Origin of the sequence: Streptomyces sp. NPDC059166 (genome assembly GCF_042755185.1) — a bacterium.
Classification (GTDB): Bacteria; Actinomycetota; Actinomycetes; order Streptomycetales; family Streptomycetaceae; genus Streptomyces.
Window position 1 is genome coordinate 1 of sequence record NZ_JBHZCI010000030.1, and the last position, 102,360, is coordinate 102,360.

General features: G+C 71.2%; 84 protein-coding genes and 1 riboswitch. Of the genes, 27 read left to right on the forward strand and 57 right to left on the reverse strand.

From position 1 onward, the window contains the following. Positions 1-401: 401 nt before the first annotated feature. The 3 genes from ACFXOA_RS22135 to thyX form a co-directional block, all read right to left on the reverse strand. Entirely contained in the window at positions 402-2,087 is a 1,686-nt protein-coding gene (locus ACFXOA_RS22135; RefSeq protein WP_385031115.1) for a ribonuclease J, read from the reverse strand. Positions 2,088-2,217: 130 nt separating this feature from the next. Next, entirely contained in the window at positions 2,218-3,117 is a 900-nt protein-coding gene (gene dapA / locus ACFXOA_RS22140) for a 4-hydroxy-tetrahydrodipicolinate synthase (RefSeq protein WP_385031118.1), read from the reverse strand. A 151-nt stretch (positions 3,118-3,268) separates the two neighbouring features. Further along, a complete protein-coding gene (thyX, locus tag ACFXOA_RS22145) occupies positions 3,269-4,006 on the reverse strand; it encodes an FAD-dependent thymidylate synthase (RefSeq protein WP_385031121.1) in 738 nt (245 codons plus the stop codon). A gap of 176 nt (positions 4,007-4,182) precedes the next feature. Between thyX and ACFXOA_RS22150 the strand changes: the two genes are divergently transcribed. After that, the gene (locus ACFXOA_RS22150; protein WP_362551305.1) at positions 4,183-4,422 is read left to right on the forward strand and encodes a hypothetical protein; all 240 of its coding nucleotides are present in this window, start codon (positions 4,183-4,185) and stop codon (positions 4,420-4,422) included. Between the two features lie 93 nt (positions 4,423-4,515). Continuing rightward, positions 4,516-5,067: a hypothetical protein gene (locus ACFXOA_RS22155; RefSeq protein ID WP_385031124.1), complete on the forward strand. Its 552-nt coding sequence runs from the start codon at positions 4,516-4,518 to the stop codon at positions 5,065-5,067. Positions 5,068-5,115: 48 nt separating this feature from the next. Here ACFXOA_RS22155 and ACFXOA_RS22160 read toward each other — a convergent pair whose 3' ends face one another. The 6 genes from ACFXOA_RS22160 to eccD all read right to left on the reverse strand — a co-directional run bounded on the left by ACFXOA_RS22160 (position 5,116) and on the right by eccD (position 12,204). Further along, a complete protein-coding gene (locus ACFXOA_RS22160) occupies positions 5,116-5,568 on the reverse strand; it encodes a hypothetical protein (RefSeq protein WP_385031127.1) in 453 nt (150 codons plus the stop codon). Positions 5,569-5,581: 13 nt separating this feature from the next. Next, positions 5,582-6,334, reverse strand: coding sequence for a 4-hydroxy-tetrahydrodipicolinate reductase (gene dapB / locus ACFXOA_RS22165; RefSeq protein WP_385031130.1), 753 nt, complete (start codon positions 6,332-6,334; stop codon positions 5,582-5,584). Between the two features lie 20 nt (positions 6,335-6,354). After that, positions 6,355-7,734 (reverse strand): M16 family metallopeptidase, encoded by a 1,380-nt coding sequence (locus ACFXOA_RS22170; RefSeq protein ID WP_385031133.1) that lies wholly within the window; start codon positions 7,732-7,734, stop codon positions 6,355-6,357. Then, positions 7,731-9,944 (reverse strand): polyribonucleotide nucleotidyltransferase, encoded by a 2,214-nt coding sequence (locus ACFXOA_RS22175; RefSeq protein WP_385031342.1) that lies wholly within the window; start codon positions 9,942-9,944, stop codon positions 7,731-7,733. Before ACFXOA_RS22175 ends, ACFXOA_RS22170 begins: the two co-directional genes overlap by 4 nt. A gap of 272 nt (positions 9,945-10,216) precedes the next feature. Continuing rightward, entirely contained in the window at positions 10,217-10,507 is a 291-nt protein-coding gene (gene rpsO, locus ACFXOA_RS22180; RefSeq protein ID WP_014048684.1) for a 30S ribosomal protein S15, read from the reverse strand. A 188-nt stretch (positions 10,508-10,695) separates the two neighbouring features. After that, entirely contained in the window at positions 10,696-12,204 is a 1,509-nt protein-coding gene (gene eccD / locus ACFXOA_RS22185) for a type VII secretion integral membrane protein EccD (RefSeq protein WP_385031136.1), read from the reverse strand. Positions 12,205-12,458: 254 nt separating this feature from the next. Here eccD and eccCa point away from each other — a divergent pair, with 254 nt between their 5' ends. Continuing rightward, on the forward strand, positions 12,459-16,427 hold the full coding sequence (gene eccCa / locus ACFXOA_RS22190; protein ID WP_385031139.1) for a type VII secretion protein EccCa: 3,969 nt from the start codon (positions 12,459-12,461) through the stop codon (positions 16,425-16,427). Positions 16,428-16,900: 473 nt separating this feature from the next. Next, complete coding sequence (locus ACFXOA_RS22195) at positions 16,901-17,974, forward strand: (+)-(1(10)E,4E,6S,7R)-germacradien-6-ol synthase (protein ID WP_385031142.1); 1,074 nt, start codon at positions 16,901-16,903, stop codon at positions 17,972-17,974. Positions 17,975-18,056: 82 nt separating this feature from the next. Here the strand turns inward: ACFXOA_RS22195 and ACFXOA_RS22200 are convergent, their stop codons facing one another. The 7 genes from ACFXOA_RS22200 to eccB all read right to left on the reverse strand — a co-directional run bounded on the left by ACFXOA_RS22200 (position 18,057) and on the right by eccB (position 25,295). Beyond that, entirely contained in the window at positions 18,057-18,356 is a 300-nt protein-coding gene (locus ACFXOA_RS22200; protein WP_385031145.1) for a WXG100 family type VII secretion target, read from the reverse strand. Between the two features lie 65 nt (positions 18,357-18,421). Beyond that, positions 18,422-18,775, reverse strand: coding sequence for a WXG100 family type VII secretion target (locus ACFXOA_RS22205; RefSeq protein WP_385031148.1), 354 nt, complete (start codon positions 18,773-18,775; stop codon positions 18,422-18,424). 86 nt (positions 18,776-18,861) lie between these two features. Beyond that, positions 18,862-20,112, reverse strand: coding sequence for a S8 family serine peptidase (locus tag ACFXOA_RS22210; RefSeq protein ID WP_385031151.1), 1,251 nt, complete (start codon positions 20,110-20,112; stop codon positions 18,862-18,864). Between the two features lie 25 nt (positions 20,113-20,137). Further along, the gene (locus tag ACFXOA_RS22215; RefSeq protein WP_385031154.1) at positions 20,138-21,874 is read right to left on the reverse strand and encodes a hypothetical protein; all 1,737 of its coding nucleotides are present in this window, start codon (positions 21,872-21,874) and stop codon (positions 20,138-20,140) included. Next, a complete protein-coding gene (locus ACFXOA_RS22220; protein ID WP_385031157.1) occupies positions 21,874-22,332 on the reverse strand; it encodes a hypothetical protein in 459 nt (152 codons plus the stop codon). The genes ACFXOA_RS22215 and ACFXOA_RS22220 overlap by 1 nt, the downstream gene beginning before the upstream one ends. 174 nt (positions 22,333-22,506) lie before the next feature. Continuing rightward, positions 22,507-23,751 (reverse strand): type VII secretion-associated serine protease mycosin, encoded by a 1,245-nt coding sequence (mycP, locus tag ACFXOA_RS22225; protein WP_385031160.1) that lies wholly within the window; start codon positions 23,749-23,751, stop codon positions 22,507-22,509. Positions 23,752-23,762: 11 nt separating this feature from the next. Next, positions 23,763-25,295, reverse strand: a complete 1,533-nt coding sequence (eccB, locus tag ACFXOA_RS22230; protein ID WP_385031163.1) for a type VII secretion protein EccB — start codon at positions 25,293-25,295, stop codon at positions 23,763-23,765. A gap of 183 nt (positions 25,296-25,478) precedes the next feature. Between eccB and eccE the strand changes: the two genes are divergently transcribed. The 9 genes from eccE (at position 25,479) to ACFXOA_RS22275 (ending at position 37,370) form a co-directional block, all read left to right on the forward strand. Next, positions 25,479-26,819, forward strand: a complete 1,341-nt coding sequence (eccE, locus tag ACFXOA_RS22235; RefSeq protein ID WP_385031166.1) for a type VII secretion protein EccE — start codon at positions 25,479-25,481, stop codon at positions 26,817-26,819. Next, positions 26,816-27,526 (forward strand): hypothetical protein, encoded by a 711-nt coding sequence (locus ACFXOA_RS22240; RefSeq protein WP_385031169.1) that lies wholly within the window; start codon positions 26,816-26,818, stop codon positions 27,524-27,526. Before eccE ends, ACFXOA_RS22240 begins: the two co-directional genes overlap by 4 nt. Before the next feature lie 83 nt (positions 27,527-27,609). After that, the gene (locus ACFXOA_RS22245) at positions 27,610-27,843 is read left to right on the forward strand and encodes a DUF397 domain-containing protein (protein ID WP_385031172.1); all 234 of its coding nucleotides are present in this window, start codon (positions 27,610-27,612) and stop codon (positions 27,841-27,843) included. A gap of 384 nt (positions 27,844-28,227) precedes the next feature. Further along, the gene (locus ACFXOA_RS22250) at positions 28,228-31,227 is read left to right on the forward strand and encodes an SCO5717 family growth-regulating ATPase (protein ID WP_385031175.1); all 3,000 of its coding nucleotides are present in this window, start codon (positions 28,228-28,230) and stop codon (positions 31,225-31,227) included. A gap of 197 nt (positions 31,228-31,424) precedes the next feature. Beyond that, positions 31,425-33,299 carry an ABC transporter substrate-binding protein gene (locus tag ACFXOA_RS22255; protein WP_385031178.1) on the forward strand — a complete coding sequence of 625 codons (1,875 nt, stop codon included), beginning with the start codon at positions 31,425-31,427 and terminating at the stop codon, positions 33,297-33,299. A gap of 3 nt (positions 33,300-33,302) precedes the next feature. Beyond that, positions 33,303-34,394, forward strand: a complete 1,092-nt coding sequence (locus ACFXOA_RS22260; protein ID WP_385031180.1) for an ABC transporter permease — start codon at positions 33,303-33,305, stop codon at positions 34,392-34,394. Then, on the forward strand, positions 34,391-35,314 hold the full coding sequence (locus ACFXOA_RS22265) for an ABC transporter permease (protein WP_385031183.1): 924 nt from the start codon (positions 34,391-34,393) through the stop codon (positions 35,312-35,314). The genes ACFXOA_RS22260 and ACFXOA_RS22265 overlap by 4 nt, the downstream gene beginning before the upstream one ends. Further along, on the forward strand, positions 35,311-36,372 hold the full coding sequence (locus tag ACFXOA_RS22270; protein ID WP_385031186.1) for an ABC transporter ATP-binding protein: 1,062 nt from the start codon (positions 35,311-35,313) through the stop codon (positions 36,370-36,372). Before ACFXOA_RS22265 ends, ACFXOA_RS22270 begins: the two co-directional genes overlap by 4 nt. Then, positions 36,369-37,370: an oligopeptide/dipeptide ABC transporter ATP-binding protein gene (locus ACFXOA_RS22275; RefSeq protein WP_385031189.1), complete on the forward strand. Its 1,002-nt coding sequence runs from the start codon at positions 36,369-36,371 to the stop codon at positions 37,368-37,370. The genes ACFXOA_RS22270 and ACFXOA_RS22275 overlap by 4 nt, the downstream gene beginning before the upstream one ends. Before the next feature lie 9 nt (positions 37,371-37,379). On the opposite strand, the gene ACFXOA_RS22280 is transcribed toward ACFXOA_RS22275, so the two are convergent. The 10 genes from ACFXOA_RS22280 to rimP all read right to left on the reverse strand — a co-directional run bounded on the left by ACFXOA_RS22280 (position 37,380) and on the right by rimP (position 50,494). Beyond that, a complete protein-coding gene (locus tag ACFXOA_RS22280) occupies positions 37,380-38,498 on the reverse strand; it encodes an XdhC family protein (protein WP_385031192.1) in 1,119 nt (372 codons plus the stop codon). A 77-nt stretch (positions 38,499-38,575) separates the two neighbouring features. After that, positions 38,576-39,529 (reverse strand): bifunctional riboflavin kinase/FAD synthetase, encoded by a 954-nt coding sequence (locus ACFXOA_RS22285; protein WP_385031195.1) that lies wholly within the window; start codon positions 39,527-39,529, stop codon positions 38,576-38,578. Between the two features lie 43 nt (positions 39,530-39,572). Next, a complete protein-coding gene (locus ACFXOA_RS22290; protein ID WP_385031198.1) occupies positions 39,573-43,130 on the reverse strand; it encodes a trypsin-like peptidase domain-containing protein in 3,558 nt (1,185 codons plus the stop codon). Positions 43,131-43,406: 276 nt separating this feature from the next. Continuing rightward, positions 43,407-44,321 carry a tRNA pseudouridine(55) synthase TruB gene (truB, locus tag ACFXOA_RS22295; RefSeq protein ID WP_385031201.1) on the reverse strand — a complete coding sequence of 305 codons (915 nt, stop codon included), beginning with the start codon at positions 44,319-44,321 and terminating at the stop codon, positions 43,407-43,409. After that, a complete protein-coding gene (rbfA, locus tag ACFXOA_RS22300; RefSeq protein ID WP_362551393.1) occupies positions 44,318-44,779 on the reverse strand; it encodes a 30S ribosome-binding factor RbfA in 462 nt (153 codons plus the stop codon). The genes truB and rbfA overlap by 4 nt, the downstream gene beginning before the upstream one ends. Before the next feature lie 26 nt (positions 44,780-44,805). Next, positions 44,806-45,102, reverse strand: a complete 297-nt coding sequence (locus tag ACFXOA_RS22305; protein ID WP_362551395.1) for a DUF503 domain-containing protein — start codon at positions 45,100-45,102, stop codon at positions 44,806-44,808. Positions 45,103-45,268: 166 nt separating this feature from the next. After that, on the reverse strand, positions 45,269-48,382 hold the full coding sequence (gene infB / locus ACFXOA_RS22310; protein WP_385031204.1) for a translation initiation factor IF-2: 3,114 nt from the start codon (positions 48,380-48,382) through the stop codon (positions 45,269-45,271). A 149-nt stretch (positions 48,383-48,531) separates the two neighbouring features. Beyond that, positions 48,532-48,810 carry a YlxR family protein gene (locus ACFXOA_RS22315; RefSeq protein WP_385031207.1) on the reverse strand — a complete coding sequence of 93 codons (279 nt, stop codon included), beginning with the start codon at positions 48,808-48,810 and terminating at the stop codon, positions 48,532-48,534. A gap of 143 nt (positions 48,811-48,953) precedes the next feature. Further along, positions 48,954-49,994 carry a transcription termination factor NusA gene (gene nusA / locus ACFXOA_RS22320; protein ID WP_362668784.1) on the reverse strand — a complete coding sequence of 347 codons (1,041 nt, stop codon included), beginning with the start codon at positions 49,992-49,994 and terminating at the stop codon, positions 48,954-48,956. Between the two features lie 2 nt (positions 49,995-49,996). Further along, on the reverse strand, positions 49,997-50,494 hold the full coding sequence (gene rimP, locus ACFXOA_RS22325; RefSeq protein WP_385031210.1) for a ribosome maturation factor RimP: 498 nt from the start codon (positions 50,492-50,494) through the stop codon (positions 49,997-49,999). Between the two features lie 171 nt (positions 50,495-50,665). Here rimP and ACFXOA_RS22330 point away from each other — a divergent pair, with 171 nt between their 5' ends. From ACFXOA_RS22330 to ACFXOA_RS22340, 3 genes are read left to right on the forward strand one after another with little or no spacing between them, the layout of a single operon-like run. Continuing rightward, positions 50,666-51,184: a hypothetical protein gene (locus tag ACFXOA_RS22330; protein WP_385031213.1), complete on the forward strand. Its 519-nt coding sequence runs from the start codon at positions 50,666-50,668 to the stop codon at positions 51,182-51,184. Next, positions 51,181-51,687: a ferritin-like domain-containing protein gene (locus ACFXOA_RS22335; RefSeq protein ID WP_385031216.1), complete on the forward strand. Its 507-nt coding sequence runs from the start codon at positions 51,181-51,183 to the stop codon at positions 51,685-51,687. Before ACFXOA_RS22330 ends, ACFXOA_RS22335 begins: the two co-directional genes overlap by 4 nt. A 28-nt stretch (positions 51,688-51,715) precedes the next feature. Continuing rightward, positions 51,716-52,630: an aminoglycoside phosphotransferase family protein gene (locus tag ACFXOA_RS22340; RefSeq protein ID WP_385031219.1), complete on the forward strand. Its 915-nt coding sequence runs from the start codon at positions 51,716-51,718 to the stop codon at positions 52,628-52,630. Between the two features lie 60 nt (positions 52,631-52,690). On the opposite strand, the gene ACFXOA_RS22345 is transcribed toward ACFXOA_RS22340, so the two are convergent. From ACFXOA_RS22345 to ACFXOA_RS22405, 13 genes are all read right to left on the reverse strand, one after another. Next, on the reverse strand, positions 52,691-54,394 hold the full coding sequence (locus ACFXOA_RS22345; protein WP_385031222.1) for a proline--tRNA ligase: 1,704 nt from the start codon (positions 54,392-54,394) through the stop codon (positions 52,691-52,693). Positions 54,395-54,466: 72 nt separating this feature from the next. Continuing rightward, positions 54,467-55,042 carry a GNAT family N-acetyltransferase gene (locus ACFXOA_RS22350; protein WP_385031225.1) on the reverse strand — a complete coding sequence of 192 codons (576 nt, stop codon included), beginning with the start codon at positions 55,040-55,042 and terminating at the stop codon, positions 54,467-54,469. A 29-nt stretch (positions 55,043-55,071) separates the two neighbouring features. Then, positions 55,072-55,917: a GNAT family N-acetyltransferase gene (locus ACFXOA_RS22355; RefSeq protein WP_385031228.1), complete on the reverse strand. Its 846-nt coding sequence runs from the start codon at positions 55,915-55,917 to the stop codon at positions 55,072-55,074. A 163-nt stretch (positions 55,918-56,080) separates the two neighbouring features. Next, positions 56,081-57,238 carry a flavodoxin-dependent (E)-4-hydroxy-3-methylbut-2-enyl-diphosphate synthase gene (gene ispG, locus ACFXOA_RS22360; RefSeq protein ID WP_385031231.1) on the reverse strand — a complete coding sequence of 386 codons (1,158 nt, stop codon included), beginning with the start codon at positions 57,236-57,238 and terminating at the stop codon, positions 56,081-56,083. Positions 57,239-57,418: 180 nt separating this feature from the next. Continuing rightward, positions 57,419-58,729: a M50 family metallopeptidase gene (locus ACFXOA_RS22365; protein WP_385031234.1), complete on the reverse strand. Its 1,311-nt coding sequence runs from the start codon at positions 58,727-58,729 to the stop codon at positions 57,419-57,421. Beyond that, positions 58,726-59,979 carry a 1-deoxy-D-xylulose-5-phosphate reductoisomerase gene (gene dxr / locus ACFXOA_RS22370; protein ID WP_385031237.1) on the reverse strand — a complete coding sequence of 418 codons (1,254 nt, stop codon included), beginning with the start codon at positions 59,977-59,979 and terminating at the stop codon, positions 58,726-58,728. The genes ACFXOA_RS22365 and dxr overlap by 4 nt, the downstream gene beginning before the upstream one ends. Before the next feature lie 61 nt (positions 59,980-60,040). Then, positions 60,041-60,757, reverse strand: a complete 717-nt coding sequence (locus ACFXOA_RS22375) for a hypothetical protein (protein ID WP_385031240.1) — start codon at positions 60,755-60,757, stop codon at positions 60,041-60,043. Between the two features lie 110 nt (positions 60,758-60,867). Continuing rightward, entirely contained in the window at positions 60,868-61,362 is a 495-nt protein-coding gene (locus tag ACFXOA_RS22380; protein WP_385031243.1) for a nucleotidyltransferase domain-containing protein, read from the reverse strand. Between the two features lie 37 nt (positions 61,363-61,399). Then, complete coding sequence (aroA, locus tag ACFXOA_RS22385) at positions 61,400-62,644, reverse strand: 3-phosphoshikimate 1-carboxyvinyltransferase (RefSeq protein WP_385031246.1); 1,245 nt, start codon at positions 62,642-62,644, stop codon at positions 61,400-61,402. An 80-nt stretch (positions 62,645-62,724) separates the two neighbouring features. Next, the gene (locus ACFXOA_RS22390) at positions 62,725-64,671 is read right to left on the reverse strand and encodes an acyl-CoA dehydrogenase family protein (protein WP_385031249.1); all 1,947 of its coding nucleotides are present in this window, start codon (positions 64,669-64,671) and stop codon (positions 62,725-62,727) included. Between the two features lie 185 nt (positions 64,672-64,856). After that, positions 64,857-66,302, reverse strand: a complete 1,446-nt coding sequence (locus ACFXOA_RS22395; protein WP_385031252.1) for an aldehyde dehydrogenase family protein — start codon at positions 66,300-66,302, stop codon at positions 64,857-64,859. A gap of 306 nt (positions 66,303-66,608) precedes the next feature. After that, a complete protein-coding gene (locus ACFXOA_RS22400; RefSeq protein ID WP_385031255.1) occupies positions 66,609-68,183 on the reverse strand; it encodes a PucR family transcriptional regulator in 1,575 nt (524 codons plus the stop codon). A 153-nt stretch (positions 68,184-68,336) separates the two neighbouring features. Beyond that, a complete protein-coding gene (locus ACFXOA_RS22405; RefSeq protein ID WP_385031258.1) occupies positions 68,337-70,712 on the reverse strand; it encodes an ATP/GTP-binding protein in 2,376 nt (791 codons plus the stop codon). A gap of 246 nt (positions 70,713-70,958) precedes the next feature. Between ACFXOA_RS22405 and gabT the strand changes: the two genes are divergently transcribed. Further along, positions 70,959-72,299 (forward strand): 4-aminobutyrate--2-oxoglutarate transaminase, encoded by a 1,341-nt coding sequence (gabT, locus tag ACFXOA_RS22410; RefSeq protein WP_385031261.1) that lies wholly within the window; start codon positions 70,959-70,961, stop codon positions 72,297-72,299. Between the two features lie 405 nt (positions 72,300-72,704). Continuing rightward, positions 72,705-73,241, forward strand: coding sequence for a phosphatase PAP2 family protein (locus ACFXOA_RS22415; protein WP_385031264.1), 537 nt, complete (start codon positions 72,705-72,707; stop codon positions 73,239-73,241). On the opposite strand, the gene ACFXOA_RS22420 is transcribed toward ACFXOA_RS22415, so the two are convergent. The 8 genes from ACFXOA_RS22420 to ACFXOA_RS22455 form a co-directional block, all read right to left on the reverse strand. Further along, positions 73,226-75,055: a chitinase gene (locus tag ACFXOA_RS22420; protein WP_385031267.1), complete on the reverse strand. Its 1,830-nt coding sequence runs from the start codon at positions 75,053-75,055 to the stop codon at positions 73,226-73,228. The genes ACFXOA_RS22415 and ACFXOA_RS22420 overlap by 16 nt on opposite strands. An 85-nt stretch (positions 75,056-75,140) precedes the next feature. Continuing rightward, positions 75,141-75,605: a hypothetical protein gene (locus tag ACFXOA_RS22425; protein WP_385031270.1), complete on the reverse strand. Its 465-nt coding sequence runs from the start codon at positions 75,603-75,605 to the stop codon at positions 75,141-75,143. A gap of 128 nt (positions 75,606-75,733) precedes the next feature. Next, on the reverse strand, positions 75,734-77,149 hold the full coding sequence (locus tag ACFXOA_RS22430; protein ID WP_385031273.1) for an NAD(P)/FAD-dependent oxidoreductase: 1,416 nt from the start codon (positions 77,147-77,149) through the stop codon (positions 75,734-75,736). Positions 77,150-77,170: 21 nt separating this feature from the next. After that, positions 77,171-77,974: an ABC transporter permease gene (locus ACFXOA_RS22435; protein ID WP_385031276.1), complete on the reverse strand. Its 804-nt coding sequence runs from the start codon at positions 77,972-77,974 to the stop codon at positions 77,171-77,173. Then, positions 77,974-78,906 (reverse strand): ABC transporter permease, encoded by a 933-nt coding sequence (locus ACFXOA_RS22440; protein WP_385031279.1) that lies wholly within the window; start codon positions 78,904-78,906, stop codon positions 77,974-77,976. The genes ACFXOA_RS22435 and ACFXOA_RS22440 overlap by 1 nt, the downstream gene beginning before the upstream one ends. Then, on the reverse strand, positions 78,903-80,054 hold the full coding sequence (locus tag ACFXOA_RS22445) for an ABC transporter ATP-binding protein (protein ID WP_385031282.1): 1,152 nt from the start codon (positions 80,052-80,054) through the stop codon (positions 78,903-78,905). The genes ACFXOA_RS22440 and ACFXOA_RS22445 overlap by 4 nt, the downstream gene beginning before the upstream one ends. A gap of 47 nt (positions 80,055-80,101) precedes the next feature. Then, positions 80,102-81,349, reverse strand: a complete 1,248-nt coding sequence (locus ACFXOA_RS22450; protein ID WP_385031285.1) for a PotD/PotF family extracellular solute-binding protein — start codon at positions 81,347-81,349, stop codon at positions 80,102-80,104. Between the two features lie 48 nt (positions 81,350-81,397). After that, a complete protein-coding gene (locus tag ACFXOA_RS22455; RefSeq protein ID WP_385031288.1) occupies positions 81,398-82,912 on the reverse strand; it encodes a gamma-aminobutyraldehyde dehydrogenase in 1,515 nt (504 codons plus the stop codon). A gap of 217 nt (positions 82,913-83,129) precedes the next feature. Between ACFXOA_RS22455 and ACFXOA_RS22460 the strand changes: the two genes are divergently transcribed. Next, a complete protein-coding gene (locus ACFXOA_RS22460) occupies positions 83,130-83,669 on the forward strand; it encodes an NADAR family protein (RefSeq protein WP_385031345.1) in 540 nt (179 codons plus the stop codon). Positions 83,670-83,714: 45 nt separating this feature from the next. Here ACFXOA_RS22460 and ACFXOA_RS22465 read toward each other — a convergent pair whose 3' ends face one another. After that, positions 83,715-84,404, reverse strand: a complete 690-nt coding sequence (locus ACFXOA_RS22465; RefSeq protein WP_385031291.1) for a DUF4190 domain-containing protein — start codon at positions 84,402-84,404, stop codon at positions 83,715-83,717. A gap of 118 nt (positions 84,405-84,522) precedes the next feature. On the opposite strand from ACFXOA_RS22465, the gene ACFXOA_RS22470 reads away from it, so the two are divergent. From ACFXOA_RS22470 to ACFXOA_RS22480, 3 genes are read left to right on the forward strand one after another with little or no spacing between them, the layout of a single operon-like run. Beyond that, on the forward strand, positions 84,523-85,557 hold the full coding sequence (locus ACFXOA_RS22470; protein ID WP_385031294.1) for an adenosine deaminase: 1,035 nt from the start codon (positions 84,523-84,525) through the stop codon (positions 85,555-85,557). 23 nt (positions 85,558-85,580) lie between these two features. Continuing rightward, on the forward strand, positions 85,581-86,285 hold the full coding sequence (locus tag ACFXOA_RS22475; RefSeq protein ID WP_385031296.1) for a glycerophosphodiester phosphodiesterase: 705 nt from the start codon (positions 85,581-85,583) through the stop codon (positions 86,283-86,285). A gap of 13 nt (positions 86,286-86,298) precedes the next feature. Next, the gene (locus ACFXOA_RS22480) at positions 86,299-87,141 is read left to right on the forward strand and encodes an SAM-dependent methyltransferase (protein ID WP_385031348.1); all 843 of its coding nucleotides are present in this window, start codon (positions 86,299-86,301) and stop codon (positions 87,139-87,141) included. Positions 87,142-87,162: 21 nt separating this feature from the next. Here the strand turns inward: ACFXOA_RS22480 and ACFXOA_RS22485 are convergent, their stop codons facing one another. The 3 genes from ACFXOA_RS22485 to ACFXOA_RS22495 all read right to left on the reverse strand — a co-directional run bounded on the left by ACFXOA_RS22485 (position 87,163) and on the right by ACFXOA_RS22495 (position 90,650). Then, the gene (locus ACFXOA_RS22485; RefSeq protein ID WP_385031299.1) at positions 87,163-87,678 is read right to left on the reverse strand and encodes a hypothetical protein; all 516 of its coding nucleotides are present in this window, start codon (positions 87,676-87,678) and stop codon (positions 87,163-87,165) included. A 171-nt stretch (positions 87,679-87,849) separates the two neighbouring features. Beyond that, positions 87,850-89,013, reverse strand: coding sequence for a PotD/PotF family extracellular solute-binding protein (locus tag ACFXOA_RS22490; RefSeq protein WP_385031302.1), 1,164 nt, complete (start codon positions 89,011-89,013; stop codon positions 87,850-87,852). A 197-nt stretch (positions 89,014-89,210) separates the two neighbouring features. Continuing rightward, positions 89,211-90,650, reverse strand: coding sequence for a gamma-aminobutyraldehyde dehydrogenase (locus ACFXOA_RS22495; protein WP_385031305.1), 1,440 nt, complete (start codon positions 90,648-90,650; stop codon positions 89,211-89,213). Between the two features lie 177 nt (positions 90,651-90,827). On the opposite strand from ACFXOA_RS22495, the gene ACFXOA_RS22500 reads away from it, so the two are divergent. From ACFXOA_RS22500 to ACFXOA_RS22520, 5 genes are all read left to right on the forward strand, one after another. Further along, positions 90,828-91,319, forward strand: a complete 492-nt coding sequence (locus ACFXOA_RS22500) for an Lrp/AsnC family transcriptional regulator (RefSeq protein WP_385031308.1) — start codon at positions 90,828-90,830, stop codon at positions 91,317-91,319. Continuing rightward, positions 91,304-92,683: an aspartate aminotransferase family protein gene (locus ACFXOA_RS22505; RefSeq protein WP_385031311.1), complete on the forward strand. Its 1,380-nt coding sequence runs from the start codon at positions 91,304-91,306 to the stop codon at positions 92,681-92,683. The genes ACFXOA_RS22500 and ACFXOA_RS22505 overlap by 16 nt, the downstream gene beginning before the upstream one ends. 214 nt (positions 92,684-92,897) lie before the next feature. Next, the gene (locus tag ACFXOA_RS22510) at positions 92,898-93,635 is read left to right on the forward strand and encodes an ABC transporter ATP-binding protein (RefSeq protein ID WP_385031314.1); all 738 of its coding nucleotides are present in this window, start codon (positions 92,898-92,900) and stop codon (positions 93,633-93,635) included. Then, the gene (locus ACFXOA_RS22515; RefSeq protein WP_385031317.1) at positions 93,617-94,780 is read left to right on the forward strand and encodes a hypothetical protein; all 1,164 of its coding nucleotides are present in this window, start codon (positions 93,617-93,619) and stop codon (positions 94,778-94,780) included. Before ACFXOA_RS22510 ends, ACFXOA_RS22515 begins: the two co-directional genes overlap by 19 nt. Before the next feature lie 34 nt (positions 94,781-94,814). Then, entirely contained in the window at positions 94,815-95,933 is a 1,119-nt protein-coding gene (locus ACFXOA_RS22520) for an LOG family protein (RefSeq protein ID WP_385031320.1), read from the forward strand. Positions 95,934-95,971: 38 nt separating this feature from the next. Here the strand turns inward: ACFXOA_RS22520 and ACFXOA_RS22525 are convergent, their stop codons facing one another. The 6 genes from ACFXOA_RS22525 to ACFXOA_RS22550 all read right to left on the reverse strand — a co-directional run bounded on the left by ACFXOA_RS22525 (position 95,972) and on the right by ACFXOA_RS22550 (position 102,231). Further along, the gene (locus tag ACFXOA_RS22525; RefSeq protein WP_385031323.1) at positions 95,972-96,994 is read right to left on the reverse strand and encodes an ABC transporter ATP-binding protein; all 1,023 of its coding nucleotides are present in this window, start codon (positions 96,992-96,994) and stop codon (positions 95,972-95,974) included. Positions 96,995-96,996: 2 nt separating this feature from the next. After that, positions 96,997-98,610, reverse strand: coding sequence for an ABC transporter permease (locus ACFXOA_RS22530; protein ID WP_385031326.1), 1,614 nt, complete (start codon positions 98,608-98,610; stop codon positions 96,997-96,999). 44 nt (positions 98,611-98,654) lie between these two features. Then, positions 98,655-99,746, reverse strand: coding sequence for a thiamine ABC transporter substrate binding subunit (locus ACFXOA_RS22535; protein WP_385031329.1), 1,092 nt, complete (start codon positions 99,744-99,746; stop codon positions 98,655-98,657). Between the two features lie 71 nt (positions 99,747-99,817). Then, positions 99,818-99,934, reverse strand: a riboswitch (TPP riboswitch). A gap of 75 nt (positions 99,935-100,009) precedes the next feature. Continuing rightward, complete coding sequence (gene rlmN, locus ACFXOA_RS22540) at positions 100,010-101,116, reverse strand: 23S rRNA (adenine(2503)-C(2))-methyltransferase RlmN (RefSeq protein WP_385031332.1); 1,107 nt, start codon at positions 101,114-101,116, stop codon at positions 100,010-100,012. Between the two features lie 152 nt (positions 101,117-101,268). Beyond that, positions 101,269-101,796: a hypothetical protein gene (locus tag ACFXOA_RS22545; RefSeq protein WP_385031335.1), complete on the reverse strand. Its 528-nt coding sequence runs from the start codon at positions 101,794-101,796 to the stop codon at positions 101,269-101,271. Between the two features lie 90 nt (positions 101,797-101,886). Then, positions 101,887-102,231 (reverse strand): DUF6191 domain-containing protein, encoded by a 345-nt coding sequence (locus tag ACFXOA_RS22550; RefSeq protein ID WP_385031339.1) that lies wholly within the window; start codon positions 102,229-102,231, stop codon positions 101,887-101,889. Positions 102,232-102,360 lie beyond the last annotated feature (129 nt).

The following is a 102,360-nucleotide window of genomic DNA, read 5'->3' on the forward strand; positions in this document are numbered from 1 at the left end:
TCACCGGGGCCCTCCGGGCGCTTCCCTTCGTTCTTGCGTTTCCGACTCTATCAGACTCTTTCGTGTCCGATTCCCGGCCGAAGCGGGTTCCTGCTGTTTCGCTTTCCAGTTCTTCGCTTTCGCGTTTCCCTTTCCGGCGAGTCCGACTCTATCAGATCCTTTTTCGTTCCGTTTCCGGTTCGAATTCGATTCCGATGGCCTTCGGAAGGGCCTTTGCCTTTCGGCGCATCCGACTTTATCAGAGGTTCTGAGTCGGATTTCCCGCCTCCCCGGGAGGCCCCTGCGCACACGTGCGCGGGCTGCTTCCCGTTCTGGCGGAGCCGTAAACGTACTGGAGCGGGGTGCCCCGATGCAAATCGAGGCGCCCCGCTCCCGGTTGAGCATGCCGCGGCGTCAGACGGTCAGACCTCGACCACGACGGGAAGGATCATCGGACGCCGGCGGTAGGTGTCCGACACCCACTTGCCCACGGTCCGCCGTACCAGCTGCTGAAGCTGGTGCGGCTCCATGACGCCGTCCTGGGCCGACTTGTTGAGCGCGTCCTCGACCTTGGGCACGACTGCGCTGAAGGCGGCGTCATCGATGCCCGAACCCCTGGCCTGGATGTGCGGCCCGCCCACGATCTTGCCGGACGAGCTGTCGACCACGATGAAGACCGAGATGATCCCCTCGTCACCGAGGATGCGGCGGTCCTTGAGGGAGGTCTCGGTGACATCGCCGACCGAGAGGCCGTCGACGTAGACATAGCCGGCCTGGACCTTGCCCACGATCTTCGCCTTGCCGTCGACGAGGTCGACCACGACCCCGTCCTCGGCGATGACGATGTGGTCCTTGGGCACGCCGGTCAGGGCGCCGAGCTCGGCGTTGGCCCGCAGGTGGCGCCACTCACCGTGCACCGGCATCAGGTTCTTCGGCTTGCAGATGTTGTAGAAGTACAGCAGCTCACCGGCCGAGGCGTGTCCCGAGACGTGCACCTTGGCGTTGCCCTTGTGGACGACGTTCGCGCCCCATCGGGTCAGACCGTTGATCACGCGGTAGACCGCGTTCTCGTTGCCGGGGATCAGGGACGACGCGAGGATCACGGTGTCGCCCGGGACGATCCGGATCTGGTGGTCACGGTTGGCCATCCGGGACAGGGCCGCCATCGGCTCACCCTGGGATCCTGTACAGACCAGCACGACCTCGTCGTCCGGGAGGTCGTCGAGCGTCTTGACGTCGACGACCAGGCCGGCGGGGACCCTGAGGTAGCCCAGATCACGGGCGATACCCATGTTCCGGACCATCGACCGGCCGACGAATGCGACCCTGCGGCCGTACTCGTGGGCGGCGTCCAGGATCTGCTGGATGCGGTGGACGTGGCTCGCGAAGCTGGCCACGATGATGCGCTTCTGGGCGTTGGCGAACACCGTGCGCAGGACGTTGGAGATGTCCCGCTCGGGCGGGACGAATCCGGGGACCTCCGCGTTCGTGGAGTCCGAGAGAAGAAGGTCGATGCCTTCCTCGCTGAGCCTCGCGAAGGCGTGCAGGTCGGTGAGGCGCCCGTCGAGCGGGAGCTGGTCCATCTTGAAGTCGCCGGTCGCGACGGCCATGCCCGCGGGGGTGCGGATGGCGACGGCGAGGGCGTCCGGGATGGAGTGGTTGACGGCGATGAACTCGCAGTCGAAGACGCCGATACGCTCGCGCTGTCCCTCCTCCACCTCGAGGGTGTAGGGGCGGATGCGGTGCTCCTGGAGCTTCGCCTCGATGAGGGCGAGGGTCAGCTTGGAGCCGATCAGCGGGATGTCCGGCTTCAGGCGGAGCAGGTAGGGGACGCCGCCGATGTGGTCCTCGTGGCCGTGCGTGAGGACGATGCCCTCGACGTCGTCCAGGCGGTCCCGGATCGTGGTGAAGTCCGGAAGGATCAGGTCGATGCCGGGCTGTTCCTCTTCGGGGAACAGCACACCGCAGTCGACGATGAGCAGACGGCCGCCGTACTCGAAGACCGTCATGTTGCGGCCGATCTCGCCCAAGCCGCCCAGCGGGGTGACCCGCAGACCGCCCTTGGGGAGCTTCGGCGGCGTACCGAGTTCAGGGTGCGGATGACTCAAAAGACTCTCCTTACCACGCGCGCCACGTACCGCTGAGGGCACGTGGCGCGCATGTCATTCGTGCACTTGCTGTTGTCAGGTGGTGTTTCCGTCGCGAGTGACCTCGCGTATTCAGTTGTGAAGTCCGTGGTCAGAGCTGTACCCCGCCGGCAGCCAGATCGATCTTGAGCTGGGCCGTCTCCTGCTCGCTGAGTTCGACCATCGGGAGTCGCAGCGGTCCGGCCGGCAGGCCCTGCAGGGTGAGCGCGGCCTTGGTGGTCATCACTCCCTGCGTGCGGAACATCCCGGTGAAGACGGGGAGCAGCTTCTGGTGGATCTCGGTGGCCTTCTGCACATCGCCGTCGAGGTGGGCCTCGACGAGAGCGCGGAGCTCGGGGGTGACGACGTGGCCGACGACCGACACGAAGCCGACGGCCCCGACCGAGAGCAGGGGGAGGTTCAGCATGTCGTCGCCGGAGTACCAGGCGAGGCCGGACTGGGCGATGGCCCAGCTGGCACGGCCCAGGTCTCCCTTGGCGTCCTTGTTGGCGACGATCCTCGGGTGTTCGGCGAGGCGTACGAGCGTCTCCGTGTCGATCGGCACACCGCTGCGGCCGGGGATGTCGTAGAGCATCACCGGGAGATCCGTGGAGTCGGCGATGGCGCCGAAGTGCCGGAGGAGGCCCTCCTGCGGGGGCTTGTTGTAGTACGGGGTGACGGCGAGGAGGCCGTGGGCGCCGGTGCGCTCCGCCGTCCGGGCCAGCTCGATGCTGTGCCGTGTGTCGTTGGTGCCGACACCGGCGACGATGTGGGCCCGGTCTCCTACGGCTTCCAGTACAGCCCGTACGAGCTGGTCTTTCTCCGCGTTGCTGGTGGTCGGGGACTCGCCCGTGGTGCCGTTGATGATCAGGCCGTCGTTGCCTGCGTCCACCAGGTGGGCGGCGAGCCGCTGGGCGCCGTCGAGGTCGAGTGCGCCGTCCGCCGTGAAGGGCGTGACCATAGCGGTGAGGACCCGCCCGAAGGGGGTCTGCGGAGTGGAGATCGGAGCCATGGGTAACACGCTACTCGTTGCTCGGAGCCTCGCGCCCCCTCGGGGGACGGGGAAGAGGAGCCCGGCACTGCCTGCTCGGGGGTTCAAGCAGTGCCGGGTCCGTTTGATCAGCCTAGATGAACTTCACGAAACGCCGCAATACGGACACCGCCTACGGGGCGACCCGTCCGTTTTTGTTGAAGGCGGCATGAGTGAGCGGCATCAGCTTCTGCCAGTGCTGTTCCATCTGCTCCCCGACCATCTCGATCTCGCGCTGCGGGAACGAGGGCACCTTGGCCATCTCGTGCTGGGTCCGCAGACCGAGGAAGTGCATCAGCGAGCGGGCGTTGCAGGTGGCGTACATCGTCGAGAAGAGGCCGACGGGCAGCACCGCGCGGGCGACCTCCCGGGCGACCCCGGCGGCGAGCATCTCCTGGTAGGCGTCGTACGCCTGGCGGTAGGAGTCCTCCATCGCGCGGGTGGTGAGTTCGTGCTGCTCCGGGGTTCCCTCGACGAACTCGTACTTGCCGGGGCGGCCCTGCTGGATGAGCTTGCGGGACTCGCCCGGCACGTAGAAGACCGGCTCCAGCTCCCTGTAGCGGCCCGATTCCTCGTTGTAGGACCAGCCCACGCGGTGCCGCATGAACTCGCGGAACACGAAGATGGGGGCGCTGATGAAGAAGGTCATGGAGTTGTGCTCGAAGGGGCTGCCGTGCCGGTCCCGCATCAGGAAGTTGATGAGCCCCTTGGAACGCTCGGGATCCTTCGTGACCTCTTCCAGGGACTGCTCCCCCGCCGTGGACACGCGTGCCGCGAAGAGCACGTCTGAGTCGGCGGCCGCGGATTTCACCAGGTCAACGGTGACATCGCTGCGGAAGTGGGCCTTCGTGGGCTCGGGGGTGTCGCTCACCGGCGGGGGTCCTTCCAATTGCTTCGCTCGGGCGGCGTCCACTCTACGGGCCGCGGGGAAGCGAATCCGTCAGCGAAAAAAGTTGGACGATGTCCGCGATTCAGGGCACCGATCCGGGCAGTCGTACGTCTGAGTCAGTAGCAGCACCCGTTCCGCAGTTCAAGGAGATCTTCCTCATGTTCCGCCGGCGTGAATCCGTCCCGTTCTCGTTCGTTGCCGAGGCCGACCGATTCCGCAGTAACGTCACTCCGCCTCCCCGCCAGCGCGTCAGCCGTACGCAGCTGGCCTCCCGCTCCCTGGTGGGGCTCACGCTGATCGCCGGATTCGCAGGGTCACTGCTCTTCGGACTGCCGGCCCTGGACACCGACCGGACGCCGTCGCACAGCCAGACGTCCGAGGCCTCCCAGCACCGCTGACCCGTACGGGGCCCCTGGGGTGGTCGGCCGGGGGGCTCCTCGGTAGCCTCACCGGGCACAGCAATCGAGCGTGCTTGTGAGTGAGGATCAGTCGTGCCCCTGCCCTTCCTGACGGCCGACCGCGCATTCGACGCGGACGCAGAGGACATCGCGCTGCCGTTCGACGACCACGACAGCTGGCGGCGGCCCTACCGTCCCGGCCCGTGGCGGGTCGCGGCGGCGGCGACGTCGCTGCTGCTGGCGTCGTTCGTGCTGCTCGCCGCGATGATCATCACGTTCGCGGGATCACTGTCCGGCGCCACCCTCTGCTTCGTCCTGGCGGCGGTCGTGATCGTCGGCGCGCTGCGGCTGCTCCGGGTCGGCGCCTGGGTGAGCCGCCACGGCGTGCGCCGGGTGGGCTTCCTCCGCACGACCACCGTGCGGTGGGGGGACGTCGCGGCGGTCCGCACCGTGCAGCAGCCGGTGAAGTGGCTCGGTTTCCCGCGCACGGTCCAGGGACAGGCACTCGTCGTGGTGCCCAGGGGCGGCGACCCGCTGGCTCCGCTGGTCACCGACCACAACGCGGACTTCCTGGCCCGCGCGGAGGCGTTCGAGCGTGCCACGGACTCCGTCGAGGCGTGGGGCGACGAATACCGCGCGGGCTGAGGGCTCCGGCCCTCCCCTCACGCACCACGCAAGCCGGTACGGCGCCGCTCAGGCGCGTACCGGCTTGTTCGCGTGGAGGGCGATGGCGCGCTGCATCGCCTTGCGTGCGCGAGGAGTGTCCCTGGCGTCCTGGTAGGCCACGGCGAGCCGGAACCAGCAGCGCCAGTCGTCGGGGCTGTCCTCGGTCTCCTCGCGGCGGCGCGTGAACACGGCGTCGGCGGAGGCGCGGTCGATACGCCCGGACGGGGTGCGCTCGAGCTCGTCGACGGGCAGGCCGCCCTCCGCGTCCAGCTCGGCCGCCAGCGCGTTGGCCCTGCGGACGAACTGGGTGTTCTTCCAGAGGAACCAGACACCGATGACCGGCAGGATCAGCACCGCCACGCCGAAGGTGACCGTGAGCAGGGTGCCGTGCCTGATGAGCAGGACCCCTCGGCTGCCGGCCAGGACGAAGTAGAAGACGAGGACGGCGGCTGTGACGGTGTACGAGAGCTTTGCGCGCATGGGGTGGGCCCAGTCAGTTCAGGTCGAGGAAGTGTTCCAGGCCGAAGGTGAGGCCGGGAGTGGTCACCACACGGCGGGTACCGAGCAGGATGCCCGGCATGAAGCTGCTGTGGTGGAGCGAGTCATGGCGCAGGGTGAGGGTCTCGCCCTCACCGCCCAGCAGGACCTCCTGGTGCGCGAGGAGGCCGCGGAGCCGGACGGAGTGGACGGGGACGCCGTCGACGTCGGCTCCTCGGGCGCCCTCCAGGGCGGTCGCGGTGGCGTCGGGCTGCGGCGCCGCGCCCGCCTTCACGCGGGCCGCCGCGATGAGCTGGGCGGTACGGGTGGCGGTGCCGGAGGGCGCGTCCGCCTTGTTCGGGTGGTGCAGCTCGATGACCTCGACGGACTCGAAGTAGCGGGCTGCCTGCTCCGCGAACCTCATCGTGAGGACGGCGCCGATGGAGAAGTTCGGGGCGATGAGCACTCCGGTCTCCGGGCTGGCGGAGAGCCAGGTGTTCAGCTGCGCGAGCCGTTCGTCGGTCCAGCCCGTGGTGCCCACCACTGCGTGGATGCCGTGACGGACGCAGAAGTCGAGGTTGTCCATCACCGACGAGGGCGTGGTCAGCTCGACGACGGCCTGTGCCCCGGCGTCCGTGAGCGCCTCGAGGCGGTCGCCGCGGCCGAGCGCGGCGACCAGCTCCATGTCGTCGGCGGCCTCGACGGCTCGTACCGCCTCGGATCCGATACGTCCCCTGGCTCCGAGAACGGCCACGCGCAGCTTGCTCATGTGCTCTTTCCTTTGGGTGGTTAGGAGACCGCTGCCTGGAGGCGGTCCGCCTGCTTGTCCTTCAGCGGGCCGATGACCGAGAGCGAGGGGCGCTGCCCGAGGACGTCGGCCGCCACGGCCCGGACCTCGTCGGGGGTGACCGCCGCGATCTTCGCCAGCATGTCGTCCACGGACATCTGTTCGCCCCAGCAGAGTTCGCTCTTGCCGATGCGGTTCATGAGCGCGCCCGTGTCCTCGAGGCCGAGGACGGTGGAACCGGCGAGCTGGCCGACGGCGCGGGCGATCTCCTCGTCGTCGAGACCGTCGGAGGCGACCCGGTCGAGCTCGTCACGGCAGATCTTGAGGACGTCGTGCACCTGGCTGGGCCGGCAGCCCGCGTAGACGCCGAAGAGGCCGCAGTCGGCGAAGCCCGAGGTGTAGGAGTAGACGCTGTAAGCGAGGCCGCGCTTCTCCCGTACCTCCTGGAAGAGGCGGGAGCTCATTCCGCCGCCGAGCGCGGTGTTCAGGACACCGAGGGCCCAGCGTCGCTCGTCCGTCCTGGCCAGGCCCGGCATGCCGAGCACGACGTGGGCCTGCTCGGTCTTGCGGTTGAGCACCTCGACACGGCCCGTGGCCCGCAGGGTACGGGATCCCGCACGCGGGGGTGTGGGCACGGCGTCGGTGCGGCCGAGGGCGCCCGCGCGTTCGAAGGCCCTGCGGACCTGTCGGACGACCGTGGCGTGGTCGACGTTGCCGGCGGCGGCGACGACCAGGTGGGTGGGGTCGTAGTGCTTCTTGTAGAAGCGGGCGATCTGGCCCCGGTTCAGGGCGTTGATCGTGTCGACGGTGCCGAGGACCGGGCGGCCGAGGGGGGTGTCGCCGAGCATGGTGTGCGCGAACAGGTCGTGCACGCAGTCGCCGGGGTCGTCCTCCGTCATCGCGATCTCCTCGAGGATGACACCGCGCTCGGCGTCGACGTCCTCGGGGGCGATCAGTGAGCCGGTCAGCATGTCGCAGACGACATCGATGGCCAGCGGCAGGTCGGTGTCCAGGACCCGCGCGTAGTAGCAGGTGTACTCCTTCGCCGTGAAGGCGTTCATCTCGCCGCCGACCGCGTCGATCGCGGACGAGATGTCGAGGGCACTGCGCTTGGCGGTGCCCTTGAAGAGGAGGTGTTCGAGGTAGTGCGTGGCGCCGTTGAGGGTGGGCGTCTCGTCGCGTGAACCGACGTTGGCCCAGATCCCGAAGGTGGCGGAACGGACGGAGGGCAGGGTCTCGGTGACCACCCTGAGACCGCCGGGGAGGACCGTCCGGCGGACGGTACCGATGCCGTTGCTGCCCTTGAGAAGCGTTTGGGTACGGGCGACGGCCCGCCCCTCGGAGGAGGGGCGGGCCGTCGTCACGGAACTACGGGACGTCACTTGTCGGTGTCGTCCTTCTTCTCGTCCTCTTCGCCCTCGATGACGGGGATGAGCGAGAGCTTGCCGCGGCTGTCGATCTCCGCGATCTCGACCTGGACCTTGGCGCCGACGCCGAGCACGTCCTCGACGTTCTCCACGCGCTTGCCACCGGCGAGCTTGCGGATCTGCGAGATGTGCAGCAGACCGTCCTTGCCGGGCATCAGGGAGACGAACGCACCGAAGGTGGTGGTCTTGACGACCGTACCCAGGTAGCGCTCGCCGACCTCCGGCATGGTCGGGTTGGCGATGGCGTTGATCGTGGCGCGGGCGGCCTCGGCCTGCGAGCCCTGCTGGGCACCGATGTAGATGGTGCCGTCGTCCTCGATCGTGATGTCGGCGCCGGTGTCCTCCTGGATCTGGTTGATCATCTTGCCCTTGGGGCCGATGACCTCACCGATCTTGTCCACCGGGATCTTGACGGTGATGATCCGCGGGGCGTTCGGGGACATCTCGTCCGGGACGTCGATGGCCTCGTTCATGACGTCCAGGATGTGCAGACGCGCGTCACGGGCCTGCTTCAGCGCGGCGGCCAGGACCGAGGCGGGGATGCCGTCGAGCTTGGTGTCGAGCTGGAGCGCGGTCACGAACTGCTTCGTGCCGGCGACCTTGAAGTCCATGTCGCCGAAGGCGTCCTCCGCACCGAGGATGTCGGTGAGGGCGACGTAGTGGGTCTTGCCGTCGATCTCCTGCGAGATCAGGCCCATGGCGATACCGGCGACGGCGGCCTTGAGCGGCACACCGGCGTTCAGCAGCGACATGGTGGAGGCGCAGACCGAGCCCATGGACGTCGAGCCGTTGGAGCCCAGCGCCTCGGAGACCTGGCGGATCGCGTAGGGGAACTCCTCGCGCGACGGCAGGACCGGCACGATGGCGCGCTCGGCGAGCGCTCCGTGGCCGATCTCGCGGCGCTTGGGGGAGCCCACGCGGCCGGTCTCGCCGACGGAGTACGGCGGGAAGTTGTAGTTGTGCATGTAGCGCTTGCGGGTCACCGGGGAGAGGGTGTCCAGCTGCTGCTCCATGCGGAGCATGTTGAGGGTGGTGACGCCCAGGATCTGCGTCTCGCCACGCTCGAAGAGCGCCGAGCCGTGCACGCGCGGGATGGCCTCGACCTCGGCGGCGAGCGTACGGATGTCCGTGACGCCGCGGCCGTCGATGCGGACCTTCTCCTTGATGACGCGCTCGCGGACCAGCTTCTTGGTCAGCGCGCGGTAGGCACCCGAGATCTCCTTCTCGCGGCCCTCGAAGGCCGGGAGCAGCTTCTCGGCGGCGATCTCCTTGATGCGGTCCAGCTCCGCCTCGCGCTCCTGCTTGCCGGCGATGGTGAGCGCCTTGGCGAGCTCGGTGCGGACGGCCTTGGTGAGCGCCTCCAGGACGTCGTCCTGGTAGTCGAGGAAGACCGGGAACTCACCGGTGGGCTTCGCGGCCCTGGCGGCGAGGTCGGACTGGGCCTTGCAGAGGGCCTTGATGAAGGGCTTCGCGGCCTCGAGACCGGCGGCGACGACCTCTTCGGTCGGGGCCTCGGCGCCGTCCTTGACGAGCTGGATGGTCTTCTCGGTGGCCTCGGCCTCGACCATCATGATCGCGACGTCGCCGTCCTCGAGGACGCGACCGGCGACGACCATGTCGAAGACGGCGTCCTCGAGCTCGGTGTGCGTCGGGAAGGCGACCCACTGGCCCTTGATCAGGGCGACACGGGTGCCGCCGATCGGGCCGGAGAAGGGCAGGCCGGCCAGCTGCGTGGAGCAGGAGGCGGCGTTGATCGCGATCACGTCGTAGAGGTGATCGGGGTTGAGGGCCATGACCGTCTCGACGATCTGGATCTCGTTGCGCAGGCCCTTGGCGAAGGAGGGGCGCAGGGGCCGGTCGATCAGGCGGCAGGTGAGGATGGCGTCCTCGGAGGGACGGCCCTCGCGGCGGAAGAAGGAGCCGGGGATCTTGCCGGCCGCGTACTGCCGCTCCTCGACGTCGACCGTGAGCGGGAAGAAGTCGAGCTGGTCCTTGGGCCGCTTGGAAGCGGTGGTGGCCGACAGCACCATGGTGTCGTCGTCCAGGTACGCGACGGCGGAGCCTGCGGCCTGCTTGGCCAGGCGGCCCGTCTCGAAGCGGATGGTGCGGGTGCCGAAGGTGCCGTTGTCGATCACGGCTTCGGCGTAGTGGGTCTCGTTCTCCACTAGTGATTTCTCCATACTCGTCGTCTTTCGTCCTCGCACCCGTGTGGCGCGGGACGGTGCGGAGAAGCGCACCGTGTGTGCGGGCCGGTCTTCGATCGAAGCTCCCGGGCGTTGTCCCGGGGGCCACTACCGAGGACCGGCGGCGGCCGTGGGGCGCCTCTCCTCGTTCGGTTGTCGTACGTCCAGGTTACTGAGCGGGACCCGGGTCACGCACGTACAGCAAAAGGGAGCGGCCCCCTGGAACCGGGGTACCGCTCCCTCTCACAGCGTCCTTACTTGGCGCCGCCGGCCGCACCACGGCGGATGCCGAGGCGGTCGACGAGCGCACGGAAGCGCTGGATGTCCTTCTTGGCCAGGTACTGCAGAAGACGGCGACGCTGGCCGACGAGGATCAGCAGACCCCGGCGGGAGTGGTGGTCGTGCTTGTGCGTCTTGAGGTGCTCCGTCAGGTCCGAGATCCGGCGGGAGAGCATGGCGACCTGGACCTCGGGGGATCCGGTGTCACCCTCCTTCTGGGCGAACTCGGCCATGATCTGCTTCTTCGTAGCGGCGTCGAGCGGCACGCGTACTCCTCTTTGATGTTCGATGCGCCCACGAGTGCCCCTGGTCTTGTTCTCAGGGGAGCTTCCGTGACTCGGAGGCGAAGGTCCGATGAGCGCAGCCCCCAGGATGGACCCGGAGGCGCGTACACAAACGGCCGTCACACAGCGTACCAGTCGCCGTGGACCCGGCTGCCCGGCGCCCGGTCGGATCAGCTGGTGAGCGCCCGGATCGAGTGGTAGACGTCGAAGACGGCGAGGCACAGCGGCAGCAGCGTCAGGAGGACGAAGGCCTCGGCGACCTCCAGGAAACGCCCCCAGAACGGGGTGACGCCCTTGCGGGGCACGATCAGCCCTATGGCGGTGACCAGCGCGGCGACGGCCGCGACGGCGGCCGTGAGCCAGATCGTACGGATGTCGAGCCCGGCGCCGTCCCCCTTGAGGGCGGCCTGGATCAGGTCGGCCGGCGGGTTGAGGGAGAGTCCGAGGCCCAGGAGTACGAGGGCCGCGAGACCCGCGCCCAGGGCGCAGCCGACCTGGGCGGTGTAGCGGAACAGGTGCGCGCGCATCAGCATGGCGACGCCGGTGGCCAGGGCGAGCAGCTGTCCCCAGACGCTGTCGGAGAAGCCGAGGACGGCCGCGGCTCCCACGGAGACCAGGGCGCAGCCGCCGACGAGGCCGAGGAGCAGTTCGTGGCCCCGGCGGGCCTGGGCCGCGATGCGGGCGGCGTCGACCGGTCCCTGCGGCGCGGGGTCGGCCGTCCCGTAGTCGCCGGTGGTGGTGCGGGGCGGCTCGAAGCCGATCGGGAGGCGGGCGAAGCGGGTGGAGAGCCCCGGCAGGAAGGCGAGGAGCCCGACGGAGAGGGGGGCGCACACGGCGGCGGTCTCGGCCGGTTCCATGCCGGTCATGATCGCGACGAAGGTGACCAGTGCGCCGATGACGGAGGCGAAGACGAACGCGACGAACGTGCCGTCGCCCTCGGGGGCGGCGATCATGAGGATCACGGACGCCACCAGTACGGCGGCGCAGGCCAGCAGGAACTGCAGCCGTCCGATGCCCTGGCCGGCGCTGAGCGGAAGCAGTCCCGTACCGGCGACCGCCGCGCTGGTGAGGGCGCCGATCCCCAGCGCGACGGATGAGCCCCGGTCCGCGTAGACACGCGCGCGTACGCAGGCCAGCGCGAGCAGGAGCACGGCGGTGACGGTGGCGAGGATCCCCGGCAGGCCGTGCATGTCGTGCCTGACGTCGGAGGTCCACAGCACGAAGCCGAGCAGGACCAGCAGGACCGACCCGCCGAAGAGCCCGGCCGAGCGCATGAGGCCGTCGCCCCAGAGGGTGCGGTCCTTGGAGACGGCTGTGGCGACGGCGTCGGACACGTCGTCGAAGACCGCGGGGGGCAGGGACTCCGAGAAGGGCCTCAGGGAGAGCAGTTCCCCGTCGAGGATGCGCTGGGCCGCGAGGGTGCGCCCGCTGTCGAGGACGGTGCCGTCGCGGCGCACCAGGTGGTATCCGACCGGCGCGTCCTGGGCGGGACTCTGCCCGGAGAGCCGGAGGATCTCGGGGTAGAGGTCGGCGACGGCGATGTCCTCGGGGAGCGCCACGTCGACGCGGCTGTCGGGCGCGACGACCGTGACCCGGCAGAAGCCCGTTCCGTTGGCGGCGGGAAGTCCGGGACCGGGCCGACCGGTTCCGGTGGCCGCCGTCTGGGCCGTCGTTGTCACGTGCTGCTCCCCCTCGTGGTTCTTCTGGCTCGTGGTTCTTCTGGATCTCCCGGAACGCACCCTTGGGTCACGGGTTCCGGCTGCGTCCCGAATGACCCGTTTTTTTGCGGTAGTTAGCGGATGCGTACACGCGTCGCGACACCCTACCGCCCTCGGGTCCCCGGGTGCGCCAGTAGGATCCTCCCGCGAACGGAACCCGTCGCCACGGGGGCGCCGATAGGAACAGTTCCGTCCGGCAAGGGAATTGGTGAGCTGTGAGCCAGATCGTCGTCAGGCGCCCACCGCGGGCCCTCCCCTCCGAAGTTCCGGGCGAACAGGTGCAGTTGCAACCTCCGCCCGAGCTGCCCCGAGGGCAGCAGGAGGGGGTGATGATGCAGTTGCTCCCGATGCTCGGTATGGGTGGTTCCGTCGTCTTCTTCTTCATGACGCCGAACCCGATCATGCGGATCATGGGCATGATCATGATCGCGTCGACGATCGCGATGGCCGTGGCGATGATCATCCGCTTCCGGCGCGGCACCCAGGGGCAGCTCGCGGACATGCGTCGCGACTACCTGAAGTACCTGACGCAGACCCGGCGGGCCGTGCTGAGGACCGCCCGTCAGCAGCGCGACGCGCAGTTCTACCTCCACCCGTCGCCGGAGCAGCTCTGGGCGCTCGTGGCCGAGGGCAGCCGGGTGTGGGAACGCCGTGTCGGTGACGCCGATTTCGCCCACGTACGCATCGGCCTCGGCAGTCAGGAGCTCGCCACTCCCCTCGTGGCGCCCGAGACCGCGCCGGTCGATGAGCTGGAGCCGCTGACCGCCGGCGCGATGCAGCAGTTCCTGACGACGCACAGCACGCTCGACGGCCTGCCGATGGCGGTCTCGCTGAGGGCCTTCTACCACCTGACGATCAGCGGCGACGCGGAATCCGCGCACGCCACAGGCCGCGCCATGGTGGGGTCCCTCGCCGCGCTCCACTCCCCCGAGGACCTGGTCGTCGCCGTCGCGACCGACCGCGACGCCGCCGCTCGCTGGGACTGGACGAAGTGGCTGCCCCATGTCCAGGCGCACGGTCCGGTCGACGGCGCCGGCACCCGCAGGCTGGTCAGCACCAGCGTCGCGGAGCTGGAGGAGATGCTCGCCGGCCGCCTGGAGGGCCGTCCCCGCTTCCAGCCCGGCGGTCAGCCGCTGCTCGACCAGCCGCACGTGGTGGTCGTGCTGGACGGGGAGTCCGTCCCGGCGACGTCCGCCCTCGCGTCGGCCGAGGGGCTCCAGGGTGTGACGGTCATCGAGATCGTGCCGGGCCAGGTCGACGGCGCGCGGGGCGGCCTCTCGATCACGGTGGACCCGCGCTCGCTCCGGCTGGAGTCCGGTAACGGCCTGGTGTACGACGGGGTGCCCGATCTGCTCGGCCCCGAGGCCGCGGAGGCGCTGGCCCGCCAGCTCGCGCCGCTGCACGTGGCGACGGGCGGTGACGACGACGAACCCCTGCTCGCCAACCTGGAGTTCACCGATCTCCTGAATCTGGGGGACGCGGCCTCGGTCGACGTGAGCCGGACCTGGCGGGCGCGCTCCCAGTCGGAGCGTCTGCGGGTGCCGATCGGCGTCGGCGAGGACGGCGCTCCGGTGATGCTGGACCTCAAGGAGGCCGCGCAGGAGGGCATGGGCCCGCACGGCCTGTGCGTCGGGGCCACCGGCTCCGGCAAGTCCGAGCTGCTCCGCACGCTCGTCCTCGGCCTCGCCGTCACCCACACCTCGGAGACGCTGAACTTCGTCCTCGCGGACTTCAAGGGCGGTGCCACCTTCGCCGGTATGGCGCAGATGCCGCACGTCGCCGCGGTGATCACCAACCTGGCGGACGATCTGACGCTGGTGGACCGCATGGGCGACTCCATCAGCGGTGAGCTCAACCGCCGCCAGGAGATGCTGCGCGACGCCGGCAACTACGCCAACATCCACGACTACGAGAAGGCGCGTGCCGCGGGGGCTCCGCTGCAGCCCATCCCTTCACTCGTCCTGGTGATCGACGAGTTCAGCGAGCTGCTGACCGCCAAGCCCGACTTCATCGAGATGTTCGTGCAGATCGGGCGCATCGGACGGTCGCTGGGCGTCCATCTGCTGCTGGCGTCGCAGCGGCTCGAGGAGGGCCGTCTGCGCGGCCTGGAGACCTATCTGTCGTACCGGATCGGTCTGCGGACGTTCTCCGCGGGTGAGTCCCGTGCCGCGCTGGGTGTCCCGGACGCCTACCACCTGCCGAACGTGCCCGGTTCGGGCTATCTGAAGTACGGCACGGACGAGATGGTGCGTTTCAAGGCCGCGTACGTCTCCGGGGTGTACCGCTCGGGTGCCCGGCCCGCCGCCTCCTCGGGCCCGCTGCCGGTGGACCGCAGGCCGGTGCTCTTCACCGCGGCGCCGGTGCCGGTGCGCTACGTACAGCCGACGGCGCAGGCGGGCGTTCCGGATGCGCGCACGTCCGAGGACGACGCCCTCGCCGACACCGTGCTCGACGTGATCGTGCGGCGCCTGGAAGGCCGGGGCGCCTCGGCGCACCAGGTCTGGCTGCCCCCGCTGGACAACCCTCCGTCGCTGGACGAACTGCTGCCGGGCCTCTCCTCCGTCGAGGGACGCGGCCTCACCCAGCCGGGATTCGAGGGCGCGGGGCGCCTGGTCGTGCCACTGGGTGTGGTCGACAAGCCGTACGAGCAGCGCCGCGACACGCTGTACCGGGACTTCTCCGGTGCGGCGGGTCACATGCAGATCACCGGCGGTCCGCAGTCCGGCAAGTCCACCCTGCTGCGCACGCTCATCGCGGGCTTCGCCCTCACGCACACCCCGCAGGAGGTCCAGTTCTACGGGCTCGACTTCGGTGGCGGCGGAATGGCCTCGGTCTCGGGACTGCCCCACGTGGGCGGTATCGCCTCCCGGCTCGACCCCGAGCGGGTGCGCCGTACGGTCGCCGAGGTGTACGGGATCATGGCGCGCCGTGAGGAGTACTTCCGCAGCGCGGGCATCGACTCCATCGCCACCTTCCGCAGGCTGCGCGCCCGGGGCGAGATCTCGGTGGCCGACCAGCCCTGGGGCGACGTCTTCCTGATCATCGACGGCTGGGGCAACTTCCGTACGGACTACGAGGCGCTGGAGGGCGCCGCCCTCGACATCGCCCAGCGTGGTCTCGGCTACGGCATCCACCTGATCGTGACGGCGTCACGTTCGATGGAGGTACGGGCCAATCTGAAGGACCACCTGATGAACCGGCTGGAGCTGCGGCTCGGTGACGTCATGGACTCGGAACTCGACCGCAAGGCAGCCGTCAACGTGCCCGCGGGCGTGCCGGGGCGCGGTCTGACGCCGGAGAAGCTGCACTTCATGGCGGCGGTGCCGAGGATCGACGGCATCAACTCCGACAGCGACCTCTCCGAGGCCACCGCGGCGATGAACCAGGAGGTCGCCCGGCACTGGACGGCCGCGCCCGCCCCGGCGGTCCGGCTCCTGCCCCGTGAACTCCCGGTCCACGAGCTGCCCCAGGGACACGCCCGGCCGGAGCGGGGCATCGCGTTCGGCATCGACGAGAACAACCTGGAGCCCGTGTACCTGGACTTCGAACGGGACCCGTTCTTCATGGTGTTCGGGGAGAGCGAGTCCGGGAAGTCCAATCTGCTGCGACTGCTCATCAAGCAGCTGACGGAGCGGTACGAGGGGAACGCCGCCAAGTTCTTCGTCATCGACAACCGGCGCGCGCTCCTGGACGTCACGCCGGCGACGCACCTGGCGGAGTACGTGCCCATGTCGAACGACATGGAGCACCACACGGACGCCCTGTACGACCTGATGAAGCGCCGTACGCCTTCGCCCGACGTGACCGCGCAGGAGCTGCGCGACCGCAGCTGGTGGAGCGGGCCCTCGGTGTTCGTTGTCGTCGACGACTACGACCTGGTGTCGACGTCGAGCGGGAACCCGCTCGCCAAGCTCACCGAGATGCTCCCGTTCGCCCGGGACGTGGGGGTGCGCTTCATCATCGCCCGCAGCACGGCGGGGGCCGGCCGCGCGCTCTACGAGCCCTTCCTGCAGCGCATCCTGGAACTGGGGGCGCAGGGCGTGATGCTCTCCGGCGACCCGATCGAAGGGGACATCCTCGGAAACGTACGCCCTCGGCCGATGCCCCCTGGGCGCGGCATCTTCGTCACCCGGCGTCGGGGGAACCCGCTGGTGCAGACGGGGCTGATGGACGGGGCGCGGTAGGGGATCTCGCGGATCGGATCCAGCGATCCGCGCACTGTCGGTGTGTTCGGCGCGCGCGTCCTGCTTCCGGGCGTGCGCCTCGGGGCGGGCGGTGACGGCACCGGAAGGGGCCGCCACCGCCCGCCCTTGTGTGTGGGCCGGGAGGTGACGGTGCAGGGTTTCTCACCACAAGATCACGGACCACGGGCGGAGTTGCCGGGGTCCGGCGCCCTGGAAGGGTGAATCCTGAACTGACAAGAGGTACTTTCGGGCCAACCGCCCAGGTGGTCGATCAATCCCAAAGGTGGCGCGTTCAACCACCTTCGGAGCTCACGCGGGCGTCCGCGACATGGATGGATGCCCACGGCCGTAACGTCCAGGGCATCGTCGCAAAGCCACGAACAGGCTTGAAACGGCTGTACCCGTACCCCAGCCGCCTTGCTAACTTCCGGGGCTCAGAGGTGTATTGAAAAGTACATGTGAAAGGGCGGTACATGACCTCCCATGCTCCGGCTCCGAAGATCCCCCAGCTGTGGGTTCCGCTCCCCTCCGCGATCCACCCGAAATGGCGTGAGATCGACGAAGGCTCGGCCGCCTGGCTCGATCGGTTCGGTCTCTTCTCCGACCAGGCTCAGCGAGAACGGCTGACTCACATCGCTGTCGGCGAGATAACCAGCCGGGGGGCGCCCGCCGGACGGGTCGAGGGCCTGCAGTGGACCTCGGACTTCCTGATGTGGCTGTTCGCGTTCGACGACGAGTTCTGCGACGAGGGGCCGGCCGCCGCGTCTCCGGACACGACCCTGTTGATCATCACCAAGCTCCAACGCGTCGTCGAGGTGCCGTGGACGGCCCCGGCGGACGACGGTTACTCCGCGGCTCTGCGTGAGCTGCGTCTACGTCTGGACACCTTGACCACTCCCGTGCAGACCGCTCGCTGGGCAGCCAGTTTCCGGGCCTATCTGCAGGGCCAGATCTGGATGGCGGCCAACAGTGCCCACGGCCGCATCCCCACGCTCTCGGATCATCTGGCGGTCCGGCTCGACTCCTCCGGGGTCAAGATCTTCTCGACGCTCAGCGAGATCATCCACGGGTACGACCTGCCCGCCGCAGACTACGAGCGCCACGACGTCCGCGGCTTCGTCGAGGTGTTCGCCTCGATCATCGGGTGGTCGAACGACCTCGTCTCGTACCACAAGGAGCGCCGGCGCAGCCAGGAGGGCTTCGGGAACATCGTCGACCTCATAGCCCATGAGCGGGGCTGTTCGCTTGCTGAGGCGGTCGAGGAGACCGCCATGATGCACACCCGCGCCATGGCGCTCTACCTCCGCCTGCGGGACCAGATACTGCAGGACGCCGGCCCGGAGCTTCGTCGCTGGGTCACTGACTGCAGTTCGTGGATACGCGCCGACTACGACTGGTCTCTCACCACTCATCGTTACGTCAATCCGGAGGACCCCGCCGATCTGCCTCACGGAAGCGCTTCCTCACCCTTCCAGGAGGGGGAGGAGGATCAGCCGCTGCCCATCCCCAGCATCGCGTGGTGGTGGACACTGCTGAAGGATCGCTGAGCCGGGCCGTACGACGACATGAGTCAGGGTGGGCACCTCCCGTGCGTGCCCACCCTGATCTGCTCGTCCTTCCGGCGGCGGCCTACTCGAAGTTGGCCCGCGCCCGCTTGTCGCCCGCGTGGTAGGCGGTGCCCGCGTCGCGCACCTTGCGGGAGATCTCCGACAGTGCCGTCTGGATGCCGGTGGCGTCGCGGTCCCAGCCGGCCTGCGCCTGGTCGTACGCCGACTTGGCCTCGCCGACCCAGAGTTCGGAGGCGCTGGCGACCATGCGCTTGATCGACGCGAGGTCCTCCTGGAGCTGCCTGCTCTGCCGGTCGATGTCACCTGCGGCCTGCTCGAGGCTCGAGTAGGTGACGACCATCGTGCCGTCGTTGTGCGGCATGCGGTTCTCCCGTTCTAACTAGTTCGGTGGGAAAGTGCTCGTCCGTGCTGCGCGTACGAGGAGGATCAGAGGGAGTTGATGGCCGAGGTCTTGGCCTCGGAGCCCGTCGAGTAGCCGTCGACGACGTCGACGCCCTGGAGGGCCTGCCGGATCTCGTCCTCGGTGTTGCCCGAGATGGTGCGCGCGGCCTTGATCGCTTCCTGGAAGTTGACCAGTCGCGTGGCGATGTTGCCCATCTTCAGGTTGATGTCGGCCTGCTTGGCGTTGAACGCCGAGGCGCCGATGCCCTTCCAGGCGCCCTCCAGGCTGTCGATCGTCGCCTGCAGCGTCTTCAGCTGACCCCTCACGGAGTCGAACCGCCTGGTGAGTTCACCCTCGAGCTTGAGGAGCATCTCATCTGAAAGCTTCTGATCTGCCATGGTGCTGGCTTCCTTCCTGGTGCTCTTGTTCGTCCCGGCGATCGTGCCGGGTGAGGCGTCATGAGGAACTGCGTTCAGTGGGGCAGTCAGGTGGTGCGGCGCTTACGTGCGAACGCGAAGGCCGCACCGCCGAGCACGAGCACCACTGCCACTCCGCCGATGATCAGGCCCGTTCGGCCACCGCCATCCGTCTCCGCGCTGGAGCCTGCCATGGCCGCGTCACCGGCCTCGGCCTTCTCGTCCGGCTGTGACGAAGCTGATGCGGAGGGGGCTGCTGAGCCTGCCGAGCCGGACGTCTTCTCGTTGGTGAGGGGGCTGACGTCCGGGTCGCCCGGGTCGCCCTTGCCCTTCAGAATGTTCATGGAGGGGCGGATCAGGCCGTGGCCGAGGTAGTTGCTGAGAGTGCCCTTTTCCCAGTCCCGCCCTGCGGTATCGAAAAGAACACGGAGAACCTGGTTCGCTGTCCACTCCGGATGAGCAGACCAGATCAGGGCGGCGGCAGCTGACGTAATAGCCGTGGCGGCACTAGTACCGCCATCTCCCTGGCAGTACCGTTCGAAGCTGTCGTCACACCACCTAGGGATGCCGTCGCCAGGGGCAGCAATGTCTACGATTTCACCGTGTTGCGAGTAGGCGGAAGCACTGCCGTCACTGTCGGTAGCAGCAACACCGACCACCTGCGGGTAGGCAGCGGGATACTGCTCCTTGTTCCCTTCCTTCGCATTGTTTCCGACACCTGCGAAGAACAGCTTTCCCTTACTTTCCGCATATTCGGCGGCCGCGCGCTCTTCCCTGCCAGGGAAATCACTGGCGAACGACATGCTGATGATCTGCGCATCGCTGTCAGCTGCAGCACGAATAGCGTCTGCAGTGTCATGTGCGTTCACCGACTCCTCGTTCTGGAGCTCGGTATCGCTGATTCGCATCGGAATGATCTTTGCATCCGGGGCGAGGCCTTTCAGCCCTGCACCGTCTCCTGTCCCAGCGATCAACTCGGCCATCGTGGTGCCGTGACCGTCGTAGTCATCGAATTCATCGCCACTGACCCCGGTGGCGTCGAACCCTTCGAGTACCTGCCCCTTGAGAGAGGGTGTCTCAGGGTTGACACCGGAGTCGATGACAGCAACCTTGATGCCTTTGCCTGTGGTCGTCTTCCACATTTCTTCGGCATGCATGGATGCCAGATACCACTGCTTCGACTGCGGGTCCACATCGGCAGATGCAGTACCTGCAAACCCCACGCTCAGCGCGCTGGCCATCGCCAACGTGCCGAACGCGCGCCCTCTCATTCCAAAGGGCATAAGGCGCTTCCGGGTCTGGCTCATTCCTGCTGTCATCCCGACTTCCGAACCTTCCCTGTACCTACTCGATCACCGGCGGCGCGACTCCACGACGCCCGGTATCCCACGTCTCTCCGTCTTCGGTCAGGTAGTCCGGACGCGGCGTTCCGTCGTCCCGCTCCTCGTCCTTGGAGCCCGTCCGGCCCACCGGGCCACGCACGAGACCCGCGCCGCCTGCGGTGAAGCCCTTCGCGCCCACTCCTGGCCGTGCGGGACCGCCGCGGGGTGTGCCGACCACTCCGTTGGTGCTGGGGGTACCTCGCCCCGCAGGGCGCGGGCTGTTACCGCTTCCGCTGCCGACGACGCCATGCTGCCCAGCCGCGCCGACCGAACTTCCTGGCCGTGCCGCTCCGCCGGCTCCGATGACCGTGCCCCGTGGGGTACCTCGCGTACCTCCGGTCGCACCGGGGATGGAGCGCTGGGGCGTACCCCCGACGATGCCGCTTCGGCCGCCACGCGGGGCGGTTGTTCCGGGTGTGCCCGCACGGCCTACCGAAGTCGGCCTGCCACCGGTAACGCCCGACCGACCTGCAGTCGGGGACTGCGAACCGGCACCCCCACGTCCGGAGGAAGTTCCTCCGTTCATGGGAGCGGGCCGCCCGACCTGAGGCCCGGTGGTGCGACTGCCGGACGTCGGGCCGCCACCCGGGCGAGTCCCTCCTGCTGGTTGACCCACCGCCCTGGGCGCACCAGCAGGCGCCTGGGGACCTCGCGGGCTGTTGGTCACAGGGTTCACGAAACTGGTCGGCACAGGCATGTGTGGACCTGTCCCAGTTGTCGGAACTCCCGTCGTCGGAGCCATGGGAGGCGCGCTGACGGGAGAGGTCACCGGGGGCGGGGCGGTGGCGACGCTGTCGATCTCCGTCGAGACGCCCCTTTCCGGGACGGGAGCCACTGCCACGGGCGTCTCGAAGCCGGCAACGCTGCCCTCAGCTCCGGGCCCGTCGGTGGTCGCATGCGCTGCTACGGTTCCGGAACTCGCCCTGTCCGACGAAGCAGACGGCGCTGATGAGCCCCCGTCCTCGGACGTGGGATTGACATACCCACCCGGCCGCGGCATCGCCACATCGAGCTTCTTGTCGAACCGCGGCGGCTCCTGCGCCGCCAGGGTCTCCTCCGAGACCGCGTAGTACGAAGCCAGCCGGTTCGCCTGGTTGATGGCCTCCTGGCGGTCCTTCTCGACCTTGACCGCCGCCGCGTACTCCGGGTTGCCCTCGATGCGGGCCGGTGACTCGATGTCCTCCGGCGACTTGCGGACGAGGCGGGTGTCGCGAGGCGGCAGGGAGCTCCGTACCGAGGCAAGGCCCGTGCCCGCGACCGTGATCTGGGTGCCGGCGGTCTGCGCGTACTCGCCCAGCTTGTAGGCGTGGGCGACCAGGCCGTTGCCCCAGTCACGGAAGGCCGAACCGGACTCGCCCTCCCAGTCGACCTGCCCGATGAAGTCGCCGAGTTCCTTCGCCGCGTCGTTCAGCGAGGTCCGCGCCTTCAGAAGCGCTTGGCCTGCCTCTTCGAGGTGCTCCGGACTGGAGTTCTCGATGAGGTCGATCATCGCGTTGAGTTCGTGTCCCTCGAAGGAGGTACGCCCCGAGGATCCGGAGCCCCCGAAGCCGAACGTCTCCATCACGGCTTGCATCTGGCGGGTGACATCGGTGACGACGATCTGCCCCTGGACCCGCTCCTGGTCCTGCTCCCGTTGCTCCGCGGGGGTCAACTCCTGGGGAACCTCGGTGCCCTGTTCCGGCTGCTTCGGATCGCTCATCAGTGATCACCCAAGTCGTCGTAGGCGGAGCCGGTCTTTCTGTCCGTACGCGGCTGCTCAGGCTTCTGCGCCTTCTCCCGCTCCGCCTGGGCCTTCTCGCGTTCCTCGTCCAGGTGCGCCTGGATCTCGTAGAACCGCCGCCTGGTGTCATCGTCGACGTTGTCGAAGCCGACCGCCGCCGCGTGCACGCCGAGGCTCAGGTACTCGATCTGGTCCCCCAGGGACTTGGAGAGCGAGACGAGCGACTCGTGGACCCTGTTGTACTGGGTGTAGAGGCCGTCGGCCTCGGCGAAGCACGCGTTGCCGCCGCTCAGTGCGGAGCGCGAGACCGTCTGCGCCGCCACCTCCGACTTGCCGGCCGGCGAGCTCTCCAGTTCTGCCAGCAGGGCGTTGACGCTCCTCTGGAACTTCTCCAGAGCCCCTACGCCTTTGCGGAGATCCCCGTTTCCTTCGGCCACGTCGCTGCCCTTCCCCGTTCCCCGTGTGCCCCGTTTGCACAGAGTGTTCTACGTTGCTATCGCATCCACGGGAACACCTCTGGCCACATCAGATCACTCTAGCCAATGCCACTGACAGGACCAACTGTCTTGTCCATGACGTAACTTCCCCGCATCCGCGTTTCGGCCACCACCTCAGGCGCCGTCCGGACGCCCCTGCCTCCGCTTCCGGTCCCGCAGCGTCACCGCCGTGCCCGCGATGGCCGCGACCAGCACGGCTCCGCCGACCACCACGTAGGTCGCGAGCCGCGCGTTGCGCTCATCCGGGCTCTCACCCAGATGGAGCGCGGCGGGTACCGGCGCCTCGCCCTTGCTCACGCCCTCACGCGCGACGGGACGCTCGATGGGCTTGTCGTCCTCGGTCAGTGCGCGGACGGGATCGACGACGCCCCAGCCGACCAGAGGGTCGTGGCCCGCGACCGAGCGCTCCGCCGTCTGCTCGATCTGGGCGACGATTTGCTCCTGCGTCCAGTCCTCGTGCTTGGCCTTGATGAGGGCCGCGACCCCGGAGACGTACGGGGCGGAGAAGCTGGTTCCGTTGTCGGCGCAGTGGCCTCCACCGGGGACCGTCGAGATCATGTCCACACCCGGGGCGGCGACTCCGACGAACTCGCCGGACTGGGAGAAGGCCGCGCGTTCGTTGTTCCGGTCCGACGCGGCCACCGCGAGGACCCCGGGGAACGACGCCGGATAGGTCTCCTTGAGGGTGCCGTCCAGCCCGTCGTTGCCTGCCGAGGCGACGACCACGACCTCCTTGGCCAGCGCCGCGTCCACCGCCTGCCTCAGCGCGGGCGCGGGCTCCACGGCGTTCGCGGTGTCCTGGGAGATGTTGATGACGTCCGCGCCCTCCCGGACGGCGTGGCCGATCGCGGCCGCCAGCGTCTCCGCCGTTCCGTGGCCCTCGGCGTCGTTCTGCTGGATCGGGATGATAGTGGCGTCCGGGGCCAGCCCCGTGAAGCCGGTGCCCTTGGCCTCACGCGCGGCGATGATGCCGGCGACCTTGGTGCCGTGGCCGACCACGTCGGTGGTGCCGTTCTCCTTGCCGCGTTCGATCGGGGAGCCGTTGTCGTCCTTGAGCCCCTTCGGCAGGAGGTTGCTGCCGCTCCCCGCGTCGACCGCCTTCGCGAGCTGGGGGTTCTTGACGTCGACGCCGGTGTCGATGACGGCCACCCGTACGCCCTTGCCCGTGGACTGGTCCCAGAGTTCGTCCATCAGTACGCGCTGGAGCGCCCAGGGCCGGCCGGTGTACGGCTTGGCGGGGAAGGTGCACTGGGTGGAGTCCTCCGCGGCCGCGGGCACCACCGGCAGGGTGACGAGCAGGACGGCGGTGGCGCCCGCGGCGGTGAGCAGCCGTCGGCGGTACGAGGAGTGCGTGGTCACGTCGTCGCTCCTCACGAACCCTGCGGCTGGCGGGCGGCCCCGGTCGACAGCCGGGGGCCGGTCGGCAGGAACGCGGACCAGGCCGCGGGTACGGGGGCGGGGTCGACGTCCTTGTAGCCGAGCCGGTTCTGCGCCTGCTGTGCCTCCTGCCGACGCTGCTCCCGCTCCTCCGCGGTACCGGACTCACCGATGCCGGAGTCGTCCCGCGCGCTGTCGCCGTTGGACTGCATGGCGTAGCGCAGGCCGGTGTCCGTGACCAGGAACAGCGGGCCCGACTCGGGACTGGATCCCTTGAACTGACGGAACAGCTGGCCTGATCCGGGGGTGACGTAGGCGCTGCTGGAGCCCGTCGGGAGGGTGGCGGGGAACGCCTTCCCGGCCCAGGTGCTGAGCGTGGCGGAGCCGCTCTTGCCGGAGACGCCGCGCAGGACGTTGCAGACGGTGTTGCGGCTTCCGTCGGCGGTGCTCGCCGAGTTGACGGGGGTGGGCTCGCTCGTGGGCCAGTCCCGCTCCTGCCCGAAGGCCTCACCGGGCTCGAAGGCGCCGGCGCTGACCTGCTCGGCCTTGCCGTCCTGGTCGAGCCCGACCAGGCTGCGGCTGCTGAGGAGGAGCTTGGCGACGAAGTCCGAGACCGGTGCGACCCTTCCGGGCAGCACCACGTAGTGCTGGGTGGTGGTGCCGGAGGTCGCCGCGAGGACCATGCCGACCCTGTTGTCCTGGGGCCGGAGTTCGCCCGGAACCCCCGCGTCGCTGCCCGGGTTTCCCTCGATGGCGGGGAAGGTGACCGGGTCCCCGGTGTGGAGGGTGTCGAGCCAGTCGGCCGACACCCGCTGGGGGGCGCGGCCGTGGCCGACGAGCGTGCGCTGGAGGAGTTCGCTCTTCTCCAGGCTGTACGCCTTGCCGCCGGCGTCGACGATGTAGCGGGTGCGGTCGGGTCCGGGGCCCTCGACGTACATGAGCTCGCCGCCGCGCAGCCTGCCCGCCCCTTCGGTCCTGCCCTTCTCGCGTTCCGCGAGGACGAAAGCCGCCTTCTGGATGGCCCTGCCGCCCTCGCCGGGCCTTTCGCAGACCGCCCAGCGTTTCGCGGAGCCGGCCTCGGCCCCGTCGGGCAGGCGGTCCGGCGCGTAGGGGATGCCCAGCGTCGCACCGTGGGGGATCTTCCCGCTGTCCAGCACCGATTCGTCGACCTTGACGACGGTGCCCTTGTCGGGGGCGAGGAGGAGCTTGGCGCTGGACATGTTGAGCACCGGGTGGAGTTGCGTCTTGCCGTCGGTCTTCAACACCACATAGCGCGTGGTCGACTTGCTGGCGATGATGACGTTCTCGTACGGGGTGTCCCACTTCTGCGGCGCGACGGGCTTGAACATTCCCCAGGCTCCGAACACGGCGAGCGTGACGGCTCCCACGATCACACCGGGCACCACCGCTCGAAGCGGACGCGGAGCACCCTCTTCCGAGCCTGACGGGTGGGGCTGCAGGAACTGTGCGACCAACCTCCGCTTCGCGAAGGTGTAGGCATTGAGTTCATCCCGCCGTGATGCCATGTGCGCGCTGCCCCTTCTCCCCAGTGGGCGACCAGGTTCCCACACCCTCGGCGGGCCGCCGCCGCCGCGCGGGACCCCTACTATGCCTGTTGGCACTTGGCCCTCACCGCTCAGGTAGGGTGATCGCCCGATCAACGCCCGTGCAAAAAACGGTGATTACGGACACGAGGGGGCAACGCGGCGATGGGTGCAGCGACGGGGGAGCGCACGAGGCGGTCGGCCCGCCGGACGCCCGGCCCTTCCCGACGGCAACGCAGCAACGCGCCTGCGGCCCTGCCTCCCCATCCGTCGTCGGACGCCCCCGCGGCGACCACGCTCCGCTCGATCTCCAGGAGCGGCCGGGTCGGCCCCGCGCTGCGTCAGATGGTGCTGGTCGAGGCGGCCCTGGCGGTCGCCGCCGTGGGAGCGGTGCTCGGGGGCGTCTGGATGATCCCCGCCGGCGTGATCGCCTGTCTTCTGGTCCTGCTCGCGGTGGTACGCCGACGGGGCCGGGCCGTGCAGGACTGGTTGTCGACCGTCCTCTCCCTCCGCCACCGCCGGCGCACCACCACGGCGGCTCCGGCCGAGTCGGAGCCGCAACTCGCCCCGGTGGCCGAGGGCGTGCCCGGGTTCGCCCCGTACATCTACGTGGACGGTGCCCGCCGCACGGTGGGCATGGTGGGTGACGGCACGTTCCTGACGGCGGTCGTCCGGGTCGAGGCGAGTGGTGAGACGCTGCGCCCGGCGATGGGTGCCCGTTCGCTCCCGCTGTCCCTCCTGGGCGAGGCGCTCACGGTGGACGACATCGCGCTGGAGTCGGCGCAACTGGTGCAGCAGGTACGGCCCGCGCCCGCTCCGCATCTGCCGGAGCGTTCGGTCGCCCGGCTGTCCTACGGCCCGCTGCAGGACCGGACCGGTGCGCCGGCGCTACGGATGACCTGGGTGGCCCTGAAGCTGGATCCGGAGCTCTGCCGGGAGGCCGTCGAGGCGCGCGGTGGCGGGATCGCGGGAGCCCAGCGCTGCCTGGTGCGGGTCGCGGACCACGTGGCGAGCCGGATCAGCGGCGCCGGGTTCCGTGCGTCGGTGCTGGACCAGGACGAGGTGAACTCCGCTCTGGCCACGTCCGCGTGCGCCAACGCCATCCTGTCGGCGCGTGCCGGACGTGGAGATGCCGCCCCGCAGCGGCGGACGGCCGAGACGGCCCGGGTCTGGCGCTGCGACGACCGCTGGCACACCAGTTACGCCGTGGACCGCTGGCCCGAACTGGGACGGGAGGCCACACCGCTGCCGAGGCTCGTCGCGCTGCTGACCTCGGTGCCCGCGTACGCGACGACGTTCAGCCTGACGGTGCGCCGAGGTGCGCACCAGGGCCATGCGGCGGTACGCGGGCACGTACGGATCACCGGGGGCTCGGACACCGAACTGGTCGGGGTGCGAAGGACGTTGGAACAGGCCGCACGGCACGCCGGGGTCGGTCTCGTCCGGCTCGACCGGGAGCAGTTCCCGGGCGTGCTGGCCACTCTCCCGCTGGGAGGCGCGCAGTGACCCGGCGACTCGCCCCGAGGCGGGGCCTGCTGGGCCCGCGTCACGCGGGCCACACCCTGGCCGCCGATCATCTGGGTGCGCTGTCGCTCCCCGTGGGGGACGACGGCGTCATCATCGGCGACGACGCCGAGGGCAGGCCGCAGATGATCGGGTTCCATCGGCCGACGCCGTACGACGTGGTGCTGATCGGGGGCCTGTGGACCGCTCAGGTGCTGGCGCTGCGGGCGGCGGCGACCGGTGCGCGGGTCGCCGTGGAGACGGGGCGCACCCAGGCCTGGACGACCCTGGCGCAGGCCGCCGGTGCGGGGCTGGAGTGCGTCTCCCTGCACGACGTGGGCAGGGTGCCGCCGACGGGTGCGACCGTCAGCAGCCCGGTAGTGGTGGTGCGCGACTGCGGCATGCGTCCTCCGCGCGGGCGCGTGGTGTCGTCACCCTGGCAGTCGGTGCTGACGCTGTTGCCCTACCTGAGTCCGGTGGCGCCCCGGTTGCTGCGGGCGGCGACCCTGGTGGGCGTCCAGCGGGTCTCCCCCGCGGAGGCGGAACAGATCGGCCGCATCCTGGGGCTGGCGCGGGCCGAGAGCGAGGCGCTGCCCACCCTGGCGGACGGTGTCACGCTCTGGGTGGCGGGCCGCGACCGCCACTGGGTGATGACGAGCGCGACCGATGTCGAGACCGGACTGCTGGGCACAGCACGCAGGATGGACTGATTCCTCGCTGTTCCGGCCCTTGGGGCCCCGCTTTTCAGGATCATGTCGGGGGAACGAACCGGTTCGACGGAAGGGCGTGCGCGATGGGCACCCAGCAGGAAAAGGACGAGCTCTACGCTCTCGACATCTCCGATGTGCGGTGGCTGAGTGCCCCCGGGACCGAGGACGTGGAGGAGCGGGTCGAGATCGCCCATCTCCCGGGGGGCGCGGTCGCCATGCGCTCGTCGCTGGACCCGGAGACCGTGCTGCGCTACACGGAGGCGGAGTGGCGGGCGTTCGTCCTGGGTGCGCGGGACGGCGAGTTCGACCTCGACTGAGGGCTGCGCGGTCGCCGGACACCACCGGGTCGCCGCTGCACACCGCCCACCTGCGGGCACACGCGGCGACGGGCGCCTCGGCCCTTCCTCCGGGCTCCGGGACAACGGCTGCTGGCCGGCCCCGCCCGTCCCGTGCCGGGCCGCTCGTGTGCGGTGCGGCCCGGCGCGGCGCGGTCCGACGTGACCCACGGGACAGTCGCCGCTGGGCGATACGCCCTGCCCTTGTGCGCCGCATGGCGATTAGGGTGGGCGGGGGACGCGTCGGAGGAACCTGCGGACAGGCACCGCGCGTCGCAAGGGGGGAGAGCCGGGCGCTCCGGACGACGGGATCGGTCGCCCCCACCCACCACGGCACAAGGGTGCTCGACCACACCAGGAGGCAAAGTGAACGGCGATCGGGACGAGATCAGCGGGGGATGGAACACGCCCGTCGACGAGTCGTCCGACGCGGATCCCGCCGAGATGACGGGTGAGTTCACCATCGACTACACCCCTCCCGCCTGGTACACGCAGAACGCACCGGGTGATTCGTCGGGTGGGGCGGGTACGCACCTCGCTCCGCCTCCGCCGCCGCAGGGGTCTCCCCTGTCCGTACCGGCTCCTGGGGTGCACGGTGGATTCGAGCCCGGGGGCCCGCCGGTGGCACCGGCGGAGCCCACGCCGTCGGTCCCCTCCCCACCGCCCGCGCCCACCGCCCCGGCGCCCGTCACGGCCTCGGCCGGCCAGGACCCGGCGGACCGGCCGTTCGGCGGGGGCGACGTGGAGAGCGGGGCCACGATGCGGTTCTCGCCCGGAGCGCTGCAGCGGGAGATCGCCGAGCGCGAGGCGGCCAAGGCCGAGGAGGAGCGGGCCGGTTCGGCGGACGAGCCCGCGGATTCCTCGTCCCCCATGGCACCGGAGGACGAGGGCCGGGTGCACGTGGGAGCGGAGGGCGGGCAGCCCGAAGCCGGTGACGCGGACGGCGCGGCCCCCGAGGGGGCGGATGAGGAGGGGGACGCGACCGCGGCCCCGGACGGCTCCGCCGCGGAGGACCCGGCATCCGGTGCCGGCCCGGAGGCGCCCGGTGAGCCCGACGGCACCGAGACGGCCCCGTCGACGGACTCCGCGCCTGACGTGTCCCCCGAAGGCACCCCCGCTGACACCCCCTCGGACGCGCTGCCCTCCGCCACGGCTCCGGCCGTCACGCCCGAGGACACCGCCCCTGCGAACGCGCCGGCTCCCTGGGCCCCGGCGCCGCCCGCGCAGGGTGCGCTTCCCCCGCTGCCGCCGGCCTTCCAGCCCGCCGCACCGCAGCCGGCCGCTCCCCCGTCCGCGCCGCAGTGGCCCGCGCAGCAGCCGGGAGCCGTTCCGGCCTCCACCGCTCAGAGCGGTTACGGCTTCCCGCAGTCCCCTCCCGCGCCCGCCCCCCAGCCACCCGCGCCCCCGGCCCCTCCCGCGGCACAGGTCCCCCTGCCGCCGGTCCCTCCCGCGGCGCAGGCCCCCCTGCCGCCGGTCCCTCCCGCGGCACAGGTCCCCCTGCCGCCGGCACGGCCCGACGCGCAGGCGCCCCAGGGCGGTTACGGCTTCCCGCAGGCTCCCCAGCCGAGCGGTTACGGCTTCCCGCAGCAGCCGCAGCTGCCCGCGCAGGGTGGCGCGCCGCAGGCGCCCCGAGCACCCCAGGACGCGCAGCCCGGCGGCTACGGCTTCCCCGCCCCGCAGCCGCAGCCGCCCGGGCAGAGCGCGCCCCTGCCTCCGCAGATCCCGCAGCAGCAAGGTCAGGGCACCCCGGCCCTGCCCGCGGCGCAACAGGGCCCCGGCGCCCCGAACCTGCCCGCTCAGCAGCAGCCGGAGGCGTACCGGCCCCAGCAGCCCGCCCCTCAGGGACAGCCTGTGGACCCGCGCGCCGGGTCCGCCTGGCCGACCCCCGTCACGCATGACCAGCGCGAGCGTTCCGTGCCGGGAGCGCCGCTGGGTTACACCGCGGCCGTCGAACTGTCCTCGGACCGGCTGGTGCGCGGTAAGCAGAAGGCGAAGAGCAGCCGTACTCCCTCGGCCGCCTCACGCTTCAAGCTCGGCGGCAAGAAGGAGGAGATCGAGCGGCAGCGCAAGCTGGATCTGATCCGTACGCCGGTGCTGTCCTGCTACCGGATCGCCGTCATCAGTCTCAAGGGCGGTGTCGGCAAGACGACGACCACCACCGCCCTCGGGTCGACGCTGGCGACCGAGCGGCAGGACAAGATCCTCGCCATCGACGCGAACCCGGACGCCGGGACCCTCGGCCGGAGGGTGCGCCGTGAGACCGGCGCGACCATCCGCGACCTGGTGGGCGCCATCCCGTACCTCAACTCGTACATGGACATCCGCCGCTTCACCTCGCAGGCGCCCTCGGGTCTGGAGATCCTCGCCAACGACGTGGACCCGGCGGTGTCCACGACGTTCAACGACGAGGACTACCGCCGGGCGATCGACGTCCTCGGCAAGCAGTACCCGATCATCCTCACCGACTCGGGCACCGGGCTGCTCTACAGCGCGATGCGCGGGGTGCTGGATCTCGCGGACCAGCTGATCATCATCTCGACCCCTTCCGTGGACGGCGCCTCCAGCGCGTCGACCACGCTGGACTGGCTCTCCGCGCACGGCTACGCGGAGCTCGTGCAGCGCTCCCTGACCGTGATCTCCGGTGTCCGCGAGACCGGGAAGATGATCAAGGTCGACGACATCGTGCAGCACTTCGAGACCCGTTGCCGCGGCGTGGTGGTAGTCCCCTTCGACGAGCACCTGGCGGCGGGCGCCGAGGTCGACCTCGACATGATGAGGCCGAAGACCCGGGAGGCGTACTTCAACCTCTCCGCGCTCGTCGCGGAGGACTTCCAGCGAGCCCAGCAGCAGCAGGGGCTGTGGACGGCGGACGGCAACCCGCCCCCGCAGTTCGCCCCGCCGATGCCGGGCCTGCAGACGCCCGGTCAGCAGTACGCGCCGCAGCCCGGACAGCAGCCGTACACGCCCCAGCCACAGCCAGGACAGCAGCCGTACGCACCCCAGCCGCAGCCAGGACAGCCCTACCCCGGGCAGCCGTACGGCGGCCAGCAGCCGTACCCCGGTCAGCCGTATCCGCCCCAGCAGCCGTACGGGGGACAGCAGCCCTACGGGGGGCAGCAGCCCGCACAGCCGCCCGCACCGCAGCAGCCCTATCCGCCGTACTCCGGTCCGGGCGCGCAGAGCACAGGCTGGCAGCAGCAGCCGCCCCAGCCGCAGCCCGGAGGGGGTCCGGCCGTGACGCCTCCTCAGCAGCCGCACCCCGATGGCCAGGCACATCCGTCCGGACAGCCCGAACTGCAGGGTCCTGTACCGCCGGCGGGCCGGCAGCAGCACCCTCCGCAGCCGCCGTCCGCCCCTCAACAGTAAGGCGACAGAGGTCTAAACCAATGAGGGCTCGCACCGTCGACACGGTGCGGGCCCTCATCGCATTCCCGCAGACCACACGCGGTTTGGCCGACCGTTGACGCGACTCGACCGCCGCTGATAAACCTTCGCATCACCAGCTGGCGAACCAGAGATCTTCCCGCCTTCACCATGCGAGACATGACGCGAGGTCCACGTCCATGGTCACAAGATTCCCTCCACGCTCCACTCACCCACGCGGCCGCCTGCGTATCCTTCTCGCCTCCGGAGCCGCCGCACTGGCGCTGGCCGCCGGTTCGGTCGTCCCCGGAAACCCGCTCGCCCCCGCTCCGCAGCAGGCACAGGCCGCTGACGGCAAGTCGACCCTCACGGTCGCGGTCGCGCAGAGCGTCGACTCCTTGAGTCCGTTCCTCGCGCAGCGGCTGGTCTCCACGAGCATCCACCGCCTGATGTACGACTACCTCACCAACTACGACGCCAAGGACTCCCACACGATCCCCGGTCTCGCGACCAAGTGGGAGTCCTCGGCGGACAAGCTGACGTGGACGTACACCATCCGCTCCGACTCGAAGTGGTCGGACGGGGAGAAGGCCACCGCCGAGGACGCGGCCTGGACCTTCAACAAGATGATGACCGACGAGGGCGCGGCCACCTCGAACGGCAGCTTCGTCAGCAACTTCGAGAAGGTGACCGCTCCGAGCCCGGACAAGCTGGTCATCGAGCTGAAGAAGCCTCAGGCCACGATGACGGCGCTGGACGTGCCGATCGTCCCCGAGCACGTCTGGGAGAAGGTCGGTGACTTCTCCAAGTTCAACAACGACACGAAGTTCCCGATCGTCGGCAACGGGCCCTTCATCCTGACGGACTACAAGGTCGACAGCTACGTGAAGCTGAAGGCCAACAAGGACTTCTGGCGCGGCGCGCCCAAGTTCGACGAGATCGTCTTCCGCTACTACAAGGACCAGGACGCCGCGGTCGCCGCCCTCCGAAAGGGTGAGGTCTCCTTCGTCGCCGGCAGCCCCAGCCTCACCCCGGCCCAGTCCGCGTCGCTGAAGAACGCCCCCGACATCAAGGTGAACGACGCCCCCGGCCGGCGCTTCTACGCCCTGGCCGTCAACCCTGGCGCCCGGACCAAGGACGGCAAGAAGTTCGGCGACGGGCACAAGGCCCTGCTGGACCAGAAGGTCCGCCAGGCGCTCTTCATGGGTGTGGACCGCTCGACCATCATCGACAAGGTGTTCCAGGGCCACGCCGTGGAGGGCGAGGGCTACATCCCGCCGCGCTACGGCTCGTACTTCTGGAAGCCCGGGGGCGCGCAGAAGCTCGCCTACGATCCCGCGAAGGCCGGCGCCCTCCTCGACGAGGCGGGCTACAAGAAGAACAGCGACGGCAAGCGCGTCGGCAAGGACGGCAAGCCGCTCGACTTCCGCATCCTGTGCCACGCCACCGACCCGAACGACAAGGCGATCGGCAAGTACCTCCAGGAGTGGTGGGGCGGCCTCGGAGTCGGCCTGAAGGTCGACTGCCTCGACAACGTCTCCGACCCCTGGTACGCCGGTGAGTACGACCTCGCCTTCGACGGCTGGTCCGTAAACCCGGACCCCGACTTCGTGCTGTCCATCCACACCTGCGCCGCTCTGCCGGCCAAGGCGAAGGCGTCGGCAGCCACCGACAACTTCATCTGCGACAGGCAGTACGACGAGCTGTACGCGAAGCAGGCGGCGGAATACGACCCCGCCAAACGGGCCGACCTCGTCAAGCAGATGGAGTCGCGGCTGTACGACACGGGATACATGAACGTCATGGCGTACCCGAATGCCGTCGAGGCCTACCGCACCGACCAGATCAAGTCCATCACGACGATGCCGTCGGACGCGGGCAACATCTACGGTCAGGACGGTTACTGGAGCTGGTGGTCGGCGGTCCCGGCCGCCGGTGCGTCGGGCGGTTCGTCCGGCGACAGCGGCAGCTCCACCGGAGTCCTCATCGGTGTCGGTGTCTCCGTAGTCGTCCTCGTCGGTGGCGGGCTGCTGTTCGCCATGCGTCGCCGTTCCACCGCGGAAGACCGTGAATAGTCCATGAGCACAGAAAGCACTCCCGCGCTCGTCAAGGGCGCGGCGGGCGTGGACGCTGTGCAGACCGGCGGTCCGGCTCCGGCCGGGCCGTCGGCCCGCAGTCCACGCGCCCGCAGCACGACCGCCTATCTCCGGTACACGGCGGGCAAACTGGGCGGCGCCGCCGTCTCGTTGTTCGCCGTGCTCGTCACCAGCTTCTTCCTGTTCCGCCTGATCCCCGGCGATCCCGTCAAGCAGATGACCGGCGGCCGTCAGGTGTCGACCGAGCAGATCGCCGCGATGCGCAAGGAATTCGGCCTGGACCTGCCGCTCTGGCAGCAGTTCACGCAGTACTGCGGCAAGGCCCTGACCGGGGACTTCGGCACGTCGTACCAGTTCCGCGCCCCGGTCATGGACAAGATCACCGAGGCGCTCCCCGCGACGCTGCTGCTGACCGGCACGGCGTTCGTGATCTACACCGTGATCGGCATCTGGCTGGGCTCCCGGTCCGCCTGGCGCAACGGATCGGCCGGTGACCGCTTCCACACGGCCTTCGCGCTGACCCTGTACTCCGTGCCCTCCTTCTGGCTCGGCCTGCTCCTGATCATCACCCTTTCGGTGGGCATCGGGCCGATCCCCGGTATGTTCCCGACCGGCGGCATGGAGTCCGGGAACTCGAGCGGTTTCGGTCACGTCCTCGACGTGGCCCACCACCTGGTCCTGCCGGTCATCACACTCGTCGCCGTCGAGTACGCGCGCACGCTGCTGGTGATGCGGTCCTCGCTGCTCGACGAGATGGGCAGCGACTACCTGACCACGGCCCGCGCCAAGGGCCTGCGCGACGACCTCGTACGCCGCCGCCACGCGGTTCCCAACGCGATGCTGCCGACGGTGACCCTGCTCTTCGTCAACCTCGGCAACACGGTGGCGGGCGCCATCCTGGTGGAGACGGTGTTCTCCTGGCCGGGGCTGGGCGGGCTGTTCTACCAGGCGCTGAGCGTTCCCGACCTGCCACTCGTGCAGGCGCTGTTCTTCATCTTCGCCGCCGCGGTGATCCTGATGAACACGCTCGCCGACGTGATCTATCCGCTCCTCGATCCCCGGGTGGGCCGATGACGACGACCACGACCGACACCACCCCGGCCTCCGGCCCCCGCGCGCTGACCTGGGCCCGCCGGCGCCGGGCGGCCGCCCGCTTCTGGCAGCAGTACCGCACCCACCGGGCGGGGCTGGCCGGCCTCGCCGTGCTCGCTCTGATCGCCCTCGCGGCGCTGGCGGCACCCTGGCTGGTGGGTGCGGACTCGCAGAGCGTCACCGACGCCCCCGGCGGACCGCTGGAGTCGCCCAGCGCGGAGTTCCCCCTCGGCACCGACCAGTTCGGCCGCAGCCTCCTGGCGCTCCTCGTGTGGGGCACCCGGGTGTCGCTGACCGTGGGCCTGCTCGCCGCCTTCCTCTCGGTGGCCATCGGGACCCTGGTGGGCATCACCGCCGGTCACTTCAAGGGCTGGTACGGCAACGTCATCATGCGGATCACCGACTGGTTCCTGGTGATGCCGACGCTGGTGCTCGCCATCGCCCTGGCCACCGTGCTCTCACGGTCGCTCTGGACGACGGTGCTCGCCATCGGGGTGACGACCTGGCCGACGACCGCGCGCCTCGTGCGCGCGCAGACCCTGTCGGTGGAGTCGCGTCCGTACATCGAGCGGTCCAAGGCGCTCGGCGGCGGTCACGGTCACATCATGTCCCGCCATGTGCTGCCCAACGTCATGCCGCTGGTGCTCGCGCAGACCACCCTGGTCATCTCCACCGCCATCCTCACGGAGGCGACCCTCGCCTTCCTCGGGCTGGGCGATCCCACGATCGTCTCGTGGGGCGGCCTGCTCCAGGACGCCCGTGAGGCCGGAGCGGTCAGCTCCGGCAACTGGTGGTACCTCGCTCCGCCCGGACTCGCCATCGCGGTCGTCGCCCTCGCGTTCACGCTGTGCGGCCGCACCGTCGAGACCGTGCTCAACCCCAAGCTGGGGGTCTCCCGTTGACCGCTGTGAAGACCGAGAACGCGCCGAAGCCGGAGACCGGTCAGCCCTTGCTGGAGGTCCGCGACCTGCGGATCACCTACGGTTCGGGGGCATCCGCCGTCCCGGCCGTACGCGGTGTCGACCTGCGGGTCGAGGCGGGCCAGAAGCTGGGCATCGCCGGGGAGTCCGGCTGCGGCAAGTCCACGCTGGCGCTCGCCCTGCTGCGGCTGCTGCCCGCGTCCGCGACCCTGAGCGGCGAGATCCTGCTGGACGGCGAGGACGTCCTCACCATGAAGTGGGGACGGCTTCGGGCGGTGCGCTGGGCAGGGGCGTCGATCGTGTTCCAGGGCGCGATGCACTCCCTGAACGCCGTGCACCGCATCGGGGACCAGATCGCCGAACCGATCCTGCTGCACCGCTCGGCCACACCGGCCGAGGCCCGCAGGCGGGCGGGTGAACTGCTGGAGCAGGTCGGTCTCCCGGCCGCGCGTGTGGACGCCTATCCGCACGAGCTGTCCGGGGGCCAGCGCCAGCGCGTGATGATCGCCATGGCGCTGGCCTGCGATCCCCGGCTGATCATCGCCGACGAGCCGACGACCGCGCTCGACGTGATGATCCAGGCGCAGATCTTGCGGCTGATCGAACAGCTCGTCAGCGACCAGGACCTCGGCCTGATCATGATCAGCCACGACCTGGCGGTGCTCTCCGAGACGTGCGACCGGCTCTCGGTGATGTACGCCGGGCGGATCGTCGAGGAGGGACCGGCGAAGCAGGTCCACGAGAACGCCCGGCACCCGTACGCGGCCGCCCTGTCGGCCGCCTTCCCGCGCATCGGCGACCTCGCCTCGCGGCACGCCCCCCGAGGCCTCCCGGGCGACCCCCCGGACCCGTCGGACCTGCCCTCCGGCTGTACGTTCCACCCCCGCTGCCCCTCCGCGCTGGACTCCTGCGCGACCGAGGACCAGGAGCTGCGGATCGCCGGACCGTCCCGGCGCGCGGCGTGCGTGCTGGTGGAGCCCGGTACGGGCGCGGCATCCGGCCCGCTCGGCGGGGCCGAGGAAGCAAGGAGCACCTCATGACCACCACTCCCCCGGCACCGCTGCTCAGCGCGCAGGCGCTGAAGGTCGCCTTCCCGGGCCGGCGCGGAGCGGCGACCGCACGCGCCGTCGACGGGGTCGACCTCGACATCCGCCCCGGTGAGATCGTCGCCCTGGTCGGTGAATCGGGCTGCGGCAAGACGACTCTGGCCCGGTCCCTGCTGGGCCTGGTCCCGCCGACGGAAGGCCGGGTCACCTTCGCCGGGGAGCCCCTGGACTACGCGGGGCGGGCGCTGAAGGCGTACCGCAAGCGGGTGCAGCTGGTGCTCCAGGACCCGAGCGGCTCCCTCAACCCGCGCCACACGGTCTACGACGCGGTGGCGGAGGGACTGCGCATCCACGGGTACACGGGCGACGAGCACGCGGCGGTGTCCGAGGCCCTGGCCCGCGCGGGGCTGCGGCCACCGGAGCGGTTCTTCCTGCGCTATCCGCACGAGCTCTCCGGCGGGCAGCGGCAGCGTGTGGTGATCGCGGGCGCCCTGGTCCTGGAGCCGGAGCTCATCGTCGCCGACGAGCCGGTCGCCTCGCTCGACGCGTCGGTCCGCGGGGAGATCCTGGCGCTGCTGCTGCGGCTGCGCGACGAACTGGGTCTGTCGGCGCTGGTGGTGACGCACGACCTGGGGCTGGCGTGGAACATCGCGGACCGGGTTGCGGTGATGTACCTGGGCCGGATCGTGGAGACGGGTGACGTCGAGCAGATCCTGACGGCCCCCCGGCACCCGTACACCCAGGCGCTGCTGTCGGTGCTGCCCGAGGCGGACGGCGAGCCGGTGATCCTCACGGGCGAACCGCCGGACCCCTCGAAGGTCCCGGCAGGCTGCCGGTTCCACGCCCGCTGCCAGATCCTCGCCTCGGGCGAGGCGGAGCGCGCGGGCGTCGCCGACGCCTGCCGTACGAAGGACCTGCCGGTGCTCGAGGGGAACGGCACCACCCAGGTGGCCTGCCACTGGGCCGCGGCGGCGGAGCCGGTGTCCTCCTGAGGACCGTCCTCAGCCGTGTCCCGGCTCCTGGGGATGGTGGATCGCCCCGCTGAGCTCCCGCAGAGGCCGCCCGGTGCCGCCCCAGCGGTGCTGGATGATCTCGGCGGCGATGGACACCGCGGTCTCCTCCGGCGTACGCGCCCCGAGGTCGAGGCCGACGGGGGAGGCGAGGCGGGCCAGGTCCGCCTCGCCCACGCCGGCCTCCCGGAGCCGGGCGATGCGGTCGGCGTGGGTGCGGCGGCTTCCCATCACGCCGATGTAGGCGGCGGGTGTGCGCAGTGCGGCGGCGAGCAGGGGCACGTCGAACTTCGGGTCGTGCGTCAGCACGCAGACGACCGTGCGCCCGTCGACGTCCGTCGACTCCAGGTAGGTGTGCGGCCACTCCCGTACGACCTCGTCGGCCGTGGGGAAGCGCTCCCGGGTCGCGAAGGCCGGGCGGGCGTCGCAGACCGTCACCCGGTAGCCGAGGAAGGATCCGATGCGTGCGGTGGCCGCCGCGTGGTCGATGGCCCCGAAGACCAGCATCCGGGGTGCGGGGGCGAAGGTCTGGACGAAGACGGTGACGTCCTGCATCCTGCGTTCGCCGTGCGCCCCGTAGCGGATCACGCCGGTGGCTCCCTGCGCGAGCATTCCGCGCGCGTCGTCGGTGACGGCCGCGTCGAGCCCCCCGGCGCCCAGCGAACCGGTGGCGCCCCCGGAAGTCACCACCCGGCCGGCCCCCTGCGCGCCCGCACCGGACACCACGGTGGCCAGCGCCACGGGCTCCCCCGCCGCGATCAGGCCGACCAGCTCGCGAAGCGGCTCCCGGGCGTCCGCCGTGACGTACGGCCGCACCAGGACGTCGATCGTTCCGCCGCAGGTCAGCCCGACGCCGAAGGCCTCGTCGTCGCTGATGCTGTACGTCCGCAGGGCTGCCCGGCCCGAGCCGATGACCTCGGTGGCGACCTCGTGCACGTCGCTCTCCACGCACCCGCCGGAGACGCTGCCGAGGACCGTGCCGGCGGCGGTCACCGCCATGGTCGCCCCGGGGGCCCGCGGCGCGCTGCCGCGTACGGCGACGACCGTGGCCAGGGCGAAGGGAGTGCCGGCGTCGAGCCGGTCACGCAGGTCCGACAGCAGTTCACGCACGTGCGCACGTCCTCACCGTTCGACGGCCCCCGCAACCGACGATGCACCGGTGACGGCGCGCGCACCACGGGAGGGCGTCAGCCGCGCCCGTACGCCTCGGTCAGTTCGCCGCACCGCTTCACATCGGCGGCCATCGCGACGAGGAGGTCGTCGACGGTGTCGAACTTCAGCATGCCGCGTACGTAGGCGAGGAAGTCGACGGAGACGTGCAGGCCGTAGAGGTCGAGGCCGATCCGGTCGATCGCGTACGCCTCGACGGTGCGCTCCACGCCGTCGAACTGGGGGTTGGTGCCCACCGAGATCGCGGCGGGCATGGTCTCTCCCTGGGCGTTCAGCCAGCCCGCGTAGACGCCGTCGGCGGGGATCGCGGTGTGCGGGAGGGTCTCCACGTTGGCCGTGGGGAAGCCGAGCGCGCGGCCACGCTGGGCGCCGCGCACGACGACGCCCTCGACGCGGTGCGGGCGCCCGAGGATCTCCGCCGCCCCCTCGACGTCGCCCTCGGCGACCAGCCGCCGGGTGAGGGTGGAGGAGAACGGCTCGCCTCCGCCGGCCTCGCCGCTGACGTGGAGATCGATGACCTCGACCTCGAAGCCGTACTCCGGTCCGAGCTCGGCGAGGTAGGCGACGTTCCCCGCCGCCCGGTGGCCGAAGCGGAAGTTGGGGCCCTCGATGACGAGCTTCGCGTGCAGTCGGTCGACGAGGACCTTCGCGACGAAGTCCGCGGGCGAGAGCTGCGAGAACTCCGTGGTGAACGGAAGGATCAGCACCGCGTCCACGCCGAGCCCGGCCATGAGCTCGGCCCGCCGGTGGTGCGGGGCGAGCAGCGGCGGGTGGGTACCCGGACGGACGACCTCGCTGGGGTGCGGGTCGAACGTGACGACGACGGAGGGGACGCCCAGCTCGCGTGCCCGCTCGACGGCACGTCCGATGATCAGCTGGTGCCCGCGGTGCACCCCGTCGTAGGAGCCGATGGTGACGACGCTGCGTCCCCAGCCCTCGGGGATGTCCTCCAAGCCACGCCAGCAGTGCACTGTGACCGCTCCTCGCCCGAACCTGTGTACGTGTGTATGTCCATTACGCAGGTCTAAGACTGCCATGCGCACGCCCTGCGGCCTGCATCGGCATCGGGATCCCGGTTCGAGCCCCGTCCAGGGCCGCCACCGTCCGGCGGGCGCCGGGGCTCACGACGGCGGCCCATTCCTGCGGAGCGTCGGCCAGCCAGCGGACGACGAGGGCCGCGAATCCGGGTACCTCCCCCGCGATCTCCACCAGAGCGCGGTCGAAGCGGGCGGCGCCCTCGGGCGTCCGCACGAGGAGCATCGCGGTGCGGTGCACCAGTGCGCGCGTGCGCGCCTCGGGACGCCCCGCCGCGCCGGCCGCGGCCGCCCGCAGGAGTGCGTCGAGGACCTCCGGGTCCCGCCCGGTGTCCTGCTCGAACCCCAGCAGCACCTCCAGCAGCTCCGCCCGCAGAGGGCCGGACGCGGGTGTGCCCGGGGCGGCGAGGACCCGGGCCAGTGCGGCGCGCACGGGCGGCGGGGCGGGGCGGTCCCGCAGCAGGCCCGTCATCAGGGGCAGGAGCAGCGCCCGGGCCGCGGGGCTGTGCTCCAGCCGGAGATCGACGTACTCGGCCGCCTGCGCCCCGGCGTCCCGCCCCGGACGGCTGTCGATGAAGCGGCGTACGAGTCCGGGTGCGTGCAGGGCGAGGGCGGGGGTGTCCAGGGCGGCCAGCTCCCGGAGCACGGTGTCGGCCGCCTCGCCGGGCAGCGAGAGCCGGGCCCCGAGCGCGGCGAGTACGGGTTCCGGGTGCTTCGGGAAGACCTCGGTCAGCAGGGAGACCGGAAGCCGTGGGTCACCGGCGGCGAACACCCGCAGAGCCTGGGGCAGGTAGCGGCCGCCCGTCCTCGGGTCCCGTACGAGGACGGTGAGCGCCTGCGCGTGCAGGACGGCGTCGTCCGGCCGGGCCAGCAGGGTGAGCGCGGCGCCCCGCAGCAGCGCGCGGTCGGTCTCGGAGAGGGCGGAGGCGGAGGCGGCGACGAGCGTGGCGTGGAAGGCGGCGGCGGCGCGGCGGCCGGGCCGCTCGTCGTCGCGCGCCCAGCGGTCGACGGCCCTGCAGAGCGCACCCGGCTCGTCCTCGGCGAGGGTGACGAGGAGTTCGGCGGCACGGGCGTGGCGGGTGTCGGCGAGGGCCTCGGTCAGGTCGTCGACGGCGAGGTCCCGGCGCGCGTACAGGAGCGCCTGCGCGGCCGAGGCCACGGTGAGCCGCATCGGCACACCCTCCTCGGCCGGCAGCGGGCTCTCGTCGCCGAACCAGCCGCAGAGCAGCTTCTGGACGGTCCTGGGGTGGGCCGCCAGGCGCCGGGACACCGCGTCGAGATAGCGTTCGCCGCCCTCCGGCCGGACGGTGGCGTCGGCGGGCAGGAGCCGGCGCAGGAGGTCGACGCGGTCGGTCTCCGTCAGCCGGATCCGGCACCAGAACCACGGGCCGAACTCCGCGTAGGGGCCGAGGGCCGCCCGGCCGCCGCCTGCCTGGGAGCGCCGGGTGATCCGCCCCGCCAGGACCCGCAGCACACCGAGGCAGGGACGGGCGTCGGCCACCCTGAGCAGGCTCTCCCTCAGCAGCCGGGCAGCCCACCACGCGGCGTCGGTGAGCCGCTCGGGCGAGCCGGGACCGGAGGGCAGGCGGTCCATCGCCTCGATCAGGTCCGCCATGCGGTGGGCCAGCGCGGCGGCCCCCTGCCTGCGCTCCAGCAGGAGCATCGCCTGGAGCACCGGGCCGATGCGGTGGCGGGGGACGGGCAGGTTGCGGGGCTCCGCCGGGTCCTGGGCCGGATCGGGCTCGGCGGGCGTCTCCCCCGCGTGCCAGCGGTGGACCAGGGCGTGCAGGGCGGCGTCCAGGTCGAGGTGGGCGCCCTGCACCCAGTCGCCCACCTCCTCGTGCGCGAAGCGGTACCCCGCTCCCGCCGGGACCAGCAGGCCCTCGGTGAGGACCGCGGAGGCCCAGCCCGTACGCCAGGGGAAGAGCTCCTCGAAGGCCTCCCGGTCCAGCTCGCCCTGGCCTGGGCCGAGGCAGCGCCTGGCGGCCTCGTGGACCTGCCCGGAGACCTTGGCCGCCAGTCTGCGGACCGCCGTGCCGCGCAGCGGGGGTTCGGCCTCGGCCCCGATCCGTACGGCGATCCGGACACAGCTGAGGTCCAGGTGGGCGGCGAAGACCTCCTCGGTGCCGGGCCTGCCCTCCACGTCGGGCGGCAGCGCGGCCCGTACCTCGGCGAGGAGCCGCAGGGTGAGGGGGTGCCGGTCGGCGCCGGGGGCGATCGACCCGGGCGGGACCGCGTACCGTTCCCTCGCCCGCTCGGCCTGTTCGGCCGTGAGGTCGGTGAGCCTGACCGAGGGCGGAAGTCCCCCGGCCGGCCGTTCCGGCCGGTGCAGCGCGGCCGGCGGGTAGAGCGCTCCGGCGGTCTCCCAGTGCTCGGGGCGGCACGCGACGACCATGCGCACGTCGTGGGCGAGGAGCCATTCGGTGGTCGCGCCGGTGTACCGGGCGAGCCGGTGGGCGAGCAGCGGGGGCATCTCCTCGGGGCCGTCCACGACGACGAGCAGCGGGTTGCCGGAGGCGGCGGCGAGCGCGGCGACCCTCTCCGGGGTGGCGGCCCTCATGTCGCCGGGTGCCCCGGCCGCCGTGATGATCCTCCCGGAGCGTGACAGGGCGCGGGCCATGGCGTCCGCGACCGAGGCGTCGTCGGCCAGCAGGTCGGCTCCGCGCAGCCAGAGGGTCAGAGCCGGCACGGGGCCGCGGGTCCGGCGGTGGGCCAGCGCGGCAAGTTCGGTGGTGCGGCCGGTCCCCGGTGCGCCGACCAGGGCGAGCACCGGTCCTGTGCCGGTCTCGAAGGCGGTGAACTCGGCGCTGGTCCTGGGCCGTTCGACGGTCTCGGGGTGTCCGGGCCCGGTGCCGGCATGGCCGAGCGACATCGCGGTCAGCTGCAGCGCACCGGCGAGGTTGAGGTCGCTGCCGTATCCGGGGACGCCGCTCGCGTTACGGCGTAGCACCTCGGCGAGCGGGCCGGGGACGTCCTCTCCGGTCAGCGGCAGGGCGAGTCCGGCGGTCTCGTGTCCGGCGCTCAGGGCGGTCGAGAGCACCCCCAGGACCGCTCCGGTGCGGGGGTCGGTCACCGGTCCTCCGACTGCGGCGCCGCCGGAGCGCAGCGCGTCCCTCCCGTCGGTGCCGAGGGCGAGTTCCAGCGCGTGGGCGACCGGGTGCTCGCGTCCGCCCTCGCGGTAGGTCGCCGGAGTGGTCCCGAGCACCCGGGCCTCCCGCCAGCCGTGGGCGGCGATCCTCACATAGGTGCCCGTGCCGATCTCCTCGCGTACGGCGATGGGGAGCGGTTCCGCGCCCAGCGCGTCCGGGTCTCCGGTGCGCAGCAGTGCGAGCCCCTGGGCGGGCAGCGCGACGATGTCGTCGCCGGTGACGGTGCGGCTACGGCCGTCGGCGCCGTGCAGGGTGAGAGCTCCCGGGCGCGCGACGGCCTGGTGCCCGGTGACGACGGTTCCCCGGTCGTCCGCGACGAAGCCGGTCCCCCGCGGCCGGCCGGCCTGATCGCAGATTCTCACAAGTGTCGACCGGTCCCCGCTGCCCATGGATCCGACCGTAGGTCCAGGCCGATCGGCACGGGAAACCCACGAGCCGAAAGCGCCCCCCTCACACCCCCCAGCCACTCCGAGCGCCCCTCCATAGGGGTGAATCGGAGCGATCCGGTGGACAGGGATGGTCGCGGGAGGGGAATCGTGGAGCGGGCAGACACCAGGGGGGTGCCCGCTCCACGACGGGACCGGTTCTGGTGCCGTCGACGGTGTAGCGCCTGAGCGCCGGTACGTGTCGCGGCCGCCCCGGGGCGCCCGTCGTTCCGGGCCTCGTCAGGCGAAGACGGCGAGGCTCCTGGCCTTGCCCTTCTGCTCCTCGACGAGCACCAGGAACTCCCCGTCGGGCCCGTAGACGCCGACGGGCCCGGGCGGGTAGGACGGCATGTCCAGCCGCACACCGTTGAGCAGGAGCTTGGCGCGCTTCTCGTCGACGTCCCACCGGGGGAAGGCCGACGCGGCCGCCTCGGCCACCGGCATCACGGTGAGCTCCTCCTGGTGCGCGTCGAGCGTACGGGCCGCGTCCAGGCCGTACGGTCCGACGCGGGTGCGCCTGAGGGCCGTCAGGTGACCGCCGACGCCGAGCCCGGCGCCGAGGTCACGGGCCAGGGCCCGGATGTAGGTGCCCGAGGAACACACCACGGAGACGACGAGGTCGACGACCGGTGTGCCGTCCTCGGCGACCCCCTCGCGGACGTCGTAGACGCGGAAGGACGAGACGGTCACCGGGCGGGCCGGGATCTCGAACTCCTCTCCGCCCCGCACGCGGGCGTAGGACCGCTTGCCGTCGATCTTGATGGCGCTGACCTTCGACGGGACCTGCATGATCGCCCCGGTCAGGGCCGCGACGCCTGCGTCGACGGCCTCCCGGGTCACCCCCGAGGCGTCGGTGGACGAGGTGATCTCGCCCTCGGCGTCGTCGGTGACGGTGTCCTGGCCGAGCCGGATCGTCCCGAGGTACTCCTTCTCGGTCAGCGCCAGGTGGCCGAGGAGCTTGGTCGCCCGCTCGACACCGAGGACGAGGACACCGGTCGCCATCGGGTCCAGCGTGCCGGCATGGCCGACCCGTCTCGTGCGGGCGATACCCCGCATCTTGGCCACGACGTCGTGCGAGGTGAAGCCGGACGGCTTGTCGACGATGACAAGTCCGTCCGGCGTCCTGTCCTGCTTGCCCTGCTTGTTCTGCGTCATGCGGAAGGCGAGTCCTCGTCGTTCTCGGCGGACTCGTCCTCCGGCTTGCGGTACGGGTCCGCGTCACCGGCGTAGGTGGCGCCCGACGACGCCTCACGGACCTTCGCGTCCGAGGCGCGTGCCCGGTCGAGCAGGTCCTCGATCGCCCTGGCGTTGTCCGGCAGGGCGTCCGCCACGAAGGCCAGCGTCGGGGTGAACTTGGTCCCCGCCGCCGCGCCGACCGCCGAGCGCAGGATGCCCTTGGCGCTCTCCAGGCCGGCGGCCGCGCTGGCCCGCTCCTCGTCGTCGCCGTAGACCGTGTAGAAGACCGTGGCCTCCCGCAGGTCGCCGGTGACCCGGGTGTCCGTGATGGTCACGTGCGTACCCAGACGCGGGTCCTTGATACCGCGCTGCAGTTTCTCGGCGACCACCACCTGGATGAGGTCCGCCAGCTTCTTCGCCCGCGCGTTGTCGGCCACTGGTCCGTCTCCTTCTCAAGCCTTGCTCAATCGTCTTCGTCGCTGTGCAGCCGCCGCCGTACGGACAGCAGCTCCACCTCCGGCCGGCTCGCGATCATGCGTTCGCACCGGTCGAGTACGTCTGTGAGGTGTCCGGTGTCCCCGGAGACCGCGGCAAGGCCGATCTCGGCCCTGCGGTAGAGATCCTGGTCGCCCGTCTCCGCGACGCTCACCGCGAATCTGCGGTGGAGTTCGGCCACGATCGGCCGGACGACGGAACGCTTCTCCTTCAACGACCGTACGTCGCCGAGGAGCAGGTCGAAGGACAGAGTCCCCACATACATGTGTGTCCGGATGTCCCGCCGGTTCGGGTTCGCGCCCCGCCATCGCTTGGCGGGGACACCAGAACCGTACACGGAACGGCCGGGGCCGATCGACGGAAATTCGACCCGTCGACCGGCCCCGACTGTGGTGGGGATCCCGGGGTGGTCCCCCCGGGATCCCCGTTGATCAGCCTCGCGGCTTCTCGCGCATCTCGTACGTCGCGATGACGTCGTCGATCTTGATGTCGTTGAAGTTTCCGAGGTTGATACCGCCCTCGAAGCCTTCGCGGATCTCGGTGACGTCGTCCTTGAAGCGACGCAGACCGGAGATGTTGAGGTTCTCCGCGATGACCTTGCCATCGCGCAGCAGGCGCGCCTTGGTGTTGCGCTTGACCTCGCCGGAGCGGACCAGCACACCGGCGATGTTGCCCAGCTTGGACGAGCGGAAGATCTCGCGGATCTCCGCCGTGCCGAGCTCGACCTCTTCGTACTCCGGCTTGAGCATGCCCTTGAGGGCCGCTTCGATCTCTTCGATCGCCTGGTAGATGACCGAGTAGTACCGGACGTCCACGCCTTCGCGCTCGGCCATCTGCTGCGCACGCCCGGCGGCGCGCACGTTGAAGCCGATGACGATGGCGTCGGAGCCGGTCGCCAGGTCGATGTCCGACTCGGTGACCGCACCCACACCGCGGTGCAGGACCCGGATGTCGACCTCTTCACCGACGTCGAGCTGGAGCAGCGAGGACTCGAGAGCCTCCACCGAACCGGACGCGTCGCCCTTGATGATGAGGTTGAGTTCCTGGACCAGACCGGCCTTGAGCGCCTCGTCCAGGTTCTCCAGGGAGAACCGGACACCCTTGCGGGCGAAGTTGGCGTTGCGCTCGCGGGCGGCACGCTTCTCGGCGATCTGACGGGCCGTACGGTCCTCGTCGACGACCAGGAAGTTGTCGCCGGCACCCGGGACGTTGGTGAGACCCAGGACCAGGACGGGGGTCGACGGACCCGCTTCCTCGACGTTCTGGCCGTTGTCGTCGAGCATCGCCCGGACACGGCCGTACGCGTCGCCGACGACCATCGTGTCGCCGATGCGCAGCGTTCCGCGCTGGACGAGGACGGTGGAGACGGCACCGCGACCGCGGTCGAGGTGGGACTCGATCGCAATACCCTGAGCGTCCTGCTCCGGGTTGGCCCGCAGGTCGAGCGAGGCGTCGGCGGTGAGGACGACTGCCTCCAGCAGCGCCTCGATGTTGAGGCCCTGCTTGGCGGAGATGTCGACGAACATCGTGTCGCCGCCGTACTCCTCGGCCACCAGACCGAACTCGGTGAGCTGACCGCGCACCTTGGTCGGGTCGGCGCCCTCGACGTCGATCTTGTTGACCGCGACCACGATCGGCACCTCGGCCGCCTTGGCGTGGTTCAGCGCCTCGATCGTCTGGGGCATCACACCGTCGTTCGCCGCCACCACGAGGATCGCGATGTCGGTGGACTTCGCACCACGGGCACGCATGGCGGTGAACGCCTCGTGACCCGGGGTGTCGATGAAGGTGATCTTCCGGTCCTCGCCGTTGACCTCGGAGGAGACCTGGTAGGCACCGATGTGCTGGGTGATGCCGCCGGCCTCGCCCGCGACGACGTTCGTCTTGCGGATCGCGTCCAGGAGTCGCGTCTTACCGTGGTCGACGTGACCCATGACGGTCACGACCGGCGGACGCGAGACCAGGGCCTCTTCGCCGCCCTCGTCCTCGCCGAACTCGATGTCGAAGGACTCGAGAAGCTCGCGGTCCTCCTCCTCCGGGCTGACGATCTCCAGGACGTAGTTCATCTCCTCGGCGAGGAGCCTGAGCGTGTCGTCGGAGACGGACTGCGTGGCGGTGACCATCTCGCCGAGGTTCATCATCACGGCGACGAGCGACGCCGGGTTGGCGTTGATCTTCTCCGCGAAGTCGGTCAGGGACGCGCCGCGCGACAGCCGGACAGCCTGCCCGTTGCCGCGAGGCAGCATGACGCCGCCCACCGACGGGGCCTGCATGGCCTCGTACTCCTGGCGCCTCTGACGCTTCGACTTGCGGCCACGACGCGCGGGACCACCGGGACGGCCGAAGGCACCCTGCGTGCCACCACGGGCACCCGGGCCGCCGGGACGGCCACCGAAGCCGGGACGACCGCCGAAGCCGCCGCCACCACCGGGACGGCCTGCGCCGCCACCGCCACCGGGACCACCGGGACGGCCGGCGAAGCCGCCGCCACCGCCACCGGGACCGGCCGGACGGCCCGCGAAGCCGCCGCCGGGACGACCGCCGCCACCGGGACGACCGCCGCCGCCACCGGGACCACGGCCACCGCCACCGGGGCCACCGCCGGGGCGGGGGCCCGCAGCGGGACGCTGCGGCATCATGCCGGGGTTCGGACGGTTGCCCGAGGGCGCGCCGCCCGGACGGGGAGCCTGCGGACGGGGCATGCCGCCCGGAGTCGGACGGGCACCGCCCTGGCCGCCCTGGGGACGCGGAGCGCCACCGGGACCACCCTGCGGACGCGGGGCGCCGGGGCGCTCCTGGCCGCCGCCGGGGCGCGGGGCACCGCCGGGACGGGGCGCCTGGGGGCGCGCCATGCCGGTGGAGCCGCCGGAGGTGAAGGGGTTGTTGCCCGGACGGGGACCGGCCGGACGTGCGCCGCCGGGGCGGGGTGCGCCCTGGCCGGCCGGACGTGCGGGACGGTCTCCGCCGCGCTCGCCGCCACGGCCGCCGTCACGCTGACCGCCGTCACGCTGACCGCCGGCCGGGGCCGGACGGGCGGGACGGGGGCCGGGGGTGGCACCGCTGGGACGCGGGGCCTGCTGCGGCGCGGCCGGCTGCTGGGCCGGGGCCGGGGCGGAGAACTCCGCCGCGGGCACCGGGTTGGCCGGTGCGGGCCTCGGCGCGGGCCGGGGGCCCGGACGGGGACCCGCCGACGGCGCCGAGGGCGCGGAGGGTGCCGCGGGGGTGCTGCTCGCCGGGGTCTCCGCGGCGGCCGGCTTGGGGGCCGGGGCGCCGGGCTTCGGGGCAGCGGGACGTGCCGCGGACGCCGGGGACGGCGCCGCGGGCTTCGCGGGGGCGGCCTTGCGAGGCGCGCCAGGCTTCGCAGCGGTCTTGCCGGCGTTGCCGCCGGGACCCTGCAGTGCGTCAGTCAGTTTGCGTACAACCGGCGCCTCGATCGTCGAGGACGCCGAACGGACGAATTCACCGAGTTCTTGGAGCTTGGCCATGACGACCTTGCTCTCCACGCCGAACTCCTTGGCGAGTTCGTATACCCGGACCTTAGCCACTTCGCTCCTTTTAGGTCCGGGTTACCGCCGGACCGTCGCTACTTCATGGGCGTACTCATCGCGTACTCATCGAGTGCTCATCGCAATCTCGACCTACTTCCAACTCGCGAGGTACCTGACCGCACGGGGACCCGTGCCGTTCACTTTTCCTACGGTGTCACCCGCTCGACGAACCGCTGCAGTGCCGCGGAGTCGAACGGCCCCTTGGCCTTGAAGGCCCGGGGGAAGGCCCTGCGGCGGACCGCCAGGCCGAGACAGACAGAGGCGGGGTGCACATACGCACCCCGGCCGGGCAGCGTACCGCGTGGATCAGGGACAACCTCTCCCTCGCCCACCACGATGCGCAGCAGTTCGCTCTTGGCCGCTCGCTCCCGGCATCCCACACAGGTTCGCTCGGGGTAAGCACGGGCTTGCGTCCGGCCAGACACGGCTAAGTCTACCTCCCCGCACCGACCTCACCCCTTTGGGGCAAAAATCGAACGGATGTTGTCGTGATCTCAGCGCCGGGACGCCGAGGAATATTCCCGGGAACCGCTCCAGGCCGGCGCGGTTCCCCTGACCTGCCCGGGGGTCAGCCCCGCTCGGACCGCTCCCGGGCCCGCTCGGCGCGCTCACGGTCGGCGACGTCACGCTCGGCGTCGGTCTCGGTGTCCGGGCGGATGTCGATGCGCCAGCCGGTGAGACGGGCGGCGAGACGGGCGTTCTGCCCCTCCTTGCCGATCGCCAGCGACAGCTGGTAGTCGGGCACGGTCACCCGTGCGGAGCGCGCGCCGAGGTCGACGACCTCGACCTTGCTCACCCGAGCGGGTGACAGCGCGTTGGCCACCATCTCAGCGGGGTCGTCCGACCAGTCGACGATGTCGATCTTCTCGCCGTGCAGCTCGGCCATGACGTTGCGCACGCGGCTGCCCATCGGGCCGATGCAGGCGCCCTTGGGGTTCAGACCGGCCCTGGTGGAGCGTACGGCGATCTTGGTGCGGTGCCCGGCCTCGCGGGCGATGGCCTCGATGACGACCGATCCGTCGGCGATCTCCGGGACCTCCAGCGCGAAGAGCTTCTTCACGAGGTTCGGGTGGGTACGCGAGAGGGTCACCGACGGACCGCGGACACCCTTGGCCACGCGGACGACGTACGTCCGCAGACGCAGCCCGTGGGTGTACTCCTCGCCCGGAACCTGTTCCTGCACGGGCAGGATCGCTTCCAGCTTGCCGATGTCGACGAGGACGTTCTTCGGGTCCTTGCCCTGCTGGACCAGGCCGGTGACGACGTCACCCTCGTGTCCCGCGTACTCGCCGAACGTCCGGTCGTCCTCGGCGTCGCGCAGCCGCTGCAGGATGACCTGCTTGGCGGTGGTGGCGGCGATGCGGCCGAAGCCGGAGGGCGTGTCGTCGAACTCCTTGGGCTCCTGGCCCTCCTCGAGCTCGGCGGGGTCGTCCTTCGCCCAGACCGTGACGTGTCCCGCGGCGTCCAGCTCGACGCGCGCCCGGCGGTGACTGCCGTCGGTGCGGTGGTACGCGATGAGGAGGGCCGACTCGATCGCCCCGACGAGCACGTCGAAGGGGATCTCCTTGTCCTGCGCCAAGCCCTTCAGAAGCTTCACATCGATGTCCACGGCTACGCCTCCTCTTCCTTCTTGTCCTTGCGGTTGAATTCGATCTCGACGCGCGCCTTGACGATCTCGTCGAAGGCGACCCTGCGCGCGGTGGGCTTGCGCCCCTTCACACCCGGCACTTCCAGGTCGAGGCCCTCGTCGTCCACCTCGAGGATGCGGGCCACCAGCTCGCCGCCCTCACCCAGGGTGAGCCGGGCCAGCCGGCCGGTGGCGCGTACGTAGTGGCGGTGCTCCGTCAACGGGCGGTCGGCGCCCGGCGAGCTCACCTCGAGTACGTACTCGCCCTCGCCCATGGCGTCGGTCTCGTCCAGCGTCTCGGAGATGCCGCGGCTGAGCTCCGCGCAGGCGTCGAGCTCCACGCCGTCCTCGGAGTCCACGACGACTCTCAGCACCCGCCGGCGGCCCGCCCTGGACACCTCGATCTCCTCGAGGTCGAGGTCCTTGGCGCTGACGAGCGGCTCCAGCAGTTCGCGCAGCCTGTCGCTCTGGGTGGTGCTCATCCGGGTGACTCCTCGGCCGCGTGTGCTGTTGTGGGGAACGTCGTGCGTCAGATCAAAGGGTATCCGGTCCTCAGGGGTGTTGCCGTCCGCCTCCCGCCCCGCCGCGGGTACGCTCACCTTCGGTGATCACTTCGAGTCAGAAACTGTCAGAAACCAGGCTGAAGGAGACAAGTGCGCCGCACGGGGACGACGCGCAGGAGTGCGCTCACCGCTACGGGCGCATTCGCCCTGGGTGCGGTGCTGACGGGCTGCGGGGACGGCCCCGAGCGGCCGAAGGCCTCCGGGGCGGCGGACGCGCGGGCCGCCTCGCTCCGCGCCGGCAAGGCCCTGCGGGCGGCGGCGGCCCGTGACAGCGCCGCCCTGCTCACCCGGTACGACCAGGTCTCGGCCGCCCACCCGGCCACGGAGGCGGGGCTCGCACCGATGCGCGATGCCGTACGCGAGCATCTGAAGGCCCTGGGAGGCACGGTGAAGCCTCCCGCGGCCTCCCCCGCCGCGTCCGCGCCGGCCCCCGACCCGCGGGGCGCCCTGCGGGAACTGGCGGGCGAGGAACGCCGGGTGGCGGACGCCCGGGCGGCGGCCCTGCTGACCGCCGACCCGGAGCTGGCCAGGCTGCTCGCCTCGGTGGCCGCCGCGGGCGCGGCCCACGCCTATCTGCTCAGCGAACTGGCCAAGGAGACCCCGGCATGACCCGATCGTCCCGGACGGCGGAGCCGGACACCGGCTCCGAGGAACCGCTGCGCGCCGCGCAGGCCGCGCTCGCCGCCGAGCACGCCGCGGTCTACGGATACGGGGTCCTGGGAGGCCGGCTGGACGGGGACCGCCGCTCCGACGCCACGGCCTCGGTCGACGCCCACCGGTCGCGGCGGGACGCGCTGTCGCGGACCGTGCGCGACCTGGGCGGTGCGCCGGTCGCCGCCCGCGCGGCGTACGCTCTGCCCTTCGCGGTGCGGGATCCCGCGAGCGCCATGCGGCTCGCCGCCCTCCTGGAGGACCGGGTCGCGGGCGTGTACTCCGACCTCGTCCGGGCCGCCGAGGGGCCGTTGCGGCAGGACGCCGCGGGGGCGCTCCGGGAGGCCGCGGTACGCGCGGTGCGCTGGCGCGGCACCGGCGTAGCCTTTCCCGGTCTCACCGAGAGGGCCGATCCGCCGGACAACACGGCGGAGGCCGGGGCCACGGGTAGAACGCACTGAGCACGCTCTGAAAGGGAACAAGGCACGTATGGGTTTCGAACCGCCGCAGCGTCTGGTGCGGGCGCTCGGCGAGACGTACGGGGACGCGGCCGCGGCCGCGTGGCTCGACCGGCTCCCCGCACTCGCCGACGACGCGCTGTCCGCGCTCTCGGTCTCGCCGGACCGGGTGTGTGCTCCCGGCGGGCGCACGAGCCTCGTGCTCCTGGTGCACCGGGCGGACGGCACACCCGCGGCACTGAAGGTCGCTCCGGCGGGCGCCGAACCGGCGCTCGAAGGAGCGGCGCTCGCGCACTGGGGCGGCTGGGGCGCCGTCGGGCTCCTCGGCGCGCCGGAGGGCGGGGCCCCAGGTGACGCGCTGCTGCTGGAGCGTCTCCACCACGAGGTGTCCCTGCGCTCGCTGCCCGAGGCCAAGGCCCTTCTGGAGGCCGCCGGCACGGTACGGCGCCTGTGGGTGGAACCGCCGGCCGGGCACGCCTTCGAGACCGTCGCGGAACGCACGGGCCGCCAGGCGGAGCCGATGCGGGCGGCCGCGGTACGGGACCCCGCACTCGAACCGCTCGTACGGGCGGCCGTCGAAGCGCGGGACGAACTGGTCCTGGAGTCCCCCGAGGACCTCCTGCTGCACGGCAACTTCCGGCAGAGCAAGGTCCTGTCGGGCGAGCGTGCCCCGTGGCTCGCGGTCGGCCCGGAACCGCTGACCGGCGAGCGTGCGTACGACCTGGCACGCCTGGCACGCGACCGGGTGGAGGACCTGGTCGCGTCACCCGGTGGCGCGGCGACGGCCCGTCGCCGGGTCAGGAAGCTCGCCGACTCGCTGGAGGTGGACCAGGCGAGGCTGCGCGGCTGGACGCTGTTCCGAGCCGTCGAGTCCGGCACGCGGGCCCTGACGGCGGGGCGGACGCAGGACGGGGAGCTGTCCCTGGAGTTCGCCGGCTGGCTGTAGGCACGAGCGGGAAGGGCCCCGCGCGTCGCGCGGGGCCCTTCCCGTGCCGGGGTTCGGTCGTCAGTCCTGCTGGGTCAGGCGTGCGATCGCCTCGTCGACGGTGAGCTCCTCGCGCTCACCGGTGCGGCGGTCCTTCAGCTCCAGGACGCCCTCGGCCGCGCGACGGCCGGCGACGAGGATCTTCGGGACGCCGATGAGCTCGGAGTCGGTGAACTTGACCCCGGGGGAGACACCGGCGCGGTCGTCCACGAGGACGCGCAGACCGGCGGCGTTCAGCTTCTCCGAGACGTCGAGGGCGAGCTCGGTCTGGAGCGCCTTGCCGGCGGCGACGACGTGCACGTCGGCCGGGGCGATCTCGCGGGGCCAGCACAGGCCCTTGTCGTCGGCGGTCTGCTCGGCGAGCGCGGCCACGGCGCGGGACACGCCGATGCCGTAGGAGCCCATCGTGACGCGGACCGGCTTGCCCTGCTGGCCGAGGACGTCGAGGGAGAAGATGTCGGCGTACTTGCGGCCGAGCTGGAAGATGTGGCCGATCTCGATGGCGCGGTCCACCTGGAGGCCGGTGCCGCACTTCGGGCAGGGGTCGCCCGCCTCGACGACGACGACGTCGAGGTACTCGTCGACCTCGAAGTCGCGGCCCGCGACGACGTTCTTCGCGTGCTTGCCCTCCTTGTTGGCCCCCGTGATCCAGGCGGTGCCGGCGGCGACCCGCGGGTCGGCGATGTAGCGGACCTTCTCCAGGCCCTGCGGGCCGACGTAACCGCGCACCAGGTCGGGACGGTCCACGAAGTCCTCGGCGGTGACGAGCTCCACGACGGCGGGGGCCAGGTGCTCACCCAGCTTGCCCAGGTCGACCTCGCGGTCACCGGGTACGCCGACGGCGGTGATCTCGCCGTCGACCTTGACCAGGAGGTTCTTCAGCGTGGCGGAGGCCGGGACGCCGAGGTGGGCGGCGAGGGTCTCGATCGTCGGGGTGTCGGGGGTGTCCAGCTCCTCGACGGGGCCGGTCGCGGAGGCGTCCGCGACGGTCGTGACCTTGTAGGTCACGGCCTCGGTGTTCGCCGCGTAGTCGCAGTTGGGGCAGTCGACGAAGGTGTCCTCGCCGGCCGGGGCGGGGGCGAGGAACTCCTCGGACGCGGAGCCGCCCATGGCGCCGGAGACCGCGGAGACGATGCGGTGGTCGAGGCCGAGGCGGTCGAAGATCCGGATGTAGGCGGCGCGGTGCAGCCGGTACGCCTCGGCCAGCCCCTCGTCCGTGGTGTCGAAGGAGTACGAGTCCTTCATCTGGAACTCGCGGCCGCGCAGCACGCCGGCACGGGGGCGGGCCTCGTCCCGGTACTTCGTCTGGATCTGGTAGAGGATGACGGGCAGGTCCTTGTAGGACGAGCACATGTCCTTGACGACCTGGGTGAAGATCTCCTCGTGGGTGGGGCCGAGGAGGTAGTCGGCGCCCTTGCGGTCCTTGAGGCGGAACAGCAGGTCGCCGTACTCGTCGTACCGTCCGCTCGCCTCGTAGGCGTCCTTGGGGAGCAGCGCGGGGAGCAGGACCTCCTGGCCGCCGATGGCGTCCATCTCCTCGCGGACGACGCGGGTGATGTTCTCCAGGACCTTCTTGCCGAGCGGCAGCCAGGACCAGATGCCGGCCGCGGTGCGGCGTACGTAACCGGCGCGGACGAGGAGCTTGTGGTTGAGCGTCTCGGCGTCCGCCGGGTCGTCGCGCAGTGTCTTGATCATCAATCGGGACATGCGCTGGACCTGGGCCATGGTGAACTCCTGCTCGGAAGGGTGGTGAGCCCGAGGTTAGCCGGGGGGCCCGCGCGGGCGGAAATCCAATTGTCAGCGGCGGCGCAGCGGGAGCGGCGCGCCCATCACGGCGTAGGGCCTGGGAGCGCTCGGGAAGAGCACCTGGCGGGCCAGGTCCTGATAGCCGAGGGAACGGTAGAGGCCCCGGGCGGGGCTCTCGGTGTCGATCGCGGAGAGGATGGACCGGGGCAGGCCGGCCGAGTCCGTGATGGTGGTGATGAGGCCGCGGCCGAGACCCCGCTGCTGGAAGTCGGGGTGGACGTGCAGTTCGGTGATCACGAACGAGTCGTCGAGCCAGGCGTCGGTTCCGGTGGCGCGCAGGTACGGCTCGACGACCGTGGACCACCAGTGGGTCCGGGAGTTGGGCAGGCCGTAGACGAAGCCCACCAGCCGGCCCTCGGCGGTGGTGGCTCCCAGGGCCCTGGCCTGCGGGTTCTCGAGGTGGCGCAGCACGATGTGGCGGCGTACGTCGATCTCTTCCTGGCTGAGCCCGAAGGCGAGGGCCTGCACAGCCAGTGCCTCGTCGACGCGGGCGGCGAGGTCGATCGGTCCGACCACGAGGTCGGGGGACCCGGGGTCCTGGGGGGACGTGGGGGTTGCGGCTGCCATGCGGGAACCCTACTGGCCGCGCCCCCTGGTCAGAACAGCACGCTCATGAACGCGCCCGTCTCACGGAAGCCGACCCTGCTGTACGCCCTGCGCGCGGGGGTGTTGTAGTCGTTCACGTAGAGGCTGACGACCGGGGCCACGTCGCTGAGCGCGTGGTTCAGGACGGCGGCCATCCCGGTCTCGGACAGGCCGCGCCCCCGGGCCTCGGGGGCGACCCAGACGCCCTGGATCTGGCAGGCGCGGGAGGTCGCGGCGCCGATCTCCGCCTTGAAGAGGACTCGGCCGTCCTCTATCCGCGCGAAGGAGCGTCCGGTGGTGATCAGCTCGGCGACACGGGCCTGGTAGAGCAGGCCGCCGTCGCCGGCCAGCGGTGAGACGCCGACCTCCTCGGTGAACATGGCCACGCAGGCCGGCATGAGGACGTCCATCTCGTCCTTGCGGACCCTGCGTACCAGCGGGTCGGGCGCCACCTGGGCGGAGGGGTGTTCGGTCACCATGAGCGGCTGGTTGGCCCTGACCTCCCGGGCGGGGCCCCAGCTCGGTTCGAGCAGCCGCCACAGCTGGGCCGTGGGACCCGCGGGGCCGACGATCGAGGAACAGCGGCGGCCGGCCCTGCGGGCGCGGTCGGCGAAGGCCCTGACGGCCTCGGGCGTGGCGCAGATGGGCACGAGGTTGGCCCCGGAGTAGCAGAGCGAGCGCAGCCGGCCGCTCTCGTACCAGCCCCACATCTCCCCGCCGAGGCGCCAGGGGTCGAGCCCGGCGACCTGGACGCGGGAGGTCACGAAGGCGTTCTCGACGGGTGCGCTCTCAAGGAGGGCGAGCGCGGCGGGGAGCTCGCCGGGGTCGAGGACCCGGGTAGTGGTCTGCGTCAACACTGGGGCCTCACCGAACGGTCTGCTGATGTCCGCACTGTACCCAAGAAGGCTGTGGGGTGCCGCCCCCGCGGGGGAAGGCCCGGGGAGGGCGGACGTGCCGGTGCCCCGCAGGACGCCGTCCTGCGGGGCACCGGCTCCGCCCGGGGCCGCCTCGGCCCTGCGGTCAGCCCGCGATGGAGACCTGCGGCTCGCCCGAGGCGATGCCGTCCTTCTCCATCTGCTCGGCGATCTTCATCGCTTCCTCGATGAGGGTCTCCACGATCTTGGACTCGGGGACGGTCTTGATGACCTCGCCCTTCACGAAGATCTGTCCCTTGCCGTTGCCCGAGGCGACGCCGAGGTCGGCCTCACGGGCCTCACCCGGGCCGTTCACGACGCAGCCCATGACCGCGACGCGCAGCGGGACCTCCATGCCCTCCAGGCCCGCGGTGACCTCGTCGGCGAGCTTGTAGACGTCGACCTGTGCGCGCCCGCAGGAGGGGCAGGACACGATCTCCAGGCGGCGGGGCCTCAGGTTGAGCGACTCGAGGATCTGGATGCCGACCTTGACCTCCTCGACCGGAGGGGCCGAGAGCGAGACGCGGATCGTGTCGCCGATGCCCTCGGAGAGCAGCGCGCCGAACGCCACGGCGGACTTGATGGTGCCCTGGAACGCGGGACCGGCCTCCGTGACGCCGAGGTGCAGCGGGTAGTCGCTCTGCGCGGCCAGCTGGCGGTAGGCGTTCACCATGACGACCGGGTCGTTGTGCTTCACCGAGATCTTGATGTCCCGGAAGCCGTGCTCCTCGAAGAGGGACGCCTCCCAGAGCGCGGACTCGACGAGGGCTTCGGGGGTCGCCTTGCCGTACTTCTTGAGGAGGCGCGCGTCCAGCGATCCGGCGTTGACACCGATGCGGATCGGGGTGCCGGTGTCGCCGGCCGCCTTGGCGATCTCCTTGACCTTGTCGTCGAACTGCTTGATGTTGCCCGGGTTGACCCGGACCGCGGCGCAGCCCGCGTCGATGGCGGCGAACACGTACTTCGGCTGGAAGTGGATGTCGGCGATGACCGGGATCTGCGACTTCCTCGCGATCGTGGCCAAGGCGTCGGCGTCGTCCTGGGTCGGGCACGCCACGCGCACGATCTGACAGCCCGAGGCCGTCAGCTCGGCGATCTGCTGCAGCGTGGCGCCGATGTCGGAGGTACGGGTCGTGGTCATCGACTGCACCGACACGGGTGCGTTACCGCCGACCGCCACCGAGCCGACCTGGATCTGGCGGCTGACCCGTCGGTCGGCGAGCTTGGTCGGAACGTCCGGCATTCCGAGAGAAATCGCAGTCATGCGCTGAGCATCCCCAAGGTGTGGATCAGTGTGGATCAGGTCCCGAGCACGGCGGGCTCCGGGCTCCGAGGTTACGGCACCCGGGCGGAGCGGGATGCATCCGTGTCGCCGAACCGCCGCACCGCGGGCGGCCCGGCGGGACGCGTGGGGCCACCCGCAGTCCGTGGGGCGCGTGGGACGTCAGGTGATCTTGACCGGGTTGACGATGTCGGCCACGAGCACCAGCAGGGTGAAGCAGATGAAGATCCCGGCGACCACGTAGGCGACGGGCATGAGTTTGGCCACGTCGAAGGGCCCGGGGTCGGGCCGCCTGAAGACCTTGGCGAGGTTGCGGCGCAGGGCCTCCCACAGCGCACCGGCGATGTGCCCGCCGTCCAGCGGGAGCAGCGGGAGCATGTTGAAGAGGAACAGCGAGAGGTTGAAGCCCGCCAGCAGGAACAGCATCATCGCGATCTGGTTCTGTGCCGGGACGTCGAGGTTCATCACCTCTCCGCCGATCCGGGCCGCGCCGACCACACCGACCGGCGAGTCCTCGGCCCGTTCGCCGTCGCCGAGGGCCGCGCTCCACAGGTCGGGGATCTTGGAGGGGAGAGCGATGATCGAGTCGACGCCGTTCTCGATCATGTCGCCCATGCGGACGACCGACTCCCCGAAGGTGAGCGGCAGGATCTCGGTCCTGGCCGCGAAGCCGAGGTAGCCGGCGGTGACGTACTTGTCCGGGACGACCTCGCCGTCCGCGTCCTTCTCGGCGACCGCGTTCTTCCTCAGCACGGCGTTCAGGGTCTGTTCCCGGCCGTCGCGCTCCACGGTGATGGTGGCCGGGCCGATGGTCCGCCGGATCCGGTCCGAGAGGGTGGCCCAGTCGTCGATCCGCTGTCCGTCGAAGGCGACGATGGTGTCGCCCTCCTTCAGCCCGGCGGCCTTGGCCGGGGACACCGGGTCGGACGCCTTGCAGGTGTCGCGGTTCTCGCTCTGCGCGATCACGCACTGCTGGACGCCGGCGACCTCGGTGGTCTGGGTCTGGAACCCGAAGGTCATGGCCACGCCCATGAAGATCGCGACGGCGAGGACCAGGTTCATGAAGGGGCCGGCGAACATCACGATCACGCGCTTCCACGGCTTGCGCGTGTAGAAGAGGCGCGTCTCGTCGCCCGGTTCCAGCTCCTCGAACGCGGCGGACCTGGCGTCCTCGATCATCCCGCGCCACGGCGAGGTGGAGCGGGCCTCCAGACGGCCGTCGGGGCCGGGGGGGAACATGCCGATCATGCGGATGTAGCCGCCCGCGGGGATGGCCTTGATGCCGTACTCGGTGTCGCCCTTCTTCCGGGACCAGACCGTCGGCCCGAAGCCGACCATGTACTGCGGGACCCTGATGCCGAAGAGCTTGGCCGTCGAGAGGTGGCCGAGTTCGTGCCAGGCGATCGAGAACAGCAGACCCACGGCGAAGATGGCGATCCCGAGGATCGTCATCAGGATCGTCGTCATGCTCATACGTGCGCCTCCGCTGTCGCTGCCGCCGAGAGTTCGCGGGCCCTGGACCGGGCCCAGGCCTCCGCTTCGAGGACGTCCGCGACCGTCAGTGAAGTTCCCGCGGCGGGGGTGCCGTGTTCGTCCACCACCGCCGTGACCGTGTCCATGATGCCGTTGAAGGGCAGCCGTCCGGACAGGAACGCGTCGACGCACTCCTCGTTCGCCGCGTTGAACACCGCGGGCGCCGTGCCGCCGAGGGTGCCGACGTGCCGGGCGAGCCCGACCGACGGGAAGGCCTCGGTGTCGAGCGGGAAGAACTCCCAGCTGGAGGCCTTGGTCCAGTCGAAGGCCGGGGCGGCGTCCGGGACGCGCTCGGGCCAGCCGAGACCGATGGCGATCGGGCCCCGCATGTCGGGCGGGGTGGCCTGGGCGAGGGTGGAGCCGTCGGTGAACTCCACCATCGAGTGGACGTACGACTGGGGGTGGACGACGACCTCGATGCGGTCGAAGGGGATGTCGTAGAGCAGGTGTGCCTCGATGACCTCCAGCCCCTTGTTGACCAGTGTCGCGGAGTTGACGGTGATGACCGGGCCCATCGCCCAGGTCGGGTGCGCGAGGGCCTGCTCGCGCGTCACCCCGGCCAGCTCGGCACGGGTGCGGCCGCGGAACGGGCCGCCGGACGCGGTCACGACGAGCTTGCTGACGTCGGAGCGCTTGCCCGCGGCGAGCGCCTGGAAGAGGGCGGCGTGCTCGGAGTCGACGGGGATGATCTGCCCGGGGGCCGCCAGCTCCTTCACCAGGGGGCCGCCGACGATCAGCGACTCCTTGTTGGCCAGGGCGAGGGTGCGGCCCGCCTTCAGCGCGGCGAGGGTGGGGGCGAGGCCGATCGACCCGGTGATGCCGTTGAGCACGGTGTGGCAGTCACTCGCGGCCAGTTCGGCGGCCGCGTCGGGGCCCGCCAGGATCTCGGGGAGCGTCTCGCCCGCGCCGTAGGCCTCGCCGAGCGCCTCGCGGAGCGCCGGCACGGCGCTCGCGTCGGCGACGGCGACCGTGCGCACGCGCAGCCGGCTCGCCTGTTCGGCGAGGAGCCGGACCCGGCCGCCCGCGGCGGAGAGCGCGGTGACGCGGAAGCGGGCGGGGTTGCGCAGGACCAGGTCGATGGCCTGGGTGCCGATGGACCCGGTGGAGCCGAGGATCACCAGATCGCGGCGGCCTTCCGCTGCGTCGAAGACACGATGCGGATCGGCGAGGGGTGCGGGGCTGTCGCTCATGACCCCCATTGTTGCCGCATCCGCTGTGCGCACCGACAGGGCGCCCCCGTCGGCACCCGCCTCAGGCCCTCCCGGCACGGAATTTCCTCCACTGGGCGGCCGTGACGTCGTCCGGAACCCCGCCGATGTCCTTCGTGCCCAGGATCTCCGCCCGGAACGCGAGGGTGGTGGAGCCGGACCGCAGGACTGTGAGGTATTCGTACAGCTTCAGCTTCCCCTTCACGTCGAGGACGGTGAAGCGGTAGGCCTTCGCCTCGTCGGCCTCCCCCGCGAAGGAGGGCAGCCGTGCCGGTTCCGCCTTCGCGTAGGTGGCGCGCGCGACGGCCCTCTCCTCGGTGAAGCCGTCCGCGCACGCGCGGCCCGCCCGGTCCAGGGAGGCCATGACCTCGGCAGCCCCGTCGCCAGCGTAGGAGCGCAGGGTGATGTCGACGGTCACGCCCAGCAGCTCCCCCGGCTTCTCGGCCTTGCGCTGCACCTGGGCGGCGGGGGCGTGGTCACTGACGTCGCCGGCGAGGCTGACGAACGGCTGGCAGACGGCCGGGGCCGCGGTGTAGGCGTCCCCGAGAGGTCCGTCGAGGGCGTACTCGGAGGCGGTGAGCTCCCCGGCCCGTTCCCCGTCGGCGAGGGCGAGGGCGGTGAGCTGGGCCTCGGTGAGCGCGGCGGGCGCCGCCGGACGTGTGGGCGCGCTCCCGCCGCCGGCCTCGTCCGTGTCCCCGTCGCTCCCGCCGCCGCATCCGGTGAGGGCGGCCAGGGCGAGCGCCGCCCCCGTCACCGCCACGGCACCTCGCCGGTGTCCCGCCCCGCCCACCCCGAACATCCCTGCCCCGTTCTTCCGCCGACGCGCCGGGTCGGTGTCCCGGCTGCCGCTCGATTGTGCGGCATGCGGGGTCAGGGCCGGGTGTCGATCCCGAACTTCTCGCCCAGCCGTCCCATGTCCGCCACGTCGCGTCCGGTGGGTTCGTATCCCCGGTGGAACAGGAACTGCTGCTCGGCGGAGATGCAGCGCACCGTGGTCGTGCCGATGGTGCCGGTGACGAAACAGGCGGCCGGGTAGCGGAAGGGCTCGGCGGGGTCGAAGGACGCCTGGAGGGCCGAACCGTCGGCGGCGAACTCCAGCGGGTGCAGGTCGATCTCGGCCCCGGAGGGGTGGCTGAGCACGAAGCGTACGGGGCGCCGGTCCAGGGTCTCGGTGTATCCGGCCGCCTCCAGGGCGGCCACGACGGTCCGTTCCTCCCCGGCGCGGTGCAGCAGGTCGAGATCGCGGTGCGGGCGGGTCTCCTCACCGAGCAGCGCGTCGACGCCCCAGCCCCCGGCGATCACCACGTCGGTGCCCGCCTCCCGGAGCAGGGCGAGGACGGACAGTACGTCGTCCCTGGGCATCATGCCGGTGACCGTAGTCCGCCCTCGTGCCGGCCGCAGCTCATTTCCGTGCCGCGCTCCCCGCGACGAACGAGGCGAACTCCTCGTGGAACCGGGGGAAGGTCTTGCGTACGCAGCCGGGGTCGTCGTAGGTGATGCCGGGGGTGCGCAGTCCGGCGACGGCGAACGACATGACGATGCGGTGGTCGCCGTGCGTGGTGATCTCGGTGGGGCGCGGGGTTCCGGGGTGGATCTCGATCCAGTCGGGTCCGGTGTGCACGGTGATGCCCATGGCGCGGAGGTTCTCCGCGCAGGCCTCCAGCCGGTCGCACTCCTTCACCCGGGTGTTGGCGACGTCCTCGATGCGCACGGGTGAGGTGGCGAAGGGGGCGATCGCGGCGAGGGTGGGCATGGTGTCGGAGATGTCGCGCATGTTGACGGTCAAACCGCCCAGCCGCCCGGAGGAGCGGACGGTCGTGGCGTCCGCCGTGGTGCGCACCTCGGCGCCCATGCGCCTGAGCACGTCGGTGAAGCGGAGGTCGCCCTGGAGGGCGTCGGTGCCCAGGCCGGGGACGGTCACCTCACCGCCGGTGAGCGCGGCCGCGGCGAAGAAGTAGCTCGCTGTGGAGGCGTCGGGTTCGACGGCGTACGTCGTGGCGCGGTAGCCGCCGGGCGGCACGCTGAAGGTGTTCCCCTCGCGCCCGACCGTGACCCCGAAGGCGCGCATCATGGCGAGGGTGATCTCGACGTACGGCGCCGAGACGAGTTCGGTGACCTCGATCCGCAGGCCCTCGGCGGTCAGCGGGCCGAGCATCAGCAGTGCGGTGAGGTACTGGGACGACTCCCCGGCGTCGAGGGTGAGTTCGCCGCCCTTGACGCCCGACGCCTCGATGGTCAGCGGGTGGTGTCCTTCGGCTCCCTCGTGCCGCAGGCCGACGCCGAGGGTGCGCAGGGCCTGGGTGAGCGGCGCCAGGGGCCGGCGGCGCATCTGCGCGGAGGCGTCGAACCGGTACGTGCCGCTCGCCGCGGCCGCGGCGAGGGTCGGCAGGAACCGGGCGGTGGTCGCGCCGTCACGGCAGTGGACCTCGGCGTCGGTGACGGCGGGTCCCGAGGGGCGGCCGTCGATCTCCCACCGGTCCGGCTCGCGCCTCACCCCGTATCCGAGGCGGGTCAGCCCCTCGGTGAACCCCTCGGTGTCGTCCGAGTCGAGGGGCCGCAGGAGGGTGGTGGTGCCGTCCGCGGCGGCCGCGAGGAACAGGGCGCGGGCGGTGACGGACTTGGAGCCGGGGATGTGGATGACGGTCACGGTCGTCCATCCTGCCCTGCGGCGGGCGTGCCCCGCGGGGCGGGTCCAGGCTGTGGACGCGTCCCGCGGGGCGGCCGGGTTCAGCGGATGGTGCGGTGGACGTCCTCCCCGGAGGAGGGGCCCGGGGTGGCGTCGGCGATCCAGGGGCCGTCGCCGCTGGGGTCGAGGACGCCCTCCTCCAGCCAGGTGTACGTCCCGGACAGGACGCCGTCGACGACACGCCTGTCGATGTCGTCGGTGTTGGACCAGAGGCGCCCGAAGAGCTCCTCCACCCGGATCCGGGACTGCCGGCAGAAGGCGTCGGCGAGCTGGTACGCCTCGCGACCGTGGTCGTCGTCGGCCCGCAGGTGTTCGGCGCGGACGCAGGCGGCGCTCATCGCGAAGAGTTCGGCGCCGATGTCGACGATCCGGCCGAGGAAGCCCTGCTTGGTCTCCATGCGGCCCTGCCAGCGGGACATCGCGTAGAAGGTGGAGCGGGCCAGCTTGCGGGCGGCACGCTCGACGTACCGCAGGTGCACGGACAGGTCGGGGTGCCCGGGCACCCGGAACTCGCCGTAGGAGTTCGGCAGTTGCCCCGGTCCGCTGACCAGCTTCGGGAGCCAGCGCGCGTAGAAGCCGGCGGCGTTGGCTCCGGCCCTCGCCTTGTCGGACAGCTGCTTGTCGGGGTCGATGATGTCGCCGGCGACCTTGAGGTGGGCGTCGACGGCCTCGCGGGCGATCAGCAGGTGCATGATCTCCGTGGATCCCTCGAAGATCCGGTTGATCCGCATGTCCCGGAGCATCTGCTCGGCGGGGACGGCCCGTTCGCCGCGGGCGGCGAGCGAGGCGGCGGTCTCGAAGCCGCGGCCGCCGCGGATCTGGACGAGTTCGTCGGAGATCAGCCAGCCCATCTCGGAGCCGTAGAGCTTGGCGAGTGCGGCCTCGATACGGATGTCGTTGCGGCTCTCGTCGGCCATCTGCGAGGAGAGGTCCACGACGGCTTCGAGGGCGAAGGTGGTCGCGGCGATGAAGGAGATCTTCGCTCCGACGGCCTCGTGGCGGGCGACCGCCCTCCCCCACTGCTCGCGGGCCGCCGACCACTCGCGGGCGATCTTGAGAGACCACTTCCCGACGCCCACGCACATGGCGGGCAGCGAGAGGCGCCCGGTGTTCAGGGTGGTGAGGGCGATCTTGAGCCCCGCGCCCTCGGGGCCGATGCGGTTGGCCGCGGGGACCCGTACCTGGTGGAAGCGGGTGACGCCGTTCTCGATGCCCCGCAGGCCCATGAAGGCGTTGCGGTGCTCGACGGTGATCCCCGGGGAGTCCGCCTCGACGACGAAGGCGGTGATCCCGCCCTTGTGGCCTTCGGACTCGGGGACCCGGGCCATGACGACGAGCAGGTCGGCGACGACGCCGTTGGTCGTCCAGAGCTTCACGCCGTCCAGTACGTAGTGGTCGCCGTCCGGGACGGCCGTGGTGGCGAGCCGGGCCGGGTCGGAGCCCACGTCGGGTTCGGTGAGCAGGAAGGCGGAGATGTCGGTCCGGGCGAGCCGGGGCAGGAAGGCGTCCTTCTGCTCCTGGGTGCCGAACATCTTCAGCGGCTGCGGTACGCCGATGGACTGGTGGGCGGAGAGCAGCGCGCCGATCGAGGGGTTGGCCGAACCGGCCAGTGCCAGGGCCTTGTTGTAGTAGACCTGGGTCAGGCCGAGACCGCCGTATTTGGTCTCGATCTTCATGCCGAGGGCGCCGAGCTCCTTGAGGCCGTCGATGACCTCGTCGGGGATGCGGGCCTCGCGCTCGATGAGGGCGCCGTCCACCTTGGTCTCGCAGAACTCGCGCAGCCGGGCGAGGAAGGCCTCGCCGCGCCGTACGTCGTCCGGGGCGGGCTGGGGGTGGGGGTGGATCAGGTCCAGCCGGAAGCGTCCGAGGAAGAGTTCCTTGGCGAAGCTGGGCTTGCGCCAGTCCTGTTCACGGGCGGCCTCGGCCACCTGCCGTGCTTCGCGCTCGGTGACTTTGGGGGCCTGGGGGGTGTCGGATGGGGCGGACATGAGGAGCTCACCTCGCCGCGAGTCGGGATATGGGTGGGGCCGTACGCGTGCCGATCGGTGTCACTTGTCCGTATCTACCCGATCCCCGGCACCCCCACCACACGTGCGGCGTCCCCCCGCGGGCACGCGGAAGAGGCCTGAGCCCCCGCACAGCGGGCTCAGGCCTCTCCGTTCCCCGCTGCCGGCTACAGGGCCAGGCCGGTGAGGACGAGCACCCGCTCGTAGGTGTAGTCGTCCATGGCGTAGCGGACGCCCTCGCGGCCGACGCCGGACTGCTTGGCACCGCCGTAGGGCATCTGGTCGGCGCGGTAGGAGGGCACGTCGCCGATGACGACGCCGCCCACCTCCAGGGCGCGGTGGGCGCGGAAGGCGGTCTGGAGGTCGTGGGTGAAGACGCCCGCCTGCAGGCCGTACTTCGAGGCGTTGACGGCCGCGAAGGCCTCGGCCTCGCCGTCCGTCCTGGAGATGTACAGGACCGGACCGAAGACCTCCTCCTGGGCGAGGGTGGTGGTGTCCGGGAGGCCGGTGAGGACGGTCGGGGCGTAGGTGGCACCGTCGCGCTTGCCGCCGGTGAGCAGGGTGGCGCCGGCGGTGACGGCCTCGTCGACCCAGGACTCGACGCGGCGGGCGGCGTCCTCGCTGACCAGCGGGCCGACGTCGGTGGCCGCGTCGGCGGGGTCACCGGTCACGAGTGCCTCGACGGCGGCGACGATCTTCGGGACGAGCCGGTCGTACACGGAGGTGTCGGCGATGACGCGCTGCACCGAGATGCAGGACTGGCCGCCCTGGTAGTTGGAGAAGGTCGCGATGCGGGTCGCGGCCCAGTCCAGGTCCTCCTCGGAGGAGTAGTCGCCGAGGACGACGGCGGCGCCGTTTCCGCCGAGCTCCAGGGTGCAGTGCTTGCGCGGCACCGACTCCATGATCGAGTAGCCGACCGGGCCGGAGCCGGTGAAGGAGATCACGGGGAGCCGCTCGTCCTGGACGAGGGCCGGCATCTTGTCGTTGGGCACGGTCAGCACGGACCAGGAGCCGGCCGGAAGGTCCGTCTCGGCCAGCAGCTCGCCCAGGATCAGGGACGAGATCGGGGTGGCCGGAGCGGGCTTCAGGATGATCGGCGCGCCGACGGCGATGGCGGGGGCCACCTTGTGGGCGCTCAGGTTGAGCGGGAAGTTGAAGGGCGCGATGCCGAGGACGGGGCCGCGCGGGAAGCGCCGGGTCAGGCCGAGGCGGCCGGTCCCGCCGGCGTCGGTGTCCAGGCGCTGGGCGTCGCCGCCGTTGAAGCGGCGGGCCTCCTCGGCGGCGAACCGGAAGACGGAGACGGCGCGGCCGACCTCGCCGCGGGCCCACTTGACCGGCTTGCCGTTCTCCGCGGAGATGATCTGGGCGATCTCCTCGGTGCGCTCGGTGAGGCGGCGTACGACGTGGTCGAGGGCGGCGGCCCGTACGTGCGCGGGGGTCGCGGCGAACTCCTCGCGGACGGCGTACGCGGCGGCGACGGCCTCCTCGACCTGGGCGTCGGTGGGCACGGAGACCGTGCCGACGAGGCGTCCGTCGTAGGAGTTGGTGACGTCGAAGCTGTCCTCGCCGGTGGCCTGGCGGCCGGCGAGCCAGAAGGCGTGGGTGGAAGTCATGGCGTTTCCGGCCCTTCGGAGGTGGTGGACACGATCGCGGGCGCCCCTGGGGCGCCCTCCGGGCCCACCGTAGGGCGAGCGGGCACCCTTGAGGTTTGTCCTGTGTGGAGTGGAGCCCGCCCCCTGTGCGCCGCTTTGTCGTAGGCGGCCCACTCGGCCGGCCGCCGGCCGGCGTGAACGGCCCGGGAAGCCGCGCACCGGCTGTCCCGGCGGCACGTTCCGCCGTCCCCCGCCGGCTGCCGCGGGCGATCGGCTGCGCGCACCGGCGCTCGTGTGCGGCCGGGCCGGCCGTCTCGGGCGGCAGGTCTACTGCGTACCGGACGAGGCGGCGTTCGTCTTGAGGGCCAGCCACAGCTCCATCCGGACGTCCGGATCGTCCAGGGAACGGCCCAGGATCTCCTCGACCCGGCGCATCCGGTAGCGCAGGGTGTGCCGGTGCACGCCCAGGTCGGCGGCGGCGGCGTCCCACTGGCCGTGCCGGGAGAGCCAGGCGCGCAGCGAGTCGACGAGGTCACCGCGGCCCTTGGCGTCGTGCTCCCGCAACGGCCGCAGCATCCCGTCGGCGAAGGCCCGTACGGCGTCGTCGGCGAGGAGCGGCAGGACGGAGCCCGCCGCGAGTTCCTCGTGCTCGACCAGTGTCCTGCCCCGGCGGCGGGCGACCGAGAGGGCCTGCTCGGCCTGCTTGTACGCGGCGGACACGGCGATCGGCCCGGAGGGTGCGGACATGCCGACGACCACACCGGTGTCGTCGCCCTGCTCGCGCACCGGCAGGTCGTCCGCCTCCCCGGCGTGGACGGCGCAGGCCGCGACGGCCGCCCCGCCGTCCACGGCGAGCATCACCAGGCGCTCCCCCTCGGGCACCGTCAGCAGGGTCTCGCCGGACCGGGAGGCGGCGGACTCCATCGCCTCGGCCAGCGCGTCCGCCCTCGCCCGCGCCGGGGACTCGGCGATCAGGAGGCGGAAGGGCGCGTCGAGCAGCCCGCCGTACAGATCGCCGGCGACGGCGCGGGCGTGGTCGGACTCGCCTGCCAGGAGCATCCTCAGCACGGCGGTGCCCAGGCGCTGCTCGGCGCCCTGGAGGGCGCGCGAGCGGGCGGTGGTGAGCGTGAGCAGCGCGACCGCGGAGTGCACCGCGTACCGCTCGGCGGTGCCGAGCGCCGCCCCCGTGCCGACGGCCAGCGCCCCGCGGCTCCGGCGGCCGGTGCCCAGGGACTGGAGCTCGACCCGGTCGTCGCCGTCGCTGTCGCCGACCACGACGCTGGCCGGGCCCGGCCGCTCGCGAAGGCGCTCGACCTCGGGCGTGAGCCGGGCGGCCCGGCGCTGCGCCCAGTCCGGGGCGGCGGCCACGACCGCTCCGGAGGAGTCGTAGAGGGCGGCCCAGCCGTCCACGTTCGCGGCGAGCCGGGTGAGCAGTTCGGCGGGGCCGTCCCCTGCGACGGCCGCCCGGGTCAGTTCGCGCTGGGCCTCGAAGCCGGCCGTGACGGATCGGTACTGGTCGGCGGCGATCGCCGCCGACACCGCCTTGCTGATGGCGAGGAACGGGGTGCGTCTGGGCACCTCCAGGAGCGGCAGTCCCGCCTCCTCCGCCGCGTCCACGAGTGCGTGCGGGATCTCGTCGTAGGTGACGCCCACGCCGAAGCCGATGCCCGCGACCCCCGCGCCGACGAGCCGCTGGACGTAGCGGAGCATCGTGGCGGGGTCCCGCGCGTCGAGGTTGGTCGCCGTGACCAGGAGCAGCTCGCCCCCGTCCATGTACGGGACCGGGTCGGCCAGCTCGCTGGCGTGCGCCCAGCGCACCGGCGTGGAGAGCCGGTCGGCACCCGCCCGGACGGTGAGCTTGAGCGCCGAGTGCTGGACGAGCGAGGCGAGCGTGGGGGGCATGGGAGAAACCGCCGGACCTGTGGGAGTCGATGGGACCGCCCGTGCGGACGGCTCGATGGGACCGCCCGGGGGCACGGGGGCCGAATGCGCCGCCCCGTACAGACGGCCGCACTCAATTCTGCCAGGGCGGCAGGGTTCCCGTGACCTCGCCTCTCAGCCGCCGAGCTCGACCAGCAACGGGGACACGTGCTCGCCCTCCACCGTGGCCAGGGAGAGGACGGCGTGCCCCGGAGGCAGCTGGTAGGCGAGCTCGGACGCGGACCAGCGCTCCCTCTCCACCCGCCGCACGGTCACGGCGTCCCTGGTCACGGCCTTGCCGGTGACGAGCTTGCGCAGGGCGTGCAGGGCGCGGGTGAAGGGCTGGTCGGCGAAGACCGCGTGCTGGGCGACCTCCCGGGTCTCCACCCACTCCTTGCCCCACACCTCGGAGAACCGTCTGCCGTCCCAGGTCGTGACACCGCTGAACGCCATGCGGCAGCCGACCGCGCCGAGCAGCGCGGTGTCCAGCCCTTCGGGCACGTCGTCGACGGTCCGCAGGCTCAGCACCACGCCCGCGTTGACCGACCGCAGCCGCCGGATGCCCCGGACGGTCTCCGCGGTGACGGCGTGGGTGGCGTCGTCCAGGACGAGGCAGGTGAAGAGCGAGCGGTCGGTCCGGGCGGCGGCGATCGCGGTGAACTGGGCGAGGACGAGCCTGGTGAGCAGCCGCGACGCCTCGGCGTGCGCCCGCTCGGGGAGGTCGATCCTGACCCGGAGCGGCAGATGCTCCAGCGACCGCAGCGAGAAGGGCCGGGCGCCCGCGCCGGTGGCGAAGAACGGCGCGAAGGCGGGCCGGTCGAGCAGCGCGATCCGGTCGGCGAGCACCGGCCCCGGGTCGCCGGCGCCGCTCCGCTGCCGGGCGCGGGCCTCCAGTTCGCGCAGCATCGCACCGTGCCCGCCGGCGGTGAGCGCGTCGCGCAGCGCCTCGACTGCGGTGAGGTCTCCGTCCAGGAGTCCGCGGAGCGCGGGTACCCCTGGGAAGTGGCCGTGGACGGCCTGGTAGGGACCGAGCAGCTGGGCGAGCGTGGTGGCGGCCCGCCGGCTGTCCAGGTCCGGTACGTCACCGACGAGCCCCTCCGCGAGCACGCGTGCCGCCTCGTCCGGGTCGGTCGTGCCGCCGTACAGGTCGAAGTCGTGCTCGGAGGCGGGGTCGCCGATCCGGACCACGACGTCGAAGGAGTCGTCCGGTCCGGGTTCCTCCCCCGCGCCGCCGACGGCGAGGACCGCCGCGCGTCCGGCGAGGGCCTGCAGGGCGAGCGACTCGACGACCGGCCGCACCAGGCGGGCGGACTTGCCCGAGCCGGGCGGGCCGACGGCGAGCAGGGAGGTGCCGAGCAGCGCGGGTTCGAGGGCGATACCCGACCCCCTGCGGTCGTACGGGTTGTGCGGGTCGTCGGCGCACGACCCGATCCGGACCTGCCCGGTGAGCAGGTCGTGGCGGACGGTGCGGCGTGGCAGGTCCCTGGCCCCCGAGGGGTGGAGGGCGGCGGAGCCCCCGGCACGCAGTACGGCCTCGTCCAGCGCGTCGAGGCGTCGCGGGTCGCCTCGGCCCACGGCCCAGGCGTGGCGCAGGCGGGCGACGTCGACGTCGTTCATCCGGCCTGTGCGCACCGCGGCGGTGAGGGCGTCGGCGGCGTCGGTCCGCCCCGCCGCCCGCAGTTCGGGCCACTGGTCGGGGGTGGGGGCGTCCGGAGGCGCCGACGGCGCCCGGGGGGCCGCGGCCCCGGTCTTCGCCCGGCGCTCCGCGAGCAGGCCCCGCCACCGGCCGAGCCGGGCGAAGGGCCAGAGCACGCCGAGGGTGATCAGGGCGTAGAGGACGTTGACGACGGTCTGGCTCTGGTAGATCTCACCTCCCGCGACGGAGGCGACGAGGATGAGGACCGGCCTCACCACCGGCACGGCGTCCTTCCACACGAGGAGCTGCGCCAGGGCGGCCGCGGCGGCGGTGGCCAGTGCGAGGAAGGGCTGCCCCCGGCCGGCGACATGGCGGCGGAACACCTCGGACCAGTTGCCCAGGCGTCCGCAGCCGTAGACGAGGAGTCCGAAGAGGACTGCCTCGTAGACGGTGAGGGCGTCGGCCCCCTCGATCGTGCGGGGACCGCCGAAGGTCCCCGCGTACCACCAGTCGGCCGGTGTGAAGAGCTTCAGCGGGACGAGCCGGTAGGGGATGTAGCCGTTGCGCCACAGGGACCACAGCAGCAGTCCGCTGAGCGCGGAGATCAGCACTCCGACGAGGAGCGAGCGGTCGGAGACGCCCTCGGGCCGCTCCGGCGGGCGCGGGACGTGCCCGTAGCGCCAGACGCCCGGTTCCCGTACCGGCCGGGGGGTGCGCAGCCATTCCCCGACGCCCGCGGGCTCCTCGGGCGACGGGCGCCGGGGGTTCGGGGCGTACGTGGGGGGCGGTGGTGGCGCCGCGGGCGGTGGCCCGGCGGGGCGGGGCACCCGGTCCGCTCCCGTGCCCCGTGCGTCGTACGTGCCTTCGGTGTCCATGAACCGCTGCCCCCTGACCAGCCAGGTCCGCCTTCTGCACCGGCCAATCTAGTGCCCGGGCACCAGGAGTTCAGCCATGCGGCCCCACGGCCCGGCGCCGGGGCACCGGCGGCGGGTGCCGGATGCCATCTGTCCGTGGCGGACAAGGACACGTCCCCACCACTCCCGAACGGAGCATGACCGCCGCCCCCGACCGCCCCTAGCCTGCAGGAACAGAAGCGTCCGAAACACCCCCAGGAGCCCCGCATGTCCGACATCCCGCAGGAGCGCCGCGTCGTCACCGCCATCCCCGGCCCGAAGTCGGCGGAGCTGCAGGCCCGCCGTGTCGCGGCGGTCGCCGCGGGCGTGGGCTCCACGCTGCCGGTCTTCACCGCGCGCGCGGGCGGCGGAATCATCGAGGACGTGGACGGCAACCGCCTGATCGACTTCGGTTCGGGCATCGCCGTGACGTCCGTGGGAGCCTCCGCCGAGGCGGTCGTGCGCCGGGCGTCCGCGCAGCTGGCCGACTTCACCCACACCTGCTTCATGGTCACGCCGTACGAGGGGTACGTCGAGGTCTGCGAGCAGCTCGCGGAGCTCACCCCGGGCGACCACGCCAAGAAGTCCGCGCTCTTCAACTCGGGCGCCGAGGCCGTCGAGAACGCCGTGAAGATCGCCCGCGCCTACACCAAGCGCACCGCGGTGGTCGTCTTCGACCACGGCTACCACGGCCGCACCAACCTCACCATGGGCATGACGGCGAAGAACATGCCGTACAAGCACGGCTTCGGCCCGTTCGCGCCCGAGGTCTACCGCGTGCCCGTGGCATACGGCTACCGCTGGCCGACCGGCGCGGAGAACGCCGGCGCCGAGGCGTCCGCGCAGGCCATCGACGAGATCACCAAGCAGATCGGCGCGGACAACGTCGCCGCGATCATCATCGAGCCGGTGCTGGGCGAGGGCGGCTTCATCGAGCCGGCCAAGGGCTTCCTCCCGGCGATCGCGCGGTTCGCGAAGGACAACGGCATCGTCTTCGTGGCGGACGAGATCCAGTCCGGCTTCTGCCGTACCGGCCAGTGGTTCGCCTGTGAGGACGAGGGCATCGTCCCCGACCTGATCACCACGGCCAAGGGCATCGCCGGCGGCCTGCCGCTGTCCGCGGTGACCGGCCGCGCCGAGATCATGGACGCCGCCCACGCCGGCGGCCTCGGCGGCACCTACGGCGGCAACCCGGTGGCCTGCGCGGGCGCGCTCGGCGCCATCGAGACGATGCGCGAGCTGGACCTGAACGGCAAGGCCAAGCGCATCGAGGAGGTCATGAAGGGCCGCCTCGGCGAGATGCGGGCCAAGCTCCCGAACGGCGACATCATCGGGGACATCCGCGGGCGCGGCGCCATGATCGCGATCGAGCTGGTGAAGTCCGGCTCCAAGGAGCCCGACGCGGCCGCCGCGGCGACGCTGGCCAAGGCCTGCCACGCCGAGGGTGTGCTCGTGCTGACCTGCGGGACCTACGGCAACGTCCTGCGCTTCCTGCCGCCGCTCGTCATCGGTGAGGACCTGCTGAACGAGGGCCTGGACGTCATCGAGCAGGCGTTCTCGAAGCTCTGATCCGTACGGAACCCCCGGCGCCGGCCGTCACGCGCGAACGTGACGGCCGGCGTCGGCGTGCGGGCGTGTGAAGAAGGTGTGCGGGGCCCATGGCGGGTTACGGTTGCCGCTTCCGGTGCCCACTCCCCTGACGTACGGTCTTCCCAGATGAGAGAAACACCCCGCTCGCAGGGGACTGCGGGCGATGCCGGGCCGGGGCTCCCCCAGCGCCGTACCGGCCGTGCCATCGCGCACACTGGACCTTCGGGATCCAGGACTCCTCACCGATCGGATGGCCGCCCGCCCCACACCCCCCGGGGCGCGCGGCAAACCGGTCCGACCGGCCACCCCGGAACAATCCCCCCTGTTCCCTGGTGGCCGGTTCTTCTCGTTGCGTCGGCGGTCGCCCTGCCGGTCCTCTTCGCCGTGATCACCTGGCAGGTGCTGGTGGACGGGCCGCTGCTGGGACCCGACGAGCGCCTCGGGCTGGAGCTTGCCGGCCGCGGCCCCGCCCCGCTCGCGGATCTCTTCGCCGACCTGGGCAACATGCAGGTCGCCGTCCCGGTACTGGCCTGCGCGGTGCTGGTCGCCTGGCTGCGCCGCGCCCGGCGGGCGGCCGTGTGCGCCGTCGCCGCCATGGCCGCCGTACCGGCGCTGGTGATCCCGCTCAAGCTGTGGACGGACCGTCAGGGGCCGCTGACCGAGGCCACGGGCTACTTCCCCTCCGGTCACACGACGACGGCGATGGTGGCCTACGGGGCCACCGCGCTGCTGCTCGCCCCGTACACGAGGCGGACATGGGTGACGCCCGCCGCCGCCGTGGCGCTGACGGCGGCGACGAGCGTCGGTCTGGTGCTGCGCGGCTACCACTGGCCGCTGGACGTGGTGGCCGCCTGGTGCCTGAGCGGCGTCCTGCTGCTCGCCCTGCGGGCGGGCGCGGGGGCCGGTCAGCCGCCGAAGTAGGCGTCGAAGTTCTTCGAGAACTCCCAGTTGTTGAAGCGGTCCCAGTTGATGGACCAGGTCATCAGACCGCGCAGCCCGCTCCAGGTCCCGTGGGTCTGGTAGCTGCCGCAGTCGGTCTTCTTGGTGAGGCAGTTCAGCGCCTTGGTGACCTCGGCCGGTGAGGTGTGGCCGTTGCCCGCCTGGGTGGACGCGGGGAGACCGAAGGCGACCTGCTCGGGGCGGAGCGCGGGGAAGACCTTCGACTGGTCGCCCGCCACCGGGAACCCGGTGAGCAGCATGTCGGTCATGGCGATGTGGAAGTCGGCGCCGCCCATGGAGTGGTACTGGTTGTCGAGGCCCATGATCGAGCCCGAGTTGTAGTCCTGGACGTGCAGCAGGGTGAGGTCGTCACGCAGGGCGTGGATGACCGGCAGGTAGGCGCCCGCGCGCGGGTCCTGGCCGCCCCAGGGGCCGGAGCCGTAGTACTGGTAGCCGAGCTGGACGAAGAAGGTCTCCGGGGCCATGGTGAGCACGAAGTCGTCACCGTACTTGGCCTTGAGGGACTTCACCGCGGAGATCAGGTTCACGATGACCGGGGTCTTGGGGCTGCGGAAGTCGGTGTCACCGGTGGCCAGCGAGAGCGAGTGGCCCTCGAAGTCGATGTCCAGGCCGTCGAGGCCGTAGGTGTCGATGATCTTGCCGACCGAGGTGACGAAGGCGTCGCGCGCGGCGGTCGTGGCGAGCTGCACCTGGCCGTTCTGGCCGCCGATCGAGATCAGCACCTTCTTGCCGGCCGCCTGCTTGGCCTTGATGGCGGCCTTGAACTCCGCCTCGCTCTCCACGTTCGGGCACTCGGTGACGGGGCAGAGCGAGAAGCGGATGTCCCCGGAGGTGACGGAGGTCGGCTCGCCGAAGGCGAGGTTGATGACGTCCCACGAGTCGGGCACGTCCGCCATCCGGGTGTAACCCGAGCCGTTGGCGAAGCTGGAGTGGAGGTAGCCGACCAGCGCGTGGGCCGGGAGCCCGGCGTCGGTCCCTCCCCCGCCACCGCCCGTGGCCGTGGTGACGTTCACGGCCGCCGACTTCGCCGACTCGCCCGCGGCGTTGACCGCGGAGACCTGGAACGTGTACGCGGTCGAGGCTGTCAGCCCGGTCACGGTGGCCGAGGTCCCGGTGGTGTCGAGGACCTTCGTGCCGGACCGGTAGACGCGGTAGCCGGTCGCCCCGGAGGAGGCGTTCCAGGACAGCGGGACGGAGCCGGCGGTGGCGGTGCCGGCCTTCAGCCCGGAGGGCACCGCGGGCAGGGCGACGGGGTCCCCGCCGGGGCCTGTCAGGGAGACGTCGTCGGCGTAGTAGGCGGGGGTGCCGTACCAGCCGTGGGTGTAAAGGGTCACGGAGGTCGTGGAGGGACCGGTCGTGAAGGTGGTGGTGAGCTTCTGGTACGCGCCGGCCGACTGGGTCCAGGTGGACACGTCGGTGGTGCCGGTGCCGGAGGCGCCGAGGTACACGTAGCTGCCCTGCACCCAGGCGCTCAGGGTGTAGGCGGAGCCGGGCTTCACGGTCACGGTCTGCGAGCAGCGCGCGTTGTCGCTGCCCGCCGGGGTCGCCTTGAGGGCCGATGTCCCGCCGTGCACCGGGGTGCTGACGACGGCTCCGCTGCCTCCGGAGCAGGTCCAGCCGGTCAGTCCGGACTCGAAGCCGCCGTTGCGGGCGAGTTCGGAGTCGGCGGCTCCTGCCGCGGGCGCGGTCGCCACGAGGGCGCCGGCGGCGAGGAGGACCGCCGAGAACGCGGCGAGAAGTCCGGAAGGTCTCACGGGTGGTCCACTACGTTCCACAACAGCCTCCGTGCAGGGGGGAATTGAGCCGTCCGCGCACAAGATGGTCCAGACCAATCAGGTTGTCAAGACCTCTGGCGGCCCGTCACCGCACATCGGCAGGCCCGCCGCGTGCCGAGGCGGCCGCCTCGTGCAGGGCGAGTTCCAGCAGGGTCGCGTCGGTGAGCGCGCCCGATCCGTCGGGCGGGACGATCCAGCGCATGCCGCCGACCGTCACGCCCGGCCGCGGGACGGCGATCCACGCCCCGCCGCCGACACCGCGGATCCCCGTCCCGAGCCAGCGCGCGGCCGTCCCCGGGGGGACGAAGTACCCCATCCGCGCCTCCCCGAAGCCGGCGAGGACCGGTCCCGGCCGGCCGATCAGGCGGGTGAGCACATCGAGCGTCGGATGACCCAGGCCCTCCGGGACGATCAGCACGTCCCAGAGCCGGCCCGCGGGAAGGAGCGCGATCCCCCTGGGGTCGCGCTCCCATTCCGCCCTGCAGGCGGCGGGATCCGGCGCCACCGACGCGAGCCACGCGATCGCGGCCTTCGCCCCCGTGCGAGTCATGACATGTCTCCCTCTCCCGTGGTCGCCGACGGGGTTCCGCCGGCGCGTACACGGGAGAGAGAGCGTCGACGCCGGATCATGACGCGGGTCCGGCGGCCGATCCTGGTGACCTGCGTCACCCGGGTGTGTCAGCTGTCGAAGCCCAGCCCCAGCCGGTCCATGGCCTTCAGCCACAGGTTGCGGCGTCCGCCGTTGCCGTCCGCGCGGGCGAGGGACCGCTTGGTGATCTCGATACCGGCCCAGGCGAAGGGTTCCGGCGGGAACGGCACGGGCTTCGAGCGGACCATCTCCAGACGGGTCCGCCCGGTCTCCTCGCCGGAGAGCAGATCGAGCATCACGTCCGCGCCGAACCGGGTGGACCCGACGCCCAGACCCGTGTATCCGGCGGCGTAGGCGACGCGTCCCCGGTGGGCGGTTCCGAAGAACGCGGTGAACCGGGAGCAGGTGTCGATCGCGCCTCCCCAGGCATGGGTGAAACGCACTCCGGAGAGCTGCGGGAAGTACTCGAAGAACTGCCCGGCCAGTTTCAGGAACGTCTCCGGCCGCTGGTCCAGACCGGGGTCGAGCCTGCCTCCGAACGGATAGACCGCGTCGTATCCGCCCCACAGGATCCGGTTGTCGGCGGAGAGCCGGAAGTAGTGGAACTGATTGGCGCTGTCACCGAGCCCCTGACGGCCCTTCCAGCCGATGGAGGCGAGCTGGCCCGCGGTGAGCGGCTCGGTCATCAGCGCGTAGTCGTAGACCGGCACGGTGTAGGGGCGGACCCGCCTGACCAGCGAGGGGAAGATGTTGGTCCCGAGCGCGACCTTCCGGGCGAAGACCCGCCCGTAGGGCGTACGGACCGCCATACCGGGACCGGAGCGGACGAGGTCCAGGCCCCGGGTGTGTTCGTGGATCCTGACACCCAGCTCCAGGCAGACCCGCTTGAGGCCCCAGGCGAGTTTGGCCGGGTGCAGCATCGCGACGCCGCGCCGGTCCAGGAGCCCGCCGAGGAAGGCGGGTGAGTCGACCTCGGCACGTACGGCGTCGCGGTCCAGGAAGTCCACACCGGTGATGCCGAGCCGCTGGATCTCCTGGTGCCGTTCCCGCAGTTCCTGAAGCTGATGGGGCTCGGTGGCGACGTCGATCTCACCGGTCCGCTCGAACTCGCAGTCGATGCCGTAGCGGGTGACGGCCTCCTCGATGGCGTCGAGGTTCCGTGCGCCGAGCTCCTCCAGGGTGCCGATCTCGTCGGGCCAGCGCTCCAGACCGTTGGCCAGGCCGTGGGTCAGGGAGGCGGCGCAGAACCCGCCGTTGCGGCCCGAGGCCGCCCAGCCCACCTCGCCGCCCTCGATCAGGACGACGTCGCGGCCGGGGTCGCGCTCCTTGGCGAGCAGCGCGGTCCACAGTCCGCTGTACCCGCCACCGACGACCAGGAGGTCGCAGTGCTCGTCCCCGGTCAGGGCCGGCTGGGCCTGCGGCTTCCCGGGGTCGTCGAGCCAGTAGGACACGGGGCGTGCGTGGCGAAGCGATTCTGCGGCGGTACGCATGGCATCCGGGGCCATGGTTTCCAACTCCTTCTGGTGCTATTTTCCCGCATTGCTCTTCCGGCGGCTCGATACGAGCTGACCGGCGAGAACCATCAGTACGGCGATGGCGAACATGGCCGTGCCGATGACGTTGATCTGCACAGGTGTTCCACGCTGGGCCGATCCCCAGACGAACATGGGGAAGGTGACCGTGGATCCCGCGTTGAAGTTGGTGATGATGAAGTCGTCGAAGGAGAGCGCGAAGGCGAGCAGCGCCCCGGCGGCGATTCCCGGAGCCGCGATCGGCAGGGTCACCCGGACGAATGTCTGGACAGGACCCGCGTAGAGGTCGCGGGCGGCCTCCTCGAGCCTCGGGTCCATCGACATGACGCGCGCCTTGACCGCGGTCACCACGAAGCTGAGACAGAACATGATGTGGGCGATCAGGATCGTCCAGAAGCCCAGCTGGGCCCCCATGTTGAGGAAGAGCGTCAGGAGCGAGGCCGCCATGACGACCTCGGGCATGGCCATCGGCAGGAAGATCAGCGAGTTGACGGTGCCCCGGGCCCGGAACCGGTAGCGGACCAGCGCGAACGCGATCATGGTGCCGAGCACGGTGGCTCCGAGCGTCGCCCAGAACGCGATCTGGAGCGAGAGGGAGAGCGAGCCGCAGAGGTCGGCCACCCCGCAGGGGTCCTTCCAGGCGTCCAGGGAGAAGTCCTGCCAGGCGTAGTTGAAGCGTCCCTTCGGCTTGTTGAAGGAGAACACCATCACGATCACGTTGGGCAGGATCATGTACGCGAGGGTCAGCAGGCCGGCGAGCACGACCAGGTTCCGGCGTATCCATCGGAGTACGGGCATCAGACCAGGTCCTCCGTACCGGAGCGGCGGATGTAGACGGTGACCATCAGGAGGACGACCGCCATGAGGATGAAGGAGAGCGCGGCCGCCGTCGGGTAGTCCAGGACCCGCAGGAACTGGCTCTGGATGACGCTGCCGACCATCTTGGTGTCGGTGGAGCCGAGGAGTTCCGCGTTGACGTAGTCACCGCTGGCCGGGATGAAGGTCAGCAGCGTGCCGGAGACGACGCCCGGCATGGAGAGCGGGAACGTCACCTTCCGGAAGGTGGTCGCCGGGGTGGCGTAGAGATCGCCCGCGGCCTCGTGCAGCCGGCCGTCGATCCGGTCGAGCGAGGTGTACAGCGGAAGGATCATGAACGGCAGGAAGTTGTAGGTGAGACCGCAGACGACGGCCATCGGGGTGGCGAGGACGCGGTTGTTCTCCGTCCAGCCGAGCCAGCTCGTGACGTCCAGGACGTGCAGGGTGTCCAGCGCTCCCACGACCGCGCCGCCGTCGGCGAGGATCGTCTTCCAGGCGAGCGTGCGGATCAGGAAGCTGGTGAAGAACGGCGCGATGACCAGGACCAGCACGAGGTTGCGCCAGCGGCCCGCCTTGAAGGCGATCAGATAGGCCAGCGGGTACCCGAGCAGCAGGCAGAGGATCGTCGCGGTGCCCGCGTACAGCAGGGACCGGATGAACTGCGGGTAGTAGTCGCGCAGCGCGTCGGCGTACGTCCGGAAGTGCCAGGTGACCTCGAAGCCCTTCTCCAGCGAGCCGGTCTGCACCGAGGTCGATGCCTGGTAGACGAGCGGCAGCGCGAAGAAGACGACCAGCCACAGGATGCCGGGGAGCAGCAGCCAGTAGGGCACGAGACGCTTGCGGGTGGAGGGCTTGCGGAGCACGGGGGCCCCGGATCCGGAGGGCGGCGCGGGCGGCGCCTCGGTGAGGCTCACGCCGCGTCCTCCACGCTCGCCGCACCGGCGTCGATGTCCTGGTCGGCGTCGAGTCCGAAGGTGTGGGCCGGGTCCCAGTGCAGGACGACCTCGGAGCCGGGGAGGAGTCCCTCGCGCCTGTCGACGTTCTGCTCGTAGACCTGGAGGGCCTTCCCCGCCGGGCTCTCCACCACGTACTGGGTGGAGACGCCGATGAAGCTGGAGTCGACGATCCGGCCGGTGACCCGGTTGCGGCCGGCGGCTATCGCGTCGGCGTCGTCGCTGCGGGCCAGGGACATCTTCTCGGGCCGGACGCCGAGGAGGAGGCGTCCGCCGGACGTGAGGGGTGCCTGACAGCGCTCACGGGGCAGGGTGAGCCTGCCTCCGCCGGCCGCGACGACGACGTCCGTCCCGGTAGAGACGATCTCGCCGCCGATGAGGTTGGAGGTGCCGAGGAAGTTGGCCACGAAGGTGGTGCGCGGGTTCTCGTAGAGGTCGGCGGGGGCGCCGAGCTGCTCGACCCGGCCGCCGTTCATCACCGCGACGGTGTCGGCCATGGTCATGGCTTCCTCCTGGTCGTGGGTGACGTGGACGAAGGTGATGCCGACCTCGGTCTGGATCCGCTTCAGTTCGAGCTGCATCCGGCGTCGCAGCTTGAGGTCGAGGGCGCCCAGCGGCTCGTCGAGCAGCAGGACCTGGGGGTGGTTGATCAGGGCGCGCGCCACGGCGACGCGCTGCTGCTGGCCGCCGGAGAGCTGGTGGGGCTTGCGGTGGGCGAAGTCGCCCAGCTGGACGAGCTCCAGCATCTCGTCGACCTGCTTCTTCACGGACTTGACGCCTCGGCGGCGCAGCCCGAAGGCGACGTTCTCGCTGACGTCGAGGTGGGGAAAGAGCGCGTAGCTCTGGAAGACGGTGTTGACCGGCCGCTTGTGCGGGGGCAGGTCCGTGATGTCGCGGTCGCCCAGCCACACCGTGCCGGTGGTGGCCTCCTCCAGCCCGGCGATCATCCGCAGGGTGGTGGTCTTGCCGCAGCCGGAGGCGCCGAGCAGGGCGAAGAAGGAGCCCTGCGGCACGGTCAGGTCGAGGGGGTGCACGGCGGTGAAGGAGCCGTAGGTCTTGCTGATCCCGGTGAGGCGGACGTCGCCGCCCGCCGTCTGCTGCTGTGTCATGGGTCGCGGTCCCAGTGGTGTCGGGGGAGATCGGGAGGTCTGGCCGGTCAGGCGCCGATGAGCTTGGCGAACTTCTCCTCGTACGCCGTCTCCTCCTCGGAGCTGAGGGAGCGGAAGGCCCTGGACTTCGAGGCCATCTCCTTGTCCGGGAGGATCAGCGTGTTGGACGCCATCGACTCGTCGATCTTCGCGAGTTCCTCGCGGACCCCGTCCACCGGACAGACGTAGTTGATGTACGCGGCGAGCTGGGCCGCCACCGGGGGCTCGTAGTAGTAGTCCATGAGCTTCTCGGCGTTGGTCTTGTGCCGCGCCCTGGCGGGGACCAGCATGTTGTCGCTGGAGGTGATGTAACCGGCGGCGGGGATCGTGAACTTGATGTCCGGGTTGTCGGCCTGGAGCTGGATGATGTCGCCGGCCCAGGCCACGCACGCCGCTATGTCGCCCTTGCTGAGGTCCGCGGTGTAGTCGTTGCCGGTGAAGCGGCGTATCTGCTTCCTGTCGACGCCCTTCTGGAGCCGGCCGATCGCCGCGTCGTAGTCGGCGTCCGTGAAGGATCCCGGGTCCTTGCCCATGTCCAGGAGCGTCATGCCGACCGAGTCGCGCATCTCGGAGAGGAAGGAGACCTTCCCCTTGAGCGCGGGGTCGTCGAGCAGCTGGCTGACGGAGTCGACCTTCCGGCCGCCGGTCGCCTTCTGGTTGTAGGCGATGACGGTCGGGATGCCCGTCCAGGGATAGGAGTACGCGCGCCCGGGATCCCAGTCGGGGCTGCGGAACTGGGGCGACAGGTTCGCGAAGGCGTGCGGCAGGTTCGCCGGGTCGAGCCGCTGCGCCCAGCCGAGCCGGATGATGCGGGCGGCGAGCCAGTCGGTCACGATGACGATGTCGCGGCCGGTGTCCTGGCCGGCCGCGAGCTGCGGCTTTATCTTCCCGAAGAACTCGACGTTGTCGTTGATGTCCTCCGTGTACTTGACCTTGATCCCGGTGCGTTTCGTGAACGCGTCCAGCGTCGGACGGCTCTTCTCGTCGTCGCTGACGTCCATGTACTCGGTCCAGTTGGAGAAGTTGATCAGCTTCTCCGACTCGGAGTGGTCGTCGGACGCCGCCGCGTCCCCCTCACTCGCCGCGGGAGGGATGCCGCAGGCGCTGAGCGTGCCGAGGCCGCCGAGCGCGAGCGCGCCCATGCCGGACGCCCTCAGGAGTGAACGGCGGGTGAGCGCGCCGCGGCCGTGGGTGAGGCTGCGCCTCATGGCCGCCAGCTGCGGCGCGGAGAGGTGCTCCGGCTCGTACTGCTCCATACGCGTTGCCCTTCCGGGTGGGAGGGGCCGCCGGGCGGCGGCCGCTTGCTATCGGTCCCCGAAGACGGTGCGGTGCCAGTCCTTCCTGGCCACCGCGGTGGTGTCGTACATGACGTGCTTGACCTGTGTGTACTCCTCGAAGGAGTACGACGACATGTCCTTGCCGAAGCCGCTGGCCTTGTACCCGCCGTGCGGCATCTCGCTGATGATCGGGATGTGGTCGTTGATCCACACGCAGCCCGCCGCGATCTCGCGAGTGGCGCGGTTGGCCCGGTAGACGTCGCGGCTCCAGGCCGAGGCGGCGAGCCCGTACGGGGTGTCGTTGGCCAGGGCGATCCCCTCGTCGTCCGTGTCGAAGGGCAGCACCACGAGCACCGGCCCGAAGATCTCCGAGCGGACGACCTCGCTGTCCTGGGCGGCACCGGCGATGAGCGTCGGCCGGTAGTAGGCGCCCTCGGCGAGCTCACCGCCGGGTGCCTCACCTCCGGTGACGACCGTGGCGTAGGCACGTGCCCGCTCGACGAAGCCGGCCACCCGGTCGCGCTGCTGGTGGCTGATCAGCGGGCCGAGGTCGGTCGACGGGTCGAAGGGGTCGCCGAGGCGGACACTCTCCATCAGCGCGGCGACGCCCTCCACGAACGCGTCGTACAGGGGGCGCTGGACGTAGGCGCGGGTGGCGGCCGTGCAGTCCTGGCCGGTGTTGATGAGGGAGGCGGCGACCGCGCCGTTCACCGCGGCGTCGAGATCGGCGTCGTCGAAGACGAGGAAGGGTGCCTTGCCTCCCAGTTCCAGGTGCAGGCGCTTCACGGTGGAGGTGGCGATCTCGGCGACCCTCCTGCCCACGGCTGTGGACCCGGTGAAGGAGGTCATCACGACGTCCGGATGGCCCACCAGGTGCTCGCCCGCGTCCTGGCCCGCCCCGGAGACGATGTTGATCACGCCGTCGGGGATGCCGGCCTCGGTGGCGGCCTGCGCGAACATCAGCGAGGTCACCGGGGTGATCTCGGCGGGCTTGAGCACGATCGTGTTACCGGCGGCGACGGCAGGGAGGATCTTCCAGGCGGCCATCTGGAGCGGGTAGTTCCACGGCGCGATCGAACCGACGACCCCGATGGGCTCGCGGCGCACGTAGGAGGTGTGGTCCCCGCTGTACTCGGCGGCCGACTTCCCTTCGAGGTGCCGGGCGGCGCCCGCGAAGAACGCGGCGTTGTCCACCGTGCCCGGGACGTCGAACTCGGTCGAAAGCTTGACCGGCTTGCCGCACTGCAGCGACTCGGCCGCCGCGAAGTCGTCGGCCCGGTCCGCGAGTACGGCGGCGAGGCGGTGCAGCGCGTCGGAGCGTTCGGCGGGGGTGAGCCCCGACCAGCCGGGGAACGCCTGGCGGGCGGCGGCCACGGCGGCGTCGACGTCGTCGGTGCTCGCCAGTTCGTAGCGCAGGACCGTCTCGCCCGTCGCCGGGTTCACCACCTCCTGGTCGCGTCCCGACGTGCCGCGGCGCAGCTGACCGCCGATGTACTGCGCACCCGCCGCGAAGCGTTCCCGCACCTGGAATTCGTTGCCCATGACGCTCTCCTCCGCCTGCCCCTGATCAGGGGCGGCGTAGCTTCTTCACGAATTGAGTGCCGATCCTGGCAGAGGCACCCTCCACCAACAAGTGATTCCGTTGTTTCCTTTTGGTTACGCGACGGAATCTGTCGACGATGTGTCGCGTGAACATGGAAATACCCAGACTCGCTGTCCGTGGCGGATGCCAGACTCGGCTGACATGGGACAGGAACACATGGACGGCCTGCTGGCGCGCACGGCGCGCGGTGAGCGTGTGAAGTACCTGCCGTTCTGGGGACACCGGCCCCGGCCGGACGGCAGCCTCGGGAAGAGTTGCCTCAGCCAGTGGTGGCCCTCCCCCTTCACCGTCGACGCGGTGACCTACGCCTCGGCCGAGCACTGGATGATGGCCGGGAAGGCGCGGCTCTTCGGGGACGCCGAGACGGAGGAACTCGCTCTCGGTGCGCGCAGTCCGGCCGCCGCGAAGAAGGCGGGACGCCTGGTGAAGGGGTTCGACGACGCGGTCTGGGCGCGCGAGCGGTTCGCCCTGGTCGTCACGGGCAGCGTCCACAAGTTCGGCCAGGACCCCGCGCTGCGGGCGTATCTGCTGGGCACGGGGGACCGGGTGCTCGTCGAGGCCAGTCCGGTGGACCGGATATGGGGCATCGGACTGGCCGCGGACGATCCGCGGGCCGCGGACCCCGCCTCCTGGCGCGGGCTGAATCTGCTGGGCTTCGCGCTGATGGAGGCGAGGACGCTGCTGCGCGCGGGGTGAGGGGCCGCGGCAGAGGCCCGGCCCGTCACCCCGCGTGCGCGGAGGTCAGCGGGAGGAGTCGACCACCAGGGACGTGGCGTAGGGGTCGTAGTAGTCGTACTCGCCGCTCGACTCGTCGTTGGCCACGGCCCAGATCAGGAATCCGAGGAAGACCGCGCCGATGACGATCGAGACGGACCCGAGGATGATCCCCGCGAGCGCCATGCCCCCGTTGGTCGCCTCGCCGCGCTTGGCCCGGCCGCGGCCGATGATCCCGAAGATCAGGGCGAGGATGCCCAGGATCACCCCGAGCCCCCACATGCAGAAGCCCACGACGGCGATGATCCCGAGCACCATCGCCGCGATCCCCAGCCCGTTCGCGGGCGCGGGGCCCCAGGGCTGCTGACCGGCGTATCCGGGGTAGCCCGGGTATCCGTAGCCGGCGGAGGGCGCGGCCGGGTAGCCGTACGCGGCCGAGGGGGAGGAAGGGGCGCCCGGGTAGCCGTACGGGCCCGGCTCGCCCGGCCCGTTGGGCCCGACCGGTGGCGCGGGCAGCGGGCCGAAGGCTCCGTCCGGACCGGGCACAGGTTGCGCGCCCCCGTCGGCGCCCGGCATCGATGTGACCGTCTGCTGGTCGTGCACGGCGGGCGGAACCGTGTCCGCGGGCTTCTTGCCCAGCTCGACCCTGCTGTCCGGCGGCGCCCACGGGTCGCGCGGAACGCCCTCGCCCCCGGGTCGCTGTGTGCTGTCTGACATGTGCCTCCCCCATCGTGGTCCCGCCATGCTACGGCTCGCCCGGACGCCGCAGGACCCCGCATACGATGATCTGTGCGGCCGGCGTACCCGGCCCATGACAGAGATCCGGGAGTATCCGATGAACGATCCGCACCCCTTCATCGCGGGGCTGCCCAAGGCCGAGCTCCACGTGCACCACGTCGGGTCCGCGTCGCCCCGCATCGTGGCCGAACTGGCCGCGCACCACCCCGACTCCAAGGTGCCCGCGGACCCTGAGGCGCTGTCGGAGTTCTTCACCTTCACGGACTTCGGGCACTTCATCGAGGTCTACCTCTCGGTGGTCGACCTGATCCGCACACCCGAGGACGTGCGGCTGCTGACCTTCGAGGTCGCCCGTGACATGGCGAGGCAGAACATCCGGTACGCGGAGCTGACCGTCACCCCCTTCAGCTCGACCCGGCGGGGCATCCCGGAGCAGGGGTTCATGGAGGCGATCGAGGACGCGCGCAAGGCGGCCGAGGCGGAACTCGGCGTCGTCCTGCGCTGGTGCTTCGACATCCCGGGCGAGGCGGGCCTCGAGGCCGCCGAGGAGACGACCCGGCTGGCGGTGGACCTGCGCCCCGAGGGGCTCGTCTCCTTCGGCCTGGGCGGCCCCGAGGTGGGCGTGGAGCGGCCGCAGTTCAAGCCCTACTTCGACCGGGCGATCGCCGAGGGTCTGCACTCCGTGCCGCACGCCGGGGAGACCACCGGTCCGCGGACCGTATGGGACGCGCTCACCGCCCTGCGGGCGGAGCGCATCGGCCACGGCACGAGCTCCGTCCAGGACCCGGAGCTGCTCGCCCACCTCGCCGAGCACCGCATCGCGCTGGAGGTCTGCCCGACCTCGAACATCGCCACCCGGGCGGTCGCCGACCTCGACCTGCACCCGATCAGGGAGATGGTCGAGGCCGGCGTCCTCGTCACGGTCAACAGCGACGACCCGCCCATGTTCGGCACCGACCTCAACACCGAGTACGCGGTCGCGGCCCGGCTCCTCGGCCTGGACGAAGAGGGTCTGGCAGGGCTGGCGAGGAACGCGGTCGAGGCATCGTTCCTGGACCCTGCCGGCAAGCGGGCCCTGACCGCCGAGATCGACACGTACACGGCGAACTGGCTCCGGACGTCCGGCCGGTGAGTCCCGGCGGTCACAATGGCCCCATGACCACCACCGTCACCGCCGTGGCGCACCGCGGCGATCCCTACCGGGCCCGCGAGAACACCCTGCCCTCGATCCTGTCGGCCGTGGAACAGGGGGCGGACGCGGTCGAGATCGACGTACGCGTCACCCGTGACCGGGTCCCGGTCCTGCTGCACGACTCCACTCTGGAGCGCCTGTGGGGCCATGACGTCCGCCTCGACCGGCTGGACCACGAGGAGCTGACGAGGAGGACCGGCGGCGGGGTCCCCACCCTGCGCGAGGCGCTGTCGGCGGCCGGGGACCGCCGGGTCATGATCGACCTCCCCGGCGCGACCGAGTCCGCCGTACGCGAGGTCGTGGGGACCGTGCGGGAGTGCGGGGCCCAGGACCGCGCGTACTACTGCGCCGACACGCACGCGATGCTGCGGGTGCGCGCGGCCGATCCGTCCGCCGAGATCGCCCTGACCTGGACGACGCTCGCACCACCGCGTCCCGTGCTGCTGGAAGCGGTGCGGCCGCGCTGGCTCAACTTCCGGTTCGGCCTGCTGAGCCGCGCACTGGCGGACCGTGTGCACTCCGACGGGCTGCTCGTCTCCGCCTGGACGGCGGACACCCGGCGCACGATGCGCCGGCTGATCTCGTACGGCGTCGACTCGATCACCACGAACCGGATCGACGCGCTGCGCTCCCAGCTGGTCAAGTCGGGCCCAGGAAAGGGTGTTTGACCGATCCGGCATCATGGGCGGGTCGCACCCCATCACCCCAGGAGCAGCTGTGCCCGAGTCAGGCCACCGTCCGGCAACCACCCGCGTCCGCGCGGACATCGCCCACAACGCCCGGGTGTGGAACTACTGGCTGGGCGGCGGCGACCACTATGCCGTCGACCGCGCGGTGGGTGACCGGGTGACCGGCATGTACCCGAGCATCGGCGAGGTGGCCCGGGCGGACCGCGCGTTCCTCGGGCGGGTGGTCCGCCATCTGGCCGGTGACGTGGGGATCGGCCAGTTCCTGGACATAGGCACCGGCCTGCCGACGGCGGACAACACCCACGAGGTCGCCCAGCACACCGCGCCCGACGCGCGGGTCGTCTACGTCGACAACGACCCGATCGTGCTGGCCCACTCGCGCTCCCTGCTCACCAGCACACCGGAGGGCGCCACCGAGTACGTGGAGGCGGACGCGCGGGAGCCCGAGACGATCCTGCGGGCTGCCGGCCGGACGCTGGACCTCGGGCGCCCGGTCGCGGTGATGATGCTGGGCATCCTCAACTTCGTCCTGGACACGGACGAGGCCCGGTCCGTCGTCACCACGCTGATGGACGCGCTGCCGCCGGGCAGCCATCTGGTGCTCACCCACCCCACGCTGGAGCTGGGCGGCGAGGGCAACGCGGCCGCGATGCGCTTCTGGAACGAGAACGCGACCCCTCCGATCACCGCCCGCAGCCGCGCGGAGTTCGCCTCGCTCCTCGACGGCCTGGTCCTCCTCGACCCCGGCATCGTCTCCTGCTCCCGCTGGCGCGCCGCCCCCTTCGGCCGGGCCCCCGAGGTCGCCCAGTTCGCGGCGGTGGGCCGGAAGGCCTGACGCCCCCCGGCCCAGGACGCGTCACACCGCGGCCGGGGCCGCGGCCTCGGCTGGGAGCTGCTTGATCATGCGCCGCACGACCAGCAGCGGGATGATCCCGAAGACCCCGAAGGACATGTCGATCACGCTCCACCAGAAGGGGATGTCCCGGACCGGTCCGCAGATCAGGGCGAGCGGGACGATCCCGGCGCAGGCGATCATGCCGAACTCGACGACCCAGATGTTGCGGACCGGGTCGCGGTAGGGCCCGTAGAACGCGACCGCGATCACGAGGTGGGCGAAGGCCAGCCAGTCGGTGCCGTAGAGCAGGAACGGGTAGGCCGAATCGGCCTCGTCGAGTCCGGTGCGAACCCTGGTGATCCACTCCAGCAGGCCCGGGAGGTGTTCGGGGACGGGTGAGGCGGAGGAGCTCAACAGATCCTCCGTCCAACGGAGTTCGGTGATCAGCGGAAAGGCTGTCAGCCCGCTGAGCACCAGACAGAGGATGAAGACGACCAACCACACGCGTATGCGCCGCAAGAGGGCTCGCTCGCTCATGCCCCGCAGCGTACGCTCATCATGAACACGTTCAAAAAGCGGGGCCTGCAGTCACCGTCGGCGGTTCACCCGGCCGCCCTCCGAGCCACGGCGGGGGTGTCCGGCCCGCCGACGGCGGGGACGGCCGGGCGGGGCGGGCACGCCCGTCGGCACCGGACGGCGCCGCCTGTCTCACAGCCCGACGATGGCGTTCCACCTCTTGGCGTAGTCCGTGCGTTCCTCGGAGGTGATGTCGCGCGCGATGGCCAGCCGTTTCCGCATCGCACCGTCGGGGAAGACCAGCGGGTTGGCGGCGAGGGCCGCGGTCTCCTCGTCCTTGGCGGAGGCGAGGACGTCGCGGGCGGCCGGCACCGGGCAGACGTAGTTGACCCAGGCGGCCAGGGCTGCCGCGACCTCCGGCTCGTAGTAGTGGTCGACCAGTTTCTCCGCGTTGCGCTTGTGGGCCGCGAGGTTGGGGATCATCAGGGACTCCGACCAGAGTTCGGCGCCCTCCTCGGGCACGACGAACTCGATGTCCGGGTTGTCGGCCTGGAGTTGGAGGACGTCCCCCGAGTAGGCCTGGCAGGCGAGCACATCGCCGTTGGACAGGTCCTTGATGTAGTCGTTGCCGGTGAAGCGGCGGATGTGCCGGGAGCGGACGCGCTTCTCCACCTGCTCGCACATCGCGTCGAAGTCGTCGGCGTTCCAGCGGGTGATGTCCACGCCGTTGCCCTGCATCAGCAGGGCGAAGGCCTCGTCGAGCCCGGACAGCAGGGTCACCCTGCCCCGCAGGTCGTCCGCCCAGAGCTCACCGGTGTGCCGGATCTCGCGGCCGAGCTTCGCCCGGTTGTACGCGATCCCGGTGATCCCGGACTGCCAGGGCACGCTGTGCAGCCGCCCCTCGTCGAAGGCGGGGTCGCGCAGTTGGGGGTCCAGGTACCGGGTGACGTTGGGCTGCCGGGACCGGTCCATCTCCTGCACCCAGCCCAGGCGTACGAAGCGCGCGGCCATCCAGTCGCTGATGACGACGAGGTCCCGGCCGGTCGACTGGTGGTTCATCAGCGCGGGGCTGATCTTCCCGAAGAACTCGTCGTTGTCGTTGATCTCCTCGGTGTACGTGACGGAGATCCCCGTCCGGCGCGTGAACCCGTCGAGCGTGGGCCGCTTCGACAGGTCCTCGTCGTCGGTGTCGATGTAGAGCGGCCAGTTCGCGAAGTGCAGGGTGTGGTCCGTGGCCGAGCTGTCGTGGCCCGCGCGGTCACCCGGCTCCACATAGGCGGCGGGCACCCCGCAGGCGGCCAGGGCGGCTCCGGCCGACCCCACGCCGAGGGCGCGCAGAAGGGAACGGCGGGACATGAGGTGGGGCGGATTCGAGCGCACCCGCGCAGCATGCCCCTCGGTCTGCGCGGCGGGCAATCGACCGATCGTCCAGCGGGAGCGCCCCGTTGCGCACACCCTGTCGATGCGCCGGGCCCTCCGCGGCCCGCGGAGGACCCGTGCGAACGGCCCCGGGCGTGGAGCCCGGGGCCGCTGTACGCGCACGCCGTACGGAATCAGCCGTCGAGTGACGTCATGACGTGCTTGATCCGGGTGTAGTCCTCGAAGCCGTAGGCGGAGAGGTCCTTGCCGTAGCCGGACTTCTTGAACCCGCCGTGCGGCATCTCCGCGACCAGCGGGATGTGGGTGTTGATCCACACGCAGCCGAAGTCGAGGTTCTTGGACATCCGCATCGCGCGCGCGTGGTCCTTGGTCCACACCGAGGAGGCCAGCGCGTACTCGACGCCGTTGGCGTACTCGACGGCCTGGGCCTCGTCCGTGAAGGACTGCACGGTGATGACGGGCCCGAAGACCTCGTGCTGGACGATCTCGTCGTCCTGGCGCAGGCCCGAGACGACGGTGGGGGCGTAGAAGTAGCCCTTGTCGCCGACCCGGTGACCGCCGGCCTCGACCTTGGCGTGCGCGGGGAGGCGCTCGATGAAGCCGCTGACCTGCGCCAGCTGGTTGGCGTTGTTGAGCGGGCCGTAGAGCACGTCCTCGTCGTCCGGCAGGCCGGTCTTCGTGTCGGCCGCGGCCTTGGCGAGCGCGGTGACGAACTCGTCGTGGATGGACTCGTGGACCATGACGCGGGTGGCCGCGGTGCAGTCCTGACCGGCGTTGAAGTAGCCGGCCTCCGAGATGCCGGCGACCGCCTTGGCGATGTCGGTGTCCTCGAAGACGACGACCGGCGCCTTGCCGCCGAGTTCCAGGTGGACCCTCTTGACGTCCTTGGCGGCGGATTCGGCGACCTGCATGCCGGCGCGCACCGAACCGGTGATGGAGGCCATGGCCGGCGTCGGGTGCTCGACCATCGCCCGGCCGGTGTCCCGGTCGCCGCAGATGACGTTGAAGACGCCCTTGGGCAGGATCTGCCCGATGATCTCGGCGATCAGCACGGTCGACGCCGGGGTGGTGTCCGACGGCTTGATCACGACGGTGTTGCCCGCGGCGAGCGCCGGGGCGAACTTCCAGACGGCCATCATCATCGGGTAGTTCCAGGGCGCCACCTGGGCGCAGACGCCCACGGGCTCACGGCGGACGATCGAGGTGAGGCCCTCCATGTACTCACCCGCCGAGCGGCCCTCGAGCAGCCGGGCGGCACCCGCGAAGAAGCGGATCTGGTCCACCATCGGCGGGATCTCTTCGGTGCGGGTGAGGCCGATCGGCTTGCCGGTGTTCTCCGACTCCGCGGCGATGAGGTCCTCGGCCCGCTCCTCGAAGGCGTCCGCGATCTTCAGCAGTGCCTTCTGGCGTTCGGCGGGCGTCACGTCCCGCCAGGCGGGGAACGCGGCGGCCGCGGCGTCCATGGCGGCATCGACGTCGGCCTGTCCCGAGAGCGGAGAGGTCGCGTAGACCTCTTCCGTCACGGGATTGACCACATCGATGGTCCGCCCGTCCGCGGCGTCCCGGAATTCTCCGTTGATGTAGTTGCGCAGGCGGCGCACCTCGGTGGTCACGACCACCCCTCCTGTCGGCTGTCCGATGGGTGAGACTTCCACCCTAGACCGTTCGGTGACGCTTTCGACATACCCACCCGCCGTCTCCTTCGGATTCAGTGTGATTCGGAGACTCAGACGACGAATTTCATCGATTCGGGCTTGCCAGACAGATGAGTCCCGGTGCAGAGTGGGGGCGTGGCCAGTCGTAGCGCGGACTCCAGGAACGGGAGCGGATCGACACCAGCGGTCGATGCCGTGTCCCTCGCAATCATCGAACAGCTCCAGGAGGACGGACGCCGTCCGTACGCCGCGATCGGCAAGGCCGTGGGCCTGTCCGAGGCCGCCGTGCGCCAGCGCGTCCAGAAGCTGCTCGACCAGGGCGTGATGCAGATCGTCGCCGTCACGGACCCGCTCACCGTCGGGTTCCGGCGTCAGGCGATGGTCGGCATCAACGTCGACGGTGACCTCGACCCGGTGGCCGAGGCCCTGTCGGCCATGGCCGAGTGCGAGTACGTGGTGATGACCGCGGGCTCCTTCGACCTCATGGTGGAGATCGTCTGCGAGGACGACGACCACCTTCTGGAAACGATCAACAAACGCATCCGGTCCATAGCCGGAGTGCGCTCCACCGAGAGCTTCGTCTACCTCAAGCTCAAGAAGCAGACCTATATGTGGGGAACCCGATAGCCGTGAGCAAGGACCTCAGCCGAACCGCGTACGACCACCTGTGGATGCACTTCACCCGCATGTCGGACTACGAGAACGCGCCCGTTCCCACCATCGTGCGTGGCGAGGGCACCTACATCTTCGACGACAAGGGCAAGCGCTACGTCGACGGCCTCTCGGGCCTGTTCGTCGTCAACGCCGGACACGGCCGCCGCGAACTCGCCGAGACCGCGTTCAAGCAGGCCCAGGAGCTGGCCTTCTTCCCGGTGTGGTCCTACGCCCACCCCAAGGCCGTCGAGCTGGCGGAGCGTCTGGCCCACCACGCTCCGGGCGATCTCAACAAGGTCTTCTTCACCACCGGCGGCGGCGAGGCGGTCGAGACGGCCTGGAAGCTGGCCAAGCAGTACTTCAAGCTCAAGGGCAAGCCGACCAAGTACAAGGTCATCTCACGGGCGGTCGCCTACCACGGCACCCCGCAGGGCGCCCTGTCCATCACCGGACTGCCCGCGCTGAAGGCGCCGTTCGAGCCGCTGGTCCCCGGCGCGCACAAGGTGCCCAACACCAACATCTATCGTGCGCCGATCCATGGTGACGACCCGGAGGCATTCGGCCGCTGGGCCGCCGACCAGATCGAGCAGCAGATCCTCTTCGAGGGCCCCGACACCGTCGCCGCGGTGTTCCTGGAGCCCGTGCAGAACGCCGGCGGCTGCTTCCCGCCGCCGCCCGGCTACTTCCAGCGGGTCCGCGAGATCTGCGACCGGTACGACGTGCTGCTCGTCTCGGACGAGGTCATCTGCGCGTTCGGCCGTCTCGGCACGATGTTCGCCTGCGACAAGTTCGGCTACGTGCCGGACATGATCACCTGCGCCAAGGGCATGACCTCGGGCTACTCCCCGATCGGCGCCTGCATCGTCTCCGACCGTCTGGCCGAGCCGTTCTACGAGGGCGACAACACCTTCCTGCACGGCTACACCTTCGGCGGTCACCCGGTCTCCGCCGCGGTCGGTCTCGCCAACCTCGACATCTTCGAGCGCGAGGGCCTCAACCAGCACGTCCTCGACAACGAGGGCGCCTTCCTGAAGACGCTGCAGAAGCTGCACGACCTGCCGATCGTCGGTGACGTCCGCGGCAACGGCTTCTTCTACGGCATCGAGCTCGTCAAGGACAAGGCCACCAAGGAGACCTTCACCGACGAGGAGACCGAGCGCGTCCTGTACGGCTTCCTCTCCAAGGCGCTGTACGAGAACGGCCTGTACTGCCGGGCCGACGACCGCGGCGACCCGGTCGTCCAGCTCGCCCCGCCGCTGGTCTCCGACCAGTCGACCTTCGACGAGATCGAGGGCATCCTGCGGCACGTCCTGACGGAGGCCTGGACGAAGCTCTGACCTACCCCGACGGCCGTCCCTGACAGCCGTCCCACGCGGACCACACGGCCCGGATGCACCCTTTCGAGTGAGAAGGGGGGCATCCGGGCCGCGTACTGTCCCGACACCCCGGTCCGGCTGCCTAGCGTGCCGAGTGACCGATCGGCCGCGTTCTCGTTGTATTCGTTCCCCGTGACGGGGAATGGGAAATCTGATCCGAACCGAGGTGTACGCCATGGTGGCCCCGCCCGACAACGACGTGATCTGGGCACGTTCCCTGCACCACTCCCACAACGGATCGCCGGGGCTGAGCGGTGTCTCCCTCGGTGTCCGCGACGGCGAGATCCTCGCCGTCGCGGGGCCCCGCGGGTGCGGGAAGACGACACTCCTGCACTGCCTCTCCGGCCAGGTGGTCCCCGAACAGGGCGAGGTCTGGTTCAACAGCGTGCCCGTGCACACCATGGGCCCCCGGCTCAGGGAGCGGCTCCGCCGGGACAGATTCGGCTGGATCGCGGCGGAACCGCAGCTGGTACCCGAGCTGAGCACCTGGGAGAACGCCGCTCTGCCGCTGCTGCTACGGGGCGTCTCGCACCGGGCGGCGAAGAAGGCCGCCACCGAATGGCTGGAGCGCCTGGACATCGGCCCGCTCGCACGGAAGCGGCCGCACGCACTGCTCCAGTCGCAGCGCCAGCGGGTCTCCGTGGCCCGTGCGCTGGCCGCGTCCCCCTCCGTGATCTTCGCGGACGAACCGACCGCGACGCTGCACCAGGCGGAGCGCTCGCAGCTCCTGCGCACCCTCACCACCGCGGCGCGGTCCCACGGGATCACCGTGGTGCTCGCCACCCACGACGCCGAGGTCGCCGCGCTCGCCGACCGGGTGGTCGGCATGCTGGACGGCCGCCGCGTCAACAACGTCTCCCTGCCCGCCGCGTCCGATACGGAAGGCCGCTCGGCGTGCTCGCTCTCCGTCTGACCCGTGGTTCACACCCCCTGGTCCTGATGCGGCGGCTGTTCCTCGCCGCCGCGTCCGCGGGGGTCGGCTTCCTGCTCCTGTGCACCCTCGGATACGCCTCCGGGCACCCCGCACAGGCTTCGAGCTCCGTGCTGCGGCTGCTGTGGTGCGCCGTTCCGCTGGCGGCGACCGTCCAGCTGGCCGTGGCCATGGCACGCACGGATCCCAGCACCCGCCCCCGGCCCTCCCTCTTCGCGGCGGGCATCGGTCCGGCACGCCTGTCGGTGCTGGCGGCGGTCTCGGCGGCGGTGTCCACCACGCTGGGGTCGGTGGTGGCGCTGCTGTTCTTCCTGCACCTGCGCGGTGACCTGACCGGCATGCCCTTCGACGGCGGTGCGTCCGAGTTCCTGGGCGCGGGCACACCGCTGCCGCTCGCCGCGACGCTGATGCTGCTGGCGCTGGTGCCTCTGGCCTCGGCCGTGGCCGCCGGCCTCGCCCTGCGCTCCAGGCCGGTCGCGCCGTCCGAGGCCCAGGCGGCCGAGGAGGACCTCGCGCCGTCCCCGGCGCCGACGGGGCTCCCCTGGGGCGTCGCGCTCACCGCGGCTGGGCTCGCCGTGGAGGCGTACACGAGCCGGAACTCGGGCGGCAGTCCGCTTCCGCTGCCCGGCCGCCTGGACTCCACCCCCACGGCCGTCCTCGTGGGGTGGGTCCTCACCGCGATCGGCCTGGCCATGGTGGGCCCCGGCCTGACCCATCTGTGCGGCCGGCTGCTGCAGTCGGTGCGCCCGGGGGCCGTACGGCTGCTGGCCGGCCGGGTCCTGATGGACGAGGCGTCCCGCATCGGCCGGCCGCTGGGCATCGTCTGCGCGGTGGCGTCGGGGGTGATCGCGGCCTCCGTGCTGTACACGGACGGGCCCCGCCCCTTCGGTCCGCTCACCGCGCTCGGCGCCGTACTCGTCGTCGGCTGCACCCTGGCCACGCTGCTGACCACCGCGCTCGAGGCCCGGCAGTCGAGGGCACGTACGGCCAGGACCCTGCTGCGGCTGGGTGCGCCGGCCTCCGCCCTGCGCGGCGCCGCGGCCCTGCGGGCCCTGGTGCTGGTGATCGTCTTCGTGCCTCTGACCTGGGTGATCGCGGAGCTCGCGGCGCTGCCCCTGACGGGATGACAGCGGCGGCGAGGGCGATCCGTAGCATGGCGGCGTGGAGAAACCGGACGAGAACATCTGTGAACCCGGCGTCGAGATAGAGACGCTCACCGCATTCGACGAGGCGGTCAGGGCCGGCACCCTCGCCGGTCACCGCGTCCAGTCCGTCGACCTGACGGACCGGACGACCGCCCTCCTCACCACCGACACCCGCGGCGCCGTCTTCCTCGGCTGCCGGATGGAGCCCCGCGCCGAGGCCGAGGTCCGCGGCGACGGGGCTTTCGTGTTCCCACCGGTCCCCGGCCTGCCCTTCGACCCCTACCGGGGACTGCTCTACACCCCCGAGGCCCTGTACGAGGGTCTGTCCGAAGGCGGTTACCCGGCGACGCCCGACGCCAGGGCGTACGGCTGGTTCCAGCACACCAAGGCGAACGGCGACGTCTTCGCGTCCATGCTCCGGGCCCTGCACGACGACGCGGTCTCCGACGCACTGGACGAACACCTGGCGGGCGCCCACGTGGTGGGCGTGATGGGCGGTCACGCGATGGCCCGGGGCTCGAAGGAGTACGAAGGAGCCGCCCGGCTCGGCAGGGAGCTGGCCCGCGGCGGTCTGACCGTGGCCACGGGCGGCGGCCCGGGCGCGATGGAGGCCTCCAACCTCGGCGCCTACGCGGCTCCGCACTCCGACGCGATGCTGGTCAAGGCGTGCGAACTGCTCGCCTCCGCACCGTCGTTCACCGACTCCGTCACCGAGTGGGCGAAGGCCGCCTTCGCCGTACGGGAGCGCTGGCCCGACGGCGGCTCCTCCGTGGCGGTCCCGACGTGGTTCTACGGCCACGAGCCGCCGAACGCCTTCGCCGGCCACATCGCCAAGTACTTCGCGAACGCCCTGCGTGAGGACGGGCTGCTGGCCCGCTCGACGGCCGGGGTGATCTTCCTGCCGGGTGCCGCCGGGACCGTCCAGGAGATCTTCGACAACGCGACGCCGAACTACTACGAGTCGCGGTCGGCCCCGACGCCGATGGTGCTGGTGAACCGCTCGCACTGGACGGAGAAGCTGCCCGCCTGGCCGCTGCTGAGCGCGCTCGCGGCGGACCGGGCGATGGAGTCCCGCATCGCCCTGGTCGACACCGTCGAGGAGGCCGCCCCGGCGCTCGCCCGGCTGACGGGCTGAACCGGGCGGAGGCGCGACGCGGGCCGGGGCGCGGGGCGTCAGCCCCGCGGAAGGACCACCGTCTCCGCGGGGTCGAAGGTCACCCCGACCACGGCACCCTCGTCGGGTGTGTCCCGCAGGTCGCACTCCGCCTCCAGGGCCGGCCCGTCCGCGGGGTGCAGGGCGACGGTGACGTGGTGGCCCCGGAAGGTCCGCACGCCCACGGTGCAGCGCAGGCCGTCGGCGGCGTCGCCCAGCAGGACCCCGGCGGGCCGCACGAGCACCTCGCACCGGCCCTGCGGCGACTTCCCCGGCACCGGGACCTTGCCCCAGACGGTGTCCGCGGCCGCTCCGGTGACCGTGGCCTCCACCAGGTTGTCGAAGCCGAGGAAGCGCGCGACGAACGCGGACGCCGGCCGCTGCCACACCTCCAGGGGGCTGCCGTCCTGGGCGATCCGGCCGTCCCGCATGACGACGACCCGGTCGGCGAGCGCGAATGCCTCACCCTGGTCGTGGGTGACGGCGAGCACCGTCGTGCCGAGCCGGCCGAAGAGGGTCCGCAGCTCGACGACGAGCCGTTCGCGCAGCCCCCGGTCGAGCTGCCCCAGGGGTTCGTCGAGCATCAGCAGCCTGGGGCGGGGGGCGAGGGCACGCGCGAGCGCCACCCGCTGCTGCTCGCCGCCGGACAGCGCGGCGACGGCCCGCCGGGCCGCCCCGGGGAGCCCGACCAGCTCCAGCAGTTCCTCCGTCCTGCTCTCGCGCTCTGCGCGGGGGACGCCGTGCATCCGCAGACCGAAGGCGACGTTGGCGCCGACATCCCGGTGCGGGAAGAGCTGGTGGTCCTGGAACATCAGGCCGAGCCCGCGCCGGTGCACGGGCAGCGGAGCCTGGTCCACCCCGTCCAGCAGCACCCGGCCGCCGTCCGGTGGGCGCAGCCCGGCGACGGCCCGCAGCAGGGTGGACTTGCCGCTGCCGCTGGGGCCCAGCACACACACGATCTCGTGGTCGGCGACGTCCAGGTCCACCGCGTCCAGCGCGGTCCGCTTCCCGAACCGGACCGTGGCCGACTCCACTGCCAGCATTTCTAGAACTCCCCGGATCGGTCGGTGCGGATACGTTCGAGCAGCAGGAGCGAGGCGGCGCAGACGAGCATGAGGATCGTGCTCAGGGCCATCGCCTGCCCGTAGTTGAGCTCCCCGGAGCGCCCCAGCAGCCTGGCGACGGCTACCGGCAGGGTGGGGTTGTCGGGGCGGGCGATGAACACGGTCGCGCCGAACTCGCCGAGCGACACCGCGAAGGCGAAACCGGCGGCGACGAGTACGGCGCGCCGCACCAGCGGCAGGTCCACCTCCCGCCAGGCCCGCAGCGGCGAGGCCCCCAGCACCGCGGCGGCCTCCCTGAGCCGGTCGTCGACGGCACGCAGGACCGGCAGCATCGTCCGTACGACGAAGGGGACGCCCACCAGCGCCTGGGCGAGCGGCACGAGGATCCAGGACGTACGGAGGTCGAGCGGCGGCTCGTCGAGGGTGATCAGGAAGCCGAAGCCGACGGTGACGGCGGACACCCCCAGCGGCAGCATCAGCAGTGCGTCGAAGCCGCGGACCAGCCGGCCTGCCCGCCGCGTCAGGGCCGCCGCCGCGAGGCCACCGATCACCAGGGCGATGAGCGTCGCCACCATGGCGTACCGCAGGGAGTTGCCGATGGCGTCGAGCGGCGGAACCAGGAAGGTGGAGCCGTTGGCGTCGGCGGACTGCAGCGCCCGGTAGAAGGCGAGGCCGTAGCCACCGGAGGTGTCGAAGGAGCGCTCCACCAGCACGCCGAGCGGCAGCAGGACGAGAAGGAGCACCGTCAGCAGGACGCCGCCGAGCAGCAGGCGCTGGCCGGGTCCGCGGGGCGGGCTCGCGGTCTGCGCGGGGTCGACCAGTCCGAGGGCGGTCTCCCTGCGGCGTACGGTCCAGGCGTGCAGGGCGAGGATCCCGCCGACCGCGGCGAACTGCACCAGGGTGAGCACGGCGGCGGTCGGCAGGTCCAGCAGCTGCGCGGTCTGCCGGTAGATCTCCACCTCCAGGGTGGAGTAGGCCGGGCCGCCGAGGATCTGGACGACGCCGAAGGAGGTGAAGGTGAAGAGGAAGACCATGAGCGCGGCGGCGGCCACGGCAGGGACGAGCGCGGGCAGGGTCACCTGCCGCCAGGCGGCGAACCGGCCCGCCCCGAGCACCCGGGCGGCCTCCTCCTGGCGCGGGTCCAGCTGCGACCAGAGTCCGCCGACGGTCCGTACGACGACCGCGTAGTTGAAGAACACGTGGGCGAGCAGGATCGCCCACACCGTGGTGTCGAGCCGGACGCCCCACAGTTCGTCGAGGAAGCCGCCCCGCCCCAGCAGCGCCAGGAACGCCGTGCCCACCACCACCGTGGGCAGCACGAACGGCACGGTCACCACGGCCCGCAGCAGCTGTTTGCCGGGGAACCGCAGGCGGGCGAAGACGTAGGCGCCGGGCAGGGCGATCAGCAGGGTGAGCACGGTGGAGGCGACGGCCTGCCAGGTGGTGAACCAGAGGACGTCCAGGATGTCGGGCCGACCGAGCACCTGGCCGACGCGGCCGAACTGCCACTCGCCCTGTGCCTTCAGCCCCCGGCCGACGATCGCGGCGACCGGGTAGGCGAAGAACAGGGCGAAGAACAGCACGGGCACGGCCATCAGGGCGCACCTCACGGCGGTCCCCCGCCATGAGGGCCGCGCGGCTACTTCACGACGAGCGAGGACCACGACTGGACCCACTGCTCACGGTTCTTGGCGATCTTCTCCGGGTCCACCGTCGCCGGCTTGTCGACGGCGGTCCCGAACTTCGTGAAGAGCTCGGGCAGTTCCGCGTCCTTCACCACCGGGTTCACGAACATGTTGAGCGGCATGTCCTCCTGGAACTTCTTGCTGATCAGGAAGTCCAGCAGCGCCTTGCCGCCCGCCTCGTTCCGCGCCCCGTCGAGCAGGCCGGCGAACTCGGTCTGCCGGAAGCACGTTCCGGTGGCGACGCCTGTCGGGGCCTCGGTGGGCCGCGGGTCCGCGTACAGCACCTCGACGGGCGGGCTGGAGGCGTAGGAGACGACGAGCGGGCGGTCCGCCCTGGCCTTCTTCCCGCCGGCGGAACCGGAGAACTCCTCGTTGTACGCCTGCTCCCAGCCGTCGACGGTCTTGACCCCGTTGGCCTTCAGCTTCTTCCAGTAGTCCTGGTAGCCGGTCTCGCCGTAGGTGGCGACGGTGCCGAGGAGGAAGCCGAGTCCGGGAGAGGACGTCGCGGCGTTCTCGGTGACGAGGAGGTCCTTGTACGCGGGCTTCAGCAGGTCGTCGAAGGACTTCGGCGGGTCGAGCTTCCTGTCGGCGAAGTACTTCCTGTCGTAGTTCACGCAGATGTCGCCGGTGTCGACGGGCGTGACCCGGTGCTGTCCGGCGTCGAGCTGCGTGCCGGTCTCGACGCGGTCCAGGCCCTTGGCCTCGTAGGGCGTGAACAGGCCGTTGTCGAGGGCGCGGGAGAGCAGGGTGTTGTCCACGCCGAAGAAGACGTCGCCCCGGGGGGATCCCTTGGTCAGGATCTCCTGGTTGAGCGCGGCTCCCGCGTCACCGCTCTTGAGTACCTTGACCTTGTAGCCGGTCTCCTTCGTGAACGCCTTCAGGACGGAGTCCGAGGCGTTGAAGGAGTCGTGGCTCACCAGCGTGACGGTCTTCGAACCGGCCCCGGTGCCCCCGGACGTGCTGTCGTCGGAGCCGCCGCATCCCGCGAGCACGCTCACGGCCAGCGTGGCGGCCACGGCCGTCGCCGCGTACCTGGTGGTGTTCATGTGATTCCTCCTGGAGGTGACCAGGAAGAGACGCGGCCCTGCCCGCTCGGTGAGCGGGCAGGGCGCAACAGCTTGAGTAAGGTCCGAACTTCCTACCCGGAATGACCTGGGCGAGGTTCAGAGGGTCTGCGGCCGACCTGTCCTCGGTGCCGCACTCTCAGCGCTGTGGCGCTCCCCTGTCGGAATATGAAGTTGATGACGGCGCCAGGCTACACCGGCCGGATCACGACGGTCCGGCCGGATGCCGCCCTGGCCGGGAGGCCTCAGCGCTCGGACGCGGCGAGCTGCCCGCAGGCGCCGTCGATCTCCTGACCACGGGTGTCGCGAACGGTGACCGGCACACCGTGGGCGGCGATCGCCTCGACGAACGCCTTCTCGTCCTCGGGCCGCGAAGCGGTCCACTTGGAGCCCGGGGTGGGGTTCAGCGGGATCAGGTTGACGTGCACCCGCTTGCCCTTGAGCAGCCGGCCCAGCCGGTCACCGCGCCACGCCTGGTCGTTGATGTCGCGGATCAGCGCGTACTCGATGGAGATGCGGCGACCCGACTTCTCGGCGTACTCCCACGCCGCGTCCAGGACCTCGCGGACCTTCCAGCGGGTGTTCACCGGGACGAGGGTGTCCCGCAGCTCGTCGTCCGGCGCGTGCAGCGACACGGCGAGGCGGCACTTGAAGCCCTCGTCGGCGAAGCGCAGCATCGCCGGGACCAGTCCCACCGTGGACACGGTGATGCCCCGCTGCGACAGCCCGAGGCCGTCCGGCTCCGGGTCGGTCAGCCGGCGGATCGCCCCGACCACGCGGTTGTAGTTGGCCAGCGGCTCGCCCATGCCCATGAACACGATGTTGGAAAGCCGTGCCGGGCCGCCCGCGACCTCACCGTCGCGCAGGGCCCGCATGCCGTCCACGATCTGGTGCACGATCTCGGCGGTCGAGAGGTTGCGGTCGAGGCCCGCCTGCCCGGTCGCGCAGAACGGGCAGTTCATCCCGCAGCCGGCCTGCGAGGAGATGCACATGGTCACCCGGTCGGGATACCGCATCAGGACCGACTCCACGAGCGTGCCGTCGTGGAGCTTCCACAGCGTCTTGCGGGTGGTGTCGTCGTCGCAGCTGATGTGGCGCACGACCGACATCAGATCGGGGAACATCGCCTCGGCGAGCTTCTCCCGCGAGGCGGCCGGGATGTTGGTCCACTCGGCCGGGTCGGCCGTGTACCGCGTGAAGTAGTGCTGCGACAGCTGCTGGGCACGGAAGCCCTTCTCGCCGGTCGCGGCGACCGCTTCCTTGCGCTCGTCGGGCGTGAGGTCGGCGAGGTGCCGCGGCGGCCGCTTGGCTCCGCGGGGCGCGACGAAAGTGAGTTCTCCGGGCTTAGGCATGGTTCTTCCAGTGTGGCAGACGCGCCGTGGTGCCCCGGGCCGCAGAGGGCCGGACAAGAAGGAGGGAGGATCGTACGAGCGACGCGTACGGCCCCTGCACGGCCCGGGCACGGCCCGGCCGTGACCGATCGCACTGTGGGGATCCGCCGCCGTCAGCCCTGCTCGTCCAGGGCGGCGCGCATGTGGCGGTGCGATTCCATGGCCCGCCCGCGCATCCACATCAGCCAGTAGCAGAAGGCGGCCGTGCCCGCGGCGAAGAGCAGCGGGAAGACGACGGACCCGGTGGCTGTTCCAAGGACCAGCAGACCCACTGCGATCAGGCCCATGCAGCCCAGCCAGTACGGCAGCCAGCGGCCTCCGCGTTCCATCTTGCCCAGCTGTTCGTCGACCAGCCGTCGCATGGTCGCCCGCTCCTGCGGGTCCCGGGGCAGCTCACGGTGCCGGATCTTCCGGTTGAGCTCGGCGATCCCGCGCGGGTCCGCGCCGGCGGCGCGGCTGGTCCTGCGGCGCTGCACCGCGATGATCGCGATGACCACGGCGGTGAGCAGGGCGCTCTGGACCACCCACCAGACGATGTTCCCGTCACGGCGTAACAGGGCGTGCACTGCGACACCCACGACGAAGATCACGATCGCCTGGGCGGTCAGACTGCGGTCGAGCAGGGCTTTCAGGGTGCGCACGGCCACCCACCTCCACGGGGTCGACGGAACGACGCGGTCGTTCCCCTGGTACCCCGCGGTGCGGCGTCCATCGGCCGGGGCGGCGCCGGATCACGGCCCGGTGGGGCCCCTGCCCGGGCCTGCCACCGGCAGCCGGACGACCGCGGTGCCCCGCGCGAGGTCCACCGAGGTCCGGCGGGGGGAGCCTGCACCGTCCTCCTCGTCGTCCCGCATCAGCAGGGCCGACTGCCGCTCCTTGAGTTCGCTCTGCTTCCCCGGTGAGAAGCTCGCGTGCAGCTGCTCGAAACCCGTCGAGGAGATCTGGCCCTGCCGGACGCTGTTGCGCCACGGCAGAAGGCCCGCCCGGCCGGCCCTGAGCAGGAGCTGGTCAGCGAAGGCCAGGGCGGTCAGTGCGACGACCAGCCCTGGAAGAGTCATGAAGACGGCGAATCCCATGCGGAGAAGTGTCCATGGCCGCGCTCGGGGAGTACAGGCGTGGGGGGCCCCCCCAGGGATAGGGGGCCCCCCCCCGGCGGGGTTTTAGGCGGGGGGGGAAGCCCGCGCCGCAGAAAAGAACAACACAAA

Coding starts and splice junctions, on each gene's coding strand:
- ACFXOA_RS22150 (WP_362551305.1), top strand. CDS start 4,183: ATGTTCCGCCGGCGTGAATCCGTCCCGTTCTCGTTCGTTGCCGAGGCC.
- ACFXOA_RS22215 (WP_385031154.1), bottom strand. CDS start 21,874: ATGAGCGATCCGAAGCAGCCGGAACAGGGCACCGAGGTTCCCCAGGAG.
- ACFXOA_RS22470 (WP_385031294.1), top strand. CDS start 84,523: ATGAACGATCCGCACCCCTTCATCGCGGGGCTGCCCAAGGCCGAGCTC.
- ACFXOA_RS22425 (WP_385031270.1), bottom strand. CDS start 75,605: ATGACTCGCACGGGGGCGAAGGCCGCGATCGCGTGGCTCGCGTCGGTG.
- dapA (WP_385031118.1), bottom strand. CDS start 3,117: ATGGCTCCGATCTCCACTCCGCAGACCCCCTTCGGGCGGGTCCTCACC.
- ACFXOA_RS22430 (WP_385031273.1), bottom strand. CDS start 77,149: ATGGCCCCGGATGCCATGCGTACCGCCGCAGAATCGCTTCGCCACGCA.
- rlmN (WP_385031332.1), bottom strand. CDS start 101,116: ATGCCTAAGCCCGGAGAACTCACTTTCGTCGCGCCCCGCGGAGCCAAG.
- ACFXOA_RS22480 (WP_385031348.1), top strand. CDS start 86,299: ATGGGCGGGTCGCACCCCATCACCCCAGGAGCAGCTGTGCCCGAGTCA.
- ACFXOA_RS22465 (WP_385031291.1), bottom strand. CDS start 84,404: ATGTCAGACAGCACACAGCGACCCGGGGGCGAGGGCGTTCCGCGCGAC.
- ACFXOA_RS22475 (WP_385031296.1), top strand. CDS start 85,581: ATGACCACCACCGTCACCGCCGTGGCGCACCGCGGCGATCCCTACCGG.
- ACFXOA_RS22525 (WP_385031323.1), bottom strand. CDS start 96,994: ATGCTGGCAGTGGAGTCGGCCACGGTCCGGTTCGGGAAGCGGACCGCG.
- dapB (WP_385031130.1), bottom strand. CDS start 6,334: ATGAGCAAGCTGCGCGTGGCCGTTCTCGGAGCCAGGGGACGTATCGGA.
- ACFXOA_RS22405 (WP_385031258.1), bottom strand. CDS start 70,712: ATGGACACCGAAGGCACGTACGACGCACGGGGCACGGGAGCGGACCGG.
- ACFXOA_RS22290 (WP_385031198.1), bottom strand. CDS start 43,130: ATGGGCAGCGGGGACCGGTCGACACTTGTGAGAATCTGCGATCAGGCC.
- ACFXOA_RS22400 (WP_385031255.1), bottom strand. CDS start 68,183: ATGCCCCCCACGCTCGCCTCGCTCGTCCAGCACTCGGCGCTCAAGCTC.
- dxr (WP_385031237.1), bottom strand. CDS start 59,979: ATGAGCGACAGCCCCGCACCCCTCGCCGATCCGCATCGTGTCTTCGAC.
- ACFXOA_RS22245 (WP_385031172.1), top strand. CDS start 27,610: ATGGGCACCCAGCAGGAAAAGGACGAGCTCTACGCTCTCGACATCTCC.
- ACFXOA_RS22390 (WP_385031249.1), bottom strand. CDS start 64,671: ATGTCCGCCCCATCCGACACCCCCCAGGCCCCCAAAGTCACCGAGCGC.
- ACFXOA_RS22335 (WP_385031216.1), top strand. CDS start 51,181: ATGACCCGATCGTCCCGGACGGCGGAGCCGGACACCGGCTCCGAGGAA.
- ACFXOA_RS22450 (WP_385031285.1), bottom strand. CDS start 81,349: ATGGAGCAGTACGAGCCGGAGCACCTCTCCGCGCCGCAGCTGGCGGCC.
- ACFXOA_RS22205 (WP_385031148.1), bottom strand. CDS start 18,775: ATGGCAGATCAGAAGCTTTCAGATGAGATGCTCCTCAAGCTCGAGGGT.
- ACFXOA_RS22260 (WP_385031180.1), top strand. CDS start 33,303: ATGAGCACAGAAAGCACTCCCGCGCTCGTCAAGGGCGCGGCGGGCGTG.
- ACFXOA_RS22395 (WP_385031252.1), bottom strand. CDS start 66,302: ATGACTTCCACCCACGCCTTCTGGCTCGCCGGCCGCCAGGCCACCGGC.
- ACFXOA_RS22345 (WP_385031222.1), bottom strand. CDS start 54,394: ATGGCCCAGGTCCAGCGCATGTCCCGATTGATGATCAAGACACTGCGC.
- ACFXOA_RS22340 (WP_385031219.1), top strand. CDS start 51,716: ATGGGTTTCGAACCGCCGCAGCGTCTGGTGCGGGCGCTCGGCGAGACG.
- truB (WP_385031201.1), bottom strand. CDS start 44,321: ATGACGCAGAACAAGCAGGGCAAGCAGGACAGGACGCCGGACGGACTT.
- ACFXOA_RS22535 (WP_385031329.1), bottom strand. CDS start 99,746: ATGAACACCACCAGGTACGCGGCGACGGCCGTGGCCGCCACGCTGGCC.
- ACFXOA_RS22195 (WP_385031142.1), top strand. CDS start 16,901: ATGACCTCCCATGCTCCGGCTCCGAAGATCCCCCAGCTGTGGGTTCCG.
- ACFXOA_RS22365 (WP_385031234.1), bottom strand. CDS start 58,729: ATGAGCATGACGACGATCCTGATGACGATCCTCGGGATCGCCATCTTC.
- ACFXOA_RS22485 (WP_385031299.1), bottom strand. CDS start 87,678: ATGAGCGAGCGAGCCCTCTTGCGGCGCATACGCGTGTGGTTGGTCGTC.
- gabT (WP_385031261.1), top strand. CDS start 70,959: ATGTCCGACATCCCGCAGGAGCGCCGCGTCGTCACCGCCATCCCCGGC.
- ACFXOA_RS22200 (WP_385031145.1), bottom strand. CDS start 18,356: ATGCCGCACAACGACGGCACGATGGTCGTCACCTACTCGAGCCTCGAG.
- ACFXOA_RS22350 (WP_385031225.1), bottom strand. CDS start 55,042: ATGGCAGCCGCAACCCCCACGTCCCCCCAGGACCCCGGGTCCCCCGAC.
- ACFXOA_RS22255 (WP_385031178.1), top strand. CDS start 31,425: ATGGTCACAAGATTCCCTCCACGCTCCACTCACCCACGCGGCCGCCTG.
- ACFXOA_RS22510 (WP_385031314.1), top strand. CDS start 92,898: ATGGTGGCCCCGCCCGACAACGACGTGATCTGGGCACGTTCCCTGCAC.
- rimP (WP_385031210.1), bottom strand. CDS start 50,494: ATGAGCACCACCCAGAGCGACAGGCTGCGCGAACTGCTGGAGCCGCTC.
- ACFXOA_RS22275 (WP_385031189.1), top strand. CDS start 36,369: ATGACCACCACTCCCCCGGCACCGCTGCTCAGCGCGCAGGCGCTGAAG.
- ACFXOA_RS22455 (WP_385031288.1), bottom strand. CDS start 82,912: ATGGGCAACGAATTCCAGGTGCGGGAACGCTTCGCGGCGGGTGCGCAG.
- ACFXOA_RS22490 (WP_385031302.1), bottom strand. CDS start 89,013: ATGTCCCGCCGTTCCCTTCTGCGCGCCCTCGGCGTGGGGTCGGCCGGA.
- ACFXOA_RS22380 (WP_385031243.1), bottom strand. CDS start 61,362: ATGATGCCCAGGGACGACGTACTGTCCGTCCTCGCCCTGCTCCGGGAG.
- ACFXOA_RS22305 (WP_362551395.1), bottom strand. CDS start 45,102: ATGTATGTGGGGACTCTGTCCTTCGACCTGCTCCTCGGCGACGTACGG.
- eccB (WP_385031163.1), bottom strand. CDS start 25,295: ATGGCATCACGGCGGGATGAACTCAATGCCTACACCTTCGCGAAGCGG.
- ispG (WP_385031231.1), bottom strand. CDS start 57,238: ATGACTGCGATTTCTCTCGGAATGCCGGACGTTCCGACCAAGCTCGCC.
- ACFXOA_RS22210 (WP_385031151.1), bottom strand. CDS start 20,112: ATGACAGCAGGAATGAGCCAGACCCGGAAGCGCCTTATGCCCTTTGGA.
- ACFXOA_RS22445 (WP_385031282.1), bottom strand. CDS start 80,054: ATGACACAGCAGCAGACGGCGGGCGGCGACGTCCGCCTCACCGGGATC.
- ACFXOA_RS22530 (WP_385031326.1), bottom strand. CDS start 98,610: ATGGCCGTGCCCGTGCTGTTCTTCGCCCTGTTCTTCGCCTACCCGGTC.
- ACFXOA_RS22550 (WP_385031339.1), bottom strand. CDS start 102,231: ATGGGATTCGCCGTCTTCATGACTCTTCCAGGGCTGGTCGTCGCACTG.
- ACFXOA_RS22160 (WP_385031127.1), bottom strand. CDS start 5,568: ATGCGCGCAAAGCTCTCGTACACCGTCACAGCCGCCGTCCTCGTCTTC.
- ACFXOA_RS22435 (WP_385031276.1), bottom strand. CDS start 77,974: ATGCCCGTACTCCGATGGATACGCCGGAACCTGGTCGTGCTCGCCGGC.
- ACFXOA_RS22460 (WP_385031345.1), top strand. CDS start 83,130: ATGGACGGCCTGCTGGCGCGCACGGCGCGCGGTGAGCGTGTGAAGTAC.
- eccE (WP_385031166.1), top strand. CDS start 25,479: ATGGGTGCAGCGACGGGGGAGCGCACGAGGCGGTCGGCCCGCCGGACG.
- ACFXOA_RS22265 (WP_385031183.1), top strand. CDS start 34,391: ATGACGACGACCACGACCGACACCACCCCGGCCTCCGGCCCCCGCGCG.